Genomic DNA, 115,343 nt, shown 5'->3' with positions numbered 1-115,343 from the left:
CTTCACACTGCTCCACGACGACGAGCGCCAGGCCTTCACCGCCCAGGTCGACTCGCTGGGCCGCGGCACCACCCTGCTGGTGGACACCTACGACGTGGCCGATGCGGTGCGTACCGCAGTCGAGGTCGCCGGTCCCGAGCTGGGTGCGGTGCGCATCGACTCCGGCGATCTGCTCCTGGTCGCGCACAAGGTCCGCCAGCAGCTCGACGCCATGGGCGCGACCGGCACGAGGATCGTGGTCACATCGGACCTCGACGAGTACGCCATCGCCTCGCTCGCGGCGGCGCCGGTGGACGCGTACGGAGTCGGCACCCAGCTGGTGACCGGCAGTGGCCACCCCACCTGCTCCATGGTGTACAAGCTGGTCGCCCGCGCCACGTCGGCCGACCCCGCTGCGCCGCTGCAGCCGGTGGCGAAGAAGTCGATCGGCGCCAAGTCCTCACGCGGCGGCCGCAAGTGGGCCGCGCGCCGCACCGATTCCGACGGGGTGGCCGAGGCCGAGGTGATCGGCACCGGAACGGTACCGGCCGGCCTGGTGGACCAGCAGCTGCTGGTCCAGCTGGTCAAGGGCGGCTCGGTCATCGAGCGCGAGCCGCTGGACCGCGTGCGCGAACGGCACCTCGCGGTGCGGTCCACACTGCCGATGTCGGCCATGCAGCTCTCCCGCGGCGAACCGGTCATCCCGACCGAGTACGCATGAACGGCAGGTGAGCGGGAATGCAACGGCCACGCAGGACTCATGTCTCTTGCCACTCATTCCACGAAGGAACTCCGCCATGCACCGCGCGCTGATCGTCGTAGATGTGCAGAACGACTTCTGTGAGGGCGGAAGCCTCGCGGTCGCCGGAGGTGCGGATGTCGCCGCAGCCATCACGGAGCTGATCGGGCAGGCTGCCGCCTGCTACCGCCATGTGGTGGCCACCCGCGATCACCATGTGGACCCCGGCAACCACTTCTCGTCAGACCCCGACTACGTCCACTCCTGGCCCGTGCACTGCGTCGCCGGCACCGAGGGAGTGGGTTTCCATCCCAACTTCGCACCGGTGGTCGCGTCCGGGGCGATCGACGCGGTCTTCGACAAGGGGGCATACGCGGCGGCGTACAGCGGCTTCGAGGGCCTGGACGAGAACGGCGTCACGCCCGCGGACTGGCTGCGGGCGCGGGAGATCACCGCGGTCGACGTGGTCGGTATCGCCACCGATCACTGCGTCCGGGCCACTGCGCTCGACGCGGCGGGTGCGGGATTCGGCACGACCGTGCTGCTGAACCTGACGGCGGGGGTCGCGGCGCAGACCACCGCCCGGGCGCTCGACGAGATGCGGGAAGCGGGAGTGGAGCTGAGGGGCAAGCCGGTGGTGTGAGCAGGCGCGGTGTGCCCTGCGCGCCGCTCCCTGGCCCCGGCGGGGCGCCCTGCGCGCCGTCCCACGGCCCGGCACGGTGTCCTTCACCCCCGCGGAACGGCCCCCGGCGCCCACGGCCCCGAGCGTCCGGCAGAACAGCCCACGGCCCGAGCATCCGGCGCGACGGCCCTGAGCCTCCGCGGAACGGCCCTCAGCCCAGCAGCGCCCTGATCGGGTGCCAGAGCTCCTCGGCCTCCTGCGGCGCGGCCCGCCACACCAGGCCGTCCGGGTGGTGCAGCACCGCCGTGATCTCGTCCGGCGTCGGCGGGTGCATGTTGCCGCGCAGATACACCGCCCGCAGCCCCAGATTCCGCAGCCTGGTCAGTGCGCGGGCCCGGTTGGCCGCCCGGACCAGCACGCGGACCTGGGTCAGGCGGTCCGGGCTCGGCAGGGTGAGTGCCACCACCACACTGCCGTTCGGAAGTCTGCTGTATCCGCCGCCCGCCATACCGTTCATCTCCCCCGTAAGACATCGTGTCAATAAGAGCTGTGCAAGAGGCACCTAAACACGATCGGCCGCCGCCCGCTAGAGGGCGACGGCCGATCATGCTCTGACCTGCAAAGATGAAGATCAGTGGTGCGAGGGCCCCACGTGGACCGTGATCGTCGAGCCGTCCAGAGGCTGTGCGGCGATCATGATCCGGGTGTTGGTGTCAGTAACCTGGACACTTCCGGTGGGGTTGTCCGCGGACCAGTACTTCCCGTTGTGGTCGTCGAAGACCGGCACCCCGAGCTGCGGCTTGATCTTCACCGCGGCGTCCGCGTTGTGCAGCGTGAATCCCTTGGTCGGGTACCAGCTGAACGGCGCGTCGAAGGGCTGGATCTTGTTCCGCATGATGGTGCCGTCCGCCCACTTCATCGACTTGGGGTGGGAGTCGACCGGCAGGATCTGGCCCTTGCCCGGGTGCGCGCTGACGTTGTTGTCGGGCTGCGAGGTGTCCCACTGCCAGATCATCAGACCGCGCTGGTACGGGTAGTACTCGACCCAGTCGGGACGGCTCTTCGAGAATCCGAAGTTGTACGGGCCGGTCTTCAGCGTCTTGTCGTACGACACGTACTGGCGGTTCTCGGCGATGTAGTACTGCGGGTAGTCCTTGGTGAAGGACTCGGCGATGCGCGAGAAGCCGTCGGCGGTCCAGCCGGCGTCGTCCGTCTCGGCACTGTCCGTGAACAGCGGCGCTCCGTCGGCGTTCACCGAGATCGCGTCGGCCGCGAAGCCCTTGCCGGCCACACCGCCGTCGGACAGGTAACGGAACCGCAGGTCGATCTTCTTGCCCGCGTACGCGTCCAGCGGGTACGAAAGGCTCTTGTAGGTGGTGGAGGAACCGGTGAGCGCCGGCTTGTCGCTGCCGTCGCGCGGGATCTGCGCTCCGTCCGCCTTGCCGTCGATCGCGTTCCAGTCGGCGCCGCCGTCGGTGGACACCTCGGCGTACAGGAAGTCGTAGTCCTTCTCGATGTCCCACCAGCCCGAAAGGTCCAGCGAGGCCTTCGACTTGCCCGTCAGGTCGACGGAGCGGGTCAGGGTGTTGGAGAGGTTGTCACCCATCCCGCTCCACCACTGCTTGGTGCCGTCGGCCGGCTTCACGATCGTCGTGGTGACGGGCTTGTCCGGCAGCGAGACGACGAGCGCCTGCTTGTTCTTGGTGTTGTACTCCGAGACACCCAGCTTGGCCGTCGAGTCCTTGCCGGCCTTGGCGGTGGCGTAGTTGAGCCAGCCCAGCTGGAGCTTGTCCCACGCCGACATGGCGCCCGGCATGTTGCCGATGGCGTTGTCACCGGTGCTCAGCCAGGATCCGGCCGACATCAGGGACCAGAAGCCGACCGAGTTCTCGGCGGTGTTGGTGGTGTCGTACTCGTCGGGCAGGCCCAGGTCGTGGCCGTACTCGTGCGCGAAGACACCGAGGCCGCCGTTCTCGGGCTGCATGGTGTAGTCGCCGACCCAGATGCCGGTGCCGCCGACCGGCGTACCGCCCGCCTTGTTGTCGGCGGGGCCGGTCTTGCCCACGTCGGTGCTGTACACGTAGGAGCGGTGCGCCCAGAGTGCGTTGGTGCCCTCGGCGCCGCCGCCGGCGGACTCGTCCTCGCCGGCGTGCACGATCTGGAAGTGGTCGATGTAGCCGTCGGGCTCGTTGAAGTTTCCGTCGCCGTCGTAGTCGTAGCGGTCCCACTGGTCGTACGTGGACAGCGTCGCCTTGATCTGCGCGTCGGTCTGGCCCGCGGCCTTCTGCGCCGCGGTCCACGCGTTGATGCCGTCGCGCACCAGGTCGCCGGCGTTGGCGCAGATCGAGGAGCCGCAGTAGTTGGAGCCGTAGCGGGCCTCGTTGTACGGGACCGAGACCCAGTCCGCGACCTCACCGTCGACCGAGTAGCGGCCCGACGAGGTCTTCTCGTAGTACGACTTCAGCGATGCCTCGCCGGAGCCGAAGTACAGGTCCTGGAAGTGCTGGCGGTTGTAGTCCGTCTGCCAGGCCGTGCTGTTGTCCGTCTTGCGGTCCGGCTTGGCTATCTCGTTGTGCGCGGGGCCGGGCGTGCCGCCGTACTTCTTGACGGGCGGCTTGGGACCGTCGGGGCCGTCCGGGTCGTACATCGTGGTGTCGTCGACCTTGTCGCCGAACTGCGCCAGGATGGTGAAGATCTTGTCGGTCTTCTCCCGGCCGAGCTCGACGTACTTGTTGTCGTCGAGGCGCACGACCTTGGAGCCGTGGCTGCTCTGAAGTTTCTTGTGGCCGGATATGACCTGCTCGAGCGCCGACTGGCGCTCCTTGGCCTGCTGCTTGCCGAAGGGGCCCTGGAAGTCGTGCTTCTGCCCCTTGAGCTCGGTCCCCGGGTCGCGGCGATCGATCTTCGAAGCGGCTGAAGTGCTGGGCGCCTTGGCGTCCGCCTGCGCGGTGGCGTAGGCCGAAGCGGTGGCGGTGGTCGCGGCGATGGCCACGAGCACGGCTGCCACCCTGGTCGTCGCCCGTCTCTTTATATTCACCTGGTGCTGTCCTCCCCGAACGCGTCTCAAGTGACGACATTCGATCGGAGGTGCGAGAGAAAAGACAGACCTTGACTTGCACACACCAAGTGCACTATGCAGGGCGCACGTTCCGGTATCCGGACGACCCCCAGGGGTCTCGCACCACATGTCTCACAAGTCTCACGAGCGGTCAACAGGCGCGCCCATCTCGACAGTTGGATAGCCGAATGACTCCGTGCGCCCCCTATGCTTCGGCACCGTGGGTTAGGTCACGCTTACTACCCGTTCCCCTCGGGCATGCGTCGGAATAGAGTCGTTCGACGACGTGCTTGCCCGCTTTGTCGTACCGACCACCCACCGCTGTCCCTAGGACGGATATCGCCATGCCGCGTCCGACTGCCGCACAGCTCGCCTATGGTTCGGCCACCGTCATCTTCTCGACGCTGGCCATGCTGCTGCTCTCCCGCACCTCATCGGGCGTCGGAGTCGCGGTCATCGTGGTGGCGGCGCTGGTCCTGGGGCTTCTCGTCGCCACTTCCGTTCCGATGCCCGGGTCGGCACACCCGCTCGCCTCCCGCAGGACGGGGTCCGAGCGCCCGGCGGACATCTCCGTGCCGGTCGCCGCGCCGGCCTCGGTCCGGGTGCGGACCCCCCGGGCCGGGGCGGAACGCGTCGGTGAGCACTCACTGCGTGGTTGAGACCACCACGGTCTTGGCCGCCTTGTCGTGCAGCCCCTGCTTGTACGGCCTGTCGAAGAAACTCCAGCCGCCGCAGATCGCCGTCCAGATGCAGGCGCAGCAGAAGACCGCGGGAATCCACAGCACCAGCGCCCGCACGAACGACGACTGCACGGTGGGCGTGGTGCCGTCGTTGAGATTCGCAGTGCGCAGGTTCAGGATCTGCTTGCCGAAGGTCTGGCCCGCCTTCTTGGACGTCATGAACGTGTCGTAGCCGACGTAGAGAATGGCCGCGATCACGCTCTGCCCGAAGGACCGTCCGTAGTTCATGTGGTCCGTGTTGTACCTGAGACCCCCGAAGATCAGCGAGATCAGCCAGACGAACACGGCGACGATCACGATGTCGATGATGCGGGCCAGCACCCGCTTGCCGCTCGGTGCGAGCGGCGGCATACCGGCGAGGGGGTCGCTGCCGCCGTACGCGTTGCCGGAGCCGTACGGGTCGTGAGGGGGCGGCGGGGGCGCGCCGTAGGGGCCACCGGAGCCGCCGCCCGGCGGAGGCTGCTGAGGACCGCCGCCACCGTACGGATCACCTCCGCCCGGCGGAGGCTGCTGAGGACCCCCGCCACCGTACGGATCACCCCCGCCCGGCGTGGCGCCGTGCGGTTCGCTGTCGTACGGGTTGCCCGGAGGCGGGTTGCTGCCCTGCGGGTTCTTGCGGAACGGGTCGTCCTCGGGCGGCTGGCCGGGCGGGGGCTGGTCGGTACTCATGGCCCGAGTCGACCGCGCCGGACAGGTTGCCGCATCCGGTCAGGTCCGTACGAGTGACGGGGCGTCAGCCAGTCGGTGTGTTTCAGTCGCCCGCCACGAAGGTCCGCGCCGCCTTGTCGTGCCAGCACTGGCGCCACGGCCGGTCGAACAGGCACCAGAGCACATTGACCACACCGATGGCCAGCAGGCCCAGTGCGCCGTAGACCAGCCATCGGGTCAGCGCGACACCGAACGTCGGCGGTTCATACGACTCCATTCCGCGGACCTGGATGCCGCAGAGCTTCTTCCCCGGGGTACGGCCCCACCTGGCGGTCGGCAGCGCCTCGTAGAGCAGGCCGAGCAGCAGGAAGCTGCCGACGACCACACCGAGACAGCCGGCCGTCGTCCCGTCCAGCAGCCAGACCGTGACGGTCGTGCCGGAGAGCTTCGCCGCGTCGATCTTGTCGTTGATGTGGTCCGCGGCCTTCGACAGGAACGGCACGGCGATCACGCCGACGACCGCTCCCAGCACCACGGTGTCGATCAGCCGCGCGACCAGTCGTCTGCCGAGGCTCGCGGGGCGGGCCGATGCCTGTGCCTGAGCGGCCTTCAGGAAGGGGTCCTCGACCGGGGGTTTCCAGGGCGGCAGCCCCTGCTGCCCGGAATCCCCGGCCGGCCTGGCCAGTTGCTGCACCTGCTGGGGCCAGGACGCCGCTCCCCCACCGGCACCCGGGGCGACCGGTCCGTCGACGGCCTGACCGCCCGGCTGCGACCGCGTGACGGGCGACTGCTGGGCGGGGGCCTGCGAAGGGGCCGCGGACTGCGCTGAGGCGGACTGCGGCGAGGCGGACTGCTGGTGCTGCTGGGGCAGGCCCGCCTGCGGCTGATCGGGGCGTACGGCCCGGATGGCCATGGTCCCGTCCGCCTGGCCGGTACGCGCAGCCCCGCCCTTGGGACGCAGCGCACGGAGCGCGACCGTCTCCGACGGCACGCCGGACTCCGTGCGGCCGGTGGGCAGCGCGGGTCCGCCGGGGCGAGCCGAAGGCCCGGAAGGTACGGATGGGGGCGGCGCGGACGCGGGCTCAGCGGACGCGGGCGGTGTCGTGGAAGGCCGTCCGGTGGACGGCGCCTCCCCGGCCGGGGTGCGGGGGTCGGTGCCGCCCCAGGAGACCCTGCGGTCGCGGTCACCGCCGAACCCGGTCTGGCGTGAGGCATCCGCCTGCCAGACGGACGAGGGCTCCTGGCGGCTGTCCTGTTCGAGCTCCTCGTCGAAGAAGACGGGTCCGGTCTCCTCGACGGCAGGGGCCGACGGGGCAGCGGGCTCCGGCCTGCGCGCCGCGGGCAGAGCGGCGGACTCGGGCGAGCCGCCGGCCGGCGGCGCCGGCGTCGACGCGCCGCCGTCGTCGTCGGGGGCGGGACGGCTCGTGCCGGGCACCCAGGAGCCGCCGTTCCAATACCGCACATATCCGGGGATCGACGGATCCGGGTAGTAGCCAGGTGTGGGGCTGCCGTCGCCGGCTGCCGGGGTTGGGGCGCTCATCTCCGTGGTCCCGTATCTTCTCGAGAGCCGCAATTCAGGGCTCCACATGTATCAGACCGCCGCACCGCCACGGACCGGTCCTGCCGCATCGACCACTTTCCGGTCATCGGCACATCATCCTCGATAGTCGCGTAATGGATGCCGGGCGCGGCGCTCTCTCCCGGTACAGCCCGGTGTCGGGCACACGTCCAAGGAGAGGAAGTACACGCCATGCACACCGTGGTGGAACGTGAACTCGAGCTCAAACTGGTGCTGTCGCCCGATTGCAGCATCCCCGTCCCTGCCCGGCTGGCCTACCGCACGGCGGACCCCTACGCCGTGCACGTCTCCTTCCACATCTGCTCGGACACCCCGGTGAACTGGACCTTCGCCCGGGAGCTGATCGTCGAAGGGGTGTTCAGGCCGTGCGGACACGGTGACGTCCGGATCTGGCCCACCAAGGTGGACGCGAAGAGCGTCGTCTGCATCGCGCTGAGCTCGCCGGACGGGAACGCTCTGCTCGAAGCGCCCACCGCGCAGATCTCGGCCTGGCTCGAGAGGACCCTGCGGGCCGTGCCACCTGGGTCGGAGAGCACGCATCTCGGCATCGACGACGGTCTCGCCGCGCTGCTCGGCGCGGGTCCGCCGCCCTCCGACGACCTGTGGCTGAGCGACCCCTGGCCTCCGGACGGGTCGGCGGACGACGAGATCAGGTGAGCGAGCTGCCCTGTCCTCCGGCGATGCGGGCGGGTCAGAAGAGCTTGCCGGGGTTGAGCAGGCCCAGGGGGTCGAAGGCCTGCTTGACGCCTCGTTGCAACTCCAGCCCGACCGGGCCTAGTTCGCGCGCCAGCCACTCCTTCTTGAGAACGCCGACGCCGTGTTCGCCGGTGATGGTCCCGCCCAGTTCCAGGCCGAGCGCCATGATCTCGTCGAAGGACTCCCGGGCCCTGCGCGACTCGTCCGGGTCCTGCTGGTCGAAGCAGACCACGGGGTGGGTGTTGCCGTCGCCGGCATGTGCGCAGACACCGATGGTCAGGCCGTACTTGTCCGCGATGACCGCTGTGCCCTCGATCATCGCGCCGAGCCGGGAGCGCGGCACACAGACATCGTCGATCATGGTGGCCGACTTGACGGTCTCCAGCGCGGTGAGCGACATCCGCCGGGCCTGCAGGAGGAGTTCGGACTCGGCCGCGTTCTCCGCGGGCACCACCTCGGTGGCGCCCGCTGCCGTACAGAGCTCGCCGACCCGCGCCAGGTCGGCTGCCGGGTCCGGGGTGTCGAACGCGGCGAGCAGCAGGGCCTCAGTGGTCTCCGGGAGGCCCATGTTCGCCATCCGGTTCACCGCGTGAATGGTCGTACGGTCCATGAGTTCGAGGAGTGACGGGGTGTGGCCGCCCTCCATGATCCGGCAGATCGCGTCGCAGGCGGCGGCCGCCGACGAGAACTCGGCAGCCAGCACGAGCTGCTCGGGCGGGACCGGCTTGAGGGCGAGCACCGCCTTCACGACGATGCCGAGACTGCCTTCCGAGCCGACGAAGAGCCGCGTCAGGTCGTATCCCGCGACACCCTTCGCGGTGCGCCGGCCCGTGGTGAGCAGCCGGCCGTCGGCCAGTACGACCTCCAGGCCGAGGACGTACTCGGCGGTCACGCCGTATTTCACGCAGCACAGACCGCCGGACGCCGTGCCGATGTTGCCGCCGATGGTGCACGTCTCCCAGCTGGACGGGTCCGGCGGGTAGTACAGGCCCTTTTCGGCGACGGCCCGCGAGATCACCGCGTTGACGACACCCGGTTCGACGACCGCGATCCGGTCGACCGTGCTGATCTCCAGAATCCGGTCCATCTTCACCATCGACAGCACGATGCAGCCGTCAGTGGCGTTGGCCGCGCCGGACAGTCCGGTACGGGCCCCCTGGGGCACGACCGGGACACGGAGGGCCGTCGCGGTCCGCATCACGTGCTGGACCTGCTCGACGGTGCGGGGCAGGACGACCACGGCGGGGACGCCGGCGTCGCAGAAGCTGGCCATGTCGTTGGCGTACGAGGCCGTGATGTCGGGGTCGGTGATCAGGGCTTCCGGCGGGAGTCCGGTGCGCAGCCGTTCGAGCAGATCGTTCATGATCCCAGCCTCGCACCGGGGGCGGGGCGTGGGAAGAGGTGGCGTGCCACCGGGTGGCGACGGGGGTGCTCCCCGCCCCCACCCGGTCCCGCGCCCCGGAGCCGGGGCCGGGTGTGTCACAGGTTGCCGCGTCGCTCCTGCTCCCGCTCGATCGCCTCGAACAGGGCCTTGAAGTTCCCCTTGCCGAAGCCCATCGAGCCGTGCCGTTCGATCATCTCGAAGAAGACGGTCGGCCGGTCCTGCACCGGCTTGGTGAAGATCTGCAGCAGATAGCCGTCCTCGTCGCGGTCGACGAGGATCTTCTCCTGGCGGAGTGTCTCGACGGGGACCCTGGTCTCACCCGCCCACTCGCCCAGAGTGTCGTAGTACGAGTCGGGGGTGTCCAGGAACTGGACACCAGCGGCGCGCATCGCCCGTACCGAGGCGACGATGTCGTTCGTGGCGAGGGCGATGTGCTGGACACCGGCGCCGCCGTAGAACTCCAGGTATTCGTCGATCTGGGACTTCTTCTTGGCCACCGCGGGCTCGTTGATCGGGAACTTGACCTTCAGGGTGCCGTCGGCGACGACTTTCGACATCAGGGCGGAGTACTCGGTCGCGATGTCGTCGCCCACGAACTCCTTCATGTTGGTGAAGCCCATGACGTTGTTGTAGAAGGCGACCCACTCGTTCATCCGGCCGAGCTCGACATTGCCCACGCAGTGGTCGATGGCCTGGAAGGTGCGCCGGGCGGGCGGCTCGACGATCGGGTCGGCGGCGCCGAAGCCGGGGAGGTACGGGCCGTCGTAGCCGGTGCGCTCGACGAGGGTGTGGCGGGTGGAGCCGTAGGTGGAGATGGCGGCCAGCACCACCGTGCCGTGGTCGTCCTTGAGCTCGTAGGGCTCCTGCAGGCCGGTCGCGCCGTGCGCGGTGGCGTACGCGTAGGCGGCCCGCGCGTCGGGGACCTCGATGGCGAGATCGACGACGCCGTCGCCGTGTTCGGCCACATGGGCGGCGAGGAAGCGGCCGTGGTCGGTTGCGGCCTTGATGACGGAGGTGAACACGAAGCGGGCGGAGCCGTTCGTCAGAACGTAACTGGCGGTCTCGCGGCTGCCGTTCTCCGGTCCGGAGTAGGCGACGAGCTTCATGCCGAAGGCGGTCGCGTAGTAGTGCGCCGCCTGCTTGGCGTTGCCCACGGCGAAGACGACAGCGTCCATTCCCTTCACCGGGAAGGGGTCTGCCTCGCGCGCGGTGTGGGGGGTGTGCTGGGTGGTCTCAGTCATGGGTGCAGCGTCTCCCCGCATCGCAAGGTGCGCAACAGTTGGCGTTTGCGCTGGGCAGTATGTCCAGTGCGGGTCCAGGATGGCCGGACCATCTGTACAGGGTGACCACCGCCAAAGGCATCGGAGAACGCCATGGGGATTGACGAACTGGACGGGCGGCTCATCCTGCTGCTGGCCCGCGAGCCGCGGATCGGGGTGCTGGAGGCGTCCCGGCGGCTCGGTGTGGCGCGCGGAACCGCTCAGGCGAGGCTGGACCGGCTCCAGTCGCACGGCGTGATCCGCGGCTTCGGACCCGACGTCGACCCGGCCGCCCTGGGCTATCCGGTGACCGCCTTCGCCACGCTGGAGATCAAGCAGGGCCAAGGTGCCGACGTGCGGGCGCACTTGAGCTCGGTTCCCGAGGTTCTGGAACTGCACACCACCACCGGGCACGGCGACATGCTGTGCCGTCTGGTGGCCAGGTCGAACGCCGACCTTCAGCGGGTGATCGACCTGGTTGTGGTTTTCGATGGCATTGTCCGCGCTTCCACGGCGATCGTCATGGAGAACCCGGTCCCCCTGCGGATCATTCCGCTGGTGGAACAGGCGAGCAAAGGAAGGAGCCCCGGCGAATGAGCTTCTGGACCTACCTCGGCATCCGCTACCAGCAGCTGCTGGTGGACGACCACCAGCACGCGAGCGCGTGTTCCAGGTGATGGTCGTCGCGACGCTGCCGGGCGTGCTGATCGGGGTGCTGGCCTAGCGCACGGAGTGGGCGTGAACCGGCTGCTCAAGGAAGGGCTCATCGGGAAGGGCCGCCGGATACGGCACCACGGGCCGACCGGATACGGCGCCGCGGGTCCCGAGTTGCAAAGAAGTGATTGCAAAAATCTATTGCAATGACTTCTTTGCAACTCTACAGTGGTCGCATGACCGGCCCCGAAGACTCCCCCGCACCCTCCCCCGCACCCTCACCGGCGCGCGAATACCGCACCCTCGACGCACGCAGCCTGCGCGGCCTCGCCCATCCCCTGCGGATGCGACTGCTGAGCTCGCTGCGCCAGAACGGGCCGGCCACCGCCTCCCAGCTCGGGGCCCGCCTCGGCGAGTCCAGCGGTGCCACCAGCTACCACCTGCGCCAGCTCGCCGACCACGGATTCATCGAGGACGCACCGGAGTTCGGCAAGGGACGCGAGCGCTGGTGGAAGGCCGCCGTGTGGGGCACCACCTTCGACGACCGGCTGTACGACGATCCCGATCCGGCCGTGCGCGGCGCGGCTGACCTCTTCATCCACGAGGTCGCGACGATGCACTCCCAGGAGCTGTCGACCTGGATCGGCACCTCCCGCGACTGGGGGCTGGACTGGATCAGGAGCTCGGACATGAGCGACTTCACGCTGCGCCTGACCCCCGCGCAGACCCATGAACTGATCCACCGGGTGCACGCGCTCATCGAGAGCTACACCGAGCAGGACCCCGGCGACGACGCCGGAGCCGCCCAGGTCCGTATGCACCTGCACGCCTTCCCGCGCACAACCGACTGAAGGGCCGTCCCGTCATGCACGCCGACATGTACCTCCAGCTGCATCGTGAGCGCACCGCCGAACTGCACCGACAGGCCGCCGAGTACGCCCGGGCACCTCACCCACACCGCATCCGCCACCAACTGGGCTGGACTCTGGTCGAGTTGGGTCTGCGCCTCACCCTTCCCGAGCCTCGCAGGCGGGCCCGGATCGCATGAGCGAGCCGGGGGGCCGCATACCACTCGCCGCCGTACTGACGGCCAACACCATCTCCACCGCGGGCAGTTCACTGACCCTGATCGGCGTTCCGTGGTTCGTGCTGGAGACCACCGGAAGCGCCGGCCGGGCCGGGGCGGTCGCCTTCTGCGCCACCCTGCCGATCATCGTCTCCGCACTGATCGGCGGCCCGGTCATCGACCGGCTCGGACGACGGCGGGTCAGCGTCGCGTCGGACCTGGTCTGCGGCGCCGCGGTCGCCGCGATTCCGCTCCTGCACTTCGCGGACACGCTCGCGTTCTGGATGCTGTGCGCACTGATGGCGGTCTGCGGACTCGTCCAGACACCGGGCTCGACCGCCCGCTATGTGCTCGTCCCCGACCTCGCCGAGCAGGCGGGCACTACCCTCGCCCGTGCGGCGAGCCTCTTCGACGCGGTGTCCCGGGGCGCCAGAATGGCCGGGGCGGCGCTGGCCGGGGTGCTGATCTCGGTGATGGGCGCGGAAGCCGTGCTCCTCGTCGACGCGGTGACCTTCGGGGTATCGGCCCTGCTGATATCGGCGGGCCTGCGCGGGCTGCTGGCGGCGGCGCCGATGAAGGCCGCCACCCCGGTCTCACCGGCCTCGTACCGGGCCGAACTCCGTGAGGGCTACGCGCACTTGCTGCGCGACCGGCTCCTGCTCGCCGTCACCGTCATGGTGATGGCCACCAACGGGATCGATCAGGGCTGGGGCTCGGTGCTGCTGCCGCTGCACACCCGGCAGGAACTCGGCGGCGCCGCCGACCTCGGGCTGCTCGCCGCGCTCTTCGGCGCGGGCGGGCTGCTGGGCGCACTGCTGTACGGCGTGGTGGGACACCGCTTCCCGCGGCGGGCGGTGTTCACCGCGGCGTTCCTGCTCTGCGGGGCGCCACGTTTCGTGGTGGCGGGCCTGACGTCGAGCACCCTGCCGCTCGCGGTGACGATGGCGCTGGGCGGTCTGGCCGGCGGGATGCTCAACCCGATCCTGACGACCGTCACCTATGAGCGGGTGCCACAGGAGCTGCGCAGCCGGGTCTCCGGAGTGCTCACCGCGGGCTGCGAACTCGCGATGCCGATCGGCGGGCTGGGAGCGGGGCTGCTGGCCTCAGCGGCCGGGGCTTCGGGTGCGCTGCTGATCGTCGGCGCGCTCTACTTCCTGACGACGCTCAGCCCACTGCTCTTCCCCGCCTGGCGGACGATGGACGAATCGCCCGGCCTCCTCAGCAGCTCGGAACCGGGCCACCCGTCTTCAGCGCACGGAGCGTCGCGACCGCGCCCTTCAACGTCGTGACCGGGATCAGCCGCAGCCCGCGCGGAAGCTCCGATGTGGCATCCGAGCACTCGGCCTTCGGCACCAGGAAGACGGTCGCCCCGTCCCGGGCGGCGGACTGGGTCTTCAGCGGCACTCCGCCGACCGCGCCGACCTTCCCGTCCGCGCTGATGGTGCCGGTTCCGGCGATGGTCCGGCCGCCGGTGAGGTCGCCGCCCGCGCCGTCGCCGTCCAGCTTGTCGACGATGCCGAGAGAGAAGAGAAGTCCCGCGCTGGGCCCGCCGACGTCGGAGAGATACAGGGTCACCTTCGCCTTGTCCGCCCGGTCACCGAGGTAGCCGAGAGCTGCCTCGGTTGCGCTGTCCTGGGAGCCCCTCATCTCGTCCAGGTTGTGCCGCTCGATCTGCGCGTCGCTGCCGCCCGACGGATACACCGCCCCGCGCGGCATCACCGCCCGGTCCGTACGGAACCATCCGTCGACCACCTGCCCCAGACGCACATCGGTGGAGGGACCGGTCGCCTCGATGGTCACCATCCGCAGCTGTCCCTTGGTGGCCCGGACCGGCTCCCCGGTGATGGTGATCACCGGCTTGCCCCGGTCCTTGCCCAGGACGTCGGCGGTCAGGCCGGGCTGTGCCACCGCGAACGGCAGCGGCGCGAAGGCCGCGGTCCCGAGCAGGGCGAGTACGAGAACGGTGCAGGCGGTGAGGGCGCGGGGGCGCGGGTGACGGATGAGCACCTCATCAATGTATCGGGCGGCGCACCCGGCCCCGTAAGGCCGGTGCGCCGGCTGTCTCTCCCGCCCCTACCGCAGTGCGTCCGCCACCTCGCGCGCGGCGTCGAGCACCCGCGCGCCCACCCGCTCCGGCACGGAGTCGGCGAGCATCACCACACCCACGCTCCCCTCGAGTCCCGTCACCCCTATCAGCGGGGCGGCGGCACCGCTCGCGCCGGCCTCGAGTTCGCCGTGCGTCAGTGTGTAGCCGGGCCCTTCGAGCTGCCCCTGCCGCGAGGCCAGGATCGCCCGCCCTGCCGCGCCCCGGTCCAGCGGATGACGAAAACCCGCGCGGTACGCCACGTGGTAGTCCGTCCAGGTCGGCTCGACCACAGCGACGGCCAGCGCGTCCGAACCGTCGACCAGGGTGAGGTGCGCGGTGGCCCCGATGTCCTCGGCCAGCGACCGCAGGGCGGGCAGCGCCGCCTCCCGCACCAGCGGATGGACCTGACGGCCCAGGCGCAGCACTCCGAGCCCGACCCGGGCCCGGCCTCCCAGGTCGCGGCGGACCAGCGCATGCTGTTCCAGGGTGGCCAGCAACCGGTAGACCACCGTGCGGTTGACGCCGAGTTTGGTGGACAACTCGGTGACGGTCAGCCCGTGGTCGGTGTCGGCAAGCAGCTTGAGGACGCGCAGTCCCCGGTCGAGCGTCTGAGAAGTCTCGGCGGTCACGACGCCCACTCCTTAAGTGGTGGCCGCGGCGGCTCGGCCACGTGAGTCGCGCCACCGGTCCCATCGGCGACGCGCGCAGAGGCCGCCGGCAGGTCCATGGCACCGGCTGCGCTCCGAGGCGACACTGCCACGGGGCGTATGCGTTTCCGGGACAGTAGCGAGCCGGTCCGCTCAGCGGAAGGGCTCGTCCAGAATCCGGGCACTCGGGGCCAGGATTGCCCTGATCCTGGCGAAAGGGCGGTGCTCCTTGACCGGAACACCAGCCATTTCTGTCACGGCCCGGCGGGTGCGCCGGTGACCGGCCCCGGCCACCGGCGCACCCGCCGCGGGCCCCGGAAGGGACCCGGACCTCCCGGTGGCACCCCCCGCCGCGGCCCCGGCGGCCGACCGGCCATCCGCCGGGCCGCACCCGGCGCCGCGCCGGCCTCACCGCATCCGGGTGGCCCACTCCTGGACCTTCGCGATCCGTTCCTTCAGCTGGCCCGCGGTGGCCTCCGCGCTCGGCGGACCTCCGCACGTCCGGCGCAGTTCGGTGTGGATCACACCGTGCGGTTTGCCGCTCTGGTGGGTGTAGGCGGAGACCATCGTGTTGAGCTGCTTGCGCAGTTCGAGCAGCTGCTTGTGGGTGACGACCGGGCGCGCTTCGGCGGCCTTCTCCAGCAGGTCGGCCTCCTCGGCCGGCTTCTGGCGGCTGTGCGCGATCTGCCGGGTCTGCCGCTTCTGCAGCAGCAGCTGGACCTGGTCGGGCTCCAGCAGGCCGGGGATGCCGAGGTAGTCCTGCTCCTCCTCGCTGCCCGGGTGCGCCTGCATGCCGAACTCGGCGCCGTCGTAGAGAACCCGGTCGAAGACCGCGTCGGACTCGAGGGCCTCGAAGGGGAGTTGCTCCTCGGTTTCCTCGTCCTCCAGCTTCTCCGCGTCGGCGAGCAGCTGGTCCTCCTCGGCGAACGGATTCTCCTCGTCACTGCCCTTCTTGGGCTTGTCGAGCACGTGGTCGCGTTCGAGTTCCATCTCGTTCGCGAAGTCGAGGAGCATCGGGATGGTCGGCACGAACACCGAAGCGGTCTCGCCGCGCCTGCGGGAACGTACGAACCGGCCCACTGCCTGGGCGAAGAAGAGCGGCGTCGAGATGGTGGTGGCATACACGCCGACCGCCAGGCGGGGAACATCGACACCCTCGGAGACCATGCGGACCGCGACCATCCAGCGGGAATCGTCGGCGGCGAACTGGTCGATCTTCTTCGACGCGGCCTTCTCGTCGGAGAGTACGACGGCCGGCCGGTCACCGGTGATCTTCTTGAGGATCTTGGCGTACTCGCGTGCGGTGTCCTGGTCGGAAGCGATGACCAGGCCGCCCGCGTCGGGGATGCCCTTGCGGACCTCGGTGAGGCGCTTGTCAGCGGCGGCGAGGACGTTCGGGATCCACTCACCGGTGGGGGCCAGCGCGGTGCGCCACGCCTGGCCGATCGCGTCCTTGGTCATCGGCTCGCCCAGCCGGGCGGCGATCTCGTCGCCTGCCTTGGTGCGCCAGCGCATGTTGCCGCTGTAGCTGAGGAAGATGACGGGACGGACGACTCCGTCGGCCAGCGCGTTGCCGTAGCCGTAGGTGTAGTCGGCGGACGAGCGGCGGATGCCGTCGTTGCCCTCCTCGTAGGCGACGAACGGGATCGGGTTGGTGTCCGAGCGGAACGGCGTACCCGTGAGGGCGAGCCTGCGGGTCGCCGGGTCGAACGCCTCCTGGCATGCCTCGCCCCAGGACTTGCTGTCACCGGCGTGGTGGATCTCGTCCAGGATGACCAGGGTCTTGCGCTGCTCACAGCGGTTCCGGTGAAGCATCGGGCGTACCCCGACGCCCGCGTAGGTGACCGCGACCCCGTCGTACTCCTTGCTCAGCGGTCCCGCGCTGTAGTCCGGATCGAGCTTGATGCCTATCCGGGCCGCCGCTTCCGCCCACTGCTTCTTCAGATGCTCGGTCGGCGCCACGACGGTGATCTGCTGCACGACATGGTGGTGCAGCAGCCAGGAGGCCAGGGTCAGCGCGAAGGTGGTCTTCCCCGCGCCGGGCGTCGCCACGGCGAGGAAGTCCCGGGGCTGCTCCTCGAGATAGCGGTCCAGGGCGCCCTGCTGCCAGGCCCGCAGCTTGCTCGCGGTGCCCCAGGGGGCGCGGCCGGGGAAGGCGGGTGAGAGGTGGTGGGAGGCGGTAGTAGTCACGGTCTCCGAATCGGTTCTCTGGTGCAGGGCGCGTCGGTACGACAACCGGGCCACCCTACCGGGGGGCGACCGGAGGTCCGGGTGAACGACGCCTCTCCCGGGCGCGATGAGACCCGGGTCACTCCGCCAGGGCGCGCAGTTCCAGAGAGATCGCCTTCACTTCCTCCGCCCGTCCGGTGGCCACGGCGATCACCAGCCGTTCGGCTGCGTCGGTGTCCGGCCGCAACTGCACACCGTTCATGGCCAGGAAGACGACGCACGAGACCCGGGCGGTGCGCTTGTTGCCATCGATGAAGGGGCGGTTGATGGCCAGCGACTGGAGGCGAGGCCGCCTTGTCGAAAGGATCCGGGTACGCGTCCTGGCCGAACATTGATGCCGATGGGCGGTGCGCGGCCGACATACCAGAACGGCACCACCAGGGGCACCACTCAGCCCTGCGGCGCTGCCCGCAACCGCGTAGCCACCCACGCCCCCACCAGCGCCACCCCCGCCATCGGCAGGAACACCGCCGCGAAGGCCGCAGGGTGCGAGCCCGCCACCCCGTGGCGCAGCGCGCCCACCGCGCCGCCGCCCAGCGCCGCGAACGCCGCGCCGCCCACCGCGAGCAGCAGGACGTTCGAGAGGCCGTCCGAGATCTGCAGCGCCGCCGAGTTGAGGCCGGCCTCCCCCGGCGCGGACAGCTTCAGCAGCAGCACGCTGGTGGACGCGATCACCGTGCCCATGCCGTAACAGCCGAACGCCCAGGCGACGGCGACCGTCCAGACCGGCACGGATGGGATCAGCACGCTCGGCGCCGTCGCGATGGCCGCGGCCACCAGGATCATGGCGAAGACCATCAGCTGCTGCCGGTACGGCTCGAGCCGCGGCCGGGACTGGACGTACGAGCCCAGTGCCCAGGTCCCGCCGCCGGCGGCCAGCGAGAGGCCGGCCAGCGTCGGCGAAAGCCCCCGCTGGGTGACCAGCATCAGCGGTACGAAACTCTCGGCGGCGATGAACGACCCGGCCGAAATGCCCCGCAGCAGCACCACCGAGGGGAGCCCGCGCGCCGCCCGGCAGGTGCCGCGCGGCAGCAGCCCGAGCACGGCGGGGACCAGCAGCGCCGCCCCGGCCACCGCGGGGACGAGGGAGAGCCACCGCAGGTACTGGCCCGCGTACTGGAGCAGCCCGGCCCCCACCGAGATCCCGAGCGCCAGCCGGATCCGGCGCCGGTCGAATTCCGGCGCGGGCACCGAGGGATCGGCGGGCCCCGATGCCATCCGGCGGATCGCCGGGAGCGCGAGAGCGAGCGGCGGCACCACCAGGACCGGGACGCCGATGAACACCCAGCGCCAGCCGAGATGCTCGGTGACGGCACCGGCCGCGAGCGGCCCGACGACCGAGGGGACCACCCAGCTCGCGGCGAAGGCCGCCATGATCGAAGGCCGCAGACGCTCCGGGTAGGCGCGGCTGACCACGACGTACAGCGCGACGATGACCAGTCCGCCGCCCAGCCCCTGAACGGCCCGGCCCAGGATGAAGAGCCACATCGTGGACGCCGTGCCGGCCACCAGCAGTCCGGCCCCGAAGCCGGCTATGCCCGCGGCGAGCGGCCCCAGCGGCCCGCTCCGGTCGGCCCACTGACCGGACAGGACCATGGCGAAGAGCGAGGTCGTGAAGAACGCGGAGAAGGCGAGGGCATAGAGCGGGACGCCGTGCAGTTCGCGCGCCGCGACGGGCATCGCGGTGCCGACCGCGGTCGCCTCGAAGGCGATGAGCAGCACAACGGTCACGATGCCGATGCTGAGCGCCCGGTGGGTACTGCCCAGTATCCCGGCGGGCCGGCCCGCTTCCCCGCTCCCCCCGGTGATCGCGGCGGAGACCGCGGCGGTGACGTCGGGAGGGACGTCGGAGGTAGTGAAAGAAGCGACGTCGGTGTCGCGGGGTTCCAGGGCGCTCATCGCTCCAGAGTAAGGGGCTTATCGCAGTATGACCCCTGTCGCAAGGCAGGATCCCGCTCGGTCCTTGGTCGTAGGACCATGAACGGCGTATGGCAGTCGTGTTGCGGGACGGCCCACTTCCTTGAGGTCGTCCGCAGGGGGCGCCTACGGTCGTCGTACTCGAGCGATTCGGATGTCTCGCCCGGGGACCGGCCGTGTGCCCGAGTGGTTCAGGGGCTCGATTGCAAATCGAGTTACGTGGGTTCGATTCCCGCCACGGCCTCTCTTGCTGTCCGCTGCTCCGTTACGCCGGCCGCAGGCCGTGACCGGCGCGGAGGTGGAGCACCGCAGGGGAGCGGCCCGGCGATTGCCGCCGCTGCCGTGCGCCCGGGCCAGTCATCGCATCCGTGCGGAAGCTGCCCCTGCACGGACTACGGACCGCCCGCCTGCCTGCCTGATGGACGGCACCGCTCATCACACCGGTGCCGGGCGGGGTGGGCCCCGGTGACCGTCGCGGCGCTGCTCCCGCAGACCGTCCAGACCGATGGGGGACATCACGGCACGGTGCGGATTCCGCGGCCCGGGCCGGCGGCCGGACTCCGGGCCGAGTGAGGGCCACCGGACGACCGGGCGGCCCGGGGAGCGTTACTGCTGGGCTCACTTACCGGAGCCGACGTGGTAACCGACGGGGTCGACGTAGACGTCCGGAGCGTGGCCGCTGGATGCGGACACAGTGATGGCCAGATTGTTGAGATTCACGATCTCCGAGATCTTCTCGTTGGGCGGAGTGACGGAGAGCCGGGTGTACTTCTTGCCGGAGCCGCTGGTGTCCGGGATGTAGTGCAGCAGGAAGCGGGTCTCCTCGCCGGCCCCGATGGTGACGGTGGAGGCCGAGCCCTCGGTGCGGGCGGCGTCGGGCCCGGTGTCGCCCAGCCCATCGGGGCCCACGAGCTGGACGCCCGGGAAGCCGTGCATGCTGCACGTGCTGGAACCGGTGTTCTTCATGTTGACGACTATCTCGTTCTCGGCCATCGCGGAGGATGCGGTCATGTCGAGATCGTCGGTCCTGCACATGGAGCCCGACGCCGCGGACTGGGTCTTGGCGGAGAGCTCGCTGCCCTTGCCGGAGTTGGCGGAGGAGCTGTTGGAGGAGCTGTTGGACGAGCCGGTGGAGGAGCCGGACGAGGAGGAACCCGAGGTCGAGCCCTGGCCGCCGGTGGAGCCGCTCGCCGCGGTGGACGCGCTGGCGCTGGCGGAAGTGCTCGATCCGTCGCCGCTGCCGCACGCGGTCAGCGAGAGGCCGGCAGCGGCGACGACGAGGGCGAGGGCGGAGATCTTCTTGACGCGCATCGGTACTCCTGGGAAGCGGTGTCGTCCCGCTCGCTCTGGCTGAGCGGGACGCTGTTGTTTCATAGGACACCTATAGCCGGGCGATCCGTTGCGGCCGGAATTCGATCAAGACGCCCCTGTGACATACGAGTCGACGGGCCGTTACGGGAAGGCAGAGGAACCGGGGCAGACCGGGCACCATGGCTCCGGCCGCGGCCGCCGGGCCCAGCACACTCACAAGGTGACGCCGACAGCGCACCTGCCTGGCCTTTCTCCGTCCCGCCGGATCCTGCGGTGCTTCAGACGGCACCGCCGGATCCTGCGGTGCTTCAGACGGCGCCCCCATGGTCCCGGCCCACCAGCCGTGGCAGCTCGAGCGCCGACATGCCGGGGCCGGACGGGACGGGCGGCAGGAACCGGGACCCGGGCCCGCCGGCCAGCAGATCGGCCTCCGCATAGCGGCGGGTCAGCCGGTGCCAGTTCAGGATGGCGGCCATCCAGTCCTCCAGCTCCCGGACATAGCTCCGCAACGCCTCGCGGGTCTCGCCGTCGAGGCCGAAATCCTCGAACAGCACCGGGAGTTCATGCTTGGCGACATGCCGGAACTGACGCATACGGGATTTCATCAGATCGTCGACCATGGCGAGCGCTGTCGGGTAGTCGATGCCGAAGAAGGCCTGCACCACGAGGATCGCGTTGTGCACCTCTCCCTCGAACTCGATCTCCTTCTGGTAGGAGAAGACATCGTTCATCAAGGAGGCGTAGTCGGCCGCCGAGCTCTCCAGTGCCTTCACCGTGCCACTGCGGAAGACCTCATCGGGGATCCGGTGGCCGTGGCCGAGCCGGGCCAGCGCCATGGTGAGATCGGAGCCGAAGGTCATGCGGCGCATCTCGATGTAGTCGACCGGTTCGGGGATGCGGTGCTGCGCCTGGTTGGCCAGCTCCCAGAGCCAGCTGGCCGTCATCTTCTCCACCGCGTCGCGGAAGGTGCGCCGCGCCGCCCCGTCCATCGCGCCCGCCGTCCGCGTCCAGAGATCGGCCAGCGCACGTTCCATGACGTTCGCCGGCGCCGGGGCCGCCTCCCCCTCCAGTGGCATGAACAACGAGAACCGTTCGTTCTGCGCCTTGGCCGCGGCCAGGTCGCGGGTCCGCCCGTAGACGAGCGGGAAGTAGTCGTCGGCGTAGGTTCCCCAGGCCAGCCAGGCCGATGCGAGATCCAGTTCCACGGCCGTCGCGTCCGGGTCGATTCCGGCGGCGCAGACGGGGAAGTCGAAGCCGGCGAGCTGCCGTTCGTCCCAGATGTCGTCCAGCATCCGCATCCGGTGCGCCCAGTCGGCCAGCTCCTTCCTGGCCGACGCGAGATGCGGGTTGAGCGTCAGCGCGAACGGCATGTCGAAGTCCGGCAGCCTGGACGGCCCCACTCGTTGGTGCGGGACATGGGCGTGATGGCGCAGGCGGGCGGCCCCGGTCACGCCGAGGAACTTCCTGACCTCGGCCGCCGACGTCCCGAGCCCCACCGGAGCCAGTGGCAGCCCGGGCTCGGAGGCGGCCTTGCCGCCCCCGTTCATGTAGCGGCTCGACCGCATGTGCCACTCGTGACCGCCGGACTGCCAGTCCTGAAGGCCCTTCGCATAGGTGAGGGTGTCCGCCACGGACTCCGGGTCCAGGCCGTGCTCGGCGAAGAGCGGCCCGAGTTCGGTGAAGAAGGTGTTCTCGAACTGATGGAGCCTGGCGGTGAGCAGATCGTTGACCGCGTCCGCCGCCTCCTGCGTGGTGCACTTCAGGAAGGTCTCGAGGACCAGCACCCCGTTGCTGAGTTCGCCCTCGTCCTGGATCTCCCGCTCGTAGGAGAAGAGGTCGTTCCGCAGGTGCACTCCGTCGGAGAAGGTGTCCTTGAGCACGCGCAGCGGACGGGATTCCGCCACGGCGGCCGGCACTTCCGCACCCGTCGCGTATTCGATGAGCCCTGCCGACCAGGGAGCGCCGCCGACCTTGCGCCGCATCTCGATGTACTCGACGGGATTGGACACCCGCCCGGCATTGATATTGGAGAGTTCCCAGAGGGATTCGTTGAGCAGGTTCTCGGTGCTCTCGGCGAAGCGGGCCCGCCAGCCCAGGGACATACCGGGAACCGTGCGGGCCCAGAGGTCGGCGAGTCCTGCCTCGACCTGATTCCGTGGCTCGGGAAATCCATCGGCCAGGTCCATGGGCATGAACGCGGGCAGCCGGTCCAGATATGCCTTGCCGCCCTTCCGGTCCTGGGACCGCTTGAATTCCTCCAGGAAATGGTCGTCGAAGAAGAAGACCCACACGTACCAGTCGGTGACCAGTGAGAGTTCGGGCCCGCCGCAGTCGGGATGGGTATAGGCGCAGAGCAGCGCGTAGTCATGGGAATCGAGGTCGTGTTCCTCCCAGATTCCGGAGCCCTCCAGCATTCCCATGTCCCTCGCCCACTGTTTTGTGTGGGTACGGGCCTCTTCGAGGTGAGCATTCAGTCTGGCCGGATGCGGCAGATAGAAGTCCGGCAGTTCAAAAGGCTGTGACACGGGTTTCAGGCCCTTTCCCGGGAGGCTGCACAGTGATCGGCTCAGCGCTACCCGGGGGTGTGGGCGGACATTCTTGGTGTGCTGCGGGTCTGCCCATACGTATGACTCGGCCGGAAAACCCGGACGTGGCAGGGGCGGTGTGCTGCGGGTCGCCCGCGGCGGGCTCACCTGACGATACGGAGCGGCCACGGGCGGCGTCCCGCGGCGACACCGCCGGGGCCTTCGCCCCGGGGGGCTGTCCCGTGACAGCGGCAGGCAGAGCGACGCACGGCGGTCCGGGGCGGGCCCCCGGAGGGGCGCGGGTGTCAGGCGTTGACCACCGCGGCCTGCGGCCGGATCGGAAGCCGGCTGACCGGGCGCCCGGTCGCCGCCCGCACCGCCGCTGCCACCGCCGCCGGCGAGGTCACCACCGGCACCGCGCTCGCCGCCTTGGCCCCGAAGGGCGCCACCACATCGCGCTCCTCGACCAGCTTCACGATGCGGATGTCGGGGGCGTCCAGAGCGGTCGGCAGGGCGTAGCCGGTCAGATCGGGGTGGCGGATCACTCCGCGCGTGGACCGGAGGTTCTCGGTCAACGCGGCTCCCACGCCCTGCGTGACACCCGCCTCGATACGGGACACCAGCAGCCGGGGGTTGAGGACCCGGCCGACATCCTGGGCGACCGCCATCTCCACCACCCGCACCGAACCGAGCTCGATGTCGACGTCCACGACCGCGCGGATCGCACAGAAGGCGAGGCCGACAAAGGCGTCGCCCTGCCCCGACTCGTCCAGCGGTTCGGTCGGATGGGGGCGGCACTGGGCCGTCGCCCAGAGTTCCTTGCCGTCCATCGCCTCGGTGACCGTGGTGGAGAGCACCCCGTCATACGAAGTGATCTTGCCGTCGGCGATCTGCAGCAGCTCGGTGGACATGCCGAACTTGTGGGCCAGCGGCTGGAGCAGCTGGGTGCGGACCATCTTCGCCGCCCGCTCGACCGCACCGCCGGACACCCAGGTGTGTCTGCCGTGGGTGGCGGGTCCCGCCGGGGGCTGGTCCGTGTCGACCGACGCGACATGGACCTCCTCGATACCGAGGGTGTCCTGGACGATCTGCCGGGCCAGTGTGGAGAAGCCCTGGCCGGTCTCGACGGCGGCGCAGATGACGGTGGCCACGCCGTCATGGACCTTGACCGTGGCGGTGGAGACCTCGTCCGCGCCCTCGGCGCCGAGCATGTGGACCATGCCCAGGGCGTAGCCGACACCACGGCGCACCGCGCCCGGCTCGCCCGCACCCTCCGGCCCCCCGGGCAGCAGCCAGTCGCCCTCGGGACTGTCCTTGGGCAGCGCGGGTAGCGGGAACTCCCTTACCGAGCGCAGCAGTTCGGCTACCGGCGCCGGGCAGGTGATGGTCTGTCCTGTGGGCAGCAGATCGCCGGTGGCGATCGCGTTGCGCAGCCGCAGCTCGGCCGGGTCGACGGAGAGCTTGGCTGCCAGTTTGTCCATCTGGCCCTCGTACGCGGCGCAGACCTGGAGTGCGCCCTCGCCGCGGACATGCCCGGACGGAGGGTTGTTGGTGCGGACCGCCCAGCCCTCGATGAAGGCGTGCGGGACGACATAGGGGCCGCAGGCGAAGGCCACGGCCGCCGCAAGCGACTCGGACGAGGCGTCCGCGTAGGCACCCGCGTCGAGCAGGATCTGCGCCTCGACCTTCACCAGCCGGCCTTCGGAGTCCGCGTGATGGCGGTAGCGGAGCAGGGTGGGATGGCGGTGCGCATGACCGAGGAACGACTCCTCGCGGGTCGCGGCGAGCTTGACCGGGCAGCCGGTCTTCAGCGCCAGCAGACCCAGCGGGAGCTGGAAGCTGCTGTCCTCGCGGTCACCGGTCGCGCCGGGGACCCCGGTGACGACCACCTTGACCCGGTCGGGGTCGAGGCCGAAGCAGGCAGCCGCGAGATCGCGGTCGGTGTGCGGGTCGGTCGACGCGGTGTAGATCTCGACACCGCCGTCCGGGCGGGGGACGGCGAGTCCGGCCTCGGCACCGATGGGGGCCGGATCCTGCCGCCCGATGCGGTACAGACCCTCGACGATCACATCACCCGTGATGTCCGGGTCGCCGAAGCGCAGCGGGATATGGCGGATCAGATTGCCGTCGGGGTGCAGGGACTCGGCGGCGAAGGCCTTCTCCGGGTCGGTGACCGGCTCCAGCACCTCGTAGTCGACGATGATGGCGGCGGCGGCGAGCCTGGCGGTGTCCGGGTGGTCGGCGGCGACCGCGGCGATCGCCTCACCGTGGTGGCGGACGACTTCGGACGCGAAGACCGGGCGGTCGGCGATCCTGCGGCCGTGCGAGCCGTCGCCCGGGATGTCGGCATGGGTGACCACGGCGTGCACCCCCGCCATCGAGGAGGCCGCCGTGGTGTCGATCGAGATGATCCTGGCGTGCGGGTGCGGGGAGCGCAGGATCGCCGCCCACAGCAGACCCTCGGCCCACAGGTCGGACGCGTAGGGGAAAGTGCCCTCGGTCTTCGCCCGGGTGTCCGCCGGGGGGAGTGAGGCGCCGAGGCCGTGGGCCGGCAGTTCCTGCTCGGGACTGTCGACCGCCGGTGTGGCCTCGGTGGCCGCGTCGCTGCTCACGCCATGCCTCCGTCGTGCTGCTGCGGGTACGGGGGCTGGACGCCGCCCGCCCCGGGTGGTGCCTGATGCGGAATCCGGGCGTCCTCTGCCGCGCCGGCCGCTGCCGCGCGTCCCGCGACGACCTCACCGACCGCGTCGAGCACACCGCGATAGCCGGAGCAGCGGCAGAGGTTGCCGCAGAGTGCCTGTCTGGTCTCGAGCTCGGTGGGGGCGTGATTGCCCTCCAGGAGATCGTGGACCGTCATGGCCATACCCGGGATGCAGAAGCCGCACTGGACGGCCCCGCACCCGGCGAGTGCGCGCTGCACGTCGGACGGCTCGCCGTTGACCGCGAGCCCCTCGACCGTACGGACCTCGGAACCGGCCGCGGTGGCCGCGGGCACCAGGCAGGAGGCGACGAGCCGGCCGTCGACCTGGACGTTGCAGGCGCCGCACTCGCCCTGCGAACAACCGTCCTTGGCGCCGGCCAGACCGAGGCGCTCCCGCAGGACGTACAGCAGGGATTCGCCGATCCAGGCGTCGGTGACCGGGCGGTCCGAGCCGTTGACGCGCAGCACGTAGGAGGCGGGGGTGTGATCGCTCTGGGCGAATCCGGTCGCCGGCTCCGCGGCGGGGCCCGGGTCCTGCGCGTCGCCGCCCTCCGCCGTCGCGGGGTCCGCGCCGTCCGGCTCGCCCGGCGGGGCGGGTCTGCCCTCTTCGGGGGTGCCGTCCGATGGCGCCTCGTCGGCGGGGGCGGCGTCCTCGGGAGTGCTGCCGTCCGGGACGCTGTCGTCGGCCGCATCTGCCGGTTCCCGCGGCAGCGCCCAGGGCGCGGCAGCACCGCCCGGCAGAGTCGCAGGGCCCATCAGCGACGAGGTGGTGAACTCGCCCGATTCCTCGGGGACATCGCCATCGGCGACCGGGATCGTCCACTGTCCGGTGAGGTCCCCCGCGGTCTGCGACGGTTCCCCCTGGGCGGAACCCTGGTCGTAGGCCGCCCGGTCACCGGCCTCGTCGAACGTCCACTGCCCGGTGGCCCGCGGGTCGTAGGCGCCGGCGTCCGGCGCGGATCCGGGCACCGCGTCGTGCGAGGACTCCGGCCACTGGACCGACTGCGGTACCGCCCACTGCCCGGTGGCGCCGGGGTCCGTGCCGGCCGCCGGGGTCAGCGGCAGGATCATCGGGGGTACGTATCCGTGGCCCGGCGCGGCCAGTGGCGCACCGTCCAGGTCCATGCCTTCGGGCAGCTGCACGAAGGCGGTGGCCTCTGCGTCGTACTCGCCGCCCTGCGGGACCGGCTGCCAGCCGCCGTGGTCGTCGTTGGTGGTCACGACAGTGCCCTCCCCAGTGCTCGCCGGGCCAGTGCGGCGACAGTGCGCCGCAGGTGCAGTACGGCCGGGGAAAGCGGCTGCGCCTCTCCCCCTTCGGCAGGTGGCTCGGGGTCCGGGATACAGGCGGCCGCCACGTACTCACCGAAGGCGGTGAGCGCGTCCTGCGCGAGTCCCCGCTCCCCGTCCCAGTCGATCAGCGAGGCGATCCATCGCTCGGCCTCGAGGGGACGCAGCGGCATCGGCGCTATGGCGCCGACCGCACAGCGCACCCCGCGCCTGGCCGGGTCGAGCACGACGGCGACCGACGCGGTCGCCCGGCCGGGGCCCGTACGGCCGGTGGCCTTGAGGAACACCTGGGGAGCGTGCAGCAGCGGAACCCGCACGAAGCCCACGAGTTCGGCGGGTTGCAGCATGTCGCGGCCCGCGAGCAGATGCGAGACCGGGGTCTCGCGGCGCGAACCGTCGGGACCCGCGACGACCAGCGTGGCCTCGAGCGCGGCCAGTACGGGAAGCGCGTCACCGGTCGGTGCGGCGGTGACGACATTCCCGCCGAGCGTGCCCGCGTTGCGGATCTGGGGCGGCCCCGCGGCACGGGCGGCGGCGGCCAGAGCGGGGATCAGTGCCGCGAAGTCGGGCCGTCCCATCCTGGCGTGCGAGAGTCCGGCACCGAGCAGCGCATGCCCGTCCTGGTAGTGCCAGCCCCGGATTTCGCTGATCCTGCCGAGTCCGACGAGACCGGCGGGCCGCAGCAGTCCGGAGTTCACTGCCGTCATCAGGTCCGTGCCACCGGCGACGGGCACGGCGGCGGGCATGGCGATCAGCGCCGCCACGGCCTCGTCGAGCGACGCAGGCAGCGTCACGGACTGCGCCGCCTGCGGTGCGTGCGTGGTCAACCCAGCTGCCCCTTCCCGGTGTCCCGGTGTCCCTGCTGCGCCGTACGGTACGTGCTCAGAGCCCGGACGAGGCAACTCTGGCACATCTTCCGAGCCGCCCGGCGCGAGGGTCCGTGAAGGACGGATCCATCCCGTCACGAACCGATGACCCGGATTCGCACACCCTTGTCATGAAGCGACCATTACCGCGCGTTCTGCCGCGTTCCCGCACCTCTGCCGCACCGGGTTCGGTGCGGCAGACCATGTTCCCAGGCAGTCTCCTCCAGGCACCCGCCTTACCGCCATGCTCACACGTTTGGGGGCGTCCCCTCGATCGGGCGTCCGAGCCCGCTGCCCGTCAGCCCCGCGGGTGCGGGCCTGCGCTGCCACGGCAACGGGCCACCGGGCGGGCGGTACTGGACTCCGAGAGCGTCCAGTCGCCGGTAGTGCGCCGTCATCCGCCGCGCGAAGTCAGCGAAGTCGCGCCCGGCAGGTTCCGGCAGCGCCGACCAGGCGACCTCGGCGAACGCCGAGAGCCGCGGGAACATCTGATAGTCGACCCGGTCGCGGTTCTCCATCACCTCGGTCCAGACGTTCGCCTGCGCACCGATGACATGCGCGGCCGCCTCGGGCGTCAGCCGGGGCGGCACGGGCTCGAAGCGGTAGACGTCCTCCAGGGTGCGGACGTACCCGATGGGCATGGGTTCGTCGTCACCGCCGTCCTGCCGGTGGTCCAGATACACCTGCTGCTCGGGACACATGACGACATCGTGGCCTGCTTCGGCTGCGGCGATCCCGCCGGCGTAGCCGCGCCAGGAGGACACGGCGGCACCGGGCGCGAGACCGCCCTCCAGGATCTCGTCCCAGCCGATCAGCCGGCGGCCCCGGCCGGCGAGCCAGCTGTCGAAGTGCCGGATGAACCAGGACTGGAGCTCGTTCTCGTCCGCGAGCCCCAGCTCCTCGATACGGGCCTGGGCGGCCGGCGACTCCTTCCACTGGTCCTTGGGGCATTCGTCGCCGCCCAGATGGACGAAGGTGGACGGGAAGAGTTCGAGGACCTCTTCGAGCACCTCCTCGTAGAAGCGCACCGCCGTCGCGGAAGGGGCCAGCACATTCGGGTTGACGCCCCAGGTGTCCCACACCGAGAGGGCGGTTGTGTCCACCACATCGGTGTTGCCGAGCTCCGGATAGGCGGCGATCGCGGCCTGCGAGTGACCGGGGACATCGATCTCGGGCACCACGGTGATGTGCCGCTCGGCGGCGTACGCGACGATCTCGCGGATGTCGTCCTGGGTGTAGTAGCCGCCGTGCGGCTTCTCGTCCCAGAGCGGTGACGCCCGGTGGCCCCACTTCGTACGGGCCCGCCAGGAGCCGACCTCGGTCAGCCGGGGGTGACGCCTGATCTCGATGCGCCAGCCCTGGTCGTCGGTGAGGTGGAAGTGGAAGACGTTCAGCTTGTGTGCGGCGAGCAGGTCGAGGCACCGCAGCACGCCGTCCTTGGGCATGAAGTGCCGTGCCACATCGAGCATCATGCCGCGCCAGGCGAACCGGGGGCTGTCCTCGATGACCTGGTGCGGGATGCGGTGCGTGGCGTCCGGCCCGACCGGTGCGCGCCTGAAGGCGCCGGGGCCGAGCAGCTGACGGAGCGTCTGAGCGCCCCAGAAGACTCCGGCCGCACCGCCACCACTGATCACGACGCCCCGGTCGGCGGTCACTTCGAGCCGGTAGCCCTCGGGGGCGAGGGTGTCGTCGATGAGCAGACTCACCGTGTTTCCCGCACCCTCCTCCCCCGGGGCCAGCGGCAGCCCGAGAGCGGCGCCCACCGTGTTCCGCAGCCATCGCTCCGTGCCCCCGGTTCCGGGGGCGGCCCGCAGCACGGTCCCGGCATCGAGCAGGAAGCCGGAGCGAGCGGGGCCGGAGGCGCTGCGCGGGGCGGGTATCAGGTCCATCGGCGAGCTCCTTCGCGAGCTTCACGAACGACCCCCGTGGCACGCCGCAGCGCACCCCGGGGGTCGTGAAGGCCGTACACGATCGTTGAGCGGGGAGGACCGGACCTACTTGTCCTGGCCGCCGCCCTTGCCGCCCTTGCCGCTCTTGTCCTTGTCGCCACCGGCGCCCATGGACTCGTAGATCTCCTTGCACATGGGGCAGACCGGATACTTCTTCGGGTCACGGCCCGGTACCCAGACCTTGCCGCACAGTGCGACGACGGGCGTGCCTTCCAGCGCGCTCGCCATGATCTTGTCCTTCTGGACGTAGTGGGCGAAGCGCTCGTGGTCGCCGTCGCCGCTGGACACCTGTGGCGTCGGCTCCACGAGGGTTCCCGTACCTGCCCCGCGCTCGGGCTCAAGAGTGCTCATAGCCATCAAGGGTACTGACTCATTCCGCCTTCAGTTCAGCGAAGGGTCGTCGGGATATGTGGCGATCATCGCCAGGCCGCTCCGCTGCCGCCGCAGCACCGCCCGCCACATGCCGTCCGGATCCGGGTACGCGACGTCCCCGGGCTCCGAATCGACGACGTACCAGGCGCCTTCGGTCAGTTCGGACTCCAGCTGACCGGGGCCCCAGCCGGCGTAACCGGCGAAGATCCGCAGGGAGCCGAGCGCGGCGGCGAGCAGCTCGGGCGGGGTCTCCAGATCGACCACCCCGATGGCCCCGTGGACCCGTCGCCAGCCGATGGGCTCCTCCCTGCTGGACCGCACGGGGGAACTCGGCGCCGGCGCTTCGCGGCCCGGGCGGAGCCGGGCGCCGGCCGGGGAGTCTCCCCACGGCCTGCGGCGGGGGGTGGCCGTCTCCACTCCGGGGACGACGGCGACGCCCAGCGCCGAGTCGAGAGACACCGGACCACCCTGGAATATCACCCCCGGCTCCCCGGTGAGCTGTTCCCAGCCCGTCAGGATGTCGCCGACGCCGACCGGGGTCGGGCGGTTGAGGATCACGCCGAGTGAGCCCTCGCCGTCGTGATCGAGGACAAGGACCACGGCGTGGTCGAAATTCGGGTCCGCCAGAGCGGGGGTGGCAACAAGCAGCCGCCCTGTGAGCGAGGACACCTCCGTCATGGCAGATATGATCCCGCATCTTCGCGATCCGCGGGGGGCGGGCGCAGGAGTACGAGTGGGCGCAGCTCAGCGCGTGAGGGGAGCGCAGCAGCGCGTGACCGCGGCGTGCGCGGCCTCACACGGCTCGTCACCACAGTGTGCCGGATCGTGCACGGAGCGTGTTGTAGCGAAGTAATGACCGGCCTGGAGCCGCCTGAGGCTTATGGAACGGGGGTATTCGCCCCTTACCCTTTGAGACTGGCCCTCTGTCCATCCCTCTCCGGAACGCGAGATTCATGACCGGCACTGGCACCGACGATGTACTGCTCGTCCACGGCGGCAACCCGCTCGAAGGCGAGATCCGCGTTCGCGGCGCGAAGAACCTCGTGCCGAAGGCGATGGTCGCCGCGCTGCTCGGCAGTGGTCCGAGCAGACTGCGCAACGTGCCCGACATCCGTGATGTACGTGTCGTGCGCGGGCTGCTCCAGCTGCACGGGGTGACCGTACGGCCCGGGGAGGAGCCGGGTGAGCTGATCCTCGACCCGTCGCACGTCGAGAGCGCCAATGTCGCGGACATCGACGCCCACGCGGGCTCCTCACGCATCCCGATCCTCTTCTGCGGTCCGCTGCTGCACCGTCTGGGTCACGCGTTCATCCCCGGCCTCGGCGGCTGCGACATCGGCGGCCGGCCGATCGACTTCCACTTCGAGGTGCTCCGGCAGTTCGGCGCGACGATCGAGAAGCGGGCGGACGGGCAGTACCTCGAGGCACCGCAGCGGCTGCGCGGCTGCAAGATCCGCCTGCCCTACCCTTCGGTCGGCTCGACCGAGCAGGTACTGCTGACGGCGGTGCTCGCCGAGGGCGTCACCGAGCTGTCCAACGCCGCTGTGGAGCCGGAGATCGAGGACCTCATCTGCGTCCTGCAGAAGATGGGCGCCATCATCTCCATGGACACCGACCGGACGATCCGGATCACCGGTGTCGACCGGCTCGGCGGCTACAACCACCGCGCGCTGCCGGACCGTCTGGAGGCCGCGTCCTGGGCCTCGGCGGCGCTGGCGACCGAGGGCAACATCTATGTCCGCGGCGCCCAGCAGCGCTCGATGATGACCTTCCTCAACACCTACCGCAAGGTCGGCGGCGCCTTCGAGATCGACGACGAGGGCATCCGTTTCTGGCACCCCGGCGGCCCGCTCAACGCCATCGCCCTGGAGACGGACGTCCACCCCGGCTTCCAGACCGACTGGCAGCAGCCGCTGGTGGTGGCTCTGACCCAGGCGGCGGGTCTGTCGATCATCCACGAGACGGTGTACGAGTCGCGGCTCGGCTTCACATCGGCGCTCAACCAGATGGGCGCGCACATCCAGCTCTACCGCGAGTGCCTCGGCGGCTCCGACTGCCGTTTCGGGCAGCGCAACTTCCTGCACTCGGCCGTGGTCAGCGGACCGACGAAGCTGCAGGGCGCGGATCTGGTCATTCCCGACCTGCGAGGCGGATTCTCCTACCTGATCGCGGCACTCGCCGCGCAGGGGACGTCCCGGGTGCACGGCATCGAGCTGATCAACCGTGGCTACGAGAACTTCCTCGAGAAGCTGATCGAGCTGGGCGCGAAGGTGGAGCTGCCGGGCGGGGCCCTGGTCTAGGTCCCACTCGCCTGGATCGTGCCGCACGCGCCCCGCACCGGGCTTCCCGGTGCGGGGCGCGTCACTTCGCGGTCAGCGCGAAGGCGAGCAGCGCCACCGATGTGAAGTCGTCGGCCGGCTCCACCGTCGGCCAGGCACCGGAATCGTCACGATAGGCCGCGCCCCTCCCGTCGAACCGCTGCCACATCCGCGGGTCCGTCGCACAACGCGGAGCCTTGTCGGACGCGTTGAGGTCCGCGAGTGTCGCCGCCGCATTGGGCCCGTTCACCACGGCGCCGCGGAGGATCCTCCCGGTGCCGTCCGGACTGCCCGCCAGACTCGCCACCTGGTGCGAGGGGCAGTGCGGGAAGACCTCGCCGGCGCCGATCATGAACCCGGTCCCCCAGGCGTTGGCGCCCAGCGCCCACCCCCTTTGCTGCGCGGCGAACGCGTCATAGCGGTGGTCACCGGTGGCTCTCGCGTACAACCGGGCCGTGGCGACGAGCCCGAAGGTGTGCGCCACCGCGTCGAACCCGTCGTAGGCCGCGCCGGCCCCGAAGGGGTCGGCCGCGGCCCGGCGCTCCCCCTGCGTCAGCTGCCGGCGGAGATCCTCGCGGGCCAGTTCCGCGTCGGCACCCTTCGGGGAGAGCCGGAGCAGGTCGGCGTGGGCGAGTGCGCTGACGTCGGCGGCTCCCAGCGAACCGCCGTCGCCCGACGCGAGATACCCGCGGAGCAGGCTGCCCGCGTCCCGCTGCCAGGCGGCCGCCCGGCTGTCGCCCAACGCCCGTGCGGCCAGGGCGAGTTCCACCGCACCGAATTCCATGTCGTCCTGCCAGGCGTCCTCCTGGTAGAAGGTGCCGGGGAAGGTGGTGGTCAGAGGCCCGGAGTGCCCGGTGCCGGCCCTCGCGTAGACGGCCGCCGCCTTGGCCAGCCAACCGTGTGCGGCTGCCGGGTCCGCGGCTGCCTGCGACTGCGCGGCCAGCGCGAACACGGCGGCCACCCGGCCCGCGAGGTTGGGGCTGATGGGCTCTCCCGGAGCGTTCGACCGGAAGACCGGGCGGTACTTGACGTAGTAGCCGGGCTCGCCCGGTCCGACGTCCATCGCGTCGTCCGCCTCGGGCAGCCGCCAGATGTCGTGGTCGCTGCGGACGTCCTCGTTGCCGACGCCGATGCCCACCTGGGCGTAGAGCGTGCCGGCCGGCCCGTCCCACATACGGTCCAGCCACCCGAGTCCGTACCGCGCCTCTTCGGCGAGCCCCGGCGTACCGGGCAGCGCGCGCTCCGCGAGCAGCAGTTCGGCGGTGGCGTAGGAAGCGGTGTGGGTGAACTTGAGGTAGTCGCCGGCGTCGAACCAGCCACCCGAGACGTCGACAGGCCCGCCGTCCGGGACGAGAGCGCCGGTCAGCCTCGAACCGGCCTTGTCGTAGCGGGGTTCGGCATAGACCGTCGCCGAGCGGTCGGTGAGGTGCGAGGGTTTGCGGCCGAGATCGCCCGGCGTCACGTCGGCACCGTCCCGCTGGCTCCGGAAGTACCGGACGTTCTCGGCGGCCAGATGCTCCATCAGCGGGCCTGGCGCCGCGACCCGGAACGCCGGTGACATGCCGCGGGCGGTGCCGGTCAGCTTCAGCCGGTACGTACCTGCCCGGGTGAGCCGGGAGAGGTCCACGCCGCGCACCGACCCGTACTGCTGGTTCCAGCTGCCGGTTCGCGGCCCCAGACGTCCGCTGAGGGCCGTGTGCCCGTACTGGTCGAGCACCGCGAAGCCGGCCCCGGCCAGTGCGGGTCCCGAGCCCATGACATAGGCCGGCTTGCTCTCTCCGGTGAGGTAGCCGGCCTGGTCGACCCGCACCTCGGCGGGAACGGCCCGGCCGCCCCCGGACGGCAGGATGTACACAGCGGCTCCGGCACAGAGGGCGGCGACGGCCGCGAGGGCCGCTGTACGCGGCAGGCGGGGGCGAGGTTTCGTCACCATACGTGCCACCCTGCCGCACCCGCCCCGGGAACGGACGACTTCGGCGGGTACGGTCCGCGACCCCGGTTCACCTGCTAGAAGGGCCACCCCGCGCGAGAGGGCCATCACTCACGGAGGGACCGCATCCCCGGTGACCGGCAGGGGCGGCGGCGCCCTGCGGGCCGGGCACGACGGAGGGCGGCCACCCCGAACGGGTGACCGCCCTCCGCGCTGCTTACGAGGACTGCTACTTGCCCTTGGCGGCTTCCTTGAGCTTGGAGCCCGCGGAGACCTTCACGCTGTAGCCGGCCGGGATGTTGATCGGGTCGCCGGTCTGCGGGTTACGCGCGGTGCGAGCGGCACGGTGCGTGCGCTCGAAGGTCAGGAAGCCGGGGATGGTGACCTTCTCGTCGCCCTTGGCGACGATCTCGCCGACGGTCTCGGCGAGCGCGGCCAGAACGGCGTCGGCGTCCTTGCGAGTCACCTCGGCACGGTCGGCCAGGGCGGCCACCAGCTCACTGCGGTTCATGTTGTTACTCCCGTGTTCTTCTTGCCTGTAAGGCGTGAGATCGAAGCCGATGCTGCCAGGGCCCTAGGACCGTCCCCGGACCCGGGTCTGACGTCAGACCCTCGCGCCCGAATATGCATCCTGCCCCCACCAACGGCGGGAAAGCCAATCCGGCACTCACCGGAGTCACACGAACGCGTCACTGCCTCACGGTGGTGACGCTCCGTCGACTCCTTGAAAGCCGACTGCAGGCACCCAGGGGCTCATTGCCCGCCACCCTAGAGGGGGGCCTGCGGCCATGAGTCCCGCGACGCGCCGGGCGTCAGGCGGACGTGGGCGCTGTCACAGCGACACCGGCAGCCTTCGCGGCCGACCTGACGGCCCCCGCGACGGCCCCGGCGACCTTGTCGTTGAACACCGAGGGAATGATGTAGTTGGCGTTGAGTTCGTCCCTGCCGACCACGTCGGCGAGCGCGCCGGCCGCCGCGAGCATCATCTCGGTGTTGACGGTGCGGGACTGAGCGTCCAGCAGACCGCGGAAGACACCCGGGAAGACCAGCACGTTGTTGATCTGGTTCGGGAAGTCGGACCTTCCGGTGGCCACAACTGCCGCGGTCTGACGGGCGATTGACGGGTCGACCTCGGGGTCGGGATTCGCGAGCGCAAACACGATCGCGCCGTCCGCCATGGCTGCGACATCCTCGCCGCCCAGGACGTTCGGAGCAGAGACACCGATGAAGATGTCGGCGCCCACCACGGCCTCCTTCAGGGTGCCCGTCACGCCCTCGGGGTTGGTGTTGTCGGCGATCCAGCGCAGCGGCGACTCGGGCGTGGCGTCGACGAGGTCCGCACGGCCCGCGTGCACCACACCATGGATGTCGGCGACGACCGCGTGCTTGACGCCGGCCGCGAGCAGCAGCTTGAGAATGGCCGTGCCGGCCGCGCCGGCACCGGACATCACGACCCGCACGTCGCCGAACTTCTTGTCGACCACCCGGAGGGCGTTCGTCAGCGCGGCGAGCACGACGATCGCCGTACCGTGCTGGTCGTCGTGGAAGACCGGGATGTCGAGGGCCTCACGCAGCCGGGCCTCGATCTCGAAGCAGCGGGGCGCCGAGATGTCCTCGAGGTTGATGCCCGCGAACCCGGGGGCGATCGCCTTGACGATCGCCACGATCTCGTCGGTGTCCTGGGTGTCCAGGCAGATCGGCCAGGCGTCGATACCGGCGAAGGTCTTGAAGAGCGCGGCCTTGCCCTCCATGACCGGCAGAGCGGCCATCGGGCCGATGTTGCCGAGTCCCAGCACCGCGGAACCGTCCGTCACCACTGCGACGGAGTTGCGCTTGATGGTGAGCCTGCGGGCGTCCTCGGGGTTCTCGGCGATGGCCATGCAGACCCGGGCCACGCCCGGCGTGTAGACCATGGAGAGGTCGTCACGGTTGCGGATGGGGTGCTTCGACGCCATCTCGATCTTGCCGCCGAGGTGCATCAGGAACGTACGGTCGGAGACCTTGCCGAGCTCGACACCCTCGATCCCGCGCAGCTTCTGGACGATCTCCTCGGCGTGATCGGTGGAGCTGGCGGCGATGGTGACGTCGATCCGCAGCTTCTCGTGACCCGATGCGGTGACGTCGAGGCCGGTGACCGAACCGCCGGAGGCCTCGACTGCGGTGGTGAGCTGGCTGACCGCGGTCCCGCTCGCGGGGACCTCCAGACGCGCCGTGATCGAGTACGAGACGCTTGGCGCCGTTGCCATGGCCGAACTTCCTTTGCTTTACCTAGCTTCGCTAAACGCATCCGATGGTCGCACCTACCGACTGGTACCCGGTAATGGGGTGCTGAATCGGAAAGTTTTTTCCACCATACGAGAACACCCCTGGTCGGGGGAAGGCCCATCCGCGAAGTCGCGGGGGTACCGGGCGAAGCCGCACGTCAGCGGCGACAGAAAGCGGAGACAGGAGCGGAGACAGAAAAGGTCCGCATCACCGGAGTGGTGATGCGGACCTTTCACGTAGACGACACCGACCCGCCATGCTCGCCTCGCGGCAAGTGGTCGCTCGAAGCGACGAAGGTTGGGCCCGGGGGCTTGGATCGGGCCGGTGTCACCACCAGGCTAACAAACGACCCCGGAAAGTGATTCCTTCTGTGCGCGCCGAGTCGCGGATCCGCCCGGTCCGCGACTCGGCCGGCCCCCGAGTCCCCGGTGCCTAGTCCCTCAGCAGATCCGGTACGCCGTTCGCGTCCGGTGCGTCACCCGTGGCCGACACCACGGTGAGCTGCTGGGTGGCGCGGGTCAGTGCCACATAGAGCACACGCAGCCCCGCTGGCGACTCGTCGGCGATCTCGGCGGGCGAGACCACGACCGTGGCGTCGTACTCCAGGCCCTTCGCCTCCAGGCTGCCCAGCGCCACCACCCGCTCGCCCAGTCCCGCCAGCCACTTCCTGGCCTGCTCCCTGCGGTTCATGGCGACCACCACACCGATCGTGCCGTCCACCCGCTCGAGCAGCCGCTGGGCCTCCTCCCGCACCGAGCGCGCCAGATCGTCCCCCGCGACGGCGAAGCGCGGCTCGACACCGGTGGACCGGACCGCGGACGGCGACTCCATGCCCGGCATGGCGAGCGCGAGGACCTTCGAGGCGAGCTCGGCGATCTCGGCCGGGTTGCGGTAGTTCACGGTCAGGGTGAACTGGCGCCGCGGCCGGCTGCCGAGAGCCTGGTCACGGGCCTCGGCGGCCTCGTCCGGGGCCGACCAGGACGACTGGGCCGCGTCGCCGACGACCGTCCAGGTCGCCTGCCGGCCACGGCGGCCGACCATCCGCCACTGCATGGGCGTCAGGTCCTGGGCCTCGTCGACGATGACATGGGCGTACTCGGTACGCTCCTGCGCCAGCCGCTCCGCCCGCTCCCACTGGGTCTCCTCACGGTGCGGCATCAGCTCCTCGAGGCCGGTGAGCTGGTCGAGCGGATCGTGCTCCCGCTGCTTCCTGGGGCGGTGCGGGGTGCCCAGCAGGGTCTGGAGTTCGTCGAGCAGTGCCACGTCGTGCACGGACAGCGCCTCGCGCTTGAGCGAGCGGGCCAGCCGCCGCACCTCTCCCTGATTGAGCACCCGCCGGGCCCAGCGCCCGAGCCTGCGCTCGTCGGCCATCGCCTTGAGCACTCCGCGCGGGGTGAGCTCGGGCCACCAGGCGTCCAGGAACTCGACGAAACTGTCCTCGCCCGACACGTCGTCGTCGAAGGACGAGCGCAGCTCTGCTGCCAGCTCGGGGTCCGTGTAACGGCCGCGGCCGTTGGACTTCGTCCAGAGGGCGTCCAGCACGAGCCGGCGGGCGCGCGGGCGCAGCAGATTGACCGGCGCGGTGCCGCCGAGCACGTTGTGCCGGATGCGCTGGAGCTCCGCCGAATCCAGTTCGAGGCGTCCGCCGAAGGCGACCACCCGCAGCCGGTCCGGGGTCCGCGGAGGGGCGTCGGGCGCGGCCGCCGCTTCGCCGAAGGCCAGCTGCTCGCCCTCCGCGCCGCCACGGGTCCTCCCCCTGGCCGGCGGAGCCGTCTCCAGGGCCCCGCGCGCCGCCCTGCGCAGCACCTGGAGCATCCGTGAGGAACCCTTGATACGGGCGATACCCGGCTCGTCGTACGCCGTCGCCTCCGCACCGTCCACCAGCGAACCGACCGCACGGATCGCGACCTGGCCCTCCTCGCCGAGCGAGGGCAGCACGCCCTCGGTGTACGCCACCAGCAGGGGCGTCGGCGAGACGATCAGGATGCCGCCCGCGTACTTCCGGCGGTCCTGGTAGAGCAGATACGCGGCCCGGTGCAGCGCCACCGCCGTCTTGCCGGTGCCGGGGCCGCCGGAGACCTCGGTGACGGAAGCCGCGGGCGCCCGGATCACCAGGTCCTGCTCGGCCTGGATGGACGACACGATGTCCCGCATGGTGTGACTGCGGGCCTGCCCCAGGGCGGCCATCAGCGCGCCGTCCCCGACCACGGCCAGCCCCGTGCCATCGAGACTCGCGGTCAGCTCGGGACGCATCAGGTCGTCCTCCACCCCGAGGACCCTGCGTCCCTTGGAGCGGATGACCCTGCGGCGTACCACCCGGCCAGGATCGACGGGTGTCGAACGGTAGAAGGGTGCGGCGGCGGGCGCCCTCCAGTCGATGACCAGCGGTGAGTAGTCGGAATCCAGCACGCCGATCCGGCCGATGTGCAGGGTCTCGGCGATATCGGCCGTGTTGTCGTCGCGCACCGCGTCCTCGGCGGGCTCGATGGCGGTGTACGCGCCGTCGGGACCCTTCTTGCCGTCCTTGCCGTGCAGCAGATCGACCCGTCCGAAGAGGAAGTCCTCGAACTCGTTGTTGAGACGGTTGAGGTGGATACCGGCCCTGAATACCTGTGCGTCACGCTCGGCCAGTGCGCCGGGCGTGCCGACCTGGCCGCGCTTGGCGGCGTCGTTCATAAGGAATTCAGCCTCGTGGATCTTCTCCTCGAGGCGCCGGTACACCTGGTCCAGGTGCTCCTGCTCGGTCGCGATCTCGCGGTCTCTGACCGAGTCGACAGCGGCATCCTGCGCGGCCACTGAGGCCCCCTTCTTGCATGCATTGGGCGACCGTCAACCCTATGCGAAGGGGGAGCGTATGTCAGGCGGTGTCCAGCGGGTGTTCACTGTCGTGTTCGGGCGGCCTCCCCTGGCCGCCGTCTCAGGCCGCCACCTGGACCAGGCTCCTCCCGTCGAGGGTGCGCACCAGGAAGTGATCGATGTCGCTCCGCTTGAGCGCGGTGCCACCGTGCACATACAGCGGGTACTGGGCGGCCGGATGCGCCGTGTCCTTGACTCCGTAACCCCACTTCGGCACCGCCCAGGTGGTGAGCGTCTCCTGGGCGCCGCTCTTCGACACGGCGATCAGGCTGCACTTCAGCGGGCCCTTGACGTTCTTCAGTTCGAGGACGGCGTCGGTGCCCCATGCCTTGTCCTGGGTGCCGATGGTCGCCGACACCCTGGTGGCGGGGTCGGTGGCGCCGACCTTCTTCGTCATATGGGCGAAGAAGTCGCCGGCCGCCGACGACGGCTGGGCGGTCACGCCGGTGCTGCTGTCGCCCGAGGTCGCCACGACCGCGGCTGTGGGACCTCCGATGATCAGCGCTGCCGCCGCCGCCACCAGATACCTGGTGCGCCTGCGGCGCTGGGCGCGTTTGGCCGCGACCTCGTCGACCAGCCGGTCGAGAAGATGCGGGGACGGGGGCGTCGCAGGCAGCGGGGCGGGCCCCGGGAACTCCGCGAGGGACGCGAGCATCGGCTCCATTCCGGCGAAGCCGTCGAGCTCGGCCGCACAGATCTCGCAGCCGGCCAGATGCTCCTCGAAGGCGGTCGCCTCGGCGTCGTCCAGGATGCCGAGGGCATACGCGGCTACGGCGTCGTGCTCGGACTCGTGATCCGGCGGCGGCTGCTGCTGCTCGTACATCGTCATGCCTGTACCCCCCTCTCCTCCAGGGCGAGCTTCATCGAACGCAGTGCGTAGAAGACCCGGGACCGCACCGTCCCGCTGGGAATGCCGAGTGCCTCGGCCGCCTCGTTGACCGTACGTCCTTTGAAGTACGTCTCCACAAGTGCCTCCCGGTGTGCGGGAGTCAGGTCGTCGAGCGCATCAGAGAGCGTCATGAGCCACAACGCCTTGTCTATCTCGTCCTCCGCGGGCATGACCTCCAGCGGTGCCGGATCGACCTCCTGCGGCCGGGCCTGCCGGCTGCGGTGAGCGTCGATGACGATGCGCCTCGCGACCGTCACCAGCCAGGGTCGGACAGAGCCGGTGGCCCGGTTGAGCTGACCGGCGTTCTTCCAGGCACGGATGAGCGTCTCCTGTACGACGTCCTCGGCGCGCTGGCGGTCGCCCGCGACGAGTCGGAGTACGTACGCGAGCAGCGGACCCGCATGCTCTCGGTACAGCGCCCGCATCAGTTCCTCGTCCGGAACGGAGCGGTGCCGGGCACCGGGCGGACGGTCATCGGCCACGGCCGCATCCTTGCGCACCTGTACCTCCCGGTCGAGACCCTGACTGGCTCGTCTGCCCTGAGTACGGACCCGGGGCGGGAAGTATTCAACCGCATGCGGACTTTCTCAGAAATTCTCAGATGCGGTCCGCGACGGCGGCCCTGCGACGGTGTCTGGCCACGCGTTCACGGTTGCCGCAGACCTCGCTGGAACACCAGCGGCGTCGGTGCCCCCGGGAGGTGTCGAGGTAGAGCCGCCGGCAGTTGTCGCCTTCGCACCGACGCAGCAGGGCCCTGGCCACCGGGTCGGTGAGCAGTTCCACCGCGTCCCGGGCCACGGCGGCGAGCAGGGCATCGCGCCCGGGCGCCACCGCGGGCTCCTTGACGAGCTGCCCGTTCTCCCCGCGTACCGCCCGAAGACCGGGGATCGCCCCCGCCGCCCGGGTGTTGACCACCGCGAGGGCCCCTTCGGCCGTGGCGCCCGCCGTCTCGGCCCGGACCAGTTCACCGACGGAATGCCGCAGTGCGGTGAAAGCCGCGAGCCAGTCGTCGCCGACCGCGGGAAGCGGTGTTCCCGGCGGGATGAGCCCGGCGCCCTTCAGCCAGTCCGCGAGACGGCGGCCGCTGTCGAGCTGATCGACCGAGTCCGCCTCGGTGGCCACCAGGTCCAGGCAGATCCGCCCGGAGTCGAACCGCAACTCGTACGCATGGGCACCCATACCCCTTACAGTGCCCGGCGGCGGGCACCTCCGGAACCCCTTCCGCCGCCGCGGAACCGGCGGAGCGTGCCGGAACGCCACCAGGGTTGGCCCGCTGCTCCGGTGCGGCGGCCGGGGGGCGTCGTACCGTGATCCGGTGGACATCGAGCGGACAGCGTCCCCGGCCCCTGTCACCCTGCGTTCCCCAGGCCTTCTGCTGCGCTCCTGGTGCGCCGAGGACCTGGGTGCTGTCGTCGAGGCGTACCGCGACCCGGTGATCCGCCGCTGGCTCTGCACCCGGCTGGAGACAGATGAGGATGCCGAGGAGTGGCTGGAGGCCCAGCACACCGGCTGGGCGACCGGACGACGGATGAGCTTTGCCGTCCTGGAGGACGGGCGGCTCGCGGCCCAACTGGTCGTCAAGCGCTCCGAGCCGGGGTCACCGTCGGCGGAGCTCGGCTATTGGACCGCGGCGCACGCGCGGGGCCGCGGGGTGGCCGGACGGGCTCTGGAGACCGTGTCGGCGTGGGCCTTCGAGCGCTTCGCGGCGGACGGTCTGGAGCGCCTGGAGATCCTCCACACGGTGGGGAACGACGCGTCGTGCCGGGTCGCGGAGAAGGGCGGATTCGTGTTCACCGAGTTGCTGCCGTCGGGGCCGAAGTGGGATACCGAGGGCCACCGGCATGTCCGGCAGCGGAGCGGCTGAGCCATCGCCGGCCCGGCAGTCGGCTCAGCCGTCGCCGCCGTACTTCTCGTCGGCCGCCGGATCCAGCGCCAGCCGGTAGCCGCGTTTGACCACCGTCTGGATCAGCCGGGGCGAGCCGAGCGCCGTCCGCAGCCGGGCCATCGCCGTCTCCACGGCGTGTTCGTCGCGGCCGGTCCCGGGAAGCGCCTTGAGCAGATCACCGCGGGACACCACCCAGCCGGGGCGGCGGGCCAGGGTGCGCAGCAGGGACATGCCCGCCGGAGGGACCGGGCACAGGGCTCCGTCGACGACGACCGCCTGGCCGCGGATCTGGAGGCGGTGCCCGGCCACGGGCAGTACGGCCGCCCTGGACGGGAGTTCCTGGCAGAGGATCTGGACCATGGGGCCGAGCCGGAAGCGTTCCGGCTGGAGGGTCTCGATGCCCTGGTCCTGAAGCGGCAGCGCCGTCACCGGGCCCACACAGACCGCCAGGACGTCATGGCCGAGGGCGGCGGTCAGCTCAGGGTGCACATCCCGCGTCGCGGCGCGGGCCAGCAGCGACGCCGCGGCCGGCGCACTGGTGAAGGTCAGCGCGTCGACCGAGCGGCCGAGCACCGCGTCGATCAGCCGGTCGAGCGGCGCGATGTCCTCCGGCGGCATCCACCGGTACACCGGCACACCGACGACCTCGGCGCCCGCCGCCCGGAGCGCCTCGACGAAACCGGGGAGCGGGTCGCCGTGCAGCTGGATGGCGATCCTGCGGCCCTCCACGCCTTCGTCGAGCAGCCGGTCCAGCACCTCGGCCATCGACTCGGAGCCCGGCGACCATTCCTCGGTCAGTCCGGCGGCCCGGATGGCGCCCTTGACCTTGGGCCCCCTGGCGAGGAGCGCCACCTGGCCCAGCCTGTCCAGCAGCGCGTCACCGAGGCCCCAGCCGTCCGCCGCCTCGATCCAGCCCCGGAAGCCGATGGCGGTGGTCGCGATCACCACATCCGGTGCGGCATCGATCAACTCCTTCGTGGCCGAGAGGAGTTCGCTGTCGTCGGCGAGCGGCACGATGCGCAGCGCTGGTGCGTGCAGTACCGCTGCGCCCCGCCGCTGGAGCAGTGCTCCGAGCTCGTCGGCACGCCGGGCGGCCGTGACCCCGACGGTGAACCCCGCGAGGGGGCCGTGCTGAGTTGCTGCAATGTCCCGCATGGTCGGTGAGCCTCCCAAGGATGCGTGACGGGTTCGGTTCACCGGCATTTCCCGGGTGTTACGGCTGACCCGGCCCGATGCCAGGCTACGGGACCGCCGTCAGATCTTCGCGTAGCTGAGCTGCGTCTTTGCCGGTACGGGCGCGGCACGGCGAAGGTATACCGCCCAGGTCAGGGTGAAGCACGCCGCGTAGAAGACCAGGAAGGCCACGAAGGCCGATGTACCGGTGCCGGCGGTCTGGAAGGACTGGCGGAAGGCGAGGTTGATGGCGAGCCCGCCGAGCGCGCCGACCGCGCCGATCAGCCCCATGGAAGCCCCGGAGAGCCTGCGCCCGTAGGCCGCGGCCGCCTCACCGGACATCCCTCTGGTCAGCGCCTTGTTCTGGAAGATGCCCGGGATCATCTTGTACGTCGAGCCGTTGCCCAGCCCGGTCAGTACGAACAGGGCGATGAAGCCGGGGAGGAAGACCGGCAGCGACTTCTCCACCGAGGCGACGACGACGACCCCGGTGGCCGCGGCCATCGCCGCGAAGTTCCAGAGGGTGATGCGGGCGCCGCCGTACAGGTCGGCGAGCCTGCCGCCGACCGGCCGGATCAGCGAGCCGAGCAACGGCCCGAGGAAGGTGATGGAGGCGGCCTGGAGCGGGGTCCGGCCGAACTGGGTCTGCAGCACCAGGCCGAAGGCGAAGCTGTAGCCGATGAAGGAGCCGAAGGTGCCGACGTAGAGAAACGCCATGATCCAGGTGTGCGGATCGCGGGCCGCCTCACGGGCCGCGCCGGTGTCGTTCTTCACCGGCGCGAGATTGTCCATCCGCAGCGCGGCGCAGGTCGCCGCGAGGACGATCAGCGGCAGATAGACCCCGAGCAGGATGCGCGGGTGGCCGGCGCCCGCCGTACCGATGACGAGCAGTCCGGTCAGCTGGACGACGGGAACCCCGATGTTCCCGCCGCCCGCGTTGAGCCCGAGCGCCCAGCCCTTCCTCCGCAGCGGGAAGAAGGCGTTGATGTTGGTCATGGACGACGCGAAGTTCCCGCCGCCGACCCCGGTGAGAGCGGCGACCAGCAGGAAGGTGGTGTACGAGGTACCGGGCTCCATGACCAGATACGCCGCGACGGTCGGCACGAGCAGCAGCCCCGCGCTGAACACCGTCCAGTTGCGCCCGCCGAACCGTGCGACGGCGAAGGTGTAGGGGACCCGGGCGACCGCGCCGACCAGCGTGGCCATCGAGATCAGGAAGAACTTTCCGGCCGGGTCGACCCCGTACTCGGGTCCCATGAAGAGGACCAGCACCGACCACAGGCTCCAGATGGAGAACCCGATGTGCTCGGAGAGCACGGAGAGGAAGAGGTTCCGGTGGGCGGTGCGCTGCCCGGTCCGCTCCCAGAACTCCTCGTCCTCCGGATCCCACTGCTCGATCCAACGGCCACTCATCATGTGCCTCCACGGGGGTCTCGTCCGGTGACCTCCGACGCTAGGGAACCCGGGTTTCGGGGCCGTGGCCTGAGGTGACCGGCGCGCAACCTTGCGCTCACCCGGGCTCTGGTCCCGGGGTGAGGGCAGGCCCGCGGAGCCCTCCGGAGAGGGTCCGCGGGCGAGGGCCGACTGGTGGAGTGTGCGGCGGAGCGGAGGTGTGCGGCGGAGCGGAAGCGGCGGACGCCGCGGTCACCCCGTGCGTCGGTGGGCCGGCCGCGCGCCGTCCGGCCAGAGGCGCGGCCGCCGCCCGGCCGCCAGATCCTCGATCCAGCCCACTGCCAGGACCACCAGCCCGATCAGCGGCCAGACCAGCAGGAACATCCACACGTTGTAGGTGGCGGTCAGCAGCGAGTCGAAGTGGTCCTCGATGAACGGCACGCCGTACAGCTGGTCGACCAGTGGCACGGTGGCCATGATGAGGGCGTTGTGCCAGAGGTAGATGGTCACCGCGCGGTTGTTGGAGAGCGTGATGAGTTTGTCGAACCTGGCCAGTTTTCCCGGTAGTTGCTGCCAGGACGGGGAGTACGACAGAAGCAGTGCGCAGGCCCCCAGCGACCAGGTGGCCTGGGCGAGCGGGATGTCGTTGAGGTCCCAGCCGTCCGGGCCGAGGTGTCCGTGCGCCCACCAGAGACCGAAGGCCATCACGGGTACCGCGCAGGACACCAGGAAGTAGCGCGGCACTCTCTGGAGCACCCCGTCCTGGTGCGCGAAGCCCAGCATCCAGCAGGAGCCGTAGACGGCGAAGTCGGTGAGCGCGAGGCCCGGTTCACCGGGCACCGTCACCAGTCCGGTGCCGACGACCGCGGTCAGGACGAGCGGAGCGAGCAGCGTCGGCCAGGGCAGCCTGCGGAAGGCCTTGAGCAGCAGCGGCGAAAGCAGTACGAACCACAGGTACGCACGCAGGTACCAGAGCGGACCGACCGCCTGGTCCGGCCAGGTCTGTTCCAGCAGACCCGAGGCCGAACCGAGCGAGTCCGGGTACGGCGGGGCGCCCACCGGCACCAGATAGAGCAGCACCTTGGTGATCTGCGGTCGCCATCCGGCGCAGATCATCAGGGTGACCATCAGGGCGCCGAACGCCCACATCGGTGGCAGCAGCCTGCGGACCCGGCCCCGGATCACCCCCAGGGCGGGGCGGCTCAGCGAGCGGGCCATCAGAGACCCGGCGAGGGCGAACATCACCCCCATGGAAGGGAAGGCAACGGACAGCCAGGCCCAGCCGAACAGGTGGTAGAAGACCACCCGGACCAGGGCGGTGGTGCGCAGCAGATCGAGATAGCGGTCGCGTCCCGGGGCCCGCCCCGGGACCGGCCCGGGGACGGTCTGCGCGGACGCCTGCGTGGTGGCGGTCATGCGACGGGCCTCCGGTTGTCGCTGCTGCGGCGCTGCCCCGGCGCGGAGCCGGGCGCTTCGACGACTCCGGTACGGCGCAGTTTCTGCCAGCGCAGCCGCCCCCCGGTCAGGGCGGTGATCCACGACTGGAGCAGCACCACGTACATCAGCTGCCGGTAGAGGATCTGCTGGAGCGGCAGCGAGATCAGATACCGCATGGGCTCCCGGTCGAGGCGGAAGGCGTAGCCCGCGCACACCGCCTGCACGGCGAGGACGCCGAACCAGGCGAGGACGGTCTTCCCGGTGGGGCCGAAGACCAGCCCGTACAGCAGGAAGATGTCGATGAGCGGGGCAAGCAGCGGGGCCACCACCATGAAGAGCGAGACGAAGGGCAGCCCGATCCGGCCGAAGCGCCCGGACGGGCCGCGCTCCACGACGGCCCGGCGGTGCTTCCAGATCGCCTGCATCGTCCCGTACGACCAGCGGTAGCGCTGCGACCACAGCTGCTGCACGCTCTCGGGTGCCTCGGTCCAGGCGCGGGCGTTCTCCGCGTAGACCACCCGCCAGCCGTCGCGGAGCAGGGCCATGGTGATGTCGGTGTCCTCGGCGAGGGTGTCCTCGCTCATTCCGCCGACCCGGTCGAGCGCGGTGCGGCGGAAGGCTCCGACGGCACCGGGGATGGTGGGCATGCAGCCCAGGACGTCGTACATCCGGCGGTCGAGGTTGAAGCCCATCACATACTCGATGTGCTGCCAGGCGCCGATGAGGCTGTCCTTGTTGCCGACCTTGGCATTTCCGGCGACCGCCCCGACGCGCGGGTCGCCGAAGGGCTGCACCAGTTCCCGTACCGTCGACGGCTCGAAGACGGTGTCGCCGTCCATCATGACGACGAGGTCGTGACGGGCGTGCGCGATGCCGTTGTTGAGGGCGGCCGGCTTGCCGGAGTTTCGCTGACGCACCACATGGACATTGGGCAGTCGCATGGCGTCGACGATGTCGGCGGTGCCGTCCGACGACCCGTCGTCGATCACGATCACCTCCACCGGGTGGTCGCTCTCCCGCAGTGAGCGGACGGTGTTGGCGATGCATTCGCGTTCGTTGTACGCGGGCACCAGCACGGAGACCGGCTCGGTGACCGCAGCGCCCCAGCGGAATCCCCGTCTGCGCACCTTGCGGGTGTGGGCGACGGAGAGGAGGAGCATCAGTCCGAAGCGGGTGAAGACCAGCACCCCGATCACCGCGAGCGCCACGATCAGTACGTCGGTCGCGTCGTCGGACACACCGACCGCGAAGACGAACGCCCGGCCCTTCCAGAGCTCGGGCCCGCTGACCGGGATCTGTGCGGACGGCGCGCCCAGCGCGTCGGTGAGACTCGCGAACCGGTAGCCCCGGTGCTGCAGTTCGGGCAGGTAGTGGCCCAGCGCGGCCACGGTCTGCGCCCGGTTCCCTCCCGAGTCGTGCATCAGCACGATCGCGCCCTTGCCGCCCTTGGGGGTGGCGTTGCGCAGGATGGTGCTGACGCCGGGCCGCTGCCAGTCCTCGCTGTCGATGGAGTCGAGGACCGTGATGTAGCCGCGGCCGCCGACGTACTTGACCACCGGCCAGTTCTTGTTGTCGAGCGCGTCGGCGAACGAGGAGTAGGGCGGCCGGAAGAGCGAGGAGCGGATTCCCGCAGCACCCGCGATGGCCAGCTGGGTCTGGGAGAGCTCCCAGTCGATGCGGCTCTTCGACTGATAGGAGAGGTCCGGGTGGTTGAAGGTGTGCACACCGACCTCATGGCCCTCGTCGACCATGCGCCTGACCAGTTCCGGATACCGGGAGGTCATGGTGCCGGTGACGAAGAAGACCGCATGGGCGTGGTACTTCTTCAGTTCGTCGAGGACCTTCGGGGTCCATTCGGGATCGGGTCCGTCGTCGAAGGTCAGGACGATCCGGTGATCGGGGATGCGCAGGCTGGTGATGCCCTTGCCCCGCGCGTCGATCACCGGGCCGCCGTCGAGGACGGCGTCGGGAACGTGATCGGTCGCGGCCGGGGGCCGGATCCGGTGGTCGGCGGCTATCTCGCTGTGTACATATCCGCGCACCATCAGCATGCCGAAGAGCGCGACGAGCAGGAGCAGCGGCAGGAGGTAGCGCATGGGCAGCCTGCGCCGGCGGGTTGTCATCTTCTACGGTGCGCCTTCTGCGGGGCCGGTGCGGCCTCCGGCGGAGCGGACTGCTCCGGCGGGGCGGGGGCACTGGTCGTGGGATCGGGACTGGGAGAATCGACCGGCGACGGTTCGCCGGCACCGGCTGTCGGTGTCGTCACCGGCGCGGGATCCGCCGACCCGTCACTGCCCGGTGCCTGGCTGGCCGCGGCGGGCTTCCCGGGCGCCGCGGGCTTGGGCTTCTTACCCGGCTTGGGCGGGACCGTGACCCGTACTCCGTTGGAGATGGTGGTCCTCGGCTTCGGCACATCGGTGGACACCACGTCCACCGGGCCGGGCCCCACTGTCGTCCCCGGCAGCACATCGCTGCGCACCGGGGACGCGTCCGTGGCGGACGGTTCCTTGACGGTGTCCGCCTTCTTGGCGGACGCGGGCCCCGGAATCAGCAGCCAGGGCGCACTGGAGTTCCCGCCGACGACGGTGACGACCAGCATCACCGCGTAACACGTACAGGCGATGCCCAGGATCCAGCCCACACGCCGGTACTTCCTGCTGCGGCGGCCGCTCTCGTCCACGAAGACCGGCCCTTCGGGGATGCCCTGCGCCGTGCCGTCGCCCAGCTCCTGGCCGCCCTCTCCGGTGGCGCCCTGTCCAGCGCCGTCCTGTCCCGGGCCACGCCGTCCCGGGCCGCCCGGCCCGCCGGTGAAGCCCGCCGGCCGGGTCCTTCGCCGGCTCCGCTTCAGCGGGCCCGGTAACTCCCGTCCCACACCGTCGAGTTGGAGCGTCACATCATGAGGCTCATACATCTGCCCGAACCGGGCACCTTCTCGCCATTTTTCCACCGTTGTACGCACATCCCCCCAAGGCCGATTCATCACTGCTGGCTGGCCGGACCGATGCCGCCGGACCGAGTCCCCACTCAGGTCCGAGCGCCCCCTACCCTGCTGCGTCCGGTGGGCGAATCTAACGCACGATGGGGGTGTTCCCCGCGCCTTGTTCACACTTGCCCGTATTGGCACCCGATCTGCTCATACATCGCCATGTCCACGGCGGGAAGCCAGGCCCCGGCCGGCCTCTCCAGCCACCCGTGCTCGGCGACAGCGGCCTCGGCCGCCGCGTGCAGCGCGTCGAGGCCCGGGTGGCGCAGGGACTTACGCCAGACCAGCGAGACCGGCGAGAGCGGCACCGGGTCCACGATCGGCCGCAGCACCATGCCTGCCATCCCGACGAACTCGGTGCTCGCCAGCACCGACCAGCGGTGCTTGCGCACCAACCGGGCGAACTCATCGGGCCCGTCGATCTCCGGGAAGGGCGCGACGAGTTCGATGCCCCGGCCGGCGAACAGCCGGACCGCGAGATCGGTCCACTCGGCCGTGGCCGGGTTCCCGGCTGCCGCGTACAGGGTCTCCCCCGCCAGCGCGGCCAGTGGGATCTCCTCCAGCGCTGCCAGCCGGTGGTCATCGCCGAGCAGCACCGCCACCCTCTCGAACCGGAGCGGCCGGTGCTCCACCAGCTCGAGCAGTTCAGGCGGAAGTCCGGCCACCCGGCCGGCCGAGACGTCCAGACGCCCGGCCGCGATCTCCGCCACCGCGCCGGTCAGACCGCTGTGGAAACGGGCCACGAACTCGATGTCCGGGGCGGTCTCGCGGGCCCGGCCGAGAAGCCGGAACGCCGTGCTGACGGGGGCACCCACGTCCACCAGCAGCGGGCGCGCGTCATGCGCCCACGCCGCTGCCAGCTCCTCGTACGCCGCCAGTACGCGCCGCGCGTAAGGCAGCAGCCGTACGCCCTCCGGGGTGAGCGTCACCTGCCGGGTGGTCCGCGTGAACAGCTCGGCCCCCAGCACCAGTTCCACCCTCCGGATGTCCCGGCTGAGCGCCTGCTGAGCCGTGTGGAGGCGGGCGGCGGCCCGGGTGAAATGCAGGTCCTCGGCTACCGCGGCGAAGGCCCGCAGCAGCCGGGGATCCACGTCGTACGGATGCTGGGGCATTCCGCGAATGTACAGCGCGGCGATCTGCCCGGCGATGACTGACAACAGATCCGCGTGAATCGGCGCTGAACAGGTGTTGGACCGCGGAACGGTGCTGCCGTGAGGGTGGGGGCCATGCCGCACGAATCCTCCGCGACGATATCCGCCGCCACCGCTTCCACCGCCTTCGGCCGGTACCGCCTCCTGTTCGCCACCCCTGGCGCCCGCGCCTTCACCATCGGCAATCTCATCGCCCGGCTCCCGATGGGCATGTTCAGCGTCAGCGCCGTGATCATGATCGCCGGAGCGCGCGGTTCGTACGCGCTGGCGGGCGCCGTCACCGCCACCGGTCTGGCGGCCACCGCGGTCGTCGGCCCCTGGACGGCCCGCCTGGTCGACCGCTACGGGCAGGCCCGTACCGCGGTGCCCGCCACCCTGCTCGCCGCGTCCGGCTCAGCCTGCCTGCTGCTCTGCGTCCACTACGACGCACCGGACTGGACCCTCTTCGCCTGCTACGCGGCGACCGCCACCACCCCCAACACCGGCGGGATGTCCCGGGCCCGCTGGGCGCATCTGCTCCGGGGCGACCCGGCCGCGCTGCATACCGCCAACTCCTTCGAACAGGCCGCCGACGAGCTCTGTTTCATGCTCGGCCCGGTGATCGCGGCCTTCCTCTGCTCGGCGCTTTTCCCGGAGGCCGGCACACTCGTCGGGGTCGCGTCGATGGTCACCGGCGTCCTGGTCTTCGCCGCTCAGCGGGCCACCGAGCCTCCGGCCACCCCCCGCTCCGCCGGCTCGCGCTCCCCCGTCCGGCACCCCGGTTTTCCCGCGCTGCTCGCCGTCTTCCTCGCCGCCGGCGCGGTCTTCGGCGCCCTCGAGGTCACCACCATCGCCTTCGCCGACACGCATGGACACCGCGCGGCAGCGGGCGCGGTGCTGGCCCTCCAGGCGGCCGGGTCGTGTGCCGCGGGGCTCCTCTACGGATCGGTCCGCCCGGCGGCGGACGTACAACGGCGGCTGCTCGGCTGCCTGGCGGCGATGACCTTCCTGATGACAGGCCCCCTGCTGGCCGCGTCGGCGACCGGGTCGCTGCTCGCCGTCGCCTGCACCCTGCTGGTCGCGGGCGCGGCCACCGCACCGACCATGGTCACCGGCATGACGCTGGTCCAGCGCATCACGCCCGACGGTCAGTTGAACGAGGGCATGACGCTTGCGGTGACGGCGCTCCTCGGCGGCATCGCCACCGGCTCGGCCACCGGGGGCTGGGTGGTGGAGCGTCTCGGCGCCACCGCCGGCTATGCCGTCCCCACATCGGCCGCCGCCCTCGCGCTGCTTCTCTGCGCGATCACGCGTCGGGGCCGGGCACTCGCCCCGGGCCGGCCGGAGATCAGCCCGTCCGGTGCCTGAGGTCAACGGCCGATCGTGAACGGACAGCGGGGAAGCGGCGAACGGGGGCGAGCGCCGGCCGGGAGCAGGGGGCATGTTCGGCCGGTGTCGCGCAGCCGGGGCCGCCCTCAGACCGAGCCGAGGAAATCGAGCACCCTCCGCAGCAGCAGCCCGGCGGCAATCGGCTCGTGGTCCGGGAGGCTGCTGTCGGCGAACAGGTGCCGGTCACCCGGGTAGAGGAACAGCTCGGCGGCAGGCGACGAAGCGACCAGGGCGCGGGCCGCGTCGATGTCCCCCTCCTCCACGAAGCTCTCGTCTGCGTCCATGCCGTGGATCTGTACGGGTACCGTCCGCGGCCAGGCGTCGCCGAACTCGGAGACGGGGACGCAGGCCTGCAACAGCAGCGCGCCCTTCGCGCCCGCCCGGGTCTGGGCGAGCTTCTGCGCCGGCAGGACACCGAGCGAGAACCCGGCGTAGACGAGTCCGTCGCCAAGCCCTTCGGCGGCGGCCTCGCCGCGCTCGATGATCGTGCCGAAGCCGGTCTTCCGGACGTAGGCGATGCCCCCGTCGAGGGTGTCGAAGACATGCCCTTCGTAGAGGTCCGGGGTGTGCACCGTGTGGCCGGAGCGCCTGAGCTCATCGGCGAAGGCGAGCACCCCCGGGGTCAGTCCCTGCGCGTGGTGGAACAGCAGCACATCGGCCATGTGAACTCTCCTTCGGCGAGCGGCGCCCCCGCGGCTCCGCGTACATGACTGTGTAAAGGAGTATGACCCGGGGCACTGACAACCCGGCCGGACGCGGGGCCCCGGCACCCGCCTGCGTCACCACCGCGGAAGGCGCGAGGACCGGTCAGCTACGACGCACGTCGCCGACGAAGACCGCCCAGGCCGCCGCCGCGAACACCAGGACGGGACCTGCGGGGTATTTGCTGTCGCGGACGGGGACGACGCCGGGAATGCCGGTGGCGACCTCCAGGCAGTCGCCGCCCGCGGCGTTGCTGAAACTGCTCTTGTGCCACCGCGCGTTCGTCAAGGCATCTCGGGTTCCGCACATGAGTAGCGCTCCTCCATGGCCGTTCGGATCAACTGCGCTGATGCCGCCGGGGGCAGGGCGTTGGCTTGCAGCCGATCGTAAAGGACGGTTCTTCGCATGACCTCGTCCGTGTCCTCAACGAGACGGCCGAAGACGATGCCCTCCTCGTAAGCCACTTCCCGCCCGTCCGGCAAGGTCAGGAGGGTAAATGAGCCCCCCATGGCAGCTGGGTCCGTGCTCCCGAAGGGGAGTACCTGCATGTGGACTCGAGGAGTCTGCTCCAGCACCAGAAGACGCGCCAGTTGATTTCGCATGACTTCCGGGCTGCCGACCATGCGATACAGGACCGCCTCATCCAGAACAATCCACACCCAAGGGGGGTCGGCACGCTGAAGAACAGCCTGGCGTTCGAGCCGCGCCCTGACCTTGGCCTCCGGATCTCCGTCGTCGTAGATCTGTCCGGCCTGCAGGACCGCTCGGGCGTACGCCTCTGTCTGCGCCAAGCCCGGGATGATCTGCGAGAACTTGCGCATCATCCTGGACTTGGCCTCGTACGTCATGAACATCTGCGCCCAGTCGGGGAACGGAGTCCGTCTGGCATGGACCCACAGGTCGACGAGATCGCCGTCCGCCCCCAGCAGCACGTCCAGCTTGCCGTTCACGTCCTCGGGCGGAGTCTCGTTGCCCAGCTCGAACTGGGCGATCCGGCTGTGCGCGACGGGGATCCGGTCGCCCAGCTCCCGCTGCGTCCATCCCGCCCGCATCCGCAGCTTGCGCACCTTCGTGCCGTACAGCGCGGCAAGGGAGGCGGACGGGTCGAGTTCCTTCGGTGCGGGCACCATCGCTCCCCGTTTTCGTTCCTGCGTTCCGAAAACCGTTACCCCTGGTGAGCGTAGCCCTACACACCGATGCTCAACAGTGGAAGGTACGGGCAGAGCGGAAGGCGCGGCGGATATGGGTACAACGGACCGCAGGAACGAAGGGGCTCGGCTCAGAGACGCGGAGAGCGCACGGGACGAGCTGCGCGAAGCGCTGACGGAGGTGGACATCCTGCTGCCGTCACTCGGCCTCGATCCCGTCTCGCTCGCCGGTTCCTACCTGCCGCCACTCGTGGAACTGGGACGCTGCCACCCCAGCGAGGCCCGGCGCCTGGCGGAGGTCCTGCGCAGGCGGGCCACATGAGCGACGAACCGGAGCGGGACGAGGCCGATGATCCGGAGACCACGGAGCACCGCCGCCGCGAGGAGTTGCTCGACAAAGTCCGCGAGGCGAACAAGCAGAGCCTCTCGCGCCCCCGTTGACCCCCGCAGCCATGCCGACGGGGTTGCGTGCTGCGGGCCGAGCCGCCCTGGATACCCTGCACCGTTCAGCACTTCAGGGGATTTCAGGGGAGGGCTCCATGGCCATTCGTAAGTCGACCATCCAAGAGCAGCTCGGCGCTGCCATATCGCAGGTCAACCCGGGCGATCGCCCGCTGGTGTCGGTCCAGGCCATCGCGGGCCCCAACCCGTCTCTGATGGCCGCGCTCGGACTCTTCGGCCAGATGTTCCTCACGTACTACTTCGTCACCGTGACCGAGCAGGCGGTGCTGATCCACAAGGCGAACCGGATGAGCAACCGTCCTCAGGAGATCGTGCACGCCCTGCCGCCGACCGAGGCCATGCGCTCGGTCAGCGACATCAGGCGCGGTGCGCTGTGGAGCTCGTTCCGCTTCCAGCTCCCGGGTGAGCCGCAGCCGGTCAAGATGAACGTGCACCGCCAGTGGCGTCCGGAGCTGGACCAGATGCTGGGCATGCTCACCGGGTACCAGCCGACAGCGTGAACCCGGCTGTCCGCGTCAGCGGTTGACCGCCTGGATCTCCTGCACGTTCACGTCCTGCGTGGACCCGAAGGTGCCGTCCGGCAGATCGCCCTTGACTCCGCCCGTGCCCCGCCAGGAGATGGCCCAGGTCACTGACGCCTTGAGCTGGTACGGCTGACCGCTCGACGCCCGGAGGTACGTGACACCACACGGCGGGGTCCGGCCGGCGGCACCCTGGGTGTACGGGGTGCCGATGCTGCCGTCCCCGTTGATCCGGCAGTCACCGGAAGCGGGAGACGTCTCGGCATCCGCGGTCCCGGGCTCCAGATGCAGAGCCACCGGCTTTGCCGTCGTCTCCGCCCACATGTCCGTACCGGGAAGCTCGGCACGGACCGTGACGTCCTTGAAGGTCGCCTTGTCCAGCCATACCCAGGTAGGCAGATTGACCGTCGACCGGCCTTGCGGCTTCAGCTGGACCTCGGTGTCCGGGACCTGGATCTTGTCGTAGGCGTACGCGGCAAGGACGTCCGGGGTCGGAGCGTGCTTGTCGTCCGGGACGGTGCGGGCGTTCTGCCAGAAGAGTGTGCGCTCACAGTCGTAGGACGCGGGGTCGTCGGCCATGCTCTTGTTGATGACCCCACGCCAGAACATGCCGTCCTTGCCGAGGTTGTAGTTCTTGTAGCCGGGCTCGCCGGAGGACGGCTTGCCCTTCTCGTAGTTGTCGACCATCAACTCCTCACCCCAGCTGAGCGAGGGGGTGACGGGAACCAGATCCCCGCCTTTCTTCAGCCGGTCCACGCCCGCCTTCAACTGCTCGGGCGTCGCCACCGGCTCGTACCAGCACGCCGGGGGCTTCCAGTTGGGGTCCACCGCGGTCAGCGCCTTGGGGGACTTACCGGAGGCACCGCCACTGACCTGGCTCACCTTGATACGGGTGGTACCGGCGGAGGCGGTGAGGGTGGTGCCGGAGGCGCCACCCTGGGGGCCGGTGGTGGGGGTGGGTTTGGCAGGGTTCTTTCCCCCGTGGCCGCCCCACGCGAAGGCGCTGGACGTCATGGCGAGCGAGGCAACCAGCGATCCCACCAGCACGCCGACGGTCGTTGCCGTCCGCCGGATCATCATCAGCAAGCCCCCTGGGCCGTCGTGGAGGACATCGTCTTCCAGACTCCGTTCTTGGAACGGTCAAGCAGGGTGCGGTACTGCACATGGGGGCTCTCCCCCTTGGGCGTCCCCTGCAGCTCACCGGTCTTCCGGTTCTTTGTCGACCCCTGGCTTTCGTCCACGCAGTAGAAGAGAACTCCCGAACCAGTAGAGTTGACGCTCACCTTCGGGTCGAAGACGCGCGCCCTGCCCACGAGAGTCTGGTCGTCATCGACGAAGCCCTTGATCCATTTCCGTGAGATCGCGGCAGAACTGGGGCTGTTGTAGAAGGTCACGTAGTCGGCGTCGGGGTCGCCCGCAATGATGGCTGCGTGGTCCGCACGAAGCGCCTCCTTGCCATCGTTCAGGATGGCCTGCAACTTGGCGTCACTGTTGGTCCACCCCTCGAAGGTCATCGTGAAGGTCGAGGGGAACGGGATCTTCGGTCGCGCAGCCCCACCGGCCGCCGCCGAAGCCGAGGGGTCGGCAGACGCGGAAGCCTTCCCGCGGCCATCCGCTCCCTTGATCTTGCCCGAGGCCGATGAACCGCCTCCCCCCGAACCGCAAGCGGCCAGAAGCAAGGCTGCGGACGCGGTGAGTGCGGCTGTCACAAGCCGGGTCGAGCGGTTCACTCTGAACTCCGTGGGGGGGGTAGGTGGCACAAGTCGCCAACGCTATCCGCGACCACGCGGTGACACCAACGCGGCGTGTGTGCTGCCCGGTTGCAAGTGAGACACCTCACCAGGAACTCGCTGGGTGAGCCCGCATGGCCCACCGGGCAACGGATGGGGCAGGGTGCGTTGACGCGAACTGTCGCGGCCGTTTCTCGTGCATGAAATGATCCGGGACAGGTACCGACGATGCGGTGTATGGCCGAGTAAACGACGCGGCCCCTCGCAGGAGGGGCAGTCCGTGTTCCGACTCCCACCGGGGATCAGTATCAGCAGTCGATGTCGACGTCCACGAGGAGAGTTGCCGTAGCGATGTACAGCGTCCTGAACCGGAAGCTTCGGATAGCCGTGCCTGCTCTCGGGGCGACCGTCATCCTGGCCCTGACAGCCACTGCCTGTACGTCCGGTGATTCCGATCCCCAGAGCGGGCCCTCCTCGCCTAGCGCGACCCATCCCGTGCCCAGCACTCCGTCACCCTCGACGACCCTGAGCGACTCACAACTCCGCAAGCAGGCCGAGGCTGCGCTTCCGAAGGGGAAGGCGGTAGCGCATGGCGGCGCCATGGCTAAGGACGGTGTCGCCCGTCGTACGGCGACGAAGCTGCGTTGGGGTAAGCGGTACGTCCTGGAGATCGTCTGTGCCGGGGCGGGCAAGGCGGTGATGCATTTCACGGCGAAGAGTACCGGGGCATACGGAGATAGCGACATTACTTGCGACCGCAGGCCGAGTTCGTTCGCCTTTGCCGACGGCGACGGTTTCTATTTTGCAATTCATCCGTCAAATGCTGACGGTTTCGTTGCCTGGCAGGTCGTACAGAGGGACTACAAGGGTTCTTGAGGGCCCCTCCGCACAGCCTGAACTCAGCAGTCGCTACTTCTGGCCCAGCACCTGCAACCAGACCTGATCGTTCCCGAACTTTGCTACGACCGCGGGATCCGCGAGCCAGCGGCTGTACGACTCCCGCTGCCGAGGCGTCATCTTGCTGACGTCGACCTCGCCGTCGTTGTCCTTGATTGCCTTGACGAAGTCATTCTCCGATGACGTGATGTACTTCGGGTCCCCCCAGGGATTTCCCGTGTATACGTGCTGCTTCTTACCATATTCCTGGTAAGTCACGGGTTCGAAATCGGGAATTTTACGTGGATCGAAGTTCTGTTCGGTCATGATTGCAACCTTGCTACTGAACGCGCTCCGCCAGGTGTTCTCCGGTTTCTTCTCCTTCAATGCCTTGATGGCGTTGAGTAGATCCTTCGGAGCCTCACTGGGTTTAACGGCGATGGCCTGTTTCAGCCATCCGGTCAACAGTCCTGTCGCGAGGTCCTGTCCGATGCCGGTGGCGGCAGCCGCAGAGCCGGCCCCGCCCGCACCGCCTGCCGCACCCTTGAGGATCGCAGTCGAGTTGTCGATCAGTGCGCCCCTGAAGGCATTGACGCCGTCAGCCCACGCCTGCGCGTCATCGCCAAGCGCCTTCTCCGTAGCGTCGTACGCAGTGGCGTAGAAGTTACCCATCAGCCCTTGCTTGAAGGCGATAAAGGACTTGGCGTCATCGTCCGAGGCCTTTGTGAGCGTCGTCAGCCGCGCATAATTCTTCTGGTTCGAATCAAACAGCGCGCTCATCGCGCCCGCAGCATGCGGCTCGCGGATCGACTCCTGAATAAAGGCCTGCCAGACGTCGGGCGACACCTCAATGCCAGGCGTCTCAGGGTTCTGGCTCTTGCTGAACTTCTTGAAGTCCCACTTGTCCGAATTCCAGTATCCGTCCTGAGCCGGAGAGGTGATGGCGCCCTCCATGGCCTTCCAATTCTTCGCCATGAGCTCGGAGTACAGCACCTGAGCACCGGGAAGCGCGTGAAGTCCCTTGAGGTTATCGTCCTTCTGGTGATGGAAGTTATTTATGACGAGCATGGCCGTATTCTTCTCGGCCAGCGCGTGGTCCGTCTTTCCGAGCCCGATGGTGCCGGCCTGCAGGACCTTGAAGAATGCCTTCTCTCGCTCCGGGTTGCTGTGCGCTATCCCGCCCGGGTAGATGCCGGCGTCCACGATCTTGGGGTTGTGTTCCATCCACTCGCCCGCTGCTGATGGATTCTTCGAGAGGGCGGTGAAGAGCTGCGAGAAGTGGTCGTCGTTCCACGGGCCGTGCTCGGACCCGTTCATGAACTGGTTCTCATGGGTCCGGGACTTCTCCCTGAAGACCCTGTCGCCCAGCGCCACCAGAAAGTCCTTGTCGGGAGTGCCACCTTCAAGGAGGGGTATCAACCGGTCAGGCCGGAAACCCTGGTGGTCCGGATCGAGGGCGAACTTGTCGAACCACTGATTCCAGTAGTCCTGCTTCTGCTTCGGCGTCATGCCCTCGGTTGCGACCTGAGTAAAGCTGCCCAGCGTCGCGGCCAGGATGCCGCGGTCGAAGCCACGCTGGTCCGGGTTGTCGGCGTACCGGTTGCCGTACGGATGATCGTCGGCGAGTCTGTTGGTCAACCAGGCCACCTGGCCGGGGCCCAACGCCTTGTAGAAGGACCCTAGGTAGTCTGCGTCGTTCGCGTGGGCGTCAAGGGCGTGGAAGAGATCCTCGGAGACCACGTCTCCATTCTCCAGCGCCTTCTTGAACTCTGCACCGAGCGCCCTGCCATCTTTTTTCGCCTGTGCCACGGCGGACTTGCTCACGTCGTTCTCGTTCACCTGAGCCATGCCCTTGAAGCCGGGGAAATCCACCTCCATGTTCATCGCCAAGTGATGGCGCCTGCGCAGCATGGGTAGTTCGCCGTCTGCCCAACCGGCGATCTTGAGGAGCCCGTTCAAGCTGGTCGCCGGGATGCCGTAGCGCTCGAACTGCTGCTTGTAGTACGACGCTCTGGAATGCAGCGTCTTCTGATCCCCCTCAAGCGCGCCAATGGTCTCCTTCAGCCTCTCCGGGTTGATCCCTGAGAAGTCCCCGCCGCCGCCTTCATCGAGCCTGACCACACGCTCCCCCTCCGCATATTCTCAGTATTGCTGCAGATCCATTCGCATCATCTTGGCTTCCGCAGGGCTTACCTTTTCGGGGGACCGATCGATCTCGGCCTGCACTGCGGGGACGAGATCACTGACGAGCTTCTGCAGATGTGTGCGGTGACCTTCGATGTCCGTATGCCACTTCCGGGCGTTCCTACCGACCCAGGACGGCGCGTGCTTGCCGCCGACATCCCCGGCAGGCTTCTTCAGCAGCTTCTTGAGATCGTCCACCTCAAGTAGCAACTCCCGCTTCAGAGAGACCAGTCGGGCTCGGTATGGATTGTCCACTTTCGGCTGCGAATCGGTCATATCGTTCCCTCCCTGGTGTGACGTTCTTTCTCCGCACCTCAGTCTTCGCGCCCCTACGACTATGAGTATCCCGGGTCTTGATCAAACGCACACCGAATCGCCGTGCGCACGCAATTCCTGGACAGCTCGCTCCAGGCCGGGCCGCACTACGTGGTGCGTCGGCCGACTCTGCTGCAGATCGAACCTACCGGCGTGATCACCGAACGCCGGCTCGTCTCGTCCAGTCGCCTCCCGTTGTCGAGTCGCCTCCCGTTACCGTAGGGACCGGCCACCCTGCCCATCATGCTCCGGAGCCGGACCCAAGATCTGAGGAAGTTCCGCGCCTCCGCAACAAGCGACGGCTTCGCTCACCGGGTATCGCCAGTGATAGAGGGCGGTGCTCGACGCATTGGCCGACCGCAGATGGAGATTCCGCGGTCCAGGAAATCCACCAGGACGTCTCCTCACCAGGACGATGACCACAGCGGTCAACCACGCGATCAAGGGCCTCGCCCTCTGGCTCACCCTGAAACTCGCCCCTCAGCTGAATGTGCCCTGCGCGCGGGAGCGAGTTGGGCGGGCGATGCCTCGCAGTAGGCGAGCCGGGCGGCACCAGGCTGGTTCGTCCTAGAATTGGTGCTGAGGAGGTGCATCATGCGCAAGATCGCCGATTGCCGGGATTTCCCGAGCGAGACCGATTGCACCCTCGCCATTTCCGGTGAGGAGGACGAGGTGGTCCGCGCCGCGAGTGAGCACGCCGCATCCGTGCACGGCCACCAGGACAGCCCCGAGCTGCGCCAGCAGGTCCGGTCGATGCTGAAGGACGACGTCCCGCAGCACGCCTGAGCAGGCCGGACGCCTGAGCAGGCCGCACACCTGCGGTGGACGCCCACGGCACGCGAAAAAGCCGAAGGCCCGTCGAGTGATCGACGGGCCTTCGGCTACATGGGGTGGTGGAGATGGCGGGAATCGAACCCGCGTCCAACGGTGCAGCATCAGGGCTTCTCCGAGCGCAGTTCGCTGCGATTTTCTCGGCCCCGGAGATCTCGCGAACAAGTCTCCGACGGGCCCAGTCACTGTTTGATTTCCCACCGATCCCCGTGACCGGGACCGGTGGTTTAGTTCCCTAGCTTATGCCAGGATCCGGGTCGGGAACTTCCCCGGGCTGACACCCATTTAGGGTCCTTCAGTCACTGTTATTAGGCAGCGAGGGCGAAGGACTGGGAATCGCTCTTAGAGTTGGCGATTATTGTTTGCGACATATGGTTTACGAGATCATTGCCGCTTCCTCGGCTCGCTTCACCTGATTCAACAGCCGCTGTCGAAACCGATCATCCCCATGTTTATTTTTCAATTGGTGGTGCCGCGCCCCGTGGGGTGCAGTGCCATCCTACGCGACCAACGGTCGACGGGGCCAGCGTATTCCTGTCCGCCGGGCCCCGCCCGTCAGGCGCGCTGCTTCCTGCGGACCGCCGAGATCGCCCGGTCCGTCTCGCGGCGGTCCTGCTTCTCGCGCAGGGTCTGCCGCTTGTCGTACTCCTTCTTGCCCTTCGCCAGCGCGATCTCGACCTTCGCCCGGCCGTCCTTGAAGTACAGGGCCAGCGGCACGATGGTGTTGCCGGACTCCTGGGTCTTGGACTCCAGCTTGTCGATCTCCATGCGGTGCATCAGCAGCTTCCGCTTGCGGCGTGCACTGTGGTTGGTCCAGGTGCCCTGGGTGTACTCGGGGATGTGGACGTTGTGCAGCCACGCCTCGTGGTTGTCGATCTGCACGAAGCCGTCCACCAGGGAGGCCCGGCCCATCCGCAGCGACTTGACCTCGGTGCCTGTCAGCACCAGACCGCACTCGTAGGTGTCGATGATGAGGTAGTCGTGCCGCGCCTTCTTGTGCTGGGCGATCATCTTCCGCCCTGTTTCCTTAGCCATAGTGCGGCCATTTTCGCACTATGCCCCACCCCCGAGGCCACTCAATACTGTCTCGGCCCTCGGTTCGGCCCGATCACCGGCCGTCACGTCCGGCGTGATGCCGCGCCCGTCCACGCTGCGACCGGCCGGCGTGCAGTAGTGCCCGACGGTGAGTTCCGCCACCGAACCGCCCGGAAGCGGGCTCGGCATCTGCACCGAACCCTTGCCGAAGGTGCGCGAACCGACAGTGACGGCGCGGCCACGGTCCTGCAGGGCGCCGGTCAGGAGCTCGGCGGCGCTCATCGTGCCGCCGTCGATCAGCACCACCAGGGGCCGGTCGGTGTCACCCCCTGTCCTGGCGTACAGGGCCCGCTGCGTCCCGTGGACGTCGTAGGTCGCGACCAGGCCGCCGTCCAGGAGCGCGGAGGCCGCGGAGGTCGCCTCGGAGACCAGGCCGCCGCTGTTGCCCCTCAGGTCGAGGAGGATGCCGCCGCCGGCCGGGGCGGCTCTGACGGCGCTCTCCACCCGCTCGCCCGACCCCTTGGAGAATGCGGTGACCTTGATCACCGTCGCCTTGCCCGACAGCCTTCGGACGGTGACGGCCTCGGTGGTGAGCCGGGCCCGGCGCAGGGTCCTCGTCCAGGTGTGACGGCCGCGCTGCACACCCACGGCCACGGTGGTGCCGGGGACGGACGAGCCCTCGCCGCCGCGCAGCCGGGCCACGACGGATGTGACCGGGCTCGTGGCGACCTGACGGCCGTCGATCGTACGGAGCAGATCGCCCCTGCGGAGTCCGGCGACGGCCGCGGGGCCGCCGGGCTGGACCCTCGCCACCTCGATCCGCCCGTCGCGGCCGCGCCTGGCCCAGAGGCCGACGCCGGTGTACTCGCCGTCGAGCGAGTCCTCGAACTCCTTGTACTCGGAACGGTCGTACACCGCGCCCCAGCGGTCCCCGCTGCGGCTGACGACGTCCTCGGCCGCCTTCGTACCGGACTTGCCGTCGGCCTCGGCTTCCGACGCCGCCTTGGCGAGTTCGGCGCGGTCGACGGTGGACGAGGCGTTGCGGGTGCGGGCCGGAACGGGGGTGCGCTCGCCGTTCTGCGGCCAGGAGTTGGTGGCCGCAGCGGTGGCGAGGACGCTCACGAAGACCAAAGTCAGGGCGGCCCCGCGGCGAACGCTGCGGGGCGATGAACAGAAGTCCGGGCCTGACATGGCGCCCACTGTAGAACAACCCCTGTGCGGCGCATGACCGGTTGGCCGTTCACCGCACAGGGGGAGTTTCACACCTTCAGGTACTTGCGCAATGCGAAGAGAGCCGCAAGAGCGGGCATCAGCAGTCCGATTGCCAGCACCAGCGGCAGCTTGGACAGGACCGCGTCCCAGCCGATGAAGTCGATCAGATTCAGCTTCTCGTGGAGCGCCAGACCATGATCGATGAGGAAGTAGCGGCCCACCAGCAGCATGCCGCAGGCGACAAGTCCGCCCAGCAGCCCGGCGAAAGCGGCCTCCATGATGAACGGCATCTGGATATAGAAACTGGACGCGCCGACCAGCCGCATGATCCCGGTCTCACGTCTGCGGCTGAACGCCGATACGCGCACGGTATTGACGATCAGCATCAGTGCGATGACCAGCATCAGGGCCATCACACAGAGAGCGGCCACATTCATGCCGTTGAGGAGCGCGAAGAGGTTCTCCAGGATGCCGCGCTGGTCCTGGACGGCCTCGACGCCGTCCCGGCCCGCGAACGCGGTGGCGATCACCTTGTACTTCGCCGGGTCCTTGAGCTTCACGCGGAAGGAGGACGGCAGCTGGTCCGGCGTGATCGAACCGGTCATCGGAGAGTCCTTGAACTCATCCTGGTAGTGCTTGTACGCCGCGTCACTCGACTCGTAGGTGACGGTCTGGACGAGGTCGGTCATCTTCTTCAGATCGACGTCGATGGCCTTCTTCTGCTCGTCGGTGACCGCACCCTTGGCACACTTGGGATCGGAGGCCGCGTCCCCCTTGGTGCAGAGGAAGATCGAGACGTTGACCTTGTCGTACCAGTAGCCCTTCATCGTGTCCACCTGGTCGCGCATCAACAGCGACCCGCCGAACAGGGCGAGGGACAGGGCGACGGAGACGATGACCGCGAAGGTCATCGTGAGATTGCGGCGGAGACCCACGCCGATCTCCGACAGGACGAACTGGGCGCGCATGGCGTCCTTTCAGTGCTGGTAGCCGTATACGCCGCGCGACTGGTCGCGCACGAGACGGCCCTTCTCGAGTTCAATGACGCGCTTGCGCATCTGGTCGACGATCTGCTGGTCGTGGGTGGCCATCACCACGGTTGTCCCGGTGCGGTTGATCCGGTCCAGCAGCTTCATGATGCCGACAGAGGTCTGCGGGTCGAGGTTGCCGGTCGGCTCGTCCGCGATCAGCAGCATCGGGCGGTTGACGAAGGCCCGCGCGATCGCCACGCGCTGCTGCTCACCGCCGGAGAGCTCTCCGGGCATCCGGTCCTCCTTGCCGCCGAGGCCGACGAGATCGAGGACCTGCGGAACGGCCTTGCGGATCTCACCGCGCGGCTTGCCGATGACTTCCTGCGCGAACGCCACGTTCTCCGCGACGGTCTTGTTGGGCAGCAGGCGGAAGTCCTGGAATACCGTGCCGAGCTGGCGGCGCATCTGCGGCACCTTCCAGTTCGACAGACGTGCCAGGTCCTTGCCGAGCACGTGCACCATGCCGTGGCTGGTGCGCTCCTCGCGGAGCACCAACCGCAGAAAGGTCGACTTACCGGAACCGGATGAACCCACCAGGAAGACGAACTCCCCCTTCTCGATCTCGAGGGAGACATCCCGCAGAGCGGGGCGGTTCTGCTTGGGGTAGGTCTTGGAGACGTTGTCGAATCGGATCACGAGTGCACCACGTCGGCCGGGAATAGGTGTGCGTGACCTTACGCGAAGCAGAAGTGCGCCCGCAGGCGGCGTCCTCGGATGCGTGGTATGTCCAGGTTATCGACGGGGTATTTGCGGGTTTTCTCCGTCGGGCGCCCGGGTATGGAGCCGTCGTATTCTGGTGGGACGCGCCGGATTACGCGCGAGCTGGCACAGTGGTAGGGGGAACGGTTTCGTATCCCTGAGCGTTGTGCGGAGAGTCAAGTGTGTGGAGCGGCTCCGCCGCGCGGGAGGAGGAGTGCGCATGACCTACGACCGACTGGTGTGCGCGAACTGTGCATCCCCCGTCAGTGAGGGCCGCTGCCGTGTCTGCCGGGCCAGCAGAGAGCGGCTCCAGCAAGAGGAGGGCCCGCTGGGCGGTCTCAGCCCGGTGGCTCTGATCACCCTGCTGATACTGCTGGTCGCCGCACTCGCACTGCTGGCGCATCAGACCGTCTGACGTTCGCTGCGGATGTGACGCGGGGGCGGCATCCGCGGCAGTGACAAAGCGTGAGAGGGCCCGGGTTCCGATCGGAACCCGGGCCCTCTCACGTGTGCGGCGCACGATCAGGCGATGTTGCCACCGCGGCCGGCGAGACGCGGCAGCATACGGAAGCCGATGCCACCGGCGATCATCGTCGCGGCGCCGAGGATGAGGAAGGTGGTCTCCCCCGCACCGGTCTCGGCCAGCTCCTCCTTGGGCTTGCCCTGCTCCACCGGCTGCGAGCCGAGGTTGTCGGGCTCGGTGCCGGTGCCGTCCGAGCCAGTGCCGGTGGAACCGGACGTGCTCGAGCCGGAGGTGCCGGTACCGGTGGACGGCTGACCGGTGGGCTCATCGGTCGGCTGACCGGTGGGCGTACCCGGGTCGGTGGGCTCGCCGGTGGGCGTACCCGGGTCGGTGGGCTCGCCGGTGGGCGTACCCGGGTCGGTGGGCTCGCCGGTGGGCGTACCCGGGTCGGTGGGCTCGCCGGTCGGCGTACCCGGGTCGGTGGGCTCGCCGGTCGGCGTACCCGGGTCCGTGGGCTCGGTGCACGACGGGTCGCCCGGAATGCACGGCTCGTCGGTCGGGTCCTCGCCCGCCTGGACCGAGGCGTGCAGGCCACCGACGTTGACATCGATGCCTGCGGCCTGTGCGGCGCCCGCAGCGGTCAGCGAGGCGCCCGCGGCGATCACTGCGCCGGCGGCTATGCGCGCTACGCGAATCCGCGTCTTCTTGGTCATCTGGCTGCTACCCCCAGTAGCTCATCGTTAATGGTGCAGCGCACGGGGCAGGCAGGCCGTAGGGGGTACATGTCCTACCCCCCGATCACACGCGCCCCAGAAATACGCATGCCGCGTGTTACTTTTCCCAGTTTTAAAGAGCGCGTCAAGGTCGTTGCGGGCGCAATGCCGGAAATGCGGCGACTTGCCGGGCGTACGGGAATACGACTGTGACGGAAAAGGGGAACTGCCGTCCATTGAACGGCAGTTCCCCTGTCGACAGAGTCGACAAAACGTCAACTGGTCGGCCGGTTACTTCTCCTGCTGCTTGCGCCAGCGAATTCCGGCCTCGAGGAAGCCGTCGATCTCACCGTCGAGCACCGACTGCGGATTGCCGACCTCGAACTCCGTACGGAGGTCCTTGACCATCTGGTACGGGTGCAGGACGTACGAACGCATCTGGTTGCCCCAGGAGTTGCCGCCGTCGCCCTTGAGCGAGTCCATCAGCGCCTGCTCCTCCTGGCGTCGCCGCTCCAGGAGCTTCGCCTGCAGGACGTTCATCGCGCTGGCCTTGTTCTGGATCTGCGAGCGCTCGTTCTGGCAGGAGACCACGATGCCGGTCGGGATGTGGGTCAGACGCACCGCGGAGTCGGTGGTGTTGACGCCCTGTCCGCCGGGACCTGAGGCACGGTAGACGTCCACCCGCAGCTCGGTCTCGTCGATCTCGATGTGGTCGGTCTGCTCGACGACCGGCAGCACCTCGACACCGGCGAAGGACGTCTGACGGCGGCCCTGGTTGTCGAAGGGCGAGATACGGACCAGACGGTGCGTGCCCTGCTCGACGGAGAGCGTGCCGTAGGCGTACGGAGTCTTCACCACGAAGGTGGTCGACTTGATGCCGGCCTCTTCCGCGTACGACGTCTCGTAGACCTCGGTGCTGTAATTGTGCCGCTCGGCCCAGCGCAGATACATGCGCTGAAGCTGCTCGGCGAAGTCCGCGGCGTCGACGCCACCGGCCTCGGCGCGGATGTTGACGAGCGCCTCACGGGCGTCGTACTCGCCCGAGAGCAGCGTGCGGACCTCCATCTCGTCCAGCGCCTTGCGCACCGCGACGAGTTCCGACTCCGCCTCCGCGAGGGTGTCGGCGTCGTCCTCGGCCTCGGCGAGCTCGAAGAGCACACTCAGGTCGTCGATCCGCGCCCGCAGTGCCGCGGTCTTACGAACCTCGGCCTGCAGGTGGGAGAGCTTGCTGGTGATCTTCTGCGCCGCTTCCGGGTCGTCCCACAGGGACGGTGCCGCGGCCTGCTCCTCGAGCACGGCGATATCGGCCCTCAGCCTGTCGAGGTCCAGGACGGCCTCGATCGACCCCATGGTCGAGGAGAGGGACTTCAGCTCTTCGGATACATCGACGACTGCCACGCCACCAGCGTAACGGCTCGAAGCAAGGTCGTTCCCCTGGCCCGGCGACCCGGACTCCGGAGGGGGGCGGCGGCTACGGCTGGGAAGGCGCCGACTGCCGGTTGTCCTGCGGGGACCCTCCCCCGTCGTCACCCGCCGACGTGGCGAGCCAGCCGCCCACGCCGAGGGCCACGGCGGCGACCAGGGAGGCAGCGCCGACCTTGATCCGCCGGCGCCGGATCGCTTCGGCGGTGGATCTGTGCCGCGCCGAGCCGGGCTTGTTCCGGCTCGGCGAGCGGGGTGCGCGGGCCGTGCCGAGCGGGCCGCCCGCCAGTTCGTCGGGGCCCGGCACGCGCATGCTCGTATGGGTGTCCCGGTTGGAATCCGGGGACGATCCCGGGACCAGCGGGACCGCGCTGCGACGGCGCGGCTCGGTGGGGGCGGCCGGTTCGTAAGAGGTCTCCTCGTGGTCCTGCTCGTCCGGCTCGGACTCGTCGGGCTCGTCGACGTCCAGCGGAGGGATGCCCGCGAGGTGCGGAAGCTGCTCGCGCAGCCGCTCGCCGAGCTCCGAGGCCCGGAGCCTGGAGGCGGGGGCCTTCGCCAGACACTGGACGAGCAGCTGCCAGAGCTCGTCCGGGATGCCGGGAAGCGGGACGACGGTCTCGGTGACATGACGGCGCAGCACCGCGCCGGGGTGGCCACCGCCGAACGGCGTGAAACCGGCGAGCAGTTCGTACAGCACGGTGGCCAGGGCGTAGATGTCCACGGAGGCGCGCGGCGGGAGGCCCTCGATGATCTCGGGGGCGAGGTAGTCGGGCGTGCCGATGATCCTGGTGGCCCGGGTGCGGCGCGGGACGTCGATCAGCTTGGCCACACCGAAGTCCGTGAGCAGCGCCGGATGGGAGCCGCCGGGGCCGAGCGGGCCCTGCATGTCGAGAAGGATGTTCTCCGGCTTGACGTCACGGTGGACGATGCCCGCGGAGTGCGCTGCGGCCAGTCCGTCGGCGATGTCCGCGACGATCGCGACGGCGGCCTCCGGGCTCAGGCGGCGCTCGCGGTCCAGCCGGGTGCGCAGGTCCGTCCCGCGGACCAGGTCCATGACCAGGGCGAGGTCGTTGCCGTCCACGACGAGATCACGCACAGCCACCACGTGCGGGTGGTCGAGGCCGAGCAGGGCGGTGCGCTCCCGGACGAAGCGGCCGACGAGTTCCTGGTCCGCGGCGAGATCCTCGCGCAGCAGTTTGATGGCGACCGCGCCCTCGGGCCCGTCGCCCAGCCACACCGTGCCGGCGCTCCCCCGTCCCAGGATCTGGTGGGCGGTGTACCGGCTGCCGATCTTCCGTGCCAAGACTGCTCCCTCAGCGGCTGGCGCTGTGCCTGTCGGGGGCGGACCCCCTGGCCCCGCTCTCAAAATACGCGGGCGTCGGGGTGTTCAGTGCCCCGGTTGGCGCCAACCTTCACTTCTGCGGGGTATTTCACCCCGCAGAAGTCGACATGTCTACAGACCGGCCGCAAGGCGGGCCCCGGTGAACGGCCCGGCGGAAGCCGTCAGTTCTGTGCGTCGCCGATGTTCTGGACGAAGTCCCGCACCGAGTGGTAGCCGTCGGCGATCTCGCCGAGGAAGCTCTTGGAGGTCCCGATCCAGTGCTGGAGCGGGGTCAGTTCCCAGATCAGCCAGGAGCCCACGAAGAGGATGATCACCATGAAGAGGCATCCCTTGAGGCAGCCGAGGCCGGGGATCTTCATCGGGTTCGCACCGCGCTGCCTGGGCTGACGGGGCTCGCGCTGAGCGGGCTGCGGCTGCTGCGGGGGCGCGTACTGCTGCTGCGGACGCTGCTGGGGCCGCTGCTGCCGCTGGGGCTGACGCTGCTGCTGGGCGTACTGGCCCTGCTGCTGTCCCTGCTGCGGCGCGTACTGACCCTGCTGCTGTCCCTGCTGCGGCGCGTACTGACCCTGCTGCTGTCCCTGCTGCCGCTGCGGACGGCGGCGCAGCGGGTCCTGTCCGGGGTCCAGGTACTGCACCTGGGTCTGCTCATTGCGGTCGCGGGCCGCACTCAGCTGGCTCTGCCAGGGGTGCGGCTGCTCCGGCTGCATGCCCGGGGACTGGTTTCCCGGCTGGTTCGACGGCACCGGCGGCAGCACGGCCGTGGGGTCGGCGGCGCCGGTGCTGGGCAGCACACTGGTGCGCCCGTTGGGGTCGTAGCCCCCGGCATTGCTCGGCAGGACCTGAGTGGGGTCGGCGGCGCCCGGGGATCCGGGGACCGGAGCGGGCGCCGGGTCGGGCGCGAGCAGTGCGCCCACCCCGAGCGCGGCGGCGACCTGCGCAGCGGAGGAGTGCACACCGATGCCCTCGGCAACGGTACGCAGGCCTCGGGCCAGGTTCTCGGCGCTCGGGCGGCGGTCCGGGTCCTTGCTGAGACAGCGCTCCATGACCGTCCACAGCGCCTCGGGGACGGTGGTGGGCCGGCGGGGCTCCTCGTTCAGATGGCGCTGCAGCACCTCGAGCGCGGTGCCGCCTGCGAACGGGGGCCGTCCGGTGACCAGCTCGTACAGCAGGATGCCGGCGCCGTAGATGTCGACAGCGGAGGTCTGCGGGCGGCCTTCGGCGGATTCCGGTGCGACATAGGCCGGGGTGCCGACGAATTCATGGGTGCGGGTCAGCCCCGGGGAATCGGCGAGCCGCGCGATGCCGAAGTCGGTCAGCATCGGGTGCATCTGGCCGTTCACGTCCTGCATGACCAGGACGTTCGCCGGCTTCAGGTCGCGGTGCACGACGCCGTCGGCGTGACTGGCGGCGAGCGCGTCCGCGACCTGCGCGGTGAGCAGCGCGGCGGCCACCGGGGTGAACGGACCGTTCTCGCGGAGGTAGCGGTGCAGGTCGGGACCGTCGACCAGGTCCATCACCAGGGCGAGCAGGTCGCCCTCGACGACCAGGTCACGGGTCCGCACGATGTTCGGGTGGGTGAGCCGGAGCAGGACCGAACGCTCGCGCAGAAAGCGCATCACGACGTCCGGGTCGCTCGCGAGCTCCTCCTTGAGGACCTTGATCGCGACGGTCTCGCCCGGCTGGCCCTGCACGGCCGCCTCGGCGCCGGCGGTCTCCCGCTGGCTGGCTCGCCAGACGGTGCCCGTGGCGCCGCGGCCGAGCGGCTCCTCGAGCAGGTACTTGCTGCCTACGGGCCGCACGTCATGCGCTCCCTGCTGGTCGTCGTCCCTTGCCTGGTCCACCGGCCCCCCGACCGGATGTCCGCCCTACTGTAGTGCCGTCGGCGCGGACACCCGCCGGTGATCTTCCGGTTGCGCTCCCCCCCCCGTCCGGGAGAAAGACGCGAGCGCCGGGCAGTTGGTTGCCGAACAGCCTTGGCACGCGGTCCATCTGTGGCCCCAAGCAGGAACTTTTGGACTCAGAGCCGACCATTCAAGATCACTTAGTGGTTACCCCCGGGCGTGTTGTCAGTGGCAGGTGCGAGGATGCCTGCAGCACGGAGTTGCCGGGGTCGGGAGCCTCGCGGGTCCGTGCCGACCTGCCGGGTGGGGGAGATCACAGGGCAGCCCCCTGCCAGGCACCCTCCGCAGAAGGGACCGCTGACGGCTATGCAGATCCGGCTGACAGTCCTCGCGCCGCGCAGCGGCCGATCCGCATCCGAGGCGCGCTCCTGCGACGTGCTCGTCACCGCCCCGGCCGGGGCGGCGCTGGCCACTGTCGCATCCGGCCTGGCCACGACGGTCGCCGGCCCGGACGGCCCCGGCTCGGGCAGCATCGTGCTGTACGCGGGCCGCCACCGTCTCGACCTGCAGCGCTGCGCGCTGGGCGAGCCGCCGCTGGTGGACGGCGCGGTGCTCTCGCTCCAGATCCCCGCAGGCGACGACGACCCGGGTGACGGGGCAGCGGCACAGCTCCAGGTGGTCGCCGGGCCCGACGCGGGCGGCGTCCACCTGCTGCACAGCGGGCAGATCCGGATCGGACGCTCGGGCGACGCCGATGTCCCGCTGGACGACCCCGACGTGTCGAGGCTGCACTGCGCGGTGACGGTCGCCGACGACGGCCGGGTCACCGTCGCGGACCTCGGGTCCACCAACGGCACCACCCTGGACGGCACCCACGTGGACGGCCGGCCGGTCCGGATGGCCCCCGGGGCCCTGCTCAGGGTGGGCGAGTCGGCGCTGCGGATCACCTCGGCGGCGGGCTCGGCGGACAGCGGCCCGGTGACCGCGGTGCCGGACGGCGAGGGCCATCTGCGGGTGACCCGCCCCGGTCACGGCGGAAGCGGCACGGACCCGGACACCCCGCCCGGCCGGAGCGGCCGCGAGCACGGCTCGGCCGCCGCAGGAGCGGATCACCCCGCCGGTGCCCCCGCGGAGCACAGCGGCCCGGGACGGGACGCCGGCGTTGGACGCATACCCACCCGAACCGGCCCGCAGAGCGGCGGTCACAGCTCCAGGCGGGTCAGCGCCCGCGGCGACGAGACGGCCCGCGACCCCTACAGCAATCTGTACGACGAAGCGGCCGCGGCCTACGCCCAGGATCCGGGTTTCGGCCCCCGCGGCCGCCAGGGCACCCCCGCACGCGGCACCCGGGTTCCCGCCGAGCACGAGCGGACCGCGGAGCAGCCCGACGACGCCGACACCGACACCGTTCGCAGGCGCGGCGGCATAGGGGCATGGGCCAGAAGGCTGGCCGGTGCCAGACCCGAAGCGGTACGCGACCGGGTGCCCGCCCAGGCCACCGGCCCCGGCGTCCCGGGCGCCGCAGCCCAGCGGCCCGCTCCCGACAGCTGGCCCGACCCGGCCTCGCTGCTGCTGACCGCTCTCGGCCCCGGCCCCCGGCTCTGGGAGCGGGGTCCGGGCCACCGCGAAGCGCTTGTCGTCCGGCTGGGCACCGCCGACCGGAACGGCCCCGGCGACATGGGCGTGGTTCCCGCGGTGCCGGTGACCGTTTCGCTGCGCGAGGCAGGCTCACTGGCGCTGGCCGGTCCCCGCGAGCGGCTGGCCGGCCTGGCCCGCTCGGTGGTCGCGCAGCTCACCGCGCTGCACTCTCCGGCGAATCTCGAGATCGTGCTGATCAGCACGGACCGGGCCCGCCCTGTGGAAGCCCGCAGGGCCGACTGGTCCTGGCTCGGCTGGCTGCCGCATCTGCGGCCCGCCCACGGGCAGGACTGCCGGCTGCTGCTCTCCTACGACCGGGAGCAGGCCGCAGCCCGTACGGCTGAGCTGGTGCGCCGGCTGGACGACGGCCCGCTCGGCCCGGGCTGGGCATCGGCCGGTGCCGGAGCGGTGTCCGAGGCCGCCCGGCGGTACGAGGGGCCGTACACCGTGGTGATCGTGGACGGCGATCCCGGATCGGCGGCCCTGCGCGAGACCACCGCGCGGCTGGCATCGGCGGGCGCCGCCTGCGGAATCCACCTGCTGTGTCTCGCCGAGACCCCGCCGGCCTCCCCCGCTTCGCCGGTGGAGGCGACCTATGAGACCGCCTGCGCTGCCTCACTCGCCTTCCGGGAGTGCGGGGCCGCCGCCCTGCTGAGCGGCGATGTCGCCACGACCCTGCGGCTGCTGCGCACGGCGGGCGGCCGGTCGGCCGGCCGGGGCACCCTCGCCGTGGTGGACGCCGTGTCGGCGGCCTGGGCCGAGAGGTTCGGCCGGGCCCTGGCGCCGTTGCGCGCGGACGGTTCGGCCGGCGCGTCCACCGCGCGGCAGGCCGCCGTCCTGCCCCCGTCGGCCCGGCTGCTCGACGAACTGGGACTCGCCCGCGCCACCCCGGCCTCCCTGCTGGCGCGCTGGGCTTCGGCCGCCGAAGCCACCGTGGTGCTCGGCGCGGGTCCGCGCGGCCCGGTCACCGTCGACCTGGCCGCCGAAGGCCCGCATCTGCTGATCGAGGGCCCAGCAGGCAGCGGCCGCACGGAGCTGCTGCGCGCCGCCGCCGCATCACTGGCCGCGGCGGCCCGCCCTGACCGGCTCGCACTCATCCTGGTCGACGGCGCGGGCGGCGAGCGTGGCGATGGCCTGCGTGCCGTGACGGAGCTGCCGCACACCTCGACCCATCTGGTGGCGTCCGACCCGGTAAGGATGCGGGAGTTCGCCCAGGCGCTGGGCGCCGAGCTCAAGCGCAGGTCCGAGCTGGTGGGCCGGGACGACTTCACCGAATGGCACCGGCGCCACGAGGCTGACGCGAGGGGCGCGGGCCGCCGGCCGGACGGCGCGGCCAACGAGCGCGGCGATCTCGAATCCGCCGGCAGCGGCACCCTGCGGCTGCGTACCACGGCGGCCCTGGCGGCCGCCGTGCCCGGCCCCACCCCGCTGCCCCGGCTCGTCGTGCTGGTGGACGACTTCGACGCGCTGGTAGCCCCCGCCCTGGGCAGCCCGGGGCGCCCGGCGGCAGGCTCCGTCGTCCGCGCCCTGGAGGCGGTGGCCAGGGACGGTGAGCGGCTCGGTGTGCATCTGATCGCCGCATCCGCCCGCCCCGACCGCACCGCGGACACCGAGCTGGCGCGGGACAGCCGGCTCCGGATCGTGCTTGACGCCCCGCCCGCCGCCCCCGCGCCGGACGTCGCTTCGCCCGGCCGCGGCCGCCTCGGACGCCCGGACCGCGGGGTGACACCGTTCCAGGGCGGCCGGGTCACCGGCCGTATCCCGCGCACCGGGACGCTGCGCCCCACCGTCGTACCGCTGGAGTGGGAGCGTATGGGCGATCCGCCCACCCGCCGTCCGGTGCGCGAACTCGGCAACGGACCCACGGACTTGGCATTGCTGGCCAGCGCACTCGACCGGGCCGCCAGGTCGGTGGACGCGGCACCGGTGACATCACTGACGGAATGACACAACGTCACAGGCCCATCACGATCTTGTGGTGGGCCCGAGGAACGCTATTGCGGGTCTCGAGCGCCGGGGCGTAGGACTGTGCCCACGGGACAACGGCGTCGCCGACGTCATGGGCGCGCCGGTCTGCACGCGCATGGGAGAGGTCGGGGCACAGATGCGCACAACTGGCACAGCAGGTACAGCTCTACGCTCACGCAAGGCCGTTCTGGCGGTCGTGGCCGTGGGGTCGCTCGTCCTCACTGCGGGATGCGGCAGCGACAGCAAGGACGACGGGGGCAGCAAGGCCCCGGACAAGAGCGGCGCTTCCGCCTCCGGGGTGAAACTGCCGAAACTCAACGGCACCAAGCTCGAGGTCGCCGCCGTCTGGACGGGCCCCGAGCAGGCGAACTTCATCAAGGTGCTCAAGGAGTTCGAGAAGCGCACCGGGGCGTCCGTCACCTTCGTCCCCGCGCAGGACCCGATCGTCAACTTCCTCGGTACGAAGATCGCCGGCGGATCCCCGCCCGATGTGGCGATGATGCCGCAGGTCGGAGCGATCACCCAGGCGGTCGCCAAGAAGTGGGCGAAGCCGGTGGGCGCCGACGCCAAGGCCCAGCTGGACAAGAACTACTCGCAGGTCTGGAAGGACCTCGGCGCGGTCGACGGCAAGCAGTACGGCGTGTACTTCAAGGCCGCCAACAAGTCGCTCGTCTGGTACAACACCAAGGCCTTCCAGAACGCGGGCGCGAGCGAGCCCAAGACCTGGCCGGACTTCATCAAGACCGCGCAGACCGTCTCGGCATCGGGTGTCACCCCGGTCTCGGTCGGCGGCGCGGACGGCTGGACCCTCACCGACTGGTTCGAGAACGTCTATCTGTCCCAGGCGGGACCGGACAAGTACGACCAGCTCGCCCAGCACAAGATCAAGTGGACGGATCCTTCGGTGAAGGCCGCGCTGACCACCCTGGCGCAGCTCTTCGGGAAGCCGTCGCTCATCTCGGGCGGCGCGGACGGTGCGCTGCAGACCGAGTTCCCCGCTTCCGTCACCCAGACCTTCACCGGCGGCGACCAGCCCAAGGGGGCCATGGTCTTCGAGGGCGACTTCGTGCAGACGAACATCGCCCAGACCAAGGCGAAGGTCGGCACCGACGCCAAGGTGTTCCCCTTCCCGGCGGTGGGTGACAAGTCCCCGGTGGTCACCGGTGGTGACGCGGCAGTGGTCCTCAAGGACTCCAAGGGCGCCCAGGCGCTGCTGACCTGGCTGGCCTCCACCGACGCCGCGAAGATCGCGGCATCGTCCGGCGGCTTCATCTCGCCCAACAAGGGCCTGGACGCCGGGGCTTACCCCAACGACGTGCAGCGCACCATGGCGAAGGCCCTGGTCGCGGCGGGCGACGACATCCGCTTCGACATGTCGGACCAGGCACCGCAGTCCTTCGGCGGCACGCCGGGCAAGGGCGAGTGGAAAGACCTCCAGGACTTCCTGAAGAAGCCGAAGGACATCGCGGGGGCCCAGCAGAAGCTGGAATCCGACGCGGCCAAGGCCTACAAGAACTGACGACACGATGACCACAGCTGTCGCGGGGGGCGCCACCAAGGAGGCGCCCCCCGCAGGAAAGCCACGCAAGAGCGTGACAGGCACACGTAAGGCGATGGCGGCCGGCTTTCTGCTGCCCGCCCTGGTGCTGCTCGGCGCGCTCGTCGTCTACCCGATCGGGTACTCGGTCTACCGGTCGTTCTTCGACCAGTCGGGCTCCGGTTTCATCGGCATCGACAACTACACGACACTCTTCACCGACGACTCGATCCGCACCGCGATCAAGAACACCGCGATCTGGGTCGTGGTGGCGCCGACGGTCGCCACCGTGCTCGGTCTGATCTTCGCCGTCCTCACCGAACGGGTCCGCTGGGGCACCGCGTTCAAGCTCGTCGTCTTCATGCCGATGGCGATCTCGATGCTCGCGGCGGGCATCATCTTCCGGCTGGTGTACGAGCAGGACCCGGGCCGCGGCGTCGCCAACGCCGTCTGGGTGGGCGTGCACGACACCTTCGCCGATTCGGCCGGCTATCCGGGGGCGCATCCGCTGCCGGTGGCTCCGCTGAAGGCGGGCGGCGGGGGCTCGTACGTCACCAAGCAGCCGGTGCGGGCCGGCACCGCTGTGCAACTGCCGCTGGTCGGCGTGCTCCCGGCGAAGATGCCGTCGTCGGCGAAGCCGGCCGTCGCGCCCAAGCCGGCCGGTGGCTCGATCACCGGGACCGCCTGGCTGGACTTCACCCTGGGCGGCGGCGGCAAGCCCAATGTCATCGGCCCCAAGGAACTCGGCCTCAAGGGCGTCACCATCGAGGCGGTCAAGGACGGCACCGTGGTGGCAAGCGCCAAGGCCGCCGCCGACGGCACGTTCACCCTGCCGGCGAAGGCGGACGGCGCGCTGCTGCGGCTGCCCGACTCCAACTTCCGTGAGCCGTACAACGGCGCCAACTGGCTGGGCCCGACCCTGGTGACCCCCGCGATCATCGGCAGCTACGTCTGGATGTGGGCCGGGTTCGCGATGGTGCTGATCGCGGCGGGCCTCGCCGGGCTGCCCCGTGAACTCCTGGAACAGGCACGGGTGGACGGCGCCAACGAGTGGCAGGTGTTCCGCCGGATCACCATCCCGCTGCTCGGACCGGTCCTCGCGGTGGTCATGGTCACCCTGATGATCAATGTGCTGAAGATCTTCGACCTGGTCTTCATCGTCGCGCCGGGTTCCTCGCAGGACGACGCGAACGTACTGGCCCTCCAGCTCTACCGTTCCTCGTTCGGTACGGACGCGGACCTCGGCGTGGGCAGCGCGATCGCGGTGCTCCTGCTGCTGCTGGTCGTCCCGATCATGCTGGTCAATATCCGCAGAATGCGGAAGGAGGGGCGCCGATGACCACCGCAGCCCAGGCCCCGGCCGACGGGGTGCCGGCGGACCGGGCAACCGCCCGACCGGTCGCGAAGCCGAAGCAGTCGACTGCCTCGCGGATCGCCGCCCGTACGGGTGGCAGCGTGATGCGGGTCTTTCTCGTCCTGGTCGGCCTGTTCTGGCTGATGCCGACGATCGGCCTGCTGCTCTCCTCGCTGCGCGGCTCGTCCGACATCGCGGCGACCGGCTGGTGGAAGGTGTTCACCGCCCCCTCCCAGCTCACCTTCGACAACTACTCCAGAATCCTCGACAACAAGGTCATCACCGACTCCCTCCTCAGTACGGTCGAGATCACCGTCCCGGCCACCGTCCTGGTCGTGGTGATCGGTTCACTGGCCGGATACGCCTTTGCCTGGATGGATTTCCCGGGCCGCGACTGGTGGTTCCTGATCGTGGTGGGGCTGCTGGTCGTGCCGGTCCAGGTCGCCCTGATCCCTGTCTCGAAGCTCTTCGGGGCGATCGGCCTCTTCGAGACCACGGCCGGGGTGGTCATCTTCCATGTGGCCTTCGGCCTGCCCTTCGCGATCTTCCTGCTGCGGAACTTCTTCGCGGAGATCCCCAGGGAGTTGCTCGAAGCGGCGCGCCTGGACGGGGCAGGCGAGATACGGCTCTTCACCCGGGTCGTGATGCCACTGGGCGGCCCCGCCATCGCCTCGCTCGGCATCTTCCAGTTCCTGTGGGTCTGGAACGACATGCTGGTCGCACTGATCTTCGCCGACTCCAAGCACCCGCCGATCACGGTGGCCCTCCAGCAGCAGGTCAGACAGTTCGGCAACAACATCGACGTGCTCGCACCCGGCGCCTTTGTGTCGATGGTGATTCCGCTGGCGGTGTTCTTCGCCTTCCAGCGGCAGTTCGTGAGCGGTGTGATGGCGGGGGCGGTCAAGTAGCCACCCGCGTGCGGGCCCGGCCTGTGCCGGGCCCGCTTCGGCTTTCCCCAGCCCGGCAGGGCCGCTGCCTCAGCGGCCCTGCCGCACCGGCAGCAGGGCCTCGGCGGGCTGCCTGGCACGTGCCTGCCGGGTGACCGGGCCATGGTGCCGCTGCTGGAACCCGGCCCACAGCAGCGGGATCCCGACCACCGGCAGCAGCCAGACCAGCACCATCAGACGGGGACCGACCGAGACGTCCGGGTGCCCGGCCTGATTGAGCAGTCCGGCGGCGGTCACCGCGAACATGACCGCCGCGAGTGGCCGCCCGGTGCGCAGCACTCCCCACGCACCGGCCGCCAGCAGCGCCGATGTGAGCGGTTCGACGCACTGCTCGCGCAGCCACTCGGTCCAGAAGGCGCCGCTGAGGACCAGGAACCGGTGCCAGGGATCGGGCACATCGGGACGGCTGAAATGAAAGGCGAGCAGATCCTGCATGCTGTCCCGGGTGGACGGCAGATCCAGTACCTGGACTCCGGCCTGCACGGCGACCCCGACACCCGCGCACAGCACCGCCAGAGCCAGGATCCGACGGGGCACCCGGCGGCCGCGGCGCCTGCTGCGCACCGCGAGAGCGGCCGGCACCAGCGCGAGGCAGCCCGCGAGCAGCAGCGTCTCCGAGTACTTGATCAGGGCGGCCACCGCGAATCCGGCCAGGGCGACAGCCAGCCACATCCTGCTGCGCCCGTCCCCGTACAGCACTCTGACACAGGCGAGGACCACCGCCAGCACTGCGACCAGCAGCAGCCCTTCGGACATCGGCCGCATCGACTGCTCGCTGACCGGCAGGACGTAGTAGAGGACCTGCCCGGCCAGCGCCACGGGCACGCTCGCCCCCAGACCGCGCAGCAGCACCGTGACGAGCGCACTCGCGGCCACCGTGACGGTGACCGCCGCCGCCCAGAGCCCCCACGTGATGCCGAGCGCGGCGACAAAGGGCACCAGCAGGGCCGGGTATCCCGGGCGGGCCACGAAGATCGACGACATCCGGGGGGTCGCGAACAGCGACATGTAACCGGAGACACCGCCCTGCTCGGCCACCGTCCTCACCCTGGTCTGCTGGAACGTCCGGCAGGCCTGGTACTGCCCTTCGCCGTGGCCGGGATGCGTGAACGTCCTGATATCCGTCCGGCTGCTCTGGGCACTTCTGGTCCGCTCGCTGTCGCAGACCACCTCGATGGCGTGGGCTGCGGCCTGCTCCCGGCTCTGGCCCGACAGCATCAGGGTGTACGAGACGTAGTGCCGGGTGTCGGGGGACGCCCGCCCGCTGACCTGGAACAGCTGGGTCAGGGCGAAAAATGCCGCGATGAGGCAGAACCCCAGCGGGAACGAGCGGCGTCCGCGGAACGGGGCAGCCAGATCGCCGGGCACGGAAAGGCGTGGGACAAACCGTTGCATAAAAGGGTGTAACGCCCGTACTCCCGCCCAGGACACGCAGCGCGCCGCTGAACGGGCCGGCGGCAGGCGCTACCGTCGGGTCCTGCGCCGGACACGGCGAGCCACCCGGCGCAGGAATCCGGTGCGGAACTTCACGGCGAGCCCCGCACTCCGCTGCGTCAGCCCGTCGCGTGAGCGGCGGAGCGACAGGGAGCCGGTGGTCCTCGACGCGACCAGCACGAGCGGCAGCCGCGTACGCCGGCCGCCCTCGTCGTCGGGGAGACTCAGCGCCAGCTGCCAGGTACCGCCGGCCAGTTGCTCCCTCGGCCGCTTCGCGCTCATCATCGTGCCGCTGTTGTCCTTGATCAGCGTGGCCCCGGCCCGCAGCGTGCGTCCGGTGCGCGCCTCCTCGGTGAGGTGGAGTACGGCCGGGACCCCCTCGGCCGTACCGTCGTGCACCGGCAGCAGGGCCTCGATCAGCAGCGGCTCCGCCAGCACCCGGACATCCTGCTCGGCGAGGTTCGCCAGGTCGTGCGCGAGCCGGCCGGTCGTATGCCCGACGTCGAGGGAGAGGTTGTCGTGCGGGCGGGTCCAGTACGGGACGACGGTGCGCGGCGGCTCACCCACGAAAGCCGCCCGGCACCCGAGAGTGGCCGCCTCGGTCCGTGCCGATCCGAGCCTGGTGTCCTTGGTCCATCCGGACAGGTGAACCCGGACCACCACATCCCAGATGCCCCGGGCCAGCGGGGCGCCGCCCGCCGCGGTCTCGGGTGAGATGTGCGCGGTCGCCCGCAGTTCCAGTCCGAACTCGCCCTGTTCCGGCCCTGCCAGGCGTTCCCTGATGAACTCCACGGGCTGGTAGAACTCGGCGGAACTGGAGCGCTCCCGCAGGACCAGATCGACCTTCGCCGAGCCGGTACGGGCGGGCGGTTTCACCGCGAGACCGTCGAGCGGCCCCCGGCCGGCCTTTCCCGCCGGCACCAGGATCTGCTCCGTACCGTCCTTGTCCAGAAAGCGGACCGGCTCCGCTCCGGCCCGTATCCCTGCCGAGAAACCGACCCGCAGCAGTCCGCCGTCCCAGGCGAGGTCCGTCAACTCGGTGTACGCCCCGATGCCCCTCTCCCAGCGGGCGAAGTCCTCCACATCCGGATAGCGGTCCGCTGCGATCAGCTCCCCGACGATCTGCTGGGTCGGCGCCAGCCCCTCCAGAACGCCGGGGCCGAACCGCTCGGCGGCGACCCGGTGCATCTCGTGGAACATCGCCCGGCGATGCTCTTCCGGCTTGGACAGCAGCCGCTCGCCGCGCATCCGTTCGATCATCTCGTTGCGGAACCACCGGCGGTACAGCTTGTCCCGCAGCGGACCGGGCTCGGTGTACTTCTCGACCACGTCGAGGGCCTCGCGGAGATCGGAGAAATACCCCACCGGTTCGATCTGCCGCAGGCCCGCGTTGGCGGCGTCCTCACGTCTGACGTGGTGATAGCACACGTAGTCGCTCAGCACCGCGACACGGCTCGCGGTCAGATAGGCCTCGGTGACGAAGACATGGTCCTCCAGGCGGCGCCTGCCCTCGGGGAAGCGCAGCTCCCGCTCGTCGAGGAAGGCCCGGCGGAACATCTTGTGCGGGGTGAGGCTGTCGATCAGCGGGGCGTTCCCGACGGTGGCGTGCGGTCGGTTCACCCGGAACAGTTCCCGCGGCACCGCACGGCCCCGGCCCGCCATCTTGCCGACGACGACGTCCGCCCGGTGCGCCACTCCGTAGGCGTACATCCGCTCCAGCGCTTCGTCGCCCAGCCAGTCGTCGTTGTCCACGAACATCACGTACTCGCCGCGGGACGCGTCGATGCCGACGTTGCGGGGCTTGCCCGACCAGCCGGAGTTCTCCTGGTGGATCACGCGTATCAGGGGGTGGTCGGCGGCGAGCTCGTCCAGCCGGGCCGCGGTTCCGTCGGTGGAGCCGTCGTCGACGAATATCGCCTCGTAGGCGTCGGCGGGCAGGCTCTGCCGCAGCACCGACGCCACACAGTCCTCGATGTAGACGCCCGGGTTGTAGACGGGTATGACCACGCTGACCTTGATCGTCATGGTGCTGCGCTCGCTTCCACTGCCGTGCGTCGCGGCCCCCCTGCTATGCGATGAACATTAATCGCATTACAGGCATCGCACCTTCGCAGGCCTACGGGCCCGCATCGCACGCCGGCGACCGCACGAGCGACACCGGGCGCCGCGCGGACGGCGGTCCGGCGAGCGCCGCCTCAGGCCTTGAGCCCCGCCACCGCCGCTGCGGCCAGTCCGTCCAGATACCCCTTGGGCAGACCGTCCCTGATCACCACGAGCCGCCAGTACAGCGGACCGATGATCAGTTCGAGCGCCCGCTCGGGATCCGTCCCCTCGGGCAGTTCACCGCGGGAGACCGCGTCACGGATCACCGCGGCGGCCACCCCCTTCTGGCTGTCGAGCAGCGCCGCCTTGATCGCATCAGCGATCTCGGGCTGGCGTGCGGCCTCGACGAGCAGGTCGGGGATGACCTGGGAGGCGACCGGGTGGCGCAGCGTGTGCGAGGCAACGGCCAGCAGGGCGCGTACATCGCCGTACAGCGAACCGGTGGCAGGCGCCGGAAGGCCCTGCGCGGCGAATGCGGTGACCAGGTCGAGCACCAGATGCAGCTTGGACTTCCAGCGGCGGTAGACCGCGGTCTTGCCGACGCCCGCGCGCCGCGCGATGCCCTCGATCGACATCCGGGCGAACCCCACCGCGGCCAGCTCCTCGAAGACGGCGGAACGGATCGCCTCCGTCACATCCTCCCGGAGCACAGCGGCTCCGGCCGGGGCTCGGCGGGGCGTACGGGCACTGCTGTCGGTCATACAGCGATGCTACGTCACGACGGAACGGTTGCGTTTCGACGCAAGTACGTCCTACTGTCATCGTTACGACGATACGGACCCGTTCCATCGTCGGACAGGTTCACCTGTCCTCGTCGCCCCGCCGCCCCGGCCCCGTCGAAAGCGACCGTTGTGAGCCCCACGACTGTTCCGGCCACGCCCGCCCAGCAGGCTCAGGCCCCGAAGTTCCCGCCGCAGCCGGAGACCCGGAATCTCGGCGAGCTGGCCGCCGCGCACGGCCTCACCATCAGCGGCGCCCGGCCACCGCTCGGCGCGTACGTCCGCCAGGTCTGGAGCCGCAGACACTTCATCACCGCCTTCGCGACCGCCCGGCTCACCGCGCAGTACAGCCAGGCGAAACTGGGCCAGATCTGGCAGATCATGACGCCGCTGCTGAACGCGGCGGTCTACTACTTCATCTTCGGAGTGCTGCTGGGCACCAGCCACGGCGTGCCCGACTTCATCCCCTTCCTGGTGACCGGCGTCTTCATCTGGACCTTCACCAGCAGCTCGATCCAGACGGGCACCCGGGCGATCAGCGGCAGCCTGGGTCTTGTGCGGGCGCTGCACTTCCCACGCGCCTCACTGCCCATCGCCTACGCGGTCCAGCAGCTTCAGCAGCTGCTCTTCTCCATGGGCGCGCTCCTGGTCATCCTGGTCTGCTTCGGCGAGTACCCCAAGCCGTCCTGGCTGCTCGCGGTCCCCGCGCTGGCCCTGCAGGCACTGTTCAACACCGGGCTCTCCATGGTCATGGCCAGGCTGGCCGCCAAGACCCCGGACATCTCCCAGCTGATGCCGTTCGTCCTGCGCACCTGGATGTACGTCTCCGGCGTGATGTGGAGCATCAAGAAGGTGCTCGCCGGCGACCAGCTCCCGCATGCCGTGATGCTGGCACTGCAGGCCAATCCGGCCGCCGTCTACATCGACCTCATGCGCTTCGCGCTCGTCGACAGCTTCACCGCCTCCCAGCTGCCCCCGCATGTCTGGCTCCTCGCGATCGGCTGGGCGGTGGCCGCGGGGCTGGGCGGCTTCATCTACTTCTGGCAGGCAGAGGAGCAGTACGGACGTGGCTGAGAACGCAGTGAGCGAGACTCCCGGGACCGCCGCCGGCGCACCGGTACCGACCGTGATCGTGGATGACGTCCACATCGTCTACAAGGTCCACGGCACCGGAGGGGGTAAGGGCACCGCGACGGCGGCCCTGAACCGGATCGTCAGCCGCAAGCCCCGGCCGGGCGTACGCGAGGTGCACGCGGTCCGGGGTGTCAGTTTCGTCGCGCACAGGGGCGAGGCGATCGGCCTGATCGGCTCCAACGGCTCCGGCAAGTCCACCCTGCTGAAAGCCATCGCGGGCCTGCTGCCTCCGGCGCGCGGCCGGGTCCTCACCCATGGCCAGCCCTCACTCCTCGGGGTGAACGCCGCGCTGATGAGCGATCTGACCGGCGAGCGCAACGTCATCCTCGGCGGTCTCGCCATGGGGATGACCCGCGAAGAGGTGCGTGAGCGTTACCGCGGCATCGTCGACTTCTCCGGCATCAACGAGAAGGGCGACTTCATCTCGCTGCCGATGCGCACCTACTCGTCCGGCATGAGCGCGCGGCTGCGCTTCTCGATCGCCGCGGCCAGGAGCCACGATGTGCTGATGATCGACGAGGCGCTGTCCACGGGCGACGCGAAGTTCCAGAACCGCAGCCGGGAGCGCATCGCCGAACTCCGCGAGGAGGCCGGCACCGTCTTCCTGGTCAGCCACAGCAACAAGTCGATCACCGACAGCTGCGAACGGGCCCTCTGGCTGGAGTCGGGGGCCCTGCGGATGGACGGTCCGGCGGAGGAGGTCGTCGCCGCCTACGAGGAGTTCAACAAGAAGAAATAGTGCAGAAACGGTCTATTCTGACCGATTATGACGATCCAGCAGCTCCGCCCACCCCTCAGGCCGGCGGAGCGCGGCACCGTACGGCCCTGGCCGGCCGTCGGCGCTCTCTGGGTCCTCACCCGGCTCGGCATGATCTGGCTCCTCGCCCACGACAGCCTGGGCATCGGCGGGGTCGCCACCGAGGTGCACACCCTCTACCGGTCCTGGTACGCACAGCTCGGCCAGGGCAGCTACCCGGTCGGCGACGTCACCTGGCAGTACCCGCCGGGCGCCGGGGCGGTGATCCTGTCCCCGGCCCTGCTGCCCTTTCTGACCTACGTCCAGGCGTTCACCACTCTCGTCCTGGCCACCGACGCCGTGGTCACCTTCGCCCTGCTGCGGGCCGGCGGCACCGGCGTCTGGATGTGGGTCTGCGGACTGCCGCTGCTGCTGCACATCCCGCTGGCCCGCTACGACGTGCAGGTCACCGCTCTCGCCGTTCTCGGCCTGCTCGCGCTGCGCCGCCGCCCGGTACTGGGCGGGGCACTGGCCGGGCTCGGCGCCATGGTCAAGGTGTGGCCCGCGCTGACGCTGCTCGGGACGCCCAGGGGACGCACCACCCGCGCCGCCTGGCTCTCGGCTGCCTGCGCCGCCGCGGTGCTGCTCACCGTGCTGGCACTCTGCTTCTCCCATCCGCTCGGCTTTCTGCGCCAGCAGAGCGGCAGAGGGGTACAGATCGAGTCCATCGGCGGGACCGCGCTCGCGCTGGCGCATCGTGCCGGGTGGCCCGGTACGGTCGTCTACCGGTACGGAGCCCTGGAGTTCACCGGCCCCCATGTGCAGGCAGTCGGCCGGGCCGCCCTGGCGCTGACCGCCGCCGCCTTCTGCTGGCTGCTGCTGTGGCGGATGAAGGCCGCCCGCTGGACGGATGCGACACCGTTCGACTCGGCGCTCTGCGCCGTGCTGCTGTTCACCGTCACCAGCCGGGTCATCAGTCCGCAGTACCTGATCTGGCTGATCGGTCTGGCCGCGGTCTGTCTCACCTCGGCCCGCACCACCCAGCGCCCGGTGGCCGTGCTGCTGCTGCCCGCCGCGGCCGCCAGTTCCCTCGCCTACCCGGTGCTCTACACCGACGTCGCCGAGGGCAGCCCGCTCGGCTGCACCCTCATGGTGGTGCGGAACGGCCTTCTGCTGGCAGCGGCTCTGCTGTCCGCCCGGCGCCTGTGGGCGGCGACGGTCCCGGCCGGCGGTGCACGGTGGACGATGCGCCGCCGGCCGCCCGCCGCGCGCTGTCCTCAGTGACGCGAACGGCCCCCTTCCGCCCGGACCGACCGGGAGGAAGAGGGCCGCTGGACGGCCGGGGTGACGGCCGTGGCCGACGGCCGGCGCCGGGTGCTCCGACGGCCCCGGCCTCAGCCGGTCCGCATCAGGTGTGCGTACGCAGCAGCGTCCTCATCGTCCGCATGGCGACCGAGAGATTCGCCAGGTCGAAGGAGTCCGACGACTGGATCTCCTCCAGCGTGGAGCGCGAACGGCCGAGGATCGACGCGTTCTTCTCCTCCCATGCCGTGAAGCGCTCCTCGGGGGTCGACACCCCGTTCCCCGCGGACAGCACGTCCTGGGTGAGACCGGCGTGCGCCGCGTACAGATCCTCGCGGATGGAGGCGCGGGCCATGGACTGCCAGCGGTCGGCCCGCGGCAGCTCGATGATCCGGTCCATCAGCTTGGTGATCGTCAGCCGGTCACCGAGGTCGTAGTACACCTCGGCCACCGCCATCGCGTCCTTGCCGGTACGGTCCGCGATCGCCACGATGTCGAGGGTGGGGAAGGCGGAGGAGAACCCGGCCACCCGACGGGCCAGCTCCTCCGGCACGCCCACCTCGGTCAGCTCGTCGGCGATGCGCTGGTACCAGTCCAGATCCGCGCCCCTGAGCAGATTGGGCAGCTCGGCCCACACCCGCGCCACGCCCTCGGCGAAGAAACCGACGGTCTCACCGAGCTGGAGCGGCTGCGGGCGGTTGCCGAGCAGCCACCGGGTACCGCGCTCAACCAGCCGGCGGGAGTGCAGCCGGATGCGGGTCTGGATATCGGCCGCGACCTTGTTGTCGAGCTGCTCCACGGCATCCCAGACCTCGGCCAGCCCGAAGATCTCACGGGCCGAGAACTGTGCCCGTACGATCTCCTCGATCGACGCGCCGGTCTCCTCCCGCAGGCGGTGCAGGAAGGTCGAACCGCCGGTGTTCACCGTGTCGTTGACCAGCACCGTGGTGATGATCTCGCGGCGCAGCGCGTGTCCGGCGATCGTCTCGGGGTAGCGCTCGCGCAACTCCTCCGGGAAGTAGCAGTGCGCCAGGTTCTGCAGATACGGGTCGTCCGGCAGGTCGGTGGAGATCAGCTCCTGGGCCGCCGTGATCTTGGTGTAGGCGAGGAGCACGGCCAGCTCGGGCTGGCTCAGCCCCTTCCCGTTGTTGAGGAGTTCACGGATCTGCCGGTCGGTCGGCAGGAACTCGATCGCCCGGTCCAGATGTCCGTCCCGGCTCAGCCTGCGCATGAAGCGCTGATGGGCGTGGAGCAGTGACGGAGCCTGGGCCACGGCGTTGGCGAGCGCGGTGTTCTGCGCGTAGTTGTTGCGCAGCACCAGACGGCCGACCTCGTCGGTCATTCCGGCGAGGATCTTGTTGCGCTGCTTGACGGTCAGATCCCCTTCGGCGACCAGGCCGTTGAGCAGGATCTTGATGTTCACCTCGTGGTCGGAGGTGTCCACACCCGCACTGTTGTCGATGGCGTCGGTGTTGCACCTGCCGCCCTCACCGCGGCCGCCGGTCCTGGCGTACTCGATACGGCCGAGCTGGGTCAGGCCCAGGTTGCCGCCCTCGCCGACGACCATGGCACGCACGTCGACCCCGTCGACCCGGATCGCGTCGTTGGCCTTGTCGCCGACATCGGCATGGGTCTCGGCGGAGGACTTCACGTAGGTGCCGATGCCGCCGTTCCACAGCAGGTCGACCGGGGCCTTGAGGATGGCCTTCATCAGATCGGCCGGAGTCATCTTGGCGACGGCCGACTCGATGCCGAGCGCTTCACGGATGTGCGCGTTGATCGGGATCGACTTGGCGGAGCGGGGATGGATGCCACCGCCCGCCGACAGCAGGCTCTTGTCGTAGTCGCCCCATGAGGACCGCGGCAGGTCGTACAGCCGGCGGCGCTCCGCGTACGAGGTGGCCGCGACCGGGTTCGGGTCGATGAAGATGTGCCGGTGGTCGAAGGCGGCGACCAGACGGATGTGCTCGGAGAGCAGCATGCCGTTGCCGAAGACGTCGCCCGACATGTCGCCGACGCCGACCGCGGTGAAGTCCTCCGACTGGCTGTCGTGGCCCAGCTCCCTGAAGTGCCGCTTCACGGACTCCCAGGCGCCGCGGGCGGTGATGCCCATGCCCTTGTGGTCGTAGCCCGCGGAACCACCCGACGCGAAGGCGTCGCCGAGCCAGAAGTCGTACGACTCGGCGACCTCGTTGGCGATGTCCGAGAACGTCGCTGTGCCCTTGTCCGCGGCGACGACGAGGTAGGTGTCGTCCTCGTCGTGGCGCACCACGTCGGAGGGCGGTACGACCTCGCCGGCCACCAGGTTGTCGGTGATGTCGAGCAGCGCGGAGATGAAGATCTTGTACGCCGCGATGCCCTCGGCGAGCCAGGCGTCCCGGTCCGCCGACGGGTCGGGCAGCTGCTTGGCGACGAACCCGCCCTTGGCGCCGACCGGCACGATGACGGTGTTCTTGACCATCTGGGCCTTGACCAGGCCGAGGATCTCGGTACGGAAGTCCTCACGCCGGTCGGACCAGCGCAGACCGCCGCGGGCGACTTTCCCGAAGCGCAGGTGCACGCCCTCGACGCGGGGCGAGTAGACCCAGATCTCGAACGCGGGCCGGGGCGCCGGGAGATCCGGGATGACCTGCGGGTCGAACTTCATCGAGACGTAGGCGTGCCGCTTGCCGCCTGTGGCCTTCTGGAAGAAGTTGGTCCGCAGCGTCGCCTTGATGACGGTGAGGAAGGACCGCAGGATGCGGTCCTCGTCCAGACTCGCCACCTGGTCCAGGGCCCCGTCGAGCTCCTCGAGCAGCCCGTCGATCAGCTCGGTGCCGGCCCGCTGGCGCTCCGGCGCCATCCGCGCCTCGAAGAGCGAGACCAGCAGCCTGGTGGTGTGGACGTTGTTGCGGAGGGTGTCCTCCATGTAGTCCTGGCTGAACGTCGACCCGGCCTGCCGCAGGTACTTCGCGTACGCCCGCAGCACCATCGCCTGCCGCCAGGTCAGCCCGGCGCCCAGCACCAGGGCGTTGAACCCGTCGTTCTCCGCCTCCCCGGTCCACGAGGCGGCGAACGCCTTCTGGAAGCGGTCACGGGCGTCGTCGGCGAGGTGGTCGCCGTTCCCGTTGCCGCCGGCCGCCGGCTGCGGCATCCGCAGCCCGAAGTCGTAGATCCAGGCGTAGGTCCGGTCCGAGCAGCGCAGCTCGTAGGGGCGTTCGTCGGTGACCTCGACGCCCAACTGGTGGAGCACCGGCAGCACCGCGGAGAGCGAGACCTGGGTGCCCGTCCGGTAGATCTTGAAGCGGCGCTCGCCCGGGGCGGCTCCGACCGGCTCGTAGAGGGAGAGCGCGAAGTCCTTCTCGCCGTGTGTCAGCTGCTCCAGATGGTTGAGGTCGGCCACCGCGGCCCGCGGCGAGTGGTCGGCCTTGTATCCCTCAGGGAAGGACTGCCCGTAGCGGCGCAGCAGTTCCGCCGCGCGCTCCTCGCCGCACTCGGCGGTCAGCGCCTCGCCGAAGCCGTCGGCCCAGGAACGGGCCGCTTCGACGAGCCTGCCCTCGATACGGTCGGCGTCGGCGTCGTCGAGTTGAGCCAGCTCGGTGCCCGCGGGTACCCGCACCACGAAGTGCAGCCTGGAGAGAATCGACTCGGTGTTCCAGGCGGTGAAGTCGACGCTGGTGCCGCCGAGCTCCTCCTTGAGGATCTCGATGAGGCGCAGCCGCACACCGGTGGTGTAGCGGTCACGCGGCAGATAGATCAGCGCGGAGTAGTAGCGCCCGTATTCGTCCTGGCGCAGATACAGCCGGAGCCGGCGCCGCTCCTGGAGGTACAGCACGCTGGTGACGATGGAGCGCAGCTGGTCGACGGGCGTCTGGAACAGCTCGTCGCGCGGGTACGTCTCCAGGATCTGCATCAGGTCGCGGCCGTCGTGGCTGTTGGGGGTGAAGCCCGCACCCTCCAGAACCTCGGCGACCTTGCGGCGGATGACGGGCACCCGCCGTACGGACTCGATGTACGCGGCCGAGGAGAAGAGCCCGAGGAAGCGGCGCTCGCCGATGACGTTGCCCTCGGCGTCGAACTTCTTCACCCCGACATAGTCGAGGTAGCTGCGGCGGTGGACCGTCGAGCGGCTGTTGGCCTTGGTGAGCACCAGCAGCTTGTGTTCCCGGGCCTTCGCACGGGCGTCGGCGGGCAGCCGGCTGAAGGAGGGCGAGACCGGGTGGGCGTCGTCCACGCTGTGATGGGGGTCGGAGCGCAGGATGCCGAGACCGGTGCCCGGCACGGCGGCGAGCGAGTCGTCTTCCGTCAGCGCGTATTCGCGGTACCCGAGGAAGGTGAAGTGGTCGGCGCCGAGCCAGCGCAGCAGCTCCCTGGCCTCGTCGATCTCCTGGTCGCGCAGATCGTAGGCGGTCGGCTCCGATGGCAGTTCGTCGGCGATGCGCAGCGCGCAGTCGCGCATCTTGTCCCAGTCCTCGACGGTCTCCCTGACGTCCGAGAGCACTCGGAGCAGATCTTCGGTGATCTGCTTCAGGTCGCCGCGGTCGGTCTCACGGTCGATCTCCACGTGGATCCACGACTCGACGAGCCCGTCGTGCACACCGGTGATCTTCTCGTCCTTGCCCAGGACCTGGATGAGCTCGCCGGTGACGTCACGGCGCACCAGTACCTGCGGGTGGATCACGACATGGATACCGCGGCCCTGACGGGACAGTTCGTTGGTGACCGAGTCGACGAGGAACGGCATGTCGTCGGTGACGACCTCGACGACCGAGTGGCTGCAGGTCCAGCCGTTCTCCTCGACGGTCGGGGTGTGCACCCTGACGTTCGCTGTGCCCTGGGGCCGCTTCTCGGCCAGCCGGTAGTGCGAGAGTGCCGCTCCGTAGACATCGACCGGATCGCGGTCGTCCACGTCCTCCGGGGCGGTGTGCAGGTAGTAGCGCTGGAGATACGCGAGGACGGAGTCCTGGTCGGAACTCCCGCCACCCGTTGCCCCGCGCGGAAATTTCCCTCCGGCCGGGCTGTTCTCAGCTACCAGGGCCGCGCGTGCGAGCAGTTCGGCCTTGGCTTCGTCCAGCTTGGTCTGCATGTCCTCTGGCTCCTGTCGCGCGCCGTTGCGTGACGTAGGTGAAAGAAGCGGCCCAACGCCAGAACCACGACGCGGGGTATCCGGTCGGAGTCGACGTTATGCCGCGATGAGAGATGCCCGTGACGTTATTGGCCATTTTGGGAGGCCGGTCCGGGTTATGGGTGCCAGCGATCGCCCGGAGACCACAGAACTCCGGGCGCAGGGCAGAGGCGTCGATGCCCCCGCGAGATATCGCGCTGATCACCTGCCCAGGCTATCGCTCCGCGACCGGACGGCGTCACGGGCCGTATCAGTACAAGTCGGTGCGATGGATTTGGACACTTCGGCCCATTGCCCGAGCGGCTGTCCGCCACCTGCCGGGCGGCTGTCCGCCGGCTCCGCGCCGGTGATCTCACGGCGCGGGAAGCCACCGGGCTTCGGGCGGCGGGCGTCACTCCGCCCGCCGGGGCAGGTCCTCGGCCGGCTGCGGGCGTGGGCCTGAGTGCGGCGTCGCCTGCGGGACAGCCCTCAGGCGGTGAGTTCGCGGGCCGCCCGGACCGCGTCCGCCAGCGAATCCACCACCGGCACCCCGGCAGCCTCCAGGCTGGCCCGGCTGTGCGACCCGCCGGTGTACAGCACCGCCCTCGCCCCGGCATGTGCCGCCGCCACCGCGTCGTCGACCGCGTCGCCGATCACTACCACCCGGTCGGGGGCCACTGCCTCCAGCGCGGCGATATGGCGCACCATGTGCTCCGCCTTGCCCGTGCTGGACGGTCCCGTCCGGCCGTCGACCCGGACGAACCGCTGCTCGATGCCGTGCGTGCGGACGATCGGAACCAGATGCTCGTGCGGAGCCAGCGAGCACAGCGACTGGGTCAGCCCCGCCGCCTGCCAGTCGGTCAGCAACTGCTCCGCCCCGGAAGCGAGCCGGGCGTTCGCGGCGAACGACCGGTAGTGCCGGTGGAAGGCCTCATCCATCACGCCCCACTCGGCTTCCGACGGCAGCCGGCCCATCAGGCGCTCGTAGAACCGCGGAACCGGCACGCAGTACAGCTCCCGGTAGCGCTCCAGCGTGATCGGCTCCAGACCGATCTCCGCGAACGAGGCGTTCGTCGCCTCGATCACCGCGTCGGTGTCGTGGAACAGCGTGCCGTTCCAGTCCCAGACGAGATGCGTGCCGCCGTGTGCCCGCGCGTCCGCGGCCCGGTGTGCGCCCATGTCTGCCCCCACGTCCTTCCGCATGCCCGGAACCGTACCCGCCGGGTCCGACAGCCGAACGGTTCAGCCGATGACGTCCGGGGTCCCCCGCACCGAGCCGATGACGTCCGGGGTCCCCGCGCCGAACGGTTCAGCCGATGAGGTTGGGGATCTCCTGCACTCCGAACCAGAGCAGTTCATGGTCCTCCGCGCCGTCCACGGTGAACTGGGCGTCGTCGTCCCCGTGGTCCGCCGCCCCCAGCGCACCGGCAGCCGCGGCGACGTCGGCCTCCGCGTCGTCCGCGTCGACATGCACCGCCGCCGCCTTGGCCAGCGGCACGGCGGAAGAGATCCGCACCTCGCCCAGCGCGCTCGCCTGAAGGCTCTGGTCGGGATCGGCCACGGCGTCCTGGACCGGCACATCCACGGCGACGACCACCCGGCGTCGAGTGATGCCTGGCTCGCCGGCCAGCAGCCTCAGCGACGCGGACGCCGCCCGGCTGAGCGCGGCGTACTCCAGCTCCTCGATGTCGTCCGACACATACCACTCGCGCAGGCCGGGGGTGACCGCATAGGCGGTCAGCGGCCCCGGGCCCAGCTCGCCCGCCGCGTGCGCAGCCGCAAGGCCGGGGAGGGTCGATGGGACATACACGCGCATGGCCGGCCGCTTTCGTCGTCGGACGAGCACCCATCGGATGAGCACCCGGGTGAAGAGGCCCCAAGGATACGTACCGAGTCCCCCTTCGGGGTGCGGGACCGCCCTGGCATCCCGTCCACCCGGAGACGCCCGCTCTCCGGTGCGCACACCTCACGAACCCGCTCCACCACCCGGATAGGTGAAATCCGGAGGCCCCACCGCCGCGCTGCGGAGCCCCTTGCCACGGCCTCCGCAGCGGCCGTAGAAGAAGATCAACCGAAGTTACTGCCCGGTATGAAGAGACCGGGCCAGGCAGAGCGGGGCGCGCACTTCATGGACCGGACCAGGCCGGCGGGCAGGCACGACCAGCAGAGGCCGGGCACCGCCCCGCACCAGCGGCGGCGCCTCAAACCGCACTACTGGTTCGCCGAGCGCCTCCTCGCGGTGCTCAGCGGACAGCGGCCCGTGCACTGGATGCTCGGGCACACCATCGGGGAGGCGTACGACCAGCTGGTGCGGATGGCCCCGGGGACCCCGCTGCGAGCCCCGGGAATCCGGCCCGTGGTGCGCCACTGCGGCGAGTTCGTACCAGCACCCGGGGTCATCGAGGCCTTCGCGCGCATCGGTACGGGCGACCACGTCCAGGCGATGGCGTTCCGCCTCGAACAGGGCGCCGATCTGCGCTGGCGGTGCGCGGCGGTGGAACTGGGCGGCGAACGGGTCGGGGTGTGAGAAGAGCCGGGACCGCACCTCCGCGGTGCGGTCCCGGCTCTCACACGGCGCCGGCCGGAGCCGGCGTCGCCCGTGCGCTACTTCTTGCGGCGGCGGCTGCCGCCCTTCTGGGCCTTGCGGCGCTCGGCGCGCGTCAGGCCGTCCGCCTCCGAACGCGTGCCCTCGTCGCTCTCGAAGTCGCCCTCGACCACGCCGCCCTCTCCGTCCACCGTGGGAGCCGAGAAGTGCAGCCGGTCGGGCCGCTGCGGGGCGTCCAGACCCTTGGCGCGGATCTCCGGACGTGCGCCCGCGGGAACGGCGTCCCGCTTGTCGAGCGACGGCCTTTCCGCCTCGTCCTGCACCGGAACCTCCTCGACCTGCTGCTCGACCTGGACCTCCAGGTTGAACAGATAGCCGACGGACTCCTCCTTGATGCCGTCCATCATGGCGTTGAACATGTCGAAGCCCTCGCGCTGGTACTCGACCAGCGGGTCCTTCTGCGCCATGGCACGCAGGCCGATGCCCTCCTGGAGATAGTCCATCTCGTAGAGGTGCTCACGCCACTTGCGGTCCAGCACGGACAGCACCACACGCCGCTCCAGCTCACGCATGATGTCGGAGCCGAGCTGCTCCTCGCGGTCCGCGTACTGGTCGTGCACATCGTCCTTGATGGACTCGGCGATGAACTCCGCGGTGATACCCGCACGGTCGCCCGCCGCGTCCTCCAGCTCCTCCACGGTGACCTTCACCGGGTAGAGCTGCTTGAAGGCGTTCCACAACCGGTCGAGGTCCCACTCCTCGGCGAAGCCCTCGACCGTCTCCGCCTGGATGTAGGCGTCGATGGTGTCGTCCATGAAGTGCTGCACCTGCTCGTGCAGGTCCTCGCCCTCCAGGACCCGGCGGCGCTCGCCGTAGATGACCTCGCGCTGCCGGTTGAGCACCTCGTCGTACTTCAGGACGTTCTTACGCGTCTCGAAGTTCTGCTGCTCGACCTGGGACTGGGCGGAGGCGATGGCACGGGTCACCATCTTGTTCTCGATCGGAACGTCGTCCGGCACATTGGCCATCGACATCACGCGCTCGACCATCTGAGCCTTGAACAGCCGCATCAGGTCGTCGCCGAGCGAGAGATAGAAGCGGGACTCGCCCGGGTCTCCCTGCCGCCCCGAACGGCCGCGCAGCTGGTTGTCGATACGGCGCGACTCGTGCCTCTCGGTGCCCAGCACGTAGAGGCCGCCGAGCTCCTTGACCTCGTCGTGCTCGGCCTTCACCGCGTGCTCCGCACGCTCCAGAGCCGCGGGCAGCGCCGCGGCCCACTCCTCGACGTTCTCATCCGGGTCGAGACCGCGCTGGCGCAGCTCCGCCTCGGCGAGATCGTCCGGGTTTCCGCCCAGCTTGATGTCGGTGCCACGGCCCGCCATGTTCGTGGCAACGGTGACGGCGCCCTTGCGGCCGGCCTGGGCGATGATCGGCGCCTCACGGTCGTGCTGCTTGGCGTTGAGCACCTCGTGCTGCACACCGCGCTTGGAGAGCTGCTGCGAGAGGTACTCGGACTTCTCGACCGACGTGGTGCCGACCAGGATCGGCTGGCCCTTCTCGTGCTTCTCCGCGATGTCGTCGACAACCGCGTCGAACTTGGCGACCTCGGTGCGGTAGATCAGGTCCGACTGGTCCATCCGGACCATCGGCCTGTTCGTCGGGATCGGGACGACACCGAGCTTGTAGATCTGGTGGAACTCGGCGGCCTCGGTCATGGCCGTACCGGTCATGCCGGAGAGCTTGCCGTAGAGGCGGAAGAAGTTCTGCAGGGTGATGGTGGCGAGCGTCTGGTTCTCGTCCTTGATCTCCACCCCTTCCTTCGCCTCGATGGCCTGGTGCATGCCCTCGTTGTAGCGGCGGCCGGCGAGGATACGGCCGGTGTGCTCGTCGACGATCATGACTTCGCCGTCGATGACGACGTAGTCCTTGTCGTTCTTGAAGAGCTCCTTGGCCTTGATGGCGTTGTTGAGATACCCGACGAGCGGGGTGTTCACCGACTCGTAGAGGTTCTCGATGCCGAGCCAGTCCTCGACCTTGGCGACACCGGGCTCGTGGATCGCGACGGTGCGCTTCTTCTCGTCGACCTCGTAGTCCCCGGTCTCCTCGATGCCCTTGAGCTGGTTGCCGGCCTCGCCCTTCGCCAGCCGGGTGACGAGCTTGGCGAAGTCTCCGTACCACTTGGTGGCCTGGTCGGCCGGGCCGGAGATGATCAGCGGCGTACGCGCCTCGTCGACCAGGATCGAGTCGACCTCGTCGACGATGGCGTAGTTGTGGCCGCGCTGGACGAGCTCGTCCTGGGACCAGGCCATGTTGTCGCGGAGGTAGTCGAAGCCGAACTCGTTGTTCGTGCCGTAGGTGATGTCGCAGTTGTACTGCTCGCGGCGCTGCGCCGGGGTCATGTTGGCCAGGATGCAGCCGACCTCGAGGCCGAGGAACTTGTGGACGCGGCCCATCATCTCGGAGTCGCGCTCGGCGAGATAGTCGTTCACCGTGATCAGGTGGACGCCCTTGCCGGACAGCGCGTTCAGGTAGGCGGGGAGCGTACCGACCAGGGTCTTGCCCTCACCGGTCTTCATCTCGGCGACATAGCCGAGGTGCAGGGCGGCGCCGCCCAGCAGCTGTACGTCGTAGTGACGCTGCCCGAGGGCGCGCTTGGCCGCTTCACGAACGGTCGCGAAGGCCTCGGGGAGCAGGTCGTCCAGGCTCTCGCCGTCGGCGTACCGTTGCTTGTACTCGTCGGTGAGGGCCCGCAGCTCGGCGTCGGAGAGGTTGACGAAATCCTCTTCGATGGAGTTGACCTGGTCCGCAATGCGGTGCAGCTTGCGCAGGATCTTTCCTTCGCCTGCACGCATGAGCTTGTTGAAGACGGACACGGGGGTTGGTCTCCTTGCCGGTCGGGCCTGGCGCGGTCGAATTCTTGGGTCGGGCTGGGGGTGGAGCTGGGTTGAGCAACGGCCATCGTAAGCGAGGACCCCACTGCGCCGGGAGGCCTGCCGTCCAGGACAACGGACGGGGCGCCCGGAAGGTGCCGGGACGGACCCGAAAAAGCCATGGCGCCGGTCCGGGCCCGGACGGAGAATCAGTCGATGGACCCCGTCATCCTCACCTCCGAGCGGCTGTTGCTGCGCCCGTTCAACCCCGGCGACGCGGAAGCCGTCTTCCAGGCCTGCCAGGACCCCGACGTCCAGCGCTGGACGGTCGTTCCGTCCCCCTACAGCCGGCAGGACGCGGAGAGCTTCGTCGGTCAGCTGGTGCCCGAAGGCTGGCGGTCGGGCACCAACCTGGCCTTCGCGGTGCTGCCGCGCGAGGCGGGGCCGCTGCGTGGCGCGCTGTCCGTCTTCCAGCGCTCCCAGCCCGGCACCTGGGAGATCGGCTACTGGACGGCGAAGGAGCACCGGGGCCGCGGCTACACCGCCGAGGCGGTGGCGGTGCTGGCGCACTGGTCGCTCTCCACGCTGGGTGTGGAACGCCTCGAGTGGCGGGCCGAGGTCGGTAACGCGGGCTCCCGGGCGGTGGCGGAGAAGGCCGGCTTCCTGGTCGAGGGTGTGCAGCGCTCGAATCTGCTGAACAAGGGCACCAGGAGAGACGCCTGGGTGGGCGCTCTGCTGCCTTCGGACCTGGGACTGCCGACCGAACACCCCTATCTCCCTGCCGGAGCCTGACAGCCGGGGTCCGGGCCGCTGTCGGCTTCTTCGCGGGCTTCGTTGCCTGCCTCCTCGCGGGCTCCCTGCGGCCTTCGTTGTCAGCGCCGCGCCCTATCGTTCGTGGCATGACTTCCGCGCCGCCCCCAGCTGTCGAACTCTCCGCCGACGAGGCCCGCCGTATCGCGTTGCGCGCCCAGGGCTTCCTGGGCGCGCCGGACCGCCGGGGCGGGGTCCGAGGGGTGCTGCGCCACCTGGGGGCGGTGCAGCTGGACACCATCTCCGTGCTGGCCCGATCGCACGAGCTGATCCCCTATGCCCGGCTCGGCGCCGTGGGCCGCAGGACCGTCGAGGACGCGTACTGGACGGAGGGCCATTCCTTCGAGTACTGGTCGCATGCGGCCTGCATCCTGCCCGTCGAGGAGTGGCCGCACTTCGCTTTCCGCCGCCGCGCCTACCGCGACCGCCCGCACTGGAACCACGATCTCCCGGAATCGGCGTACGGCGCGGTGATCGGGCAGCTGCGCGCCGAGGGACCGCTGACCGCCACCGAACTGGGCGGCGCGAAGAACGGCGGCGAATGGTGGGACTGGTCGGCATCGAAGGTCGCCGTCGAGCGGGCGCTGATGTTCGGCGAGGTGGTGTGCACCGAGCGGCGCGGCTGGAAGCGCGTGTACGACCTGGCCGAGCGGGCGGTCCCCGCCGCACTCCTCCATGACGACCTCGACGACAGGGAGTGCCTGCGCAGGCTGGTCGCGCTGGCGGGCAGCTCGCTCGGCGTCGGCACCCGCACGGACATCGCGGACTACCACCGGCTCAAGGGCGAGCAGTTCGACACGGTGGTCGCGGATTCGGGCCTCGTCCCTGTCACGGTCCAGGGCTGGGCCAAGCCCGCATGGGCCGACCCCGAGGCGCTGGCGGCAGCTCCCCGCGGCCGCCACCGCACCACGCTGCTCTCCCCGTTCGACTCACTCGTCTGGGAGCGCGCCCGTACGGAGCGGATCTTCGGCTTCACCCACCGGCTTGAGGCCTACGTCCCCAAACCCAAACGGATCCACGGGTACTTCGCCATGCCCCTGCTGGCCGGCGGAAAACTGGTCGGGCGCGTCGATCCGGCCCGCGAAGGGAGCACCCTGGTCGCCCGGCAGATCTCCCTGGACGATCACAAAGCCGTCCGGCCGATGGCCCAGGCCCTCACCGAGGCGGCCCGCTGGGTCGGCTGCACGGACGTCAGGGTGGAGCGCATCAACAGTCCCGAACTGCGGACTCCGCTGGATGCGGCGCTTGCGGAGGAGAGCCCGGCGGTCTGAATGCGGGAGCACGCGGAAGCCGGGCCGGACGGGGTCAATCGTGCCGGACGGGTCTCACCTGCCGGGGTGCCAAGGGCGGGGAACTCTCATCGGCCATCGGCGGGAGGCGCCGCAGGCGGACATGCCACCGGCCGGGAGGCGCCGTGGGCGTGGAGACGCCACTGGCCCGGGGGCGCCGGCGGGGAGTGCCGCTGCTCCCCGGGGCCGTCCGTCCGTCGCCCTGTCCCTCCGCGTCCTGCGCGTGCCTCCGGGTCCGCCGCGAGCGATGTCAGCGATGTCACCGGGGCCGCCCGTCAGCGGATCTCGAGGATCTTCTCCCGCATCGCGTACACCACCGCCTCCATCCGGGAGTGCAGCTGCAGCTTCTCCAGGATGTTGCGCACATGGTTCTTCACGGTGTTCTCGGAGATGAACAACTCCTTGGCGATGTCACGGTTGTTCATCCCGGTGGCCACCAGCTTCAGCACTTCCAGCTCACGTTCGGTGAGCCGGGGCGCCGGCACCAGCCTGCGCTCGTCGGTGCGCTGGATCATCGATTTGAACTCGGTCAGCAGCTTCGACGCCATGGAAGGGCTGATCTGCGACTGGCCGTCGGCGACGGCCCGGATGGCTGTGGCCACTTCGTCGGTCGAGATCTCCTTCAGCAGATACCCGGTGGCACCGGCCTTGATGGCCTCGTAGAGGTCGGCCTCCTCGTCGCTGATCGTCAACATGATGATCTTCGCGCTGGGTGCCACCTCCTTGATGGAGGTACATGCCTCGATACCGCCCCGCTTGGGCATCCGTACATCCATCAGCACGATGTCGGGCAGCAGATCGGCGGCCTTGTCGACCGCCTCAGCCCCGTCCCCCGCCTCACCGACCACCTGGATGTCCTCCTCGGCGGCGAGGACGATCTCCAGCCCGCGGCGGAAGAGAGCATGGTCGTCCACTACAAGGACCCTGATCGGTTCCTTGCGCAACGCCGCGTCGTGGTCCATGGGGCCCTCATCCTCGTCGTGCGCGAGACCGAAGCTGTCCGCCATCGTTCCTCCCCCTGAAGGCCATGGCCCGAAGTTCATGGTCTGTGCGCCAACCGAAGCCCACAGAGCACCGATTGGCGCGTCTCGCCATGCTTTCATGCCCGGGCGGCGAAACGGTGTCCGAACGGTGGTCCATCACCGCACGGCGGTGCCCCTGGGCGCGTGAACACGCTTCCAGGGGCACCGCCGCAGTACATCAAGTCATCCGCCGAGCGCACCGCCCGCGCCGCCCGCCTGCATTTCGGCGAGCGGGTCCGTCGTCAGGTGAATGACACCGTAGTCGTAGGCGTGCCGCCGGTAGACGACACTGGGCTCCTTCGTGTCCGCGTCGACGAACAGATAGAAGTCGTGTCCGACCAGTTCCATCTCGTAGAGCGCCTGGTCGAGCGTCATCGCCGCCGCGATGTGTGTCTTCTCGCGGACCACCAGCGGTCCCTCGCCCTGCACTTCGAGCGAGCCCATCCTGGTGGTGGGAATGGACGGAGCCACCAGGTCGGCGGTGAACTCCCCATGTCCGTTGATCTGCGCCGTTTCCGGCACCGCTTCGACGACTTCGGATGCAGAAATGCGTCCGGCACCCCTGCGGTTGTAACGCTTCTCGTGCTGCTTGCGCAGCCGCGCCTCCAACTTGCCGGTGGCCAGATCCAGCGCTGCGTACGGGTCGCCTGCCGCCGCCTCCGCCCGGATCACCGGGCCCCGGGAGTGCAGCGTGATCTCCACTCGGTCCGAACGGTCGGCCTGCCTCGGGTTGTGCTCCTTCGAGACCTCGACGTCGAGGCTGATCACCTTGGCGTCCAGCTTCTGGATCTTGTCCAGCTTCAGCTTCTCGGCCACGTGCTTGCGGAACCGCTCGGGCACTTCGGTTTTGCGGCCCTTGACGACGATGTCCACGCAGAACTCCGTTCCCGGATCGCTCCGCCGTACGACGGAGCAACTCCCTCTTGCACCAGACTCCGATGCGTACCGGAGTCTCGGACTTGGCGACTTTCACCTCCTCCTCCCCCGTCGGGAAGATCCCCACCCCACCAACTTCTGAGTTCCGTGGAAACAGCAGAACCCGGAAAGTGCGTCCGCGCACGTCCGTGCATTTCGTGAGGTACAGCTTTCGCGATTCCTCACAACCGAACATAGCTCGCCGGGACGGGTATCGGCACCCGCTACTCGCGCGTACCTCCGTTCAGGTGCTTTTTCTGTTCCCCTACCTGCAACGATGCAACTTCCCTGTCAGTTCCGGTTTATTTCGAAAGCGAGAGGTGGTGCGGCGATCACAGCGGCGCCCGGTTCGCCGGTACCGGGGAATCCCCGGACTCCCGCGACCCGTACCGCCCGTGCCGCCTCCACCAGTGATGCACCGGTCGTCATGAGATCGTCCACAAACACCACCCTGCCCCCTTCCAGCAGCCGTACGCCCCCCACCACCACTTCGAGTGCACCCGCGAGATTCGCCAGCCGCTGCCGGGCATCCAGGCCCGTCTGATCGACTACCGCTCTTCGCTGCCTGAGCACCGCCACCGTCCGGGCCCGGACACCGGTGCCACGCAGCGCCCGCGACGCGGAAAGGGCGATCCTGCGGGCCGGGTCGTGCCCGCGGGCCCTGACCGCACTCCGCGACGAAGGCACCGGCACCAGCAGCAGCGGCCCCGCAGCGGGCCCGGACGGCACAGCGGCCAGCACCGCACCGGCCAGGGCCATGCCGAGCGCCCCGGTGAGGCCCAGCGCGCCTCGTTCCTTGTGCGCGAGCAACACCGCGCGCACCGCGTCCCCATAGGGTGCGGCCGCGAACACGGCGGGCAGCCCCGCGGGCTCGGGATCCGGTCTCGCCCGGCGGGCCGGCGAGCCGTACAGCGACGCGGCACACACCTCGCACAGCGCCGTACGAGGCCTGCCGCAGCCACCGCAGAAGGCCGGCAGCACCACATCCGAGATTTCCCGCCACCATCCCCGCATGGCCCTCACTCTGCCGAGGGCTGAGGGGCAGTGCCACCCCTGTGGACAACTCTGTCCACAGGGGTGGGGAAACCGCGGCCGGACAGCGGCAGCGGGGGCCGCGGCCCCCGCTGCCCGGACAGGCCCGCTGTCCCGGACAGACCGGATGAGCGGTCCCGGAAAGAGCCGCTGTCACCGGCGGAGCGGGCCGTCAAGGGACAGATCCGCTATCCCGGATAGACCGGCGACTTGCCTTCCTCGACCACTGTTTTCCAATTCGAGCGGAGGGGCAGCCGGAGAATTCCGTCCTCGGCGGAGAGGGCCATCACCGGCAGCCGGTCGTCGTCCGAAGCCGCTACAGCGGTGATCCGGTTGGCACCGGGCAGGGAATTCACTCCTGAGACGGAACCGTCCACCTGCATGTACCGCACCTGCTGCACCCCGCCTGCTTCCCTGCCGACCACCACAAGACGGCTGCGGCCCGCCCAGGAAACCGCTGTCACGTCCGCCATCTGCGGGGCAGCCGGGCGCAGTTCCTCCACCGCGGAGACCGTCGGGCCGTCCCCGGAGCCCTGCCGCACCACCCGGCCGACCTTCAGCGTCGTATGCCCGTCCCGTGAGAGCAGCAGTGCGATCCGCACGCCGTCGGACGACATCCGCAGTCCCTCGATCCGGTCACCGTCGAGACCGTCGACGGTGACCTTCTGAGGCTCACCGGATCCTTCGGCGAATCGCAGCAGTCCTGGATGCCCAGGATCCCGGTCCGCAACCCACAGATCGCCGCGCCCGTCCCAGCTGGGCGCGGAGAGCCGGTCCTTCTCCTTCTTGCCTCCGCTGGTGTACAGCGTCTCGGCCGACTCGCTGTCCGAGGCGATCGACGACATGTACAGGGTGCTGCCATTCTTCGACACACCAGCCGCATGGCGTTCGTCGCGCGACACCGCGACGGTGCTCAGCGGCTTGTCGCCGGAACCGAGCGGCCCGGCGACCGGCTCGGGATCGGTCTTCTCGCTGTCGGCGCTGCCGCTCACCTGCATCCGGACCAGGCGGCCCTTGGCATCGACGAAGTACTCGCCGGCCGGGGTGCCCGTATTGCTGTCGGGTGCGTAGTCCTCTGCCTGGTCCGCACTGAGCACGCACAGCTGGGAGCCGTCCGAACGCTGCAGTTCCACCTGTTCCAGCCGCAAGGACGAAGCGTCCCGCAGCGTGAAGAGCAGCTGGGCCGCCATCTTCCTGCACTGGCCCTGGCCGACCCCCGAAGCCTTCGCGTTCAGCGGCACCACCAGCGAATTCCGGTCGTCGACCGCCAGCGATCTGACGCCCCTCCGCAGCGCGGTACCGGTGGGGAAGCGCGAGCCCACCACCGGCTTCAGCCAGTTGGTCGGCCCTTCCAGCAGTGAGGCGACGGTCTGTGTCAGCGGGTCCATCCGGGTCTCGGGGTCTATGCCCTGACGCAGATAGACGGGGTCGGCGACCAGCCAGTCCTCACCGCTCCGCCCGTCCCCTCCGGAGGGTCCGGAAGGCGGGTTGGATGCGAAGTAGAACTTGTTCACGGAGTGGTAGTTGCGCTGGAAGTCGGAGAGGCTCAGCAGCAGACCTGCCGGGAGGTCGTCGATGCGCCAGTCCTTGCCGTTCTGCCGAACGAGGTGGATGGCGTTCTGGTATTTCCCCTTGTCAGGCCGGTACACATGCTGCTTGTCGATCACGGCGACTTCACTGCCGCTCAGCTGGTAGGTGGTGGAGACCTCCGGGGCGTCCCGGTCGTTGGCCGGATTTGCCCGCCGGGACGGTCCGTCGGTGAGCACCGTCGTCTGTGCTCCCGGATCCCAGCTACGGGACGCCGCTTTCGTCAGATACTTCCGCGCCGTGGCGAACTGCAGATCGTCGCTGGTCATGGCCTCAAGGAAGCCGTCGACGATCTCAGCGGGCTCCGCGCCGTCCCTCGGCGGAACCGCGTACACCTTGACCTGCGAATCGGCACGCTGCGTCGGGTCGACAGCCTCGATGTCGCCGCTGCTCGGCATGGACACGCACCCGGCCAGCAGCACCCCGCCGCACCCGAGCAGCGCATACAGCCGCAGCAGCCGTCCGCTTCCGCTCTTCCCACTCCGGCCCCTCACGCCCCGGCCATTGCCCCCACGGTCAGCGCCCACGCGCAGTGTCCTCCCCGTCCGAAGCCTGCGTGGTGGAGTCGCCCGTGCGCGGCACCACCCTGGCGCCGCTGCCCGGCAGAGCCGTCGGATCAGCGGGTATGGCGCGCGGCGGGGACGGCAGCGGCGACCGGTCGGCCGGCGGCTGGACCGGCTCGGCCGCGAGCCGTCCCTCATCGGCCCTGGCAAGAGCCCGGCCGCGTCGCGAGTCCTCGGGCTCCAGCGGAATCGGCGAACCCCGCAGCGGCTCGTCCGCCGTGCGCGGCAGGGTCAGCCGGAACTGCGAACCACCACCCGGTTCGCCCCATGCCTGCAGCCACCCACCGTGCAGACGGGCGTCCTCGACCGCGATGGAGAGCCCCAGACCGGTGCCTCCAGTGGTACGGGCACGGGCCGGGTCGGCCCGCCAGAAGCGGCTGAACACCCGGGTCGCCTCGCCCGGCTTGAGCCCCACGCCGTAGTCACGCACCACGATCGCGACGGCACCACCCGCCACCCCGAACCGCACCACCACGTCCTCGCCCTCCCCGTGCTCCACGGCGTTGACGACGAGATTGCGCAGCACTCGCTCGATCCGCCGGGCATCGACCTCGGCGATCACGGGCTGTTCGTCCCCCACGACCCTGATCCGGCTGCCCTTGCGCTCCGCCAGCGGCTCGGCCCCGGAAATCACCCTGCGTACTGTCTCGCGCAGATCGATCGGTTCGGCCTCCAGCGCAGCCGCACCCGCGTCGAAGCGGCTGATCTCCAGAAGATCGGCCAGCAGCGACTCGAAGCGGTCCAGCTGGTCTCCGAGCAACTCAGCGGAGCGCGCCGTCACCGGGTCGAAGTCGCTGCGGGCGTCATGAATGACGTCGGCGGCCATCCGTACGGTCGTCAGCGGAGTGCGCAGCTCGTGCGAGACATCCGAAACGAAGCGGCGCTGCATCCGCGACAGGTCCTCCAACTGCTGGATCTTCAGCTGGAGGCTCTGTGCCATCTTGTTGAAGGCCTCACCGAGACGGGCGATGTCGTCCTCGCCGGTGACCTTCATCCGCTCCTGGAGCCGGCCGGCGGAGAGCCGCTCGGCAATGCCGGCGGCCATCCGGACAGGCGTCACGACCTGGCGCACCACGAACCACGCGATGGCCCCGAGCAGCACGACCACGAACAGGCCGGCAGTCGCCAGGGTGCGCACCACCAGGCCCAGACTCTTCTCCTCCTGCGCCAGCGGGAAGAGGTAGTAGAGCTGGTACGGCTTGTGGTCGATGTCCTCCAGCCGCTGCCCCACCACGAGACCGGGCTCAGGGCTTCGGCCGTCGAAGTACTTGATCTCCGTGTACGTCTTGTACGGGGCCGTCCCCTGGTCCACGTTCCTGCGCAGCTCGTCAGGCACGCTGTCGGCGCTCACCGCGCCCGACGAACGCTGCCCGCCGCTCCCCGCACCCGTGCCCGCCGATGTGGGCGCCAGGGTGATGACGTTGTACGCGCCCTGACCACCGCTGGAGAGCTGTGCGACCAGATCCGTCCGCCACTGGGTCGAACTACTGGCTGTTCTGCCGTCGCCGGTGTCGCTGTCCGAAGCGGCAGGCACGTTGGCCTTGTCCTTCGCCACGGTGAAACCCCCGGCCGCCTGGGAGACAGCCGCTTTCTCCTTGGCGTCGAGGAGACCGTTGCGGACCTGCCCGACGACCACGAAGCCGAGCACCAGGACCACGACGACCGACATCAGCAGGGTGCCGGCGACGACCCTGAGCTGGATGTTCCGCCGCCACACCCGCACCGCGGGCAGCAGCGGGCGGCGCACCCAGCGGGCTATCAGGCGCAGCATGGGGCTGCCCGGCGCGCCGTCCGGGAGCAGACGGCCGCCCCTGAAACGGTGGCCGAATCCCCCCGGTGGACGCGTGCCGGAGCCCCGGCGTGAGGCACCGGACGACGGGCCGAACCGCGTCGCACCCGTGCCCGGACCGGCAGACCGCTCCGCGTGTGCTCCCGGCTCCCCGGGCGTCGGAGCAGCACTGCTGGTCGTCATGTCAACTCGGCCCGGCCTTGTAACCGACACCACGGACGGTCACCACGATCTCCGGGCGCTCCGGGTCCTTCTCCACCTTGGACCGCAGCCGCTGGACGTGCACATTGACCAGCCGGGTGTCCGCCGCATGGCGGTACCCCCACACCTGCTCCAGCAGCACCTCACGGGTGAACACCTGCCAGGGCTTACGAGCAAGCGCGACCAGCAGGTCGAACTCGAGCGGCGTCAGAGCAATCGACTGCCCCTCCCGCTTCACGGAGTGGCCTGCCACGTCGATGACCAGGTCACCGATGGTCAGCTGCTCCGGCGCCGGCTCTTCCGACCTCCTCAGCCTCGCCCTGATACGAGCGACCAGTTCCTTGGGCTTGAACGGCTTGACGATGTAGTCGTCGGCCCCGGATTCGAGCCCCACCACCACATCGACGGTGTCGCTCTTCGCCGTGAGCATCACGATCGGTACACCTGACTCGGCCCTGATCAGCCTGCAGACCTCGATACCGTCCCGGCCGGGCAGCATGAGATCGAGCAGTACCAGGTCCGGCTTGGCCTCCCGGAATGCTGCCAGTGCCTTGTCGCCGTCCGCTACGAACGACGGCTCAAAACCTTCACCACGCAGCACAATGCCGAGCATCTCGGCCAGTGCGGTGTCGTCATCGACGACAAGGACGCGTCCCTTCATACTGACATCATCCCATTAGCTAATCGTTACCTGGCGTGACCTGGCACACAACGCGGTGAGTGCATCCCTGGTGACAGGGGAGACAGCTCCTGATTCCGTGACGATCGCCGTCACGAGGTCCGGGGGCGTTACATCGAACGCAGGGTTGTACGCCTGCGTCCCCAGCGGAGCCACCGGCACCCCGCCGCCGAATTCCGTGACCTCCTTGCCGGGCCGCTGCTCCACCTCGATGGACGCGCCGTCCGGGGTGGCGAGATCGACCGTCGTCGTCGGAGCCACCACGATGAACGGCACATGGTGGTACTTGGCAAGCACCGCGAGCGGATAGCTTCCCACCTTGTTCGCCACCGAGCCGTCGGCAGCGATCCGGTCTGCCCCGATCAGCACCGCATCCACCTCGCCGGCCGCGAAGAGCGAGCCGGCCGCATTGTCGGTGAGCAGCGTGTATGCCATCCCGTTGCGCGCCGCCTCGTACGCCGTCAGCCGTGCCCCCTGAAGGAGCGGACGAGTCTCGTCCACCCACAGACGTCGCAGGCTGCCCGCCCGGTGCGCCGCCAGCGCGACGGCGAAGGCGGTGCCCTCACCTGCCGAGACGAGCGTCCCGGAGTTGCAGTGTGTCAGGATCCGGTGTCCACCGCCCGGCAGCAGCTCATCGAGCAGCTCCAGCCCTCGCGCCGCCATCTGTGCGCTGGCCCCGGCGTCCTCGCGGTGCAGTTCCCTCGCCTCGGCGAGCGCCGCGGCCGCCGCCCTCCCGGCATCCGCACCGCCACCTACGGCCGCACGATAGGCCGCGGCCGCCCTGCGCACTCCGTACCCCAGATTCACCGCGGTGGGCCTCGCCCCCTCCAGCAACGCGACCGCCTCGTCCACGTCGTACCCCCGTATCGCGGCGAGGGCCACGCCGTAGGCGCCTGCGACGCCCAGCAGCGGAGCGCCCCGGACCGCCAGTGTCTGGATCGCCTGCACCAGCGCGGGGACGTCCGTACACACCAGCTCGACCTCCTCGGCCGGCAAGCGGGTCTGGTCCAGCAGCACCAGAACGGGCCCCTCAGGTGGCTCATCCCAGCGCAGTGAGGGAAGCGAGGGGGGCTTCGGGTCCGGCGGCGATTGCACGTCCTGTTCGGCCATTCGCCCAGTCTGCCCCGTGAGGCACCGACAAATGAAGGTGCATTGGAGATACGGGCGCAGGTCCGCAGCCGGACGACGCGTGGCACGATGGCTGCCAGCCTGCTGCCCCGTTGCGCGGACAGGCATGTGAAGGAGCGACAATGAACGACTCTCCGGGTTGGGCCTCGCCCGGATCCGCCCCCTCCGACGGACAGGAGCCGGACACCTCCCGGCCGACCGAGCCGTCCGACCGGGGGGAAGCCGCTCCGAAGTGGTCCAGTGAGCAGCCACCGGCTGCGCAGTGGACCCCGCCGGCCCCGCCCGGCCCCCGCGCGGCACCGCCGCAGCCGACCTCCGCGAGCTGGGGCGGCCGCCCGGCACAGGGCGGCTGGGGCGTACCGCAGCAGGGCGGGTGGAGTACGCCTCCCGCCGCGGCCAAGCCGGGTGTCATTCCGCTGCGGCCGCTCGGCATCGGCGAGATCCTCGACGGCGCTGTGTCGACGATGCGTGCCCACTGGCGCACCGTGCTCGGCGTCACGATCGCCGTGGCCGCGGTCATTCAGCTCGGCTCGATCCTCATCGAGCACTTTTTCCTCCCGGAGCCGACGCAGATCGACCAGACGGCCAGCGACGCGGAGCAGCTGCGTCAGAGCCTCGACTCCCTGCAGACGAGCATGCTGAATCTGGGCCCGGTGTATGCGATCTCGCTCATCGGCACGATCTTCACCACAGCGGTGCTGACCATCGTCGTCAGCCGCTCCGTGCTGGGCCGTCAGGTCTCGCTCTCCGACGCCTGGGGCGAGGCCAGGCCCCAGCTCCCGCGCCTGGTGGGGCTCAGCCTGCTGCTGCCTCTGGTCTACGCCGCCGTGGTGACGATCGGGATTCTTCCCGGTCTGCTGGCGGGCGGTACGGCTGGAGCCGGGCTCTCCGTCCTCGGCGGGCTCGCGGCCATGGTCGTGATGATCTGGCTGTGGGTCCGTCTCAGCCTCGCCGGTCCCGCGCTGATGCTGGAGCGGCAGGGCATCCCTGCCGCCCTGCGGCGCTCGGCAAAACTGGTCAGCGGTGCGTGGTGGAGGATCTTCGGCATCATGCTGCTGACCGTGCTGCTGACCCTCATCGTCTCGATGATCATCAGCGTGCCGTTCAACGCTCTCGCCGTGGCCGCGGACGGCAAGAGTTTCGGCGACCTCTTCTCGAGCAATCCGCCGGAGTTCGGCTGGCTCTACCTGATCATCAGCGGTATCGGGGCAGTCATCACCGCGGCACTGACCTACCCGTTCTCGGCCGGAGTGACGGTGCTTCTCTACGTCGACCAGCGCATCCGCCGCGAGGCACTCGACATCGATCTCGCCCGGTCCGCGGGTGTGCCCGGCTACGAGACCTCCGGGAACTGATGCGGTGCCGACGCCGGGGGGCATGACGACAACGCGGCCGCTGATCCGCTTCTCCGACCACATACCGCTGGACACCTCACGCGCCCCGGCCCGCGGCGCCGCACGGCGTGAACTGTCCAGACCGATGTACCACGAGCACGACCCGAACCTTCTCCAGCGCGGCATCGACCGGTTCTGGGACTGGATCGGCGACCTGTTCGGCGGCGCGTCGGAGGCCGCGCCCGGCGGGTCGCTGGGACTGACCGTGATCGTCGTCGTGATCCTGCTCATCGCTGCCGGGCTCTGGTGGCGGCTGGGGGTCCCGCGCCGTGCGCCGGTCCGGTTGGGCTCACTCTTCGATGACCGGCCCGCCACCGCCGCCGAACACCGGGCAACCGCAGCGGCACACGCTGCCGCCGGCCGTTGGAACCACGCCGTCCAGGAGCGGATGCGCGCCATCGTCCGGGCTCTCGAAGAACGCGCTCTGCTCGACCCGCGTCCAGGCCGCACCGCCGACGAGGCCGCCGCCGAAGCCGCCCGCCCGCTCCCCGGCCACGCTGCCTCTCTGCATGCTGCCGCCAGGGAATTCGACGACGTCACATACGGTGGGCGCACCGCCGACGAGCGGGCATATCTGCGCCTCACCGAACTCGATCGCGCTCTCGGCCAGGCAAAGCCCCAGCTGAGCGAGGCTGTCCCGGGAGCGGCCGAGTGACCGGAGCCTCCGTCCCGACCACCTCGCTCTCCGCGTCTGCCGGTCAGATATGGAAGCGTGCCCGCGGTCTGCTGACCGCGCTCGCGGTGCTGCTCGCAGCAGCCGTCGCCCTCGCGGCCATGCGCTCCGGCGAGCAGCACGCCGGCCTCGATCCGCGCTCCCCCGACCGATACGGCAGTCGCGCTGTGGCCGAGCTGCTGAAGGACCACGGCATTTCCCTCCGCGTGGTCACCACTTCCACCCGGGCGGAAGCCGCGGCAGGACCGGACACCACCCTGCTGATCGCCTCCCCCGACCTGCTGACCGACCGCCAGCAGGTCTCGCTGCGCCATGCTGCCGACCGCTCCAGGGGGCGCACCGTCGTGGTCGCCGCCGGCCGGCTCTCCGTGGCCGCCCTGGCCCCCGGCGTACACGCTCGGAAACCGGCACCGGTGTCGGTCCGCCGCCCGTCCTGCACGCTGCCCACCGCCGGACGCGCCGGCCCGGTGGACGCAGGAGGGGTCCGCTACGACACCGCAGTGCGCGGCGCGACTGCCTGCTACCCGAGCGATGGCCTGCCCACCGTGCTCAGACTCCCCGCTCCGGCGGGCGGGGATACGGTGCTGCTCGGTTCGCCGGACATTCTCCTCAACCATCGACTCGACCAGCAGGGCAATGCCTCGCTCGCGCTTCAACTCCTCGGTTCCCGGCCCCATCTCGTCTGGTACCTCCCCTCGTTCGGTGACGCCTCTGCTGCCCAAGGCGGCAACCGCAGCTTCTTCGACCTCATACCTTCCGGCTGGTTCTGGGCCGTCCTGCAGCTCACACTCGCCGCAGCACTGGCCGCTGTCTGGCGCGCCCGGCGGCTGGGGCCCCTGGTGTCCGAGCCGCTCCCCGTCGCCATCCGGGCCTCCGAGTCGACCGAGGGGCGTGCCCGCCTGTATCGCAAGACGAACGCCCGCGATCACGCCGCTTCGGCCCTGCGTTCGGCGACCCGCACGCGCCTGGCCCCGCTCGTCGGCGTACCGACGAGGGGTGCGCATTCCCCTGATGTTCTCCTCGCGGCCGTCTCCGCCCGGCATCCCATGGCCGGATTGGGCGTTCGCGATCTCCTGTTCGGCCCGCCCCCGGCCGACGATGCCGCCCTCATCCGCCTCGCGGATCAACTCGACACCCTCGAAAGGGAGGTTCGTTCCTCATGACGGCCCCGACCACTGACACAGCGGACCGTGCGCGCGCCTCCCTGGAAGCATTGCGTGCCGAGATCGGAAAGGCTGTGGTCGGCCAGGACCCTGCCGTGACAGGCCTCGTCATCGCGCTTCTCTGCCGCGGCCATGTCCTCCTCGAAGGAGTTCCCGGGGTGGCCAAGACCCTACTGGTCCGCGCACTCTCGGCGTCCCTCTCGCTCGAGACCAAACGTGTGCAGTTCACACCGGACCTCATGCCGAGCGATGTCACCGGCTCCTTGGTCTACGACACACGCACGTCAGCGTTCTCCTTCCAACAGGGGCCCGTCTTCACCAACCTCCTGCTGGCGGACGAAATCAACCGCACCCCTCCGAAGACCCAGTCCTCCCTTCTCGAAGCCATGGAGGAACGTCAGGTCACGGTCGACGGAATCCCCCGGCTCCTCCCCGACCCCTTTCTGGTCGCCGCAACGCAGAACCCCGTTGAGTACGAAGGCACTTACCCCCTCCCTGAAGCACAACTGGACCGCTTCCTGCTGAAACTCACGGTGCCCCTTCCCTCCCGAACGGATGAGATCAGCGTCCTCACCCGGCACGCCGACGGCTTCAACCCCCGTGATCTCGAAGCCGCAGGAGTCGGTGCGGTAGCCGGCCCGGCCGAATTGCAGGCCGCCCGTGCCGCTGTCTCCACAACCACCGTTTCGCCGGAGATAACCGGCTACATCGTCGATATCTGCCGCACCACTCGTGAATCCCCCTCGCTGCGGCTCGGCGTCTCACCACGCGGTGCGACAGCTCTGCTCTCCACCGCACGCGCCTGGGCCTGGCTCACCGGCAGGGACTATGTCATCCCCGACGATGTGAAGGCCCTGGCCCTCCCCACACTCCGCCACCGTGTTCAGCTGCGCCCCGAAGCAGAGATGGAAGGGGTCACCCCCGACTCGGTCATCACGGCGATCCTCGCCCACCTCCCCGTCCCCCGCTGAGGCCCCTGCCATGGCACTCACCGGACGCGCCGCTCTGCTCGCCGCCATTGGATCCCTCCCCATCGGCGTCCTGGCTCCCAGCTGGACGGGGATGATCGCGGTCAACGCCCCCCTCACCCTCGCAATCCTGTACGACTACGCTCGCGCCGCGCCAGTACGAACCGTGCAATTCGCACGATCAGGTGACACGTCTGTTCGGTTCGGTGACAGCGCGGAAGTCCAGTTGACTGTGACCAACCCGTCCCGCCGACTGTTGCGCGCCCGGCTCCGTGATGCCTGGCCGCCCAGCAGCTGGCTTCCGAGTACGGAACAGCTCGCTTCGCGGCACTCTCTGGCTGTCCCGGCAGGGGAGCGCCGTCGTCTCAGCACGGTTCTGCAACCCACTCGCCGCGGTGACCGGCGCGCGGAGCGCATCACACTGCGTTCCTACGGTCCACTGGGTCTGGCAGCGCGTCAGGGGCACCACAGCGTTCCCTGGACGGTGCGCGTCCTTCCTCCTTTCACGAGCCGCAAGCACCTGCCGTCCCGGCTGGCCCGGCTTCGTGAACTCGACGGCCGCACCAGCGTGCTGACTCGAGGTGAGGGGACGGAATTCGACAGCCTCCGCGACTACGTTCCCGGCGATGACACCCGGTCCATCGACTGGCGTGCCACGGCCCGCGGGGCCAATGTCGCCGTTCGTACCTGGCGGCCCGAACGCGACCGTCACATCCTGATCGTCCTCGACACCGGCCGTACGTCGGCCGGACGAGTGGGGGACGTGCCACGGCTGGACGCGTCGATGGACGCCGCGCTGCTGCTGACCGCGCTCGCCTCCAGAGCCGGCGACCGGGTCGATCTCCTCGCTTACGACCGGCGTGTCCGGGCGTTCGTCCAAGGAGGACGGGGAGCAGGATCGCTGCCCGCCCTGGTCGACGCGCTGGCCCCACTGGAATGCGAACTCATGGAAACCGATGCGCGCGGCCTCAGTGCGGCGATCCTCGCGCATGCGCCCCGTCGCTCTCTCATCGTGCTGCTCACCGGGCTGGACGCGGCGCCCGTCGAGGAGGGTCTGATTCCGGTCCTCCCGCAGCTCACCCGACGGCATACTGTGCTGCTCGCTTCCGTCTCGGATCCCCATGTCGCAACGATGGCGGCGTCTCGCGGCACCCTGGACGGGGTGTACGAGGCAGCCGCCGGCGCCCAGGCGCAAGAGGAGCGGCGCCGTACGGCGGAACAGCTCACGCGCCACGGGATCACGGTGGTCGACGCAGCGCCGGACGATATCGCTCCCGCCCTCGCAGACGCTTATCTCTCGATCAAGGCAGCCGGCCGGCTCTAGCGCCTGCCTCATGGGCGTATCCGAGGAATCACGGCTGCCGCCACACTCCGGATGTGCGGCGTGCTTTCACATCACGCCGCCGCTACCGCATGGTCTTGGCTGTGCGGTAGCGGCCGTCGGCGGGTCCGGAACGCAGAAAAGCCCCGCACCATAAGGTGCGGGGCTTCCCCACAATGATTGTTCGGCGGCGTCCTACTCTCCCACAGGGTCCCCCCTGCAGTACCATCGGCGCTGAAAGGCTTAGCTTCCGGGTTCGGAATGTAACCGGGCGTTTCCCTAACGCAATGACCACCGAAACACTATGAAATTAACGAAACCGGATATGGACACGGCTGTTCGTTATTTCAGAACTAACACAGTGGACGCGAGCAACTGAGGACAAGCCCTCGGCCTATTAGTACCAGTCAGCTCCACCCGTTACCGGGCTTCCACATCTGGCCTATCAACCCAGTCGTCTACTGGGAGCCTTAACCTCTCAAGGAGGTGGGAATACTCATCTCGAAGCAGGCTTCCCGCTTAGATGCTTTCAGCGGTTATCCTTTCCGAACGTAGCCAACCAGCCATGCCCTTGGCAGGACAACTGGCACACCAGAGGTTCGTCCGTCCCGGTCCTCTCGTACTAGGGACAGCCCTTCTCAATATTCCTACGCGCACAGAGGATAGGGACCGAACTGTCTCACGACGTTCTAAACCCAGCTCGCGTACCGCTTTAATGGGCGAACAGCCCAACCCTTGGGACCGACTCCAGCCCCAGGATGCGACGAGCCGACATCGAGGTGCCAAACCATCCCGTCGATATGGACTCTTGGGGAAGATCAGCCTGTTATCCCCGGGGTACCTTTTATCCGTTGAGCGACGGCGCTTCCACAAGCCACCGCCGGATCACTAGTCCCGACTTTCGTCCCTGCTCGACCCGTCGGTCTCACAGTCAAGCTCCCTTGTGCACTTACACTCAACACCTGATTGCCAACCAGGCTGAGGGAACCTTTGGGCGCCTCCGTTACTCTTTAGGAGGCAACCGCCCCAGTTAAACTACCCATCAGACACTGTCCCTGATCCGGATCACGGACCGAGGTTAGACATCCAGCACGACCAGAGTGGTATTTCAACGGCGACTCCACAACCACTGGCGTGGCCGCTTCAAAGTCTCCCACCTATCCTACACAAGCCGAACCGAACACCAATATCAAACTGTAGTAAAGGTCCCGGGGTCTTTCCGTCCTTCTGCGCGAAACGAGCATCTTTACTCGTAGTGCAATTTCACCGGGCCTATGGTTGAGACAGTCGAGAAGTCGTTACGCCATTCGTGCAGGTCGGAACTTACCCGACAAGGAATTTCGCTACCTTAGGATGGTTATAGTTACCACCGCCGTTTACTGGCGCTTAAGTTCTCAGCTTCGCACGCCCGAAAGCGCACTAACCGGTCCCCTTAACGTTCCAGCACCGGGCAGGCGTCAGTCCGTATACATCGCCTTACGGCTTCGCACGGACCTGTGTTTTTAGTAAACAGTCGCTTCTCGCTGGTCTCTGCGGCCACCCCCAGCTCATGGAGTAAATCCAATCACCAGTGATGGCCCCCTTCTCCCGAAGTTACGGGGGCATTTTGCCGAGTTCCTTAACCATAGTTCACCCGAACGCCTCGGTATTCTCTACCTGACCACCTGAGTCGGTTTAGGGTACGGGCCGCCATGAAACTCGCTAGAGGCTTTTCTCGACAGCATAGGATCATCCACTTCACCACAATCGGCTCGGCATCAGGTCTCAGCCTTAATGTGTGACGGATTTGCCTATCACACGGCCTACACCCTTACCCCGGGACAACCACCGCCCGGGCTGGACTACCTTCCTGCGTCACCCCATCGCTTACCTACTACCACCTTGGTTCAGCGGCTCCACCACTCCCCTCAACTCCGAAGAGATCAGGGCGGCTTCACGGCCTTAGCATTAATGGGCTCAGTATTGGGCGTTTCAAAGCGGGTACCGGAATATCAACCGGTTGTCCATCGACTACGCCTGTCGGCCTCGCCTTAGGTCCCGACTTACCCTGGGCAGATCAGCTTGACCCAGGAACCCTTAGTCAATCGGCGCACACGTTTCTCACGTGTGTATCGCTACTCATGCCTGCATTCTCACTCGTGAACCGTCCACCACTGCCTTCCGGCGCGGCTTCACCCGGCACACGACGCTCCCCTACCCATCCATACAGGCGTTGGCCCTATGTGTATGAATGACACGACTTCGGCGGTACGCTTGAGCCCCGCTACATTGTCGGCGCGGAATCACTTGACCAGTGAGCTATTACGCACTCTTTCAAGGGTGGCTGCTTCTAAGCCAACCTCCTGGTTGTCTCTGCGACTCCACATCCTTTCCCACTTAGCGTACGCTTAGGGGCCTTAGTCGATGCTCTGGGCTGTTTCCCTCTCGACCATGGAGCTTATCCCCCACAGTCTCACTGCCGTGCTCTCACTTACCGGCATTCGGAGTTTGGCTAAGGTCAGTAACCCGGTAGGGCCCATCGCCTATCCAGTGCTCTACCTCCGGCAAGAAACACACGACGCTGCACCTAAATGCATTTCGGGGAGAACCAGCTATCACGGAGTTTGATTGGCCTTTCACCCCTAACCACAGGTCATCCCCCAGGTTTTCAACCCTGGTGGGTTCGGTCCTCCACGACCTCTTACAGCCGCTTCAACCTGCCCATGGCTAGATCACTCCGCTTCGGGTCTAGAGCGTGCAACTCAAACGCCCTATTAGGACTCGCTTTCGCTACGGCTTCCCCACACGGGTTAACCTCGCTACACACCGCTAACTCGCAGGCTCATTCTTCAAAAGGCACGCAGTCACGACGCACCGAGTAAACTCGATGCGCGACGCTCCCACGGCTTGTAGGCACACGGTTTCAGGTACTATTTCACTCCGCTCCCGCGGTACTTTTCACCATTCCCTCA

General features: G+C 69.4%; 92 protein-coding genes, 1 tRNA gene, 2 rRNA genes, 1 other RNA gene and 1 pseudogene (2 of these 97 only partly in view). 33 read left to right on the top strand and 64 right to left on the bottom strand.

Annotation, left to right across the window (positions count from 1 at the left end):
• Positions 1-700, top strand: the 3' portion of a protein-coding gene (locus tag OHS16_RS19615) for a nicotinate phosphoribosyltransferase (RefSeq protein WP_328538510.1). 629 nt of this gene lie to the left of the window's left edge; 700 of the gene's 1,329 nt are visible here — the last part of the coding sequence; its start codon lies beyond the left edge, outside the window; its stop codon occupies positions 698-700.
• A 76-nt stretch (positions 701-776) separates the two neighbouring features.
• Positions 777-1,361, top strand: a complete 585-nt coding sequence (locus OHS16_RS19610; RefSeq protein ID WP_328538509.1) for an isochorismatase family protein — start codon at positions 777-779, stop codon at positions 1,359-1,361.
• A 190-nt stretch (positions 1,362-1,551) separates the two neighbouring features.
• Here OHS16_RS19610 and OHS16_RS19605 read toward each other — a convergent pair whose 3' ends face one another.
• Together OHS16_RS19605 and OHS16_RS19600 are read right to left on the bottom strand one after the other, a co-directional pair.
• Positions 1,552-1,848: a hypothetical protein gene (locus OHS16_RS19605; RefSeq protein ID WP_328540915.1), complete on the bottom strand. Its 297-nt coding sequence runs from the start codon at positions 1,846-1,848 to the stop codon at positions 1,552-1,554.
• A 123-nt stretch (positions 1,849-1,971) separates the two neighbouring features.
• Positions 1,972-4,377 carry an immune inhibitor A domain-containing protein gene (locus OHS16_RS19600; RefSeq protein ID WP_328538508.1) on the bottom strand — a complete coding sequence of 802 codons (2,406 nt, stop codon included), beginning with the start codon at positions 4,375-4,377 and terminating at the stop codon, positions 1,972-1,974.
• A gap of 365 nt (positions 4,378-4,742) precedes the next feature.
• Between OHS16_RS19600 and OHS16_RS19595 the strand changes: the two genes are divergently transcribed.
• Entirely contained in the window at positions 4,743-5,057 is a 315-nt protein-coding gene (locus OHS16_RS19595) for a hypothetical protein (RefSeq protein WP_328538507.1), read from the top strand.
• On the opposite strand, the gene OHS16_RS19590 is transcribed toward OHS16_RS19595, so the two are convergent.
• Positions 5,043-5,807, bottom strand: coding sequence for an RDD family protein (locus OHS16_RS19590; protein ID WP_328538506.1), 765 nt, complete (start codon positions 5,805-5,807; stop codon positions 5,043-5,045). The genes OHS16_RS19595 and OHS16_RS19590 overlap by 15 nt on opposite strands.
• Positions 5,808-5,889: 82 nt before the next feature.
• Positions 5,890-7,326 carry an RDD family protein gene (locus tag OHS16_RS19585; RefSeq protein ID WP_328538505.1) on the bottom strand — a complete coding sequence of 479 codons (1,437 nt, stop codon included), beginning with the start codon at positions 7,324-7,326 and terminating at the stop codon, positions 5,890-5,892.
• A gap of 210 nt (positions 7,327-7,536) precedes the next feature.
• Here OHS16_RS19585 and OHS16_RS19580 point away from each other — a divergent pair, with 210 nt between their 5' ends.
• The gene (locus tag OHS16_RS19580) at positions 7,537-8,022 is read left to right on the top strand and encodes an SsgA family sporulation/cell division regulator (protein ID WP_328538504.1); all 486 of its coding nucleotides are present in this window, start codon (positions 7,537-7,539) and stop codon (positions 8,020-8,022) included.
• Positions 8,023-8,056: 34 nt separating this feature from the next.
• Here the strand turns inward: OHS16_RS19580 and OHS16_RS19575 are convergent, their stop codons facing one another.
• Positions 8,057-9,424: an FAD-binding oxidoreductase gene (locus OHS16_RS19575; RefSeq protein ID WP_328538503.1), complete on the bottom strand. Its 1,368-nt coding sequence runs from the start codon at positions 9,422-9,424 to the stop codon at positions 8,057-8,059.
• Positions 9,425-9,540: 116 nt separating this feature from the next.
• Positions 9,541-10,686, bottom strand: a complete 1,146-nt coding sequence (gene hppD, locus OHS16_RS19570; RefSeq protein ID WP_328538502.1) for a 4-hydroxyphenylpyruvate dioxygenase — start codon at positions 10,684-10,686, stop codon at positions 9,541-9,543.
• A 132-nt stretch (positions 10,687-10,818) separates the two neighbouring features.
• On the opposite strand from hppD, the gene OHS16_RS19565 reads away from it, so the two are divergent.
• From OHS16_RS19565 to OHS16_RS19550, 4 genes are all read left to right on the top strand, one after another.
• Positions 10,819-11,301 carry an Lrp/AsnC family transcriptional regulator gene (locus OHS16_RS19565; protein WP_328538501.1) on the top strand — a complete coding sequence of 161 codons (483 nt, stop codon included), beginning with the start codon at positions 10,819-10,821 and terminating at the stop codon, positions 11,299-11,301.
• 293 nt (positions 11,302-11,594) lie between these two features.
• On the top strand, positions 11,595-12,209 hold the full coding sequence (locus OHS16_RS19560) for an ArsR/SmtB family transcription factor (RefSeq protein WP_328538500.1): 615 nt from the start codon (positions 11,595-11,597) through the stop codon (positions 12,207-12,209).
• A 14-nt stretch (positions 12,210-12,223) separates the two neighbouring features.
• The gene (locus OHS16_RS19555) at positions 12,224-12,406 is read left to right on the top strand and encodes a hypothetical protein (protein WP_328538499.1); all 183 of its coding nucleotides are present in this window, start codon (positions 12,224-12,226) and stop codon (positions 12,404-12,406) included.
• On the top strand, positions 12,403-13,713 hold the full coding sequence (locus OHS16_RS19550) for an MFS transporter (RefSeq protein ID WP_328538498.1): 1,311 nt from the start codon (positions 12,403-12,405) through the stop codon (positions 13,711-13,713). Before OHS16_RS19555 ends, OHS16_RS19550 begins: the two co-directional genes overlap by 4 nt.
• On the opposite strand, the gene OHS16_RS19545 is transcribed toward OHS16_RS19550, so the two are convergent.
• The 5 genes and pseudogenes from OHS16_RS19545 to OHS16_RS19525 form a co-directional block, all read right to left on the bottom strand.
• Positions 13,643-14,431 carry a S16 family serine protease gene (locus OHS16_RS19545; protein WP_328538497.1) on the bottom strand — a complete coding sequence of 263 codons (789 nt, stop codon included), beginning with the start codon at positions 14,429-14,431 and terminating at the stop codon, positions 13,643-13,645. The genes OHS16_RS19550 and OHS16_RS19545 overlap by 71 nt on opposite strands.
• Before the next feature lie 66 nt (positions 14,432-14,497).
• Positions 14,498-15,139, bottom strand: a complete 642-nt coding sequence (locus OHS16_RS19540; protein WP_328538496.1) for an IclR family transcriptional regulator — start codon at positions 15,137-15,139, stop codon at positions 14,498-14,500.
• Between the two features lie 426 nt (positions 15,140-15,565).
• Positions 15,566-17,347, bottom strand: coding sequence for a DEAD/DEAH box helicase (locus tag OHS16_RS19535; protein ID WP_328538495.1), 1,782 nt, complete (start codon positions 17,345-17,347; stop codon positions 15,566-15,568).
• A gap of 118 nt (positions 17,348-17,465) precedes the next feature.
• Positions 17,466-17,745 (bottom strand): annotated as a pseudogene (locus OHS16_RS19530) (type II toxin-antitoxin system death-on-curing family toxin); the annotation flags it as partial.
• A gap of 31 nt (positions 17,746-17,776) precedes the next feature.
• Complete coding sequence (locus tag OHS16_RS19525; protein WP_328538494.1) at positions 17,777-19,285, bottom strand: MFS transporter; 1,509 nt, start codon at positions 19,283-19,285, stop codon at positions 17,777-17,779.
• Positions 19,286-19,475: 190 nt separating this feature from the next.
• On the opposite strand from OHS16_RS19525, the gene OHS16_RS19520 reads away from it, so the two are divergent.
• Positions 19,476-19,547: transfer RNA gene (locus tag OHS16_RS19520), tRNA-Cys, on the top strand.
• Positions 19,548-19,921: 374 nt separating this feature from the next.
• Here the strand turns inward: OHS16_RS19520 and OHS16_RS19515 are convergent.
• The 8 genes from OHS16_RS19515 to OHS16_RS19480 form a co-directional block, all read right to left on the bottom strand.
• Entirely contained in the window at positions 19,922-20,614 is a 693-nt protein-coding gene (locus OHS16_RS19515; RefSeq protein ID WP_328538493.1) for a DUF4232 domain-containing protein, read from the bottom strand.
• Positions 20,615-20,922: 308 nt separating this feature from the next.
• Positions 20,923-23,139, bottom strand: a complete 2,217-nt coding sequence (locus tag OHS16_RS19510; RefSeq protein ID WP_328538492.1) for a terpene synthase family protein — start codon at positions 23,137-23,139, stop codon at positions 20,923-20,925.
• Between the two features lie 305 nt (positions 23,140-23,444).
• On the bottom strand, positions 23,445-25,751 hold the full coding sequence (locus tag OHS16_RS19505) for a xanthine dehydrogenase family protein molybdopterin-binding subunit (protein ID WP_328538491.1): 2,307 nt from the start codon (positions 25,749-25,751) through the stop codon (positions 23,445-23,447).
• Positions 25,748-27,061 (bottom strand): 2Fe-2S iron-sulfur cluster-binding protein, encoded by a 1,314-nt coding sequence (locus OHS16_RS19500; RefSeq protein WP_328538490.1) that lies wholly within the window; start codon positions 27,059-27,061, stop codon positions 25,748-25,750. The genes OHS16_RS19505 and OHS16_RS19500 overlap by 4 nt, the downstream gene beginning before the upstream one ends.
• Positions 27,058-27,954, bottom strand: coding sequence for an FAD binding domain-containing protein (locus OHS16_RS19495; RefSeq protein WP_328538489.1), 897 nt, complete (start codon positions 27,952-27,954; stop codon positions 27,058-27,060). The genes OHS16_RS19500 and OHS16_RS19495 overlap by 4 nt, the downstream gene beginning before the upstream one ends.
• Before the next feature lie 287 nt (positions 27,955-28,241).
• On the bottom strand, positions 28,242-29,882 hold the full coding sequence (locus tag OHS16_RS19490) for a beta-N-acetylhexosaminidase (RefSeq protein ID WP_328538488.1): 1,641 nt from the start codon (positions 29,880-29,882) through the stop codon (positions 28,242-28,244).
• A 105-nt stretch (positions 29,883-29,987) separates the two neighbouring features.
• Positions 29,988-30,293: a DUF3039 domain-containing protein gene (locus OHS16_RS19485; protein WP_328538487.1), complete on the bottom strand. Its 306-nt coding sequence runs from the start codon at positions 30,291-30,293 to the stop codon at positions 29,988-29,990.
• Between the two features lie 30 nt (positions 30,294-30,323).
• Positions 30,324-30,992 (bottom strand): YqgE/AlgH family protein, encoded by a 669-nt coding sequence (locus tag OHS16_RS19480; protein WP_328538486.1) that lies wholly within the window; start codon positions 30,990-30,992, stop codon positions 30,324-30,326.
• 275 nt (positions 30,993-31,267) lie between these two features.
• Between OHS16_RS19480 and murA the strand changes: the two genes are divergently transcribed.
• The gene (gene murA, locus OHS16_RS19475) at positions 31,268-32,614 is read left to right on the top strand and encodes a UDP-N-acetylglucosamine 1-carboxyvinyltransferase (protein WP_328538485.1); all 1,347 of its coding nucleotides are present in this window, start codon (positions 31,268-31,270) and stop codon (positions 32,612-32,614) included.
• Positions 32,615-32,675: 61 nt separating this feature from the next.
• Here murA and OHS16_RS19470 read toward each other — a convergent pair whose 3' ends face one another.
• The 7 genes from OHS16_RS19470 to OHS16_RS19440 all read right to left on the bottom strand — a co-directional run bounded on the left by OHS16_RS19470 (position 32,676) and on the right by OHS16_RS19440 (position 41,751).
• Positions 32,676-34,565, bottom strand: coding sequence for a glycoside hydrolase family 9 protein (locus OHS16_RS19470; protein WP_328538484.1), 1,890 nt, complete (start codon positions 34,563-34,565; stop codon positions 32,676-32,678).
• A gap of 226 nt (positions 34,566-34,791) precedes the next feature.
• The gene (locus tag OHS16_RS19465; protein WP_003968811.1) at positions 34,792-35,073 is read right to left on the bottom strand and encodes an HU family DNA-binding protein; all 282 of its coding nucleotides are present in this window, start codon (positions 35,071-35,073) and stop codon (positions 34,792-34,794) included.
• Between the two features lie 301 nt (positions 35,074-35,374).
• The gene (locus tag OHS16_RS19460) at positions 35,375-36,808 is read right to left on the bottom strand and encodes an NAD-dependent malic enzyme (protein ID WP_328538483.1); all 1,434 of its coding nucleotides are present in this window, start codon (positions 36,806-36,808) and stop codon (positions 35,375-35,377) included.
• A gap of 451 nt (positions 36,809-37,259) precedes the next feature.
• Positions 37,260-39,623 carry a HelD family protein gene (locus OHS16_RS19455; protein ID WP_328538482.1) on the bottom strand — a complete coding sequence of 788 codons (2,364 nt, stop codon included), beginning with the start codon at positions 39,621-39,623 and terminating at the stop codon, positions 37,260-37,262.
• 121 nt (positions 39,624-39,744) lie between these two features.
• Entirely contained in the window at positions 39,745-40,512 is a 768-nt protein-coding gene (locus OHS16_RS19450; protein WP_328538481.1) for a zf-HC2 domain-containing protein, read from the bottom strand.
• The gene (locus OHS16_RS19445; RefSeq protein ID WP_328538480.1) at positions 40,509-41,072 is read right to left on the bottom strand and encodes a sigma-70 family RNA polymerase sigma factor; all 564 of its coding nucleotides are present in this window, start codon (positions 41,070-41,072) and stop codon (positions 40,509-40,511) included. Before OHS16_RS19445 ends, OHS16_RS19450 begins: the two co-directional genes overlap by 4 nt.
• A gap of 97 nt (positions 41,073-41,169) precedes the next feature.
• The gene (locus OHS16_RS19440; RefSeq protein ID WP_328538479.1) at positions 41,170-41,751 is read right to left on the bottom strand and encodes a CGNR zinc finger domain-containing protein; all 582 of its coding nucleotides are present in this window, start codon (positions 41,749-41,751) and stop codon (positions 41,170-41,172) included.
• A gap of 136 nt (positions 41,752-41,887) precedes the next feature.
• Here OHS16_RS19440 and OHS16_RS19435 point away from each other — a divergent pair, with 136 nt between their 5' ends.
• On the top strand, positions 41,888-42,436 hold the full coding sequence (locus OHS16_RS19435; RefSeq protein WP_328538478.1) for a GNAT family N-acetyltransferase: 549 nt from the start codon (positions 41,888-41,890) through the stop codon (positions 42,434-42,436).
• A gap of 24 nt (positions 42,437-42,460) precedes the next feature.
• Here the strand turns inward: OHS16_RS19435 and OHS16_RS19430 are convergent, their stop codons facing one another.
• The 6 genes from OHS16_RS19430 to OHS16_RS19405 form a co-directional block, all read right to left on the bottom strand.
• On the bottom strand, positions 42,461-43,612 hold the full coding sequence (locus OHS16_RS19430; protein WP_328538477.1) for a uroporphyrinogen-III synthase: 1,152 nt from the start codon (positions 43,610-43,612) through the stop codon (positions 42,461-42,463).
• 99 nt (positions 43,613-43,711) lie between these two features.
• Positions 43,712-45,043 (bottom strand): nitrate/nitrite transporter, encoded by a 1,332-nt coding sequence (locus OHS16_RS19425; protein ID WP_328540914.1) that lies wholly within the window; start codon positions 45,041-45,043, stop codon positions 43,712-43,714.
• Between the two features lie 231 nt (positions 45,044-45,274).
• Positions 45,275-46,438: an acyltransferase family protein gene (locus OHS16_RS19420; RefSeq protein ID WP_328538476.1), complete on the bottom strand. Its 1,164-nt coding sequence runs from the start codon at positions 46,436-46,438 to the stop codon at positions 45,275-45,277.
• Positions 46,435-48,555, bottom strand: coding sequence for a glycosyltransferase (locus OHS16_RS19415; protein ID WP_328540913.1), 2,121 nt, complete (start codon positions 48,553-48,555; stop codon positions 46,435-46,437). The genes OHS16_RS19420 and OHS16_RS19415 overlap by 4 nt, the downstream gene beginning before the upstream one ends.
• A 23-nt stretch (positions 48,556-48,578) precedes the next feature.
• Positions 48,579-49,370: a hypothetical protein gene (locus OHS16_RS19410; RefSeq protein ID WP_328538475.1), complete on the bottom strand. Its 792-nt coding sequence runs from the start codon at positions 49,368-49,370 to the stop codon at positions 48,579-48,581.
• A gap of 191 nt (positions 49,371-49,561) precedes the next feature.
• Entirely contained in the window at positions 49,562-50,554 is a 993-nt protein-coding gene (locus OHS16_RS19405) for a LysR family transcriptional regulator (protein ID WP_328538474.1), read from the bottom strand.
• 114 nt (positions 50,555-50,668) lie between these two features.
• Here OHS16_RS19405 and OHS16_RS19400 point away from each other — a divergent pair, with 114 nt between their 5' ends.
• Complete coding sequence (locus tag OHS16_RS19400) at positions 50,669-51,940, top strand: MFS transporter (protein ID WP_328538473.1); 1,272 nt, start codon at positions 50,669-50,671, stop codon at positions 51,938-51,940.
• Positions 51,941-52,047: 107 nt separating this feature from the next.
• On the opposite strand, the gene OHS16_RS19395 is transcribed toward OHS16_RS19400, so the two are convergent.
• The 3 genes from OHS16_RS19395 to OHS16_RS19385 all read right to left on the bottom strand — a co-directional run bounded on the left by OHS16_RS19395 (position 52,048) and on the right by OHS16_RS19385 (position 53,793).
• The gene (locus tag OHS16_RS19395) at positions 52,048-52,623 is read right to left on the bottom strand and encodes a dienelactone hydrolase family protein (protein ID WP_328538472.1); all 576 of its coding nucleotides are present in this window, start codon (positions 52,621-52,623) and stop codon (positions 52,048-52,050) included.
• A 145-nt stretch (positions 52,624-52,768) separates the two neighbouring features.
• Complete coding sequence (locus OHS16_RS19390) at positions 52,769-52,972, bottom strand: DUF397 domain-containing protein (RefSeq protein ID WP_328538471.1); 204 nt, start codon at positions 52,970-52,972, stop codon at positions 52,769-52,771.
• Positions 52,948-53,793, bottom strand: coding sequence for a helix-turn-helix domain-containing protein (locus OHS16_RS19385; RefSeq protein ID WP_328538470.1), 846 nt, complete (start codon positions 53,791-53,793; stop codon positions 52,948-52,950). The genes OHS16_RS19390 and OHS16_RS19385 overlap by 25 nt, the downstream gene beginning before the upstream one ends.
• A gap of 112 nt (positions 53,794-53,905) precedes the next feature.
• On the opposite strand from OHS16_RS19385, the gene OHS16_RS19380 reads away from it, so the two are divergent.
• From OHS16_RS19380 to OHS16_RS19370, 3 genes are all read left to right on the top strand, one after another.
• On the top strand, positions 53,906-54,133 hold the full coding sequence (locus OHS16_RS19380; protein WP_328538469.1) for a hypothetical protein: 228 nt from the start codon (positions 53,906-53,908) through the stop codon (positions 54,131-54,133).
• A complete protein-coding gene (locus tag OHS16_RS19375; protein ID WP_328538468.1) occupies positions 54,130-54,252 on the top strand; it encodes a hypothetical protein in 123 nt (40 codons plus the stop codon). The genes OHS16_RS19380 and OHS16_RS19375 overlap by 4 nt, the downstream gene beginning before the upstream one ends.
• Before the next feature lie 98 nt (positions 54,253-54,350).
• Positions 54,351-54,773, top strand: a complete 423-nt coding sequence (locus tag OHS16_RS19370; RefSeq protein ID WP_328538467.1) for a hypothetical protein — start codon at positions 54,351-54,353, stop codon at positions 54,771-54,773.
• A 15-nt stretch (positions 54,774-54,788) separates the two neighbouring features.
• Here the strand turns inward: OHS16_RS19370 and OHS16_RS19365 are convergent, their stop codons facing one another.
• Together OHS16_RS19365 and OHS16_RS19360 are read right to left on the bottom strand one after the other, a co-directional pair.
• Entirely contained in the window at positions 54,789-55,874 is a 1,086-nt protein-coding gene (locus OHS16_RS19365) for a hypothetical protein (protein WP_328538466.1), read from the bottom strand.
• Positions 55,874-56,308 (bottom strand): hypothetical protein, encoded by a 435-nt coding sequence (locus OHS16_RS19360; protein WP_328538465.1) that lies wholly within the window; start codon positions 56,306-56,308, stop codon positions 55,874-55,876. The genes OHS16_RS19365 and OHS16_RS19360 overlap by 1 nt, the downstream gene beginning before the upstream one ends.
• An 816-nt stretch (positions 56,309-57,124) precedes the next feature.
• Here OHS16_RS19360 and OHS16_RS19355 point away from each other — a divergent pair.
• Positions 57,125-57,400 (top strand): hypothetical protein, encoded by a 276-nt coding sequence (locus OHS16_RS19355; protein ID WP_328538464.1) that lies wholly within the window; start codon positions 57,125-57,127, stop codon positions 57,398-57,400.
• Between the two features lie 33 nt (positions 57,401-57,433).
• Here OHS16_RS19355 and OHS16_RS19350 read toward each other — a convergent pair whose 3' ends face one another.
• Both OHS16_RS19350 and OHS16_RS19345 read right to left on the bottom strand, forming a co-directional pair.
• Positions 57,434-59,521 (bottom strand): hypothetical protein, encoded by a 2,088-nt coding sequence (locus tag OHS16_RS19350; protein ID WP_328538463.1) that lies wholly within the window; start codon positions 59,519-59,521, stop codon positions 57,434-57,436.
• 21 nt (positions 59,522-59,542) lie between these two features.
• On the bottom strand, positions 59,543-59,860 hold the full coding sequence (locus OHS16_RS19345) for a hypothetical protein (protein ID WP_328538462.1): 318 nt from the start codon (positions 59,858-59,860) through the stop codon (positions 59,543-59,545).
• Positions 59,861-60,493: 633 nt separating this feature from the next.
• On the opposite strand from OHS16_RS19345, the gene OHS16_RS19340 reads away from it, so the two are divergent.
• Entirely contained in the window at positions 60,494-60,685 is a 192-nt protein-coding gene (locus OHS16_RS19340; RefSeq protein ID WP_328538461.1) for a DUF1059 domain-containing protein, read from the top strand.
• 105 nt (positions 60,686-60,790) lie between these two features.
• On the opposite strand, the gene ssrA is transcribed toward OHS16_RS19340, so the two are convergent.
• From ssrA to ftsE, 5 genes are all read right to left on the bottom strand, one after another.
• Positions 60,791-61,178: a transfer-messenger RNA gene (gene ssrA, locus OHS16_RS19335) on the bottom strand.
• A gap of 107 nt (positions 61,179-61,285) precedes the next feature.
• Positions 61,286-61,765, bottom strand: coding sequence for an SsrA-binding protein SmpB (gene smpB, locus OHS16_RS19330; protein ID WP_328538460.1), 480 nt, complete (start codon positions 61,763-61,765; stop codon positions 61,286-61,288).
• Between the two features lie 18 nt (positions 61,766-61,783).
• Positions 61,784-62,956 (bottom strand): S41 family peptidase, encoded by a 1,173-nt coding sequence (locus OHS16_RS19325; protein WP_328538459.1) that lies wholly within the window; start codon positions 62,954-62,956, stop codon positions 61,784-61,786.
• Positions 62,957-63,024: 68 nt separating this feature from the next.
• Positions 63,025-63,945, bottom strand: a complete 921-nt coding sequence (gene ftsX, locus OHS16_RS19320) for a permease-like cell division protein FtsX (protein WP_328538458.1) — start codon at positions 63,943-63,945, stop codon at positions 63,025-63,027.
• A 9-nt stretch (positions 63,946-63,954) separates the two neighbouring features.
• Positions 63,955-64,644, bottom strand: coding sequence for a cell division ATP-binding protein FtsE (gene ftsE, locus OHS16_RS19315; protein WP_164266073.1), 690 nt, complete (start codon positions 64,642-64,644; stop codon positions 63,955-63,957).
• 283 nt (positions 64,645-64,927) lie between these two features.
• On the opposite strand from ftsE, the gene OHS16_RS19310 reads away from it, so the two are divergent.
• Positions 64,928-65,122 carry a hypothetical protein gene (locus tag OHS16_RS19310; protein WP_328538457.1) on the top strand — a complete coding sequence of 65 codons (195 nt, stop codon included), beginning with the start codon at positions 64,928-64,930 and terminating at the stop codon, positions 65,120-65,122.
• A gap of 107 nt (positions 65,123-65,229) precedes the next feature.
• On the opposite strand, the gene OHS16_RS19305 is transcribed toward OHS16_RS19310, so the two are convergent.
• The 4 genes from OHS16_RS19305 to OHS16_RS19290 form a co-directional block, all read right to left on the bottom strand.
• A complete protein-coding gene (locus OHS16_RS19305; protein ID WP_328538456.1) occupies positions 65,230-65,883 on the bottom strand; it encodes a hypothetical protein in 654 nt (217 codons plus the stop codon).
• Between the two features lie 291 nt (positions 65,884-66,174).
• Positions 66,175-67,281: a peptide chain release factor 2 gene (gene prfB, locus OHS16_RS19300; RefSeq protein ID WP_328538455.1), complete on the bottom strand. Its 1,107-nt coding sequence runs from the start codon at positions 67,279-67,281 to the stop codon at positions 66,175-66,177.
• 73 nt (positions 67,282-67,354) lie between these two features.
• On the bottom strand, positions 67,355-68,608 hold the full coding sequence (locus OHS16_RS19295) for a serine/threonine-protein kinase (protein WP_328538454.1): 1,254 nt from the start codon (positions 68,606-68,608) through the stop codon (positions 67,355-67,357).
• Positions 68,609-68,808: 200 nt separating this feature from the next.
• Positions 68,809-70,446, bottom strand: coding sequence for a serine/threonine-protein kinase (locus OHS16_RS19290; protein WP_328540912.1), 1,638 nt, complete (start codon positions 70,444-70,446; stop codon positions 68,809-68,811).
• Between the two features lie 408 nt (positions 70,447-70,854).
• On the opposite strand from OHS16_RS19290, the gene OHS16_RS19285 reads away from it, so the two are divergent.
• The 4 genes from OHS16_RS19285 to OHS16_RS19270 all read left to right on the top strand — a co-directional run bounded on the left by OHS16_RS19285 (position 70,855) and on the right by OHS16_RS19270 (position 77,893).
• Positions 70,855-74,073, top strand: coding sequence for an FtsK/SpoIIIE domain-containing protein (locus tag OHS16_RS19285; RefSeq protein ID WP_328538453.1), 3,219 nt, complete (start codon positions 70,855-70,857; stop codon positions 74,071-74,073).
• A gap of 157 nt (positions 74,074-74,230) precedes the next feature.
• Positions 74,231-75,613 carry an ABC transporter substrate-binding protein gene (locus OHS16_RS19280; RefSeq protein WP_328538452.1) on the top strand — a complete coding sequence of 461 codons (1,383 nt, stop codon included), beginning with the start codon at positions 74,231-74,233 and terminating at the stop codon, positions 75,611-75,613.
• A 7-nt stretch (positions 75,614-75,620) separates the two neighbouring features.
• Positions 75,621-76,970 carry a carbohydrate ABC transporter permease gene (locus OHS16_RS19275; protein WP_328538451.1) on the top strand — a complete coding sequence of 450 codons (1,350 nt, stop codon included), beginning with the start codon at positions 75,621-75,623 and terminating at the stop codon, positions 76,968-76,970.
• Complete coding sequence (locus OHS16_RS19270) at positions 76,967-77,893, top strand: carbohydrate ABC transporter permease (RefSeq protein WP_328538450.1); 927 nt, start codon at positions 76,967-76,969, stop codon at positions 77,891-77,893. Before OHS16_RS19275 ends, OHS16_RS19270 begins: the two co-directional genes overlap by 4 nt.
• Positions 77,894-77,962: 69 nt before the next feature.
• On the opposite strand, the gene OHS16_RS19265 is transcribed toward OHS16_RS19270, so the two are convergent.
• The 3 genes from OHS16_RS19265 to OHS16_RS19255 all read right to left on the bottom strand — a co-directional run bounded on the left by OHS16_RS19265 (position 77,963) and on the right by OHS16_RS19255 (position 82,170).
• Complete coding sequence (locus OHS16_RS19265; protein ID WP_328538449.1) at positions 77,963-79,327, bottom strand: hypothetical protein; 1,365 nt, start codon at positions 79,325-79,327, stop codon at positions 77,963-77,965.
• Between the two features lie 69 nt (positions 79,328-79,396).
• Entirely contained in the window at positions 79,397-81,391 is a 1,995-nt protein-coding gene (locus tag OHS16_RS19260; RefSeq protein WP_328538448.1) for a glycosyltransferase family 2 protein, read from the bottom strand.
• A 170-nt stretch (positions 81,392-81,561) separates the two neighbouring features.
• A complete protein-coding gene (locus OHS16_RS19255) occupies positions 81,562-82,170 on the bottom strand; it encodes a TetR/AcrR family transcriptional regulator (protein ID WP_328538447.1) in 609 nt (202 codons plus the stop codon).
• 150 nt (positions 82,171-82,320) lie between these two features.
• Between OHS16_RS19255 and OHS16_RS19250 the strand changes: the two genes are divergently transcribed.
• From OHS16_RS19250 to OHS16_RS19240, 3 genes are read left to right on the top strand one after another with little or no spacing between them, the layout of a single operon-like run.
• On the top strand, positions 82,321-83,262 hold the full coding sequence (locus OHS16_RS19250) for an ABC transporter permease (RefSeq protein WP_443042651.1): 942 nt from the start codon (positions 82,321-82,323) through the stop codon (positions 83,260-83,262).
• A gap of 7 nt (positions 83,263-83,269) precedes the next feature.
• Positions 83,270-84,061, top strand: a complete 792-nt coding sequence (locus OHS16_RS19245; protein ID WP_328540910.1) for an ABC transporter ATP-binding protein — start codon at positions 83,270-83,272, stop codon at positions 84,059-84,061.
• 27 nt (positions 84,062-84,088) lie between these two features.
• A complete protein-coding gene (locus OHS16_RS19240; RefSeq protein WP_328538446.1) occupies positions 84,089-85,342 on the top strand; it encodes a glycosyltransferase 87 family protein in 1,254 nt (417 codons plus the stop codon).
• Positions 85,343-85,466: 124 nt separating this feature from the next.
• Here the strand turns inward: OHS16_RS19240 and OHS16_RS19235 are convergent, their stop codons facing one another.
• The 3 genes from OHS16_RS19235 to OHS16_RS19225 form a co-directional block, all read right to left on the bottom strand.
• Entirely contained in the window at positions 85,467-90,425 is a 4,959-nt protein-coding gene (locus OHS16_RS19235) for an NAD-glutamate dehydrogenase (RefSeq protein ID WP_328538445.1), read from the bottom strand.
• Positions 90,426-90,932: 507 nt separating this feature from the next.
• Entirely contained in the window at positions 90,933-91,622 is a 690-nt protein-coding gene (locus OHS16_RS19230) for an HAD family hydrolase (protein ID WP_328540909.1), read from the bottom strand.
• A gap of 130 nt (positions 91,623-91,752) precedes the next feature.
• Positions 91,753-92,259 (bottom strand): DUF6912 family protein, encoded by a 507-nt coding sequence (locus OHS16_RS19225; protein ID WP_328538444.1) that lies wholly within the window; start codon positions 92,257-92,259, stop codon positions 91,753-91,755.
• A 273-nt stretch (positions 92,260-92,532) separates the two neighbouring features.
• Here OHS16_RS19225 and OHS16_RS19220 point away from each other — a divergent pair, with 273 nt between their 5' ends.
• Positions 92,533-92,970 carry an Rv3235 family protein gene (locus tag OHS16_RS19220; protein WP_328538443.1) on the top strand — a complete coding sequence of 146 codons (438 nt, stop codon included), beginning with the start codon at positions 92,533-92,535 and terminating at the stop codon, positions 92,968-92,970.
• A gap of 77 nt (positions 92,971-93,047) precedes the next feature.
• Here the strand turns inward: OHS16_RS19220 and secA are convergent, their stop codons facing one another.
• On the bottom strand, positions 93,048-95,861 hold the full coding sequence (secA, locus tag OHS16_RS19215; RefSeq protein ID WP_328538442.1) for a preprotein translocase subunit SecA: 2,814 nt from the start codon (positions 95,859-95,861) through the stop codon (positions 93,048-93,050).
• 213 nt (positions 95,862-96,074) lie between these two features.
• On the opposite strand from secA, the gene OHS16_RS19210 reads away from it, so the two are divergent.
• Both OHS16_RS19210 and OHS16_RS19205 read left to right on the top strand, forming a co-directional pair.
• Positions 96,075-96,650 carry a GNAT family N-acetyltransferase gene (locus OHS16_RS19210; RefSeq protein WP_328538441.1) on the top strand — a complete coding sequence of 192 codons (576 nt, stop codon included), beginning with the start codon at positions 96,075-96,077 and terminating at the stop codon, positions 96,648-96,650.
• A 107-nt stretch (positions 96,651-96,757) separates the two neighbouring features.
• The gene (locus tag OHS16_RS19205; protein ID WP_328538440.1) at positions 96,758-97,939 is read left to right on the top strand and encodes a winged helix-turn-helix domain-containing protein; all 1,182 of its coding nucleotides are present in this window, start codon (positions 96,758-96,760) and stop codon (positions 97,937-97,939) included.
• A gap of 293 nt (positions 97,940-98,232) precedes the next feature.
• On the opposite strand, the gene OHS16_RS19200 is transcribed toward OHS16_RS19205, so the two are convergent.
• The 7 genes from OHS16_RS19200 to mtnA all read right to left on the bottom strand — a co-directional run bounded on the left by OHS16_RS19200 (position 98,233) and on the right by mtnA (position 106,855).
• Positions 98,233-98,964 (bottom strand): response regulator transcription factor, encoded by a 732-nt coding sequence (locus tag OHS16_RS19200; protein WP_328538439.1) that lies wholly within the window; start codon positions 98,962-98,964, stop codon positions 98,233-98,235.
• A gap of 198 nt (positions 98,965-99,162) precedes the next feature.
• Positions 99,163-99,852: a ribosome hibernation-promoting factor, HPF/YfiA family gene (hpf, locus tag OHS16_RS19195; RefSeq protein WP_328538438.1), complete on the bottom strand. Its 690-nt coding sequence runs from the start codon at positions 99,850-99,852 to the stop codon at positions 99,163-99,165.
• 333 nt (positions 99,853-100,185) lie between these two features.
• On the bottom strand, positions 100,186-100,908 hold the full coding sequence (locus OHS16_RS19190) for a ComF family protein (protein WP_328538437.1): 723 nt from the start codon (positions 100,906-100,908) through the stop codon (positions 100,186-100,188).
• A 206-nt stretch (positions 100,909-101,114) separates the two neighbouring features.
• Positions 101,115-103,040, bottom strand: coding sequence for an LpqB family beta-propeller domain-containing protein (locus OHS16_RS19185; RefSeq protein ID WP_328538436.1), 1,926 nt, complete (start codon positions 103,038-103,040; stop codon positions 101,115-101,117).
• Positions 103,030-105,048 carry an MtrAB system histidine kinase MtrB gene (gene mtrB / locus OHS16_RS19180; RefSeq protein WP_328538435.1) on the bottom strand — a complete coding sequence of 673 codons (2,019 nt, stop codon included), beginning with the start codon at positions 105,046-105,048 and terminating at the stop codon, positions 103,030-103,032. The genes OHS16_RS19185 and mtrB overlap by 11 nt, the downstream gene beginning before the upstream one ends.
• 1 nt (position 105,049) lies before the next feature.
• Positions 105,050-105,727, bottom strand: a complete 678-nt coding sequence (mtrA, locus tag OHS16_RS19175) for a two-component system response regulator MtrA (RefSeq protein ID WP_003968748.1) — start codon at positions 105,725-105,727, stop codon at positions 105,050-105,052.
• Between the two features lie 15 nt (positions 105,728-105,742).
• Positions 105,743-106,855: an S-methyl-5-thioribose-1-phosphate isomerase gene (gene mtnA / locus OHS16_RS19170; protein ID WP_328538434.1), complete on the bottom strand. Its 1,113-nt coding sequence runs from the start codon at positions 106,853-106,855 to the stop codon at positions 105,743-105,745.
• A gap of 140 nt (positions 106,856-106,995) precedes the next feature.
• Here mtnA and OHS16_RS19165 point away from each other — a divergent pair, with 140 nt between their 5' ends.
• From OHS16_RS19165 to OHS16_RS19145, 5 genes are read left to right on the top strand one after another with little or no spacing between them, the layout of a single operon-like run.
• Positions 106,996-108,228, top strand: coding sequence for a glycerophosphoryl diester phosphodiesterase membrane domain-containing protein (locus OHS16_RS19165; protein ID WP_328538433.1), 1,233 nt, complete (start codon positions 106,996-106,998; stop codon positions 108,226-108,228).
• A gap of 22 nt (positions 108,229-108,250) precedes the next feature.
• A complete protein-coding gene (locus OHS16_RS19160) occupies positions 108,251-108,922 on the top strand; it encodes a DUF4129 domain-containing protein (RefSeq protein WP_328538432.1) in 672 nt (223 codons plus the stop codon).
• A complete protein-coding gene (locus OHS16_RS19155) occupies positions 108,919-110,103 on the top strand; it encodes a DUF4350 domain-containing protein (RefSeq protein WP_328538431.1) in 1,185 nt (394 codons plus the stop codon). Before OHS16_RS19160 ends, OHS16_RS19155 begins: the two co-directional genes overlap by 4 nt.
• On the top strand, positions 110,100-111,074 hold the full coding sequence (locus tag OHS16_RS19150; protein ID WP_328538430.1) for an AAA family ATPase: 975 nt from the start codon (positions 110,100-110,102) through the stop codon (positions 111,072-111,074). The genes OHS16_RS19155 and OHS16_RS19150 overlap by 4 nt, the downstream gene beginning before the upstream one ends.
• Positions 111,075-111,084: 10 nt before the next feature.
• The gene (locus OHS16_RS19145) at positions 111,085-112,395 is read left to right on the top strand and encodes a DUF58 domain-containing protein (RefSeq protein WP_328538429.1); all 1,311 of its coding nucleotides are present in this window, start codon (positions 111,085-111,087) and stop codon (positions 112,393-112,395) included.
• Positions 112,396-112,574: 179 nt separating this feature from the next.
• Here OHS16_RS19145 and rrf read toward each other — a convergent pair.
• Positions 112,575-112,691: ribosomal RNA gene (rrf, locus tag OHS16_RS19140) — 5S ribosomal RNA — on the bottom strand.
• A 78-nt stretch (positions 112,692-112,769) separates the two neighbouring features.
• A 23S ribosomal RNA gene (locus tag OHS16_RS19135) occupies positions 112,770-115,343 on the bottom strand (it continues 550 nt past the right edge of the window).

The sequence above is a fragment of the Streptomyces sp. NBC_00344 genome, from assembly GCF_036088315.1.
In the GTDB taxonomy this organism is placed as follows: domain Bacteria; phylum Actinomycetota; class Actinomycetes; order Streptomycetales; family Streptomycetaceae; genus Streptomyces.
The sequence above is the reverse complement of the archived record's forward strand: the minus strand, read 5'-3'. Positions and strand labels throughout refer to the sequence as shown.

Excerpts from the sequence above, each read along its gene's own strand:
- OHS16_RS19610 (WP_328538509.1), top strand. The coding sequence starts at position 777 with ATGCACCGCGCGCTGATCGTCGTAGATGTGCAGAACGACTTCTGTGAG.
- OHS16_RS19605 (WP_328540915.1), bottom strand. The coding sequence starts at position 1,848 with ATGGCGGGCGGCGGATACAGCAGACTTCCGAACGGCAGTGTGGTGGTG.
- OHS16_RS19595 (WP_328538507.1), top strand. The coding sequence starts at position 4,743 with ATGCCGCGTCCGACTGCCGCACAGCTCGCCTATGGTTCGGCCACCGTC.
- OHS16_RS19590 (WP_328538506.1), bottom strand. The coding sequence starts at position 5,807 with ATGAGTACCGACCAGCCCCCGCCCGGCCAGCCGCCCGAGGACGACCCG.
- OHS16_RS19585 (WP_328538505.1), bottom strand. The coding sequence starts at position 7,326 with ATGAGCGCCCCAACCCCGGCAGCCGGCGACGGCAGCCCCACACCTGGC.
- OHS16_RS19580 (WP_328538504.1), top strand. The coding sequence starts at position 7,537 with ATGCACACCGTGGTGGAACGTGAACTCGAGCTCAAACTGGTGCTGTCG.
- OHS16_RS19575 (WP_328538503.1), bottom strand. The coding sequence starts at position 9,424 with ATGAACGATCTGCTCGAACGGCTGCGCACCGGACTCCCGCCGGAAGCC.
- hppD (WP_328538502.1), bottom strand. The coding sequence starts at position 10,686 with ATGACTGAGACCACCCAGCACACCCCCCACACCGCGCGCGAGGCAGAC.
- OHS16_RS19565 (WP_328538501.1), top strand. The coding sequence starts at position 10,819 with ATGGGGATTGACGAACTGGACGGGCGGCTCATCCTGCTGCTGGCCCGC.
- OHS16_RS19560 (WP_328538500.1), top strand. The coding sequence starts at position 11,595 with ATGACCGGCCCCGAAGACTCCCCCGCACCCTCCCCCGCACCCTCACCG.
- OHS16_RS19555 (WP_328538499.1), top strand. The coding sequence starts at position 12,224 with ATGCACGCCGACATGTACCTCCAGCTGCATCGTGAGCGCACCGCCGAA.
- OHS16_RS19550 (WP_328538498.1), top strand. The coding sequence starts at position 12,403 with ATGAGCGAGCCGGGGGGCCGCATACCACTCGCCGCCGTACTGACGGCC.
- OHS16_RS19525 (WP_328538494.1), bottom strand. The coding sequence starts at position 19,285 with ATGAGCGCCCTGGAACCCCGCGACACCGACGTCGCTTCTTTCACTACC.
- OHS16_RS19515 (WP_328538493.1), bottom strand. The coding sequence starts at position 20,614 with ATGCGCGTCAAGAAGATCTCCGCCCTCGCCCTCGTCGTCGCCGCTGCC.
- OHS16_RS19490 (WP_328538488.1), bottom strand. The coding sequence starts at position 29,882 with ATGGACCTGATACCCGCCCCGCGCAGCGCCTCCGGCCCCGCTCGCTCC.
- OHS16_RS19485 (WP_328538487.1), bottom strand. The coding sequence starts at position 30,293 with ATGAGCACTCTTGAGCCCGAGCGCGGGGCAGGTACGGGAACCCTCGTG.
- OHS16_RS19480 (WP_328538486.1), bottom strand. The coding sequence starts at position 30,992 with ATGACGGAGGTGTCCTCGCTCACAGGGCGGCTGCTTGTTGCCACCCCC.
- murA (WP_328538485.1), top strand. The coding sequence starts at position 31,268 with ATGACCGGCACTGGCACCGACGATGTACTGCTCGTCCACGGCGGCAAC.
- OHS16_RS19470 (WP_328538484.1), bottom strand. The coding sequence starts at position 34,565 with ATGGTGACGAAACCTCGCCCCCGCCTGCCGCGTACAGCGGCCCTCGCG.
- OHS16_RS19465 (WP_003968811.1), bottom strand. The coding sequence starts at position 35,073 with ATGAACCGCAGTGAGCTGGTGGCCGCCCTGGCCGACCGTGCCGAGGTG.
- OHS16_RS19460 (WP_328538483.1), bottom strand. The coding sequence starts at position 36,808 with ATGGCAACGGCGCCAAGCGTCTCGTACTCGATCACGGCGCGTCTGGAG.
- OHS16_RS19450 (WP_328538481.1), bottom strand. The coding sequence starts at position 40,512 with ATGACGATGTACGAGCAGCAGCAGCCGCCGCCGGATCACGAGTCCGAG.
- OHS16_RS19440 (WP_328538479.1), bottom strand. The coding sequence starts at position 41,751 with ATGGGTGCCCATGCGTACGAGTTGCGGTTCGACTCCGGGCGGATCTGC.
- OHS16_RS19430 (WP_328538477.1), bottom strand. The coding sequence starts at position 43,612 with ATGCGGGACATTGCAGCAACTCAGCACGGCCCCCTCGCGGGGTTCACC.
- OHS16_RS19425 (WP_328540914.1), bottom strand. The coding sequence starts at position 45,043 with ATGAGTGGCCGTTGGATCGAGCAGTGGGATCCGGAGGACGAGGAGTTC.
- OHS16_RS19420 (WP_328538476.1), bottom strand. The coding sequence starts at position 46,438 with ATGACCGCCACCACGCAGGCGTCCGCGCAGACCGTCCCCGGGCCGGTC.
- OHS16_RS19415 (WP_328540913.1), bottom strand. The coding sequence starts at position 48,555 with ATGCGCTACCTCCTGCCGCTGCTCCTGCTCGTCGCGCTCTTCGGCATG.
- OHS16_RS19410 (WP_328538475.1), bottom strand. The coding sequence starts at position 49,370 with ATGTATGAGCCTCATGATGTGACGCTCCAACTCGACGGTGTGGGACGG.
- OHS16_RS19405 (WP_328538474.1), bottom strand. The coding sequence starts at position 50,554 with ATGCCCCAGCATCCGTACGACGTGGATCCCCGGCTGCTGCGGGCCTTC.
- OHS16_RS19400 (WP_328538473.1), top strand. The coding sequence starts at position 50,669 with ATGCCGCACGAATCCTCCGCGACGATATCCGCCGCCACCGCTTCCACC.
- OHS16_RS19395 (WP_328538472.1), bottom strand. The coding sequence starts at position 52,623 with ATGGCCGATGTGCTGCTGTTCCACCACGCGCAGGGACTGACCCCGGGG.
- OHS16_RS19390 (WP_328538471.1), bottom strand. The coding sequence starts at position 52,972 with ATGTGCGGAACCCGAGATGCCTTGACGAACGCGCGGTGGCACAAGAGC.
- OHS16_RS19385 (WP_328538470.1), bottom strand. The coding sequence starts at position 53,793 with ATGGTGCCCGCACCGAAGGAACTCGACCCGTCCGCCTCCCTTGCCGCG.
- OHS16_RS19380 (WP_328538469.1), top strand. The coding sequence starts at position 53,906 with ATGGGTACAACGGACCGCAGGAACGAAGGGGCTCGGCTCAGAGACGCG.
- OHS16_RS19375 (WP_328538468.1), top strand. The coding sequence starts at position 54,130 with ATGAGCGACGAACCGGAGCGGGACGAGGCCGATGATCCGGAGACCACG.
- OHS16_RS19370 (WP_328538467.1), top strand. The coding sequence starts at position 54,351 with ATGGCCATTCGTAAGTCGACCATCCAAGAGCAGCTCGGCGCTGCCATA.
- OHS16_RS19365 (WP_328538466.1), bottom strand. The coding sequence starts at position 55,874 with ATGATGATCCGGCGGACGGCAACGACCGTCGGCGTGCTGGTGGGATCG.
- OHS16_RS19360 (WP_328538465.1), bottom strand. The coding sequence starts at position 56,308 with ATGACCTTCGAGGGGTGGACCAACAGTGACGCCAAGTTGCAGGCCATC.
- OHS16_RS19355 (WP_328538464.1), top strand. The coding sequence starts at position 57,125 with ATGGCTAAGGACGGTGTCGCCCGTCGTACGGCGACGAAGCTGCGTTGG.
- OHS16_RS19345 (WP_328538462.1), bottom strand. The coding sequence starts at position 59,860 with ATGACCGATTCGCAGCCGAAAGTGGACAATCCATACCGAGCCCGACTG.
- OHS16_RS19340 (WP_328538461.1), top strand. The coding sequence starts at position 60,494 with ATGCGCAAGATCGCCGATTGCCGGGATTTCCCGAGCGAGACCGATTGC.
- smpB (WP_328538460.1), bottom strand. The coding sequence starts at position 61,765 with ATGGCTAAGGAAACAGGGCGGAAGATGATCGCCCAGCACAAGAAGGCG.
- OHS16_RS19325 (WP_328538459.1), bottom strand. The coding sequence starts at position 62,956 with ATGTCAGGCCCGGACTTCTGTTCATCGCCCCGCAGCGTTCGCCGCGGG.
- ftsX (WP_328538458.1), bottom strand. The coding sequence starts at position 63,945 with ATGCGCGCCCAGTTCGTCCTGTCGGAGATCGGCGTGGGTCTCCGCCGC.
- OHS16_RS19310 (WP_328538457.1), top strand. The coding sequence starts at position 64,928 with ATGACCTACGACCGACTGGTGTGCGCGAACTGTGCATCCCCCGTCAGT.
- OHS16_RS19305 (WP_328538456.1), bottom strand. The coding sequence starts at position 65,883 with ATGACCAAGAAGACGCGGATTCGCGTAGCGCGCATAGCCGCCGGCGCA.
- OHS16_RS19285 (WP_328538453.1), top strand. The coding sequence starts at position 70,855 with ATGCAGATCCGGCTGACAGTCCTCGCGCCGCGCAGCGGCCGATCCGCA.
- OHS16_RS19280 (WP_328538452.1), top strand. The coding sequence starts at position 74,231 with ATGCGCACAACTGGCACAGCAGGTACAGCTCTACGCTCACGCAAGGCC.
- OHS16_RS19275 (WP_328538451.1), top strand. The coding sequence starts at position 75,621 with ATGACCACAGCTGTCGCGGGGGGCGCCACCAAGGAGGCGCCCCCCGCA.
- OHS16_RS19270 (WP_328538450.1), top strand. The coding sequence starts at position 76,967 with ATGACCACCGCAGCCCAGGCCCCGGCCGACGGGGTGCCGGCGGACCGG.
- OHS16_RS19265 (WP_328538449.1), bottom strand. The coding sequence starts at position 79,327 with ATGCAACGGTTTGTCCCACGCCTTTCCGTGCCCGGCGATCTGGCTGCC.
- OHS16_RS19260 (WP_328538448.1), bottom strand. The coding sequence starts at position 81,391 with ATGACGATCAAGGTCAGCGTGGTCATACCCGTCTACAACCCGGGCGTC.
- OHS16_RS19255 (WP_328538447.1), bottom strand. The coding sequence starts at position 82,170 with ATGACCGACAGCAGTGCCCGTACGCCCCGCCGAGCCCCGGCCGGAGCC.
- OHS16_RS19240 (WP_328538446.1), top strand. The coding sequence starts at position 84,089 with ATGACGATCCAGCAGCTCCGCCCACCCCTCAGGCCGGCGGAGCGCGGC.
- OHS16_RS19235 (WP_328538445.1), bottom strand. The coding sequence starts at position 90,425 with ATGCAGACCAAGCTGGACGAAGCCAAGGCCGAACTGCTCGCACGCGCG.
- OHS16_RS19230 (WP_328540909.1), bottom strand. The coding sequence starts at position 91,622 with ATGGGCGCACACCGGGCCGCGGACGCGCGGGCACACGGCGGCACGCAT.
- OHS16_RS19225 (WP_328538444.1), bottom strand. The coding sequence starts at position 92,259 with ATGCGCGTGTATGTCCCATCGACCCTCCCCGGCCTTGCGGCTGCGCAC.
- OHS16_RS19220 (WP_328538443.1), top strand. The coding sequence starts at position 92,533 with ATGAAGAGACCGGGCCAGGCAGAGCGGGGCGCGCACTTCATGGACCGG.
- OHS16_RS19210 (WP_328538441.1), top strand. The coding sequence starts at position 96,075 with ATGGACCCCGTCATCCTCACCTCCGAGCGGCTGTTGCTGCGCCCGTTC.
- OHS16_RS19205 (WP_328538440.1), top strand. The coding sequence starts at position 96,758 with ATGACTTCCGCGCCGCCCCCAGCTGTCGAACTCTCCGCCGACGAGGCC.
- OHS16_RS19200 (WP_328538439.1), bottom strand. The coding sequence starts at position 98,964 with ATGGCGGACAGCTTCGGTCTCGCGCACGACGAGGATGAGGGCCCCATG.
- OHS16_RS19190 (WP_328538437.1), bottom strand. The coding sequence starts at position 100,908 with ATGCGGGGATGGTGGCGGGAAATCTCGGATGTGGTGCTGCCGGCCTTC.
- mtrB (WP_328538435.1), bottom strand. The coding sequence starts at position 105,048 with ATGACGACCAGCAGTGCTGCTCCGACGCCCGGGGAGCCGGGAGCACAC.
- mtrA (WP_003968748.1), bottom strand. The coding sequence starts at position 105,727 with ATGAAGGGACGCGTCCTTGTCGTCGATGACGACACCGCACTGGCCGAG.
- mtnA (WP_328538434.1), bottom strand. The coding sequence starts at position 106,855 with ATGGCCGAACAGGACGTGCAATCGCCGCCGGACCCGAAGCCCCCCTCG.
- OHS16_RS19165 (WP_328538433.1), top strand. The coding sequence starts at position 106,996 with ATGAACGACTCTCCGGGTTGGGCCTCGCCCGGATCCGCCCCCTCCGAC.
- OHS16_RS19160 (WP_328538432.1), top strand. The coding sequence starts at position 108,251 with ATGACGACAACGCGGCCGCTGATCCGCTTCTCCGACCACATACCGCTG.
- OHS16_RS19150 (WP_328538430.1), top strand. The coding sequence starts at position 110,100 with ATGACGGCCCCGACCACTGACACAGCGGACCGTGCGCGCGCCTCCCTG.
- OHS16_RS19145 (WP_328538429.1), top strand. The coding sequence starts at position 111,085 with ATGGCACTCACCGGACGCGCCGCTCTGCTCGCCGCCATTGGATCCCTC.